This window comes from Agrococcus beijingensis, assembly GCF_030758955.1.
Classification (GTDB): Bacteria; Actinomycetota; Actinomycetes; order Actinomycetales; family Microbacteriaceae; genus Agrococcus; species Agrococcus beijingensis.
Window position 1 is genome coordinate 1,944,880 of the sequence record NZ_CP132360.1, and the last position, 109,418, is coordinate 2,054,297.

At 72.7% G+C, this 109,418-nt stretch carries 117 protein-coding genes (2 of these 117 only partly in view); 69 read left to right on the forward strand and 48 right to left on the reverse strand.

Annotation, left to right across the window (positions count from 1 at the left end):
* On the reverse strand, positions 1-82 hold the start of the coding sequence (gene treS, locus Q9250_RS09365; protein ID WP_306231605.1) for a maltose alpha-D-glucosyltransferase. 1,649 nt of this gene lie to the left of the window's left edge; only the first 82 of its 1,731 coding nucleotides appear in the window; its start codon is at positions 80-82; its stop codon lies beyond the left edge, outside the window.
* An 85-nt stretch (positions 83-167) separates the two neighbouring features.
* Complete coding sequence (locus tag Q9250_RS09370) at positions 168-1,175, reverse strand: LacI family DNA-binding transcriptional regulator (protein ID WP_306231606.1); 1,008 nt, start codon at positions 1,173-1,175, stop codon at positions 168-170.
* 275 nt (positions 1,176-1,450) lie between these two features.
* Between Q9250_RS09370 and Q9250_RS09375 the strand changes: the two genes are divergently transcribed.
* From Q9250_RS09375 to Q9250_RS09385, 3 genes are all read left to right on the forward strand, one after another.
* Positions 1,451-2,782 carry an ABC transporter substrate-binding protein gene (locus tag Q9250_RS09375; protein ID WP_306233973.1) on the forward strand — a complete coding sequence of 444 codons (1,332 nt, stop codon included), beginning with the start codon at positions 1,451-1,453 and terminating at the stop codon, positions 2,780-2,782.
* A gap of 469 nt (positions 2,783-3,251) precedes the next feature.
* The gene (locus tag Q9250_RS09380) at positions 3,252-4,406 is read left to right on the forward strand and encodes a carbohydrate ABC transporter permease (protein WP_422665105.1); all 1,155 of its coding nucleotides are present in this window, start codon (positions 3,252-3,254) and stop codon (positions 4,404-4,406) included.
* A complete protein-coding gene (locus Q9250_RS09385) occupies positions 4,403-5,380 on the forward strand; it encodes a carbohydrate ABC transporter permease (RefSeq protein WP_306231607.1) in 978 nt (325 codons plus the stop codon). Before Q9250_RS09380 ends, Q9250_RS09385 begins: the two co-directional genes overlap by 4 nt.
* Positions 5,381-5,410: 30 nt before the next feature.
* Here Q9250_RS09385 and Q9250_RS09390 read toward each other — a convergent pair whose 3' ends face one another.
* A complete protein-coding gene (locus Q9250_RS09390) occupies positions 5,411-7,273 on the reverse strand; it encodes an amylo-alpha-1,6-glucosidase (RefSeq protein ID WP_306231608.1) in 1,863 nt (620 codons plus the stop codon).
* Positions 7,274-7,384: 111 nt separating this feature from the next.
* On the opposite strand from Q9250_RS09390, the gene Q9250_RS09395 reads away from it, so the two are divergent.
* From Q9250_RS09395 to Q9250_RS09410, 4 genes are read left to right on the forward strand one after another with little or no spacing between them, the layout of a single operon-like run.
* A complete protein-coding gene (locus tag Q9250_RS09395) occupies positions 7,385-8,404 on the forward strand; it encodes a LacI family DNA-binding transcriptional regulator (RefSeq protein ID WP_306231609.1) in 1,020 nt (339 codons plus the stop codon).
* 11 nt (positions 8,405-8,415) lie between these two features.
* On the forward strand, positions 8,416-9,657 hold the full coding sequence (locus Q9250_RS09400) for an extracellular solute-binding protein (RefSeq protein WP_306231610.1): 1,242 nt from the start codon (positions 8,416-8,418) through the stop codon (positions 9,655-9,657).
* Positions 9,657-10,817 carry a carbohydrate ABC transporter permease gene (locus Q9250_RS09405; protein ID WP_306231611.1) on the forward strand — a complete coding sequence of 387 codons (1,161 nt, stop codon included), beginning with the start codon at positions 9,657-9,659 and terminating at the stop codon, positions 10,815-10,817. The genes Q9250_RS09400 and Q9250_RS09405 overlap by 1 nt, the downstream gene beginning before the upstream one ends.
* Positions 10,814-11,647, forward strand: coding sequence for a carbohydrate ABC transporter permease (locus tag Q9250_RS09410; RefSeq protein ID WP_306231612.1), 834 nt, complete (start codon positions 10,814-10,816; stop codon positions 11,645-11,647). The genes Q9250_RS09405 and Q9250_RS09410 overlap by 4 nt, the downstream gene beginning before the upstream one ends.
* A 6-nt stretch (positions 11,648-11,653) precedes the next feature.
* Here the strand turns inward: Q9250_RS09410 and Q9250_RS09415 are convergent, their stop codons facing one another.
* The 3 genes from Q9250_RS09415 to Q9250_RS09425 all read right to left on the reverse strand — a co-directional run bounded on the left by Q9250_RS09415 (position 11,654) and on the right by Q9250_RS09425 (position 16,660).
* The gene (locus tag Q9250_RS09415) at positions 11,654-13,651 is read right to left on the reverse strand and encodes a glycogen debranching N-terminal domain-containing protein (protein ID WP_306231613.1); all 1,998 of its coding nucleotides are present in this window, start codon (positions 13,649-13,651) and stop codon (positions 11,654-11,656) included.
* 129 nt (positions 13,652-13,780) lie between these two features.
* Positions 13,781-15,190, reverse strand: coding sequence for an MFS transporter (locus Q9250_RS09420; protein WP_306231615.1), 1,410 nt, complete (start codon positions 15,188-15,190; stop codon positions 13,781-13,783).
* Between the two features lie 99 nt (positions 15,191-15,289).
* Positions 15,290-16,660 carry a glutamyl-tRNA reductase gene (locus Q9250_RS09425; RefSeq protein WP_306231616.1) on the reverse strand — a complete coding sequence of 457 codons (1,371 nt, stop codon included), beginning with the start codon at positions 16,658-16,660 and terminating at the stop codon, positions 15,290-15,292.
* 103 nt (positions 16,661-16,763) lie between these two features.
* Between Q9250_RS09425 and hemE the strand changes: the two genes are divergently transcribed.
* The 10 genes from hemE (at position 16,764) to Q9250_RS09475 (ending at position 27,947) form a co-directional block, all read left to right on the forward strand.
* Positions 16,764-17,876 carry a uroporphyrinogen decarboxylase gene (gene hemE, locus Q9250_RS09430; RefSeq protein ID WP_306231617.1) on the forward strand — a complete coding sequence of 371 codons (1,113 nt, stop codon included), beginning with the start codon at positions 16,764-16,766 and terminating at the stop codon, positions 17,874-17,876.
* On the forward strand, positions 17,873-19,543 hold the full coding sequence (hemG, locus tag Q9250_RS09435) for a protoporphyrinogen oxidase (RefSeq protein ID WP_306231618.1): 1,671 nt from the start codon (positions 17,873-17,875) through the stop codon (positions 19,541-19,543). Before hemE ends, hemG begins: the two co-directional genes overlap by 4 nt.
* A complete protein-coding gene (hemQ, locus tag Q9250_RS09440) occupies positions 19,540-20,208 on the forward strand; it encodes a hydrogen peroxide-dependent heme synthase (RefSeq protein WP_306231619.1) in 669 nt (222 codons plus the stop codon). The genes hemG and hemQ overlap by 4 nt, the downstream gene beginning before the upstream one ends.
* Positions 20,205-21,545 carry a ferrochelatase gene (locus Q9250_RS09445; RefSeq protein WP_306231621.1) on the forward strand — a complete coding sequence of 447 codons (1,341 nt, stop codon included), beginning with the start codon at positions 20,205-20,207 and terminating at the stop codon, positions 21,543-21,545. The genes hemQ and Q9250_RS09445 overlap by 4 nt, the downstream gene beginning before the upstream one ends.
* Positions 21,546-21,684: 139 nt before the next feature.
* Complete coding sequence (gene hemC, locus Q9250_RS09450; RefSeq protein WP_306231622.1) at positions 21,685-22,644, forward strand: hydroxymethylbilane synthase; 960 nt, start codon at positions 21,685-21,687, stop codon at positions 22,642-22,644.
* Between the two features lie 39 nt (positions 22,645-22,683).
* Entirely contained in the window at positions 22,684-22,890 is a 207-nt protein-coding gene (locus tag Q9250_RS09455; RefSeq protein ID WP_306231623.1) for a hypothetical protein, read from the forward strand.
* A 74-nt stretch (positions 22,891-22,964) separates the two neighbouring features.
* On the forward strand, positions 22,965-23,777 hold the full coding sequence (locus Q9250_RS09460; RefSeq protein ID WP_306231624.1) for a uroporphyrinogen-III synthase: 813 nt from the start codon (positions 22,965-22,967) through the stop codon (positions 23,775-23,777).
* A 303-nt stretch (positions 23,778-24,080) separates the two neighbouring features.
* Positions 24,081-24,557, forward strand: a complete 477-nt coding sequence (locus Q9250_RS09465; protein ID WP_306231625.1) for an aminoacyl-tRNA deacylase — start codon at positions 24,081-24,083, stop codon at positions 24,555-24,557.
* A 278-nt stretch (positions 24,558-24,835) separates the two neighbouring features.
* Positions 24,836-27,271 (forward strand): serine hydrolase, encoded by a 2,436-nt coding sequence (locus Q9250_RS09470; protein ID WP_306231626.1) that lies wholly within the window; start codon positions 24,836-24,838, stop codon positions 27,269-27,271.
* Positions 27,272-27,383: 112 nt separating this feature from the next.
* Positions 27,384-27,947: a hypothetical protein gene (locus Q9250_RS09475; protein WP_306231627.1), complete on the forward strand. Its 564-nt coding sequence runs from the start codon at positions 27,384-27,386 to the stop codon at positions 27,945-27,947.
* 80 nt (positions 27,948-28,027) lie between these two features.
* On the opposite strand, the gene Q9250_RS09480 is transcribed toward Q9250_RS09475, so the two are convergent.
* A complete protein-coding gene (locus tag Q9250_RS09480; RefSeq protein WP_306231628.1) occupies positions 28,028-29,050 on the reverse strand; it encodes an NAD(P)-dependent alcohol dehydrogenase in 1,023 nt (340 codons plus the stop codon).
* Positions 29,051-29,224: 174 nt separating this feature from the next.
* On the opposite strand from Q9250_RS09480, the gene hemB reads away from it, so the two are divergent.
* The 3 genes from hemB to Q9250_RS09495 all read left to right on the forward strand — a co-directional run bounded on the left by hemB (position 29,225) and on the right by Q9250_RS09495 (position 32,500).
* The gene (hemB, locus tag Q9250_RS09485; RefSeq protein WP_306231630.1) at positions 29,225-30,205 is read left to right on the forward strand and encodes a porphobilinogen synthase; all 981 of its coding nucleotides are present in this window, start codon (positions 29,225-29,227) and stop codon (positions 30,203-30,205) included.
* Positions 30,202-31,512, forward strand: coding sequence for a glutamate-1-semialdehyde 2,1-aminomutase (hemL, locus tag Q9250_RS09490; protein ID WP_306231632.1), 1,311 nt, complete (start codon positions 30,202-30,204; stop codon positions 31,510-31,512). The genes hemB and hemL overlap by 4 nt, the downstream gene beginning before the upstream one ends.
* A gap of 67 nt (positions 31,513-31,579) precedes the next feature.
* Positions 31,580-32,500, forward strand: a complete 921-nt coding sequence (locus Q9250_RS09495; RefSeq protein WP_306231633.1) for a hypothetical protein — start codon at positions 31,580-31,582, stop codon at positions 32,498-32,500.
* A gap of 43 nt (positions 32,501-32,543) precedes the next feature.
* Here the strand turns inward: Q9250_RS09495 and nucS are convergent, their stop codons facing one another.
* Both nucS and Q9250_RS09505 read right to left on the reverse strand, forming a co-directional pair.
* Complete coding sequence (gene nucS, locus Q9250_RS09500; RefSeq protein WP_306231634.1) at positions 32,544-33,239, reverse strand: endonuclease NucS; 696 nt, start codon at positions 33,237-33,239, stop codon at positions 32,544-32,546.
* The gene (locus tag Q9250_RS09505; protein WP_306231635.1) at positions 33,236-34,444 is read right to left on the reverse strand and encodes an MFS transporter; all 1,209 of its coding nucleotides are present in this window, start codon (positions 34,442-34,444) and stop codon (positions 33,236-33,238) included. The genes nucS and Q9250_RS09505 overlap by 4 nt, the downstream gene beginning before the upstream one ends.
* A gap of 57 nt (positions 34,445-34,501) precedes the next feature.
* Here Q9250_RS09505 and Q9250_RS09510 point away from each other — a divergent pair, with 57 nt between their 5' ends.
* Both Q9250_RS09510 and Q9250_RS09515 read left to right on the forward strand, forming a co-directional pair.
* Entirely contained in the window at positions 34,502-35,701 is a 1,200-nt protein-coding gene (locus Q9250_RS09510) for an ABC transporter ATP-binding protein (protein ID WP_306231636.1), read from the forward strand.
* Between the two features lie 7 nt (positions 35,702-35,708).
* Positions 35,709-37,346 (forward strand): ABC transporter permease, encoded by a 1,638-nt coding sequence (locus Q9250_RS09515; RefSeq protein ID WP_306231637.1) that lies wholly within the window; start codon positions 35,709-35,711, stop codon positions 37,344-37,346.
* 28 nt (positions 37,347-37,374) lie between these two features.
* Here Q9250_RS09515 and Q9250_RS09520 read toward each other — a convergent pair whose 3' ends face one another.
* Positions 37,375-38,016 (reverse strand): TetR family transcriptional regulator, encoded by a 642-nt coding sequence (locus tag Q9250_RS09520; RefSeq protein WP_306231638.1) that lies wholly within the window; start codon positions 38,014-38,016, stop codon positions 37,375-37,377.
* A gap of 70 nt (positions 38,017-38,086) precedes the next feature.
* Here Q9250_RS09520 and Q9250_RS09525 point away from each other — a divergent pair, with 70 nt between their 5' ends.
* Positions 38,087-38,527: a nuclear transport factor 2 family protein gene (locus Q9250_RS09525; protein ID WP_306231640.1), complete on the forward strand. Its 441-nt coding sequence runs from the start codon at positions 38,087-38,089 to the stop codon at positions 38,525-38,527.
* Entirely contained in the window at positions 38,524-39,414 is an 891-nt protein-coding gene (locus tag Q9250_RS09530; RefSeq protein ID WP_306231642.1) for an SDR family oxidoreductase, read from the forward strand. Before Q9250_RS09525 ends, Q9250_RS09530 begins: the two co-directional genes overlap by 4 nt.
* Before the next feature lie 115 nt (positions 39,415-39,529).
* Here the strand turns inward: Q9250_RS09530 and Q9250_RS09535 are convergent, their stop codons facing one another.
* Positions 39,530-40,846 carry an MATE family efflux transporter gene (locus Q9250_RS09535; RefSeq protein ID WP_306231644.1) on the reverse strand — a complete coding sequence of 439 codons (1,317 nt, stop codon included), beginning with the start codon at positions 40,844-40,846 and terminating at the stop codon, positions 39,530-39,532.
* 121 nt (positions 40,847-40,967) lie between these two features.
* On the opposite strand from Q9250_RS09535, the gene Q9250_RS09540 reads away from it, so the two are divergent.
* Positions 40,968-42,914, forward strand: a complete 1,947-nt coding sequence (locus Q9250_RS09540; RefSeq protein WP_306231646.1) for a M13 family metallopeptidase — start codon at positions 40,968-40,970, stop codon at positions 42,912-42,914.
* Between the two features lie 9 nt (positions 42,915-42,923).
* On the opposite strand, the gene Q9250_RS09545 is transcribed toward Q9250_RS09540, so the two are convergent.
* Positions 42,924-43,250 carry an ArsR/SmtB family transcription factor gene (locus Q9250_RS09545; RefSeq protein ID WP_306231647.1) on the reverse strand — a complete coding sequence of 109 codons (327 nt, stop codon included), beginning with the start codon at positions 43,248-43,250 and terminating at the stop codon, positions 42,924-42,926.
* Positions 43,251-43,536: 286 nt separating this feature from the next.
* Here Q9250_RS09545 and Q9250_RS09550 point away from each other — a divergent pair, with 286 nt between their 5' ends.
* Genes Q9250_RS09550 through Q9250_RS09565 form a run of 4 tightly spaced genes read left to right on the forward strand, consistent with a single transcriptional unit; the run spans position 43,537 to position 44,895 of the window.
* Positions 43,537-43,827 carry a hypothetical protein gene (locus tag Q9250_RS09550; protein ID WP_306231648.1) on the forward strand — a complete coding sequence of 97 codons (291 nt, stop codon included), beginning with the start codon at positions 43,537-43,539 and terminating at the stop codon, positions 43,825-43,827.
* Positions 43,827-44,270, forward strand: coding sequence for a phage holin family protein (locus tag Q9250_RS09555; protein ID WP_306231649.1), 444 nt, complete (start codon positions 43,827-43,829; stop codon positions 44,268-44,270). Before Q9250_RS09550 ends, Q9250_RS09555 begins: the two co-directional genes overlap by 1 nt.
* Positions 44,267-44,485 (forward strand): DUF3618 domain-containing protein, encoded by a 219-nt coding sequence (locus Q9250_RS09560; protein ID WP_306231651.1) that lies wholly within the window; start codon positions 44,267-44,269, stop codon positions 44,483-44,485. Before Q9250_RS09555 ends, Q9250_RS09560 begins: the two co-directional genes overlap by 4 nt.
* A gap of 23 nt (positions 44,486-44,508) precedes the next feature.
* Entirely contained in the window at positions 44,509-44,895 is a 387-nt protein-coding gene (locus tag Q9250_RS09565; RefSeq protein ID WP_306233975.1) for a PPOX class F420-dependent oxidoreductase, read from the forward strand.
* A gap of 12 nt (positions 44,896-44,907) precedes the next feature.
* Here the strand turns inward: Q9250_RS09565 and Q9250_RS09570 are convergent, their stop codons facing one another.
* Positions 44,908-45,651 carry an aquaporin gene (locus Q9250_RS09570; RefSeq protein WP_306231652.1) on the reverse strand — a complete coding sequence of 248 codons (744 nt, stop codon included), beginning with the start codon at positions 45,649-45,651 and terminating at the stop codon, positions 44,908-44,910.
* Between the two features lie 45 nt (positions 45,652-45,696).
* Between Q9250_RS09570 and Q9250_RS09575 the strand changes: the two genes are divergently transcribed.
* Positions 45,697-46,365: an arsenate reductase/protein-tyrosine-phosphatase family protein gene (locus Q9250_RS09575; RefSeq protein WP_306231653.1), complete on the forward strand. Its 669-nt coding sequence runs from the start codon at positions 45,697-45,699 to the stop codon at positions 46,363-46,365.
* A 28-nt stretch (positions 46,366-46,393) separates the two neighbouring features.
* Here Q9250_RS09575 and Q9250_RS09580 read toward each other — a convergent pair whose 3' ends face one another.
* Positions 46,394-47,539: an N-acetylglucosamine-6-phosphate deacetylase gene (locus tag Q9250_RS09580; protein ID WP_306231654.1), complete on the reverse strand. Its 1,146-nt coding sequence runs from the start codon at positions 47,537-47,539 to the stop codon at positions 46,394-46,396.
* 35 nt (positions 47,540-47,574) lie between these two features.
* The gene (locus Q9250_RS09585) at positions 47,575-48,390 is read right to left on the reverse strand and encodes a class II glutamine amidotransferase (RefSeq protein WP_306231655.1); all 816 of its coding nucleotides are present in this window, start codon (positions 48,388-48,390) and stop codon (positions 47,575-47,577) included.
* A 193-nt stretch (positions 48,391-48,583) separates the two neighbouring features.
* On the opposite strand from Q9250_RS09585, the gene Q9250_RS09590 reads away from it, so the two are divergent.
* From Q9250_RS09590 to Q9250_RS09605, 4 genes are all read left to right on the forward strand, one after another.
* Positions 48,584-49,423 carry an ABC transporter ATP-binding protein gene (locus Q9250_RS09590; RefSeq protein WP_306231657.1) on the forward strand — a complete coding sequence of 280 codons (840 nt, stop codon included), beginning with the start codon at positions 48,584-48,586 and terminating at the stop codon, positions 49,421-49,423.
* The gene (locus Q9250_RS09595; protein ID WP_306231658.1) at positions 49,420-50,454 is read left to right on the forward strand and encodes an aliphatic sulfonate ABC transporter substrate-binding protein; all 1,035 of its coding nucleotides are present in this window, start codon (positions 49,420-49,422) and stop codon (positions 50,452-50,454) included. The genes Q9250_RS09590 and Q9250_RS09595 overlap by 4 nt, the downstream gene beginning before the upstream one ends.
* Positions 50,451-51,251 carry an ABC transporter permease gene (locus tag Q9250_RS09600; RefSeq protein ID WP_422665036.1) on the forward strand — a complete coding sequence of 267 codons (801 nt, stop codon included), beginning with the start codon at positions 50,451-50,453 and terminating at the stop codon, positions 51,249-51,251. Before Q9250_RS09595 ends, Q9250_RS09600 begins: the two co-directional genes overlap by 4 nt.
* A gap of 99 nt (positions 51,252-51,350) precedes the next feature.
* Positions 51,351-52,784, forward strand: coding sequence for an ATP-dependent DNA helicase (locus Q9250_RS09605; RefSeq protein WP_306231659.1), 1,434 nt, complete (start codon positions 51,351-51,353; stop codon positions 52,782-52,784).
* Here the strand turns inward: Q9250_RS09605 and Q9250_RS09610 are convergent.
* Positions 52,781-53,422 carry a MarR family winged helix-turn-helix transcriptional regulator gene (locus tag Q9250_RS09610; protein ID WP_306231660.1) on the reverse strand — a complete coding sequence of 214 codons (642 nt, stop codon included), beginning with the start codon at positions 53,420-53,422 and terminating at the stop codon, positions 52,781-52,783. The genes Q9250_RS09605 and Q9250_RS09610 overlap by 4 nt on opposite strands.
* Before the next feature lie 61 nt (positions 53,423-53,483).
* On the opposite strand from Q9250_RS09610, the gene idi reads away from it, so the two are divergent.
* From idi to Q9250_RS09655, 9 genes are read left to right on the forward strand one after another with little or no spacing between them, the layout of a single operon-like run.
* The gene (gene idi / locus Q9250_RS09615; RefSeq protein ID WP_306231661.1) at positions 53,484-54,032 is read left to right on the forward strand and encodes an isopentenyl-diphosphate Delta-isomerase; all 549 of its coding nucleotides are present in this window, start codon (positions 53,484-53,486) and stop codon (positions 54,030-54,032) included.
* Positions 54,029-55,048, forward strand: coding sequence for a polyprenyl synthetase family protein (locus Q9250_RS09620; protein WP_306231663.1), 1,020 nt, complete (start codon positions 54,029-54,031; stop codon positions 55,046-55,048). Before idi ends, Q9250_RS09620 begins: the two co-directional genes overlap by 4 nt.
* Positions 55,045-55,971 (forward strand): phytoene/squalene synthase family protein, encoded by a 927-nt coding sequence (locus Q9250_RS09625; protein WP_306231664.1) that lies wholly within the window; start codon positions 55,045-55,047, stop codon positions 55,969-55,971. Before Q9250_RS09620 ends, Q9250_RS09625 begins: the two co-directional genes overlap by 4 nt.
* Positions 55,968-57,539, forward strand: a complete 1,572-nt coding sequence (gene crtI / locus Q9250_RS09630; RefSeq protein WP_306231665.1) for a phytoene desaturase family protein — start codon at positions 55,968-55,970, stop codon at positions 57,537-57,539. Before Q9250_RS09625 ends, crtI begins: the two co-directional genes overlap by 4 nt.
* Positions 57,536-57,877: a lycopene cyclase domain-containing protein gene (locus Q9250_RS09635; protein WP_306231667.1), complete on the forward strand. Its 342-nt coding sequence runs from the start codon at positions 57,536-57,538 to the stop codon at positions 57,875-57,877. Before crtI ends, Q9250_RS09635 begins: the two co-directional genes overlap by 4 nt.
* Positions 57,874-58,212, forward strand: coding sequence for a lycopene cyclase domain-containing protein (locus tag Q9250_RS09640; protein ID WP_306231668.1), 339 nt, complete (start codon positions 57,874-57,876; stop codon positions 58,210-58,212). The genes Q9250_RS09635 and Q9250_RS09640 overlap by 4 nt, the downstream gene beginning before the upstream one ends.
* Positions 58,205-59,092 carry a prenyltransferase gene (locus tag Q9250_RS09645; protein ID WP_306231669.1) on the forward strand — a complete coding sequence of 296 codons (888 nt, stop codon included), beginning with the start codon at positions 58,205-58,207 and terminating at the stop codon, positions 59,090-59,092. Before Q9250_RS09640 ends, Q9250_RS09645 begins: the two co-directional genes overlap by 8 nt.
* The gene (locus Q9250_RS09650; RefSeq protein ID WP_306231670.1) at positions 59,089-60,645 is read left to right on the forward strand and encodes an SDR family oxidoreductase; all 1,557 of its coding nucleotides are present in this window, start codon (positions 59,089-59,091) and stop codon (positions 60,643-60,645) included. The genes Q9250_RS09645 and Q9250_RS09650 overlap by 4 nt, the downstream gene beginning before the upstream one ends.
* Positions 60,642-61,061 carry a pyrimidine dimer DNA glycosylase/endonuclease V gene (locus Q9250_RS09655; protein WP_306231671.1) on the forward strand — a complete coding sequence of 140 codons (420 nt, stop codon included), beginning with the start codon at positions 60,642-60,644 and terminating at the stop codon, positions 61,059-61,061. The genes Q9250_RS09650 and Q9250_RS09655 overlap by 4 nt, the downstream gene beginning before the upstream one ends.
* A 41-nt stretch (positions 61,062-61,102) precedes the next feature.
* Here Q9250_RS09655 and Q9250_RS09660 read toward each other — a convergent pair whose 3' ends face one another.
* From Q9250_RS09660 to Q9250_RS09670, 3 genes are read right to left on the reverse strand one after another with little or no spacing between them, the layout of a single operon-like run.
* Positions 61,103-61,363 carry an NAD(P)-dependent oxidoreductase gene (locus Q9250_RS09660; protein ID WP_306234010.1) on the reverse strand — a complete coding sequence of 87 codons (261 nt, stop codon included), beginning with the start codon at positions 61,361-61,363 and terminating at the stop codon, positions 61,103-61,105.
* The gene (locus tag Q9250_RS09665; protein WP_306231672.1) at positions 61,293-61,745 is read right to left on the reverse strand and encodes an NAD(P)H-binding protein; all 453 of its coding nucleotides are present in this window, start codon (positions 61,743-61,745) and stop codon (positions 61,293-61,295) included. Before Q9250_RS09665 ends, Q9250_RS09660 begins: the two co-directional genes overlap by 71 nt.
* The gene (locus Q9250_RS09670) at positions 61,742-62,641 is read right to left on the reverse strand and encodes an EamA family transporter (protein WP_306231673.1); all 900 of its coding nucleotides are present in this window, start codon (positions 62,639-62,641) and stop codon (positions 61,742-61,744) included. The genes Q9250_RS09665 and Q9250_RS09670 overlap by 4 nt, the downstream gene beginning before the upstream one ends.
* Before the next feature lie 116 nt (positions 62,642-62,757).
* Between Q9250_RS09670 and Q9250_RS09675 the strand changes: the two genes are divergently transcribed.
* Entirely contained in the window at positions 62,758-63,624 is an 867-nt protein-coding gene (locus Q9250_RS09675; protein ID WP_306231674.1) for a LysR family transcriptional regulator, read from the forward strand.
* Between the two features lie 73 nt (positions 63,625-63,697).
* On the opposite strand, the gene Q9250_RS09680 is transcribed toward Q9250_RS09675, so the two are convergent.
* Entirely contained in the window at positions 63,698-64,342 is a 645-nt protein-coding gene (locus Q9250_RS09680; RefSeq protein WP_306231675.1) for an NUDIX hydrolase, read from the reverse strand.
* 4 nt (positions 64,343-64,346) lie between these two features.
* Entirely contained in the window at positions 64,347-65,825 is a 1,479-nt protein-coding gene (locus Q9250_RS09685; RefSeq protein ID WP_306231676.1) for a DNA recombination protein RmuC, read from the reverse strand.
* Positions 65,826-65,925: 100 nt separating this feature from the next.
* Here Q9250_RS09685 and Q9250_RS09690 point away from each other — a divergent pair, with 100 nt between their 5' ends.
* Positions 65,926-66,672, forward strand: a complete 747-nt coding sequence (locus tag Q9250_RS09690; RefSeq protein WP_306231677.1) for an MBL fold metallo-hydrolase — start codon at positions 65,926-65,928, stop codon at positions 66,670-66,672.
* A 216-nt stretch (positions 66,673-66,888) separates the two neighbouring features.
* Here Q9250_RS09690 and Q9250_RS09695 read toward each other — a convergent pair whose 3' ends face one another.
* From Q9250_RS09695 to Q9250_RS09705, 3 genes are read right to left on the reverse strand one after another with little or no spacing between them, the layout of a single operon-like run.
* Positions 66,889-67,104 carry a DUF5302 domain-containing protein gene (locus Q9250_RS09695; RefSeq protein ID WP_306231678.1) on the reverse strand — a complete coding sequence of 72 codons (216 nt, stop codon included), beginning with the start codon at positions 67,102-67,104 and terminating at the stop codon, positions 66,889-66,891.
* Positions 67,101-68,228 (reverse strand): DUF998 domain-containing protein, encoded by a 1,128-nt coding sequence (locus Q9250_RS09700; RefSeq protein WP_306231679.1) that lies wholly within the window; start codon positions 68,226-68,228, stop codon positions 67,101-67,103. The genes Q9250_RS09695 and Q9250_RS09700 overlap by 4 nt, the downstream gene beginning before the upstream one ends.
* Positions 68,225-69,301, reverse strand: a complete 1,077-nt coding sequence (locus Q9250_RS09705; RefSeq protein ID WP_306231680.1) for a DUF998 domain-containing protein — start codon at positions 69,299-69,301, stop codon at positions 68,225-68,227. Before Q9250_RS09705 ends, Q9250_RS09700 begins: the two co-directional genes overlap by 4 nt.
* 160 nt (positions 69,302-69,461) lie before the next feature.
* Here Q9250_RS09705 and Q9250_RS09710 point away from each other — a divergent pair, with 160 nt between their 5' ends.
* The 5 genes from Q9250_RS09710 to glsA all read left to right on the forward strand — a co-directional run bounded on the left by Q9250_RS09710 (position 69,462) and on the right by glsA (position 71,991).
* Positions 69,462-69,659 (forward strand): hypothetical protein, encoded by a 198-nt coding sequence (locus Q9250_RS09710; protein ID WP_306231681.1) that lies wholly within the window; start codon positions 69,462-69,464, stop codon positions 69,657-69,659.
* A gap of 62 nt (positions 69,660-69,721) precedes the next feature.
* Positions 69,722-70,201 (forward strand): DUF2975 domain-containing protein, encoded by a 480-nt coding sequence (locus tag Q9250_RS09715; protein ID WP_306231682.1) that lies wholly within the window; start codon positions 69,722-69,724, stop codon positions 70,199-70,201.
* The gene (locus tag Q9250_RS09720) at positions 70,201-70,428 is read left to right on the forward strand and encodes a helix-turn-helix domain-containing protein (RefSeq protein ID WP_306231683.1); all 228 of its coding nucleotides are present in this window, start codon (positions 70,201-70,203) and stop codon (positions 70,426-70,428) included. The genes Q9250_RS09715 and Q9250_RS09720 overlap by 1 nt, the downstream gene beginning before the upstream one ends.
* An 84-nt stretch (positions 70,429-70,512) precedes the next feature.
* A complete protein-coding gene (locus tag Q9250_RS09725; RefSeq protein WP_306231684.1) occupies positions 70,513-70,770 on the forward strand; it encodes a hypothetical protein in 258 nt (85 codons plus the stop codon).
* A gap of 9 nt (positions 70,771-70,779) precedes the next feature.
* Positions 70,780-71,991 (forward strand): glutaminase A, encoded by a 1,212-nt coding sequence (gene glsA / locus Q9250_RS09730; protein WP_306231685.1) that lies wholly within the window; start codon positions 70,780-70,782, stop codon positions 71,989-71,991.
* Positions 71,992-72,127: 136 nt separating this feature from the next.
* Here glsA and Q9250_RS09735 read toward each other — a convergent pair whose 3' ends face one another.
* The 7 genes from Q9250_RS09735 to nrdH form a co-directional block, all read right to left on the reverse strand.
* Positions 72,128-73,741: an HNH endonuclease signature motif containing protein gene (locus Q9250_RS09735; protein WP_306231686.1), complete on the reverse strand. Its 1,614-nt coding sequence runs from the start codon at positions 73,739-73,741 to the stop codon at positions 72,128-72,130.
* A gap of 155 nt (positions 73,742-73,896) precedes the next feature.
* On the reverse strand, positions 73,897-76,611 hold the full coding sequence (locus Q9250_RS09740) for a DNA methyltransferase (protein ID WP_306231687.1): 2,715 nt from the start codon (positions 76,609-76,611) through the stop codon (positions 73,897-73,899).
* Positions 76,611-76,880 carry a hypothetical protein gene (locus tag Q9250_RS09745; protein ID WP_306231688.1) on the reverse strand — a complete coding sequence of 90 codons (270 nt, stop codon included), beginning with the start codon at positions 76,878-76,880 and terminating at the stop codon, positions 76,611-76,613. The genes Q9250_RS09740 and Q9250_RS09745 overlap by 1 nt, the downstream gene beginning before the upstream one ends.
* Positions 76,881-76,984: 104 nt before the next feature.
* Positions 76,985-78,103, reverse strand: coding sequence for a class 1b ribonucleoside-diphosphate reductase subunit beta (gene nrdF, locus Q9250_RS09750; protein WP_306231689.1), 1,119 nt, complete (start codon positions 78,101-78,103; stop codon positions 76,985-76,987).
* Positions 78,104-78,134: 31 nt separating this feature from the next.
* The gene (nrdE, locus tag Q9250_RS09755; RefSeq protein ID WP_306231690.1) at positions 78,135-80,285 is read right to left on the reverse strand and encodes a class 1b ribonucleoside-diphosphate reductase subunit alpha; all 2,151 of its coding nucleotides are present in this window, start codon (positions 80,283-80,285) and stop codon (positions 78,135-78,137) included.
* On the reverse strand, positions 80,273-80,695 hold the full coding sequence (nrdI, locus tag Q9250_RS09760; protein WP_306231691.1) for a class Ib ribonucleoside-diphosphate reductase assembly flavoprotein NrdI: 423 nt from the start codon (positions 80,693-80,695) through the stop codon (positions 80,273-80,275). The genes nrdE and nrdI overlap by 13 nt, the downstream gene beginning before the upstream one ends.
* 4 nt (positions 80,696-80,699) lie before the next feature.
* A complete protein-coding gene (gene nrdH, locus Q9250_RS09765) occupies positions 80,700-80,927 on the reverse strand; it encodes a glutaredoxin-like protein NrdH (protein ID WP_306231692.1) in 228 nt (75 codons plus the stop codon).
* A 375-nt stretch (positions 80,928-81,302) separates the two neighbouring features.
* On the opposite strand from nrdH, the gene Q9250_RS09770 reads away from it, so the two are divergent.
* Positions 81,303-82,082, forward strand: coding sequence for an SbcC/MukB-like Walker B domain-containing protein (locus tag Q9250_RS09770; protein ID WP_306231693.1), 780 nt, complete (start codon positions 81,303-81,305; stop codon positions 82,080-82,082).
* Between the two features lie 10 nt (positions 82,083-82,092).
* Positions 82,093-83,253, forward strand: coding sequence for an LOG family protein (locus tag Q9250_RS09775; protein WP_306231694.1), 1,161 nt, complete (start codon positions 82,093-82,095; stop codon positions 83,251-83,253).
* 63 nt (positions 83,254-83,316) lie between these two features.
* On the opposite strand, the gene Q9250_RS09780 is transcribed toward Q9250_RS09775, so the two are convergent.
* Positions 83,317-84,027, reverse strand: coding sequence for a hypothetical protein (locus tag Q9250_RS09780; RefSeq protein ID WP_306231695.1), 711 nt, complete (start codon positions 84,025-84,027; stop codon positions 83,317-83,319).
* 80 nt (positions 84,028-84,107) lie between these two features.
* Here Q9250_RS09780 and Q9250_RS09785 point away from each other — a divergent pair, with 80 nt between their 5' ends.
* Positions 84,108-84,590, forward strand: coding sequence for a YflT domain-containing protein (locus Q9250_RS09785; RefSeq protein WP_306231696.1), 483 nt, complete (start codon positions 84,108-84,110; stop codon positions 84,588-84,590).
* Here Q9250_RS09785 and Q9250_RS09790 read toward each other — a convergent pair.
* On the reverse strand, positions 84,565-86,124 hold the full coding sequence (locus tag Q9250_RS09790) for an MDR family MFS transporter (protein ID WP_306231697.1): 1,560 nt from the start codon (positions 86,122-86,124) through the stop codon (positions 84,565-84,567). The two genes, Q9250_RS09785 and Q9250_RS09790, sit on opposite strands and share 26 nt — an antisense overlap.
* A gap of 94 nt (positions 86,125-86,218) precedes the next feature.
* Positions 86,219-86,626, reverse strand: a complete 408-nt coding sequence (locus Q9250_RS09795; protein ID WP_306231699.1) for a VOC family protein — start codon at positions 86,624-86,626, stop codon at positions 86,219-86,221.
* 81 nt (positions 86,627-86,707) lie between these two features.
* On the opposite strand from Q9250_RS09795, the gene Q9250_RS09800 reads away from it, so the two are divergent.
* From Q9250_RS09800 to Q9250_RS09820, 5 genes are all read left to right on the forward strand, one after another.
* The gene (locus Q9250_RS09800) at positions 86,708-87,364 is read left to right on the forward strand and encodes a TetR/AcrR family transcriptional regulator (protein ID WP_306231701.1); all 657 of its coding nucleotides are present in this window, start codon (positions 86,708-86,710) and stop codon (positions 87,362-87,364) included.
* A complete protein-coding gene (locus Q9250_RS09805) occupies positions 87,361-88,401 on the forward strand; it encodes an FUSC family protein (RefSeq protein ID WP_306231702.1) in 1,041 nt (346 codons plus the stop codon). Before Q9250_RS09800 ends, Q9250_RS09805 begins: the two co-directional genes overlap by 4 nt.
* A 41-nt stretch (positions 88,402-88,442) precedes the next feature.
* Positions 88,443-89,063, forward strand: a complete 621-nt coding sequence (locus Q9250_RS09810; RefSeq protein WP_306231703.1) for a CDP-alcohol phosphatidyltransferase family protein — start codon at positions 88,443-88,445, stop codon at positions 89,061-89,063.
* The gene (locus Q9250_RS09815) at positions 89,060-89,515 is read left to right on the forward strand and encodes a hypothetical protein (RefSeq protein WP_306231705.1); all 456 of its coding nucleotides are present in this window, start codon (positions 89,060-89,062) and stop codon (positions 89,513-89,515) included. Before Q9250_RS09810 ends, Q9250_RS09815 begins: the two co-directional genes overlap by 4 nt.
* 65 nt (positions 89,516-89,580) lie before the next feature.
* Complete coding sequence (locus Q9250_RS09820; protein WP_422665037.1) at positions 89,581-90,240, forward strand: DsbA family oxidoreductase; 660 nt, start codon at positions 89,581-89,583, stop codon at positions 90,238-90,240.
* Between the two features lie 22 nt (positions 90,241-90,262).
* Here Q9250_RS09820 and Q9250_RS09825 read toward each other — a convergent pair whose 3' ends face one another.
* The 3 genes from Q9250_RS09825 to Q9250_RS09835 form a co-directional block, all read right to left on the reverse strand.
* Positions 90,263-91,009: a class I SAM-dependent methyltransferase gene (locus Q9250_RS09825; RefSeq protein ID WP_306231709.1), complete on the reverse strand. Its 747-nt coding sequence runs from the start codon at positions 91,007-91,009 to the stop codon at positions 90,263-90,265.
* A 25-nt stretch (positions 91,010-91,034) separates the two neighbouring features.
* Positions 91,035-93,194 carry a DEAD/DEAH box helicase gene (locus tag Q9250_RS09830; protein ID WP_306231710.1) on the reverse strand — a complete coding sequence of 720 codons (2,160 nt, stop codon included), beginning with the start codon at positions 93,192-93,194 and terminating at the stop codon, positions 91,035-91,037.
* A 212-nt stretch (positions 93,195-93,406) separates the two neighbouring features.
* On the reverse strand, positions 93,407-93,856 hold the full coding sequence (locus tag Q9250_RS09835) for an SRPBCC family protein (protein WP_306231711.1): 450 nt from the start codon (positions 93,854-93,856) through the stop codon (positions 93,407-93,409).
* A gap of 144 nt (positions 93,857-94,000) precedes the next feature.
* On the opposite strand from Q9250_RS09835, the gene Q9250_RS09840 reads away from it, so the two are divergent.
* Complete coding sequence (locus Q9250_RS09840) at positions 94,001-94,423, forward strand: Hsp20/alpha crystallin family protein (RefSeq protein ID WP_306231712.1); 423 nt, start codon at positions 94,001-94,003, stop codon at positions 94,421-94,423.
* Positions 94,424-94,432: 9 nt separating this feature from the next.
* Positions 94,433-94,810: a biopolymer transporter Tol gene (locus Q9250_RS09845; RefSeq protein ID WP_306231713.1), complete on the forward strand. Its 378-nt coding sequence runs from the start codon at positions 94,433-94,435 to the stop codon at positions 94,808-94,810.
* A gap of 185 nt (positions 94,811-94,995) precedes the next feature.
* Here the strand turns inward: Q9250_RS09845 and Q9250_RS09850 are convergent, their stop codons facing one another.
* A complete protein-coding gene (locus tag Q9250_RS09850; RefSeq protein WP_306231714.1) occupies positions 94,996-95,451 on the reverse strand; it encodes a YdeI/OmpD-associated family protein in 456 nt (151 codons plus the stop codon).
* A 61-nt stretch (positions 95,452-95,512) separates the two neighbouring features.
* Here Q9250_RS09850 and thpR point away from each other — a divergent pair, with 61 nt between their 5' ends.
* From thpR to Q9250_RS09865, 3 genes are all read left to right on the forward strand, one after another.
* Positions 95,513-96,064: an RNA 2',3'-cyclic phosphodiesterase gene (thpR, locus tag Q9250_RS09855; RefSeq protein WP_306231716.1), complete on the forward strand. Its 552-nt coding sequence runs from the start codon at positions 95,513-95,515 to the stop codon at positions 96,062-96,064.
* Between the two features lie 65 nt (positions 96,065-96,129).
* Complete coding sequence (locus Q9250_RS09860; RefSeq protein ID WP_306231717.1) at positions 96,130-96,933, forward strand: YwaF family protein; 804 nt, start codon at positions 96,130-96,132, stop codon at positions 96,931-96,933.
* Positions 96,934-96,997: 64 nt separating this feature from the next.
* Positions 96,998-97,357, forward strand: coding sequence for a nuclear transport factor 2 family protein (locus tag Q9250_RS09865; protein ID WP_306231719.1), 360 nt, complete (start codon positions 96,998-97,000; stop codon positions 97,355-97,357).
* A 22-nt stretch (positions 97,358-97,379) separates the two neighbouring features.
* Here Q9250_RS09865 and Q9250_RS09870 read toward each other — a convergent pair whose 3' ends face one another.
* Together Q9250_RS09870 and Q9250_RS09875 are read right to left on the reverse strand one after the other, a co-directional pair.
* Positions 97,380-97,763 (reverse strand): VOC family protein, encoded by a 384-nt coding sequence (locus tag Q9250_RS09870; protein ID WP_306231720.1) that lies wholly within the window; start codon positions 97,761-97,763, stop codon positions 97,380-97,382.
* Positions 97,764-97,835: 72 nt separating this feature from the next.
* Positions 97,836-99,074 (reverse strand): saccharopine dehydrogenase family protein, encoded by a 1,239-nt coding sequence (locus Q9250_RS09875; protein WP_306231721.1) that lies wholly within the window; start codon positions 99,072-99,074, stop codon positions 97,836-97,838.
* Positions 99,075-99,268: 194 nt separating this feature from the next.
* Here Q9250_RS09875 and Q9250_RS09880 point away from each other — a divergent pair, with 194 nt between their 5' ends.
* The 4 genes from Q9250_RS09880 to Q9250_RS09895 all read left to right on the forward strand — a co-directional run bounded on the left by Q9250_RS09880 (position 99,269) and on the right by Q9250_RS09895 (position 103,112).
* Positions 99,269-100,795: an APC family permease gene (locus tag Q9250_RS09880; protein WP_306231722.1), complete on the forward strand. Its 1,527-nt coding sequence runs from the start codon at positions 99,269-99,271 to the stop codon at positions 100,793-100,795.
* A complete protein-coding gene (locus tag Q9250_RS09885; RefSeq protein ID WP_306231724.1) occupies positions 100,792-101,208 on the forward strand; it encodes a universal stress protein in 417 nt (138 codons plus the stop codon). The genes Q9250_RS09880 and Q9250_RS09885 overlap by 4 nt, the downstream gene beginning before the upstream one ends.
* Before the next feature lie 120 nt (positions 101,209-101,328).
* On the forward strand, positions 101,329-102,669 hold the full coding sequence (locus Q9250_RS09890) for an aspartate aminotransferase family protein (protein ID WP_306231726.1): 1,341 nt from the start codon (positions 101,329-101,331) through the stop codon (positions 102,667-102,669).
* A complete protein-coding gene (locus Q9250_RS09895; RefSeq protein ID WP_306231728.1) occupies positions 102,666-103,112 on the forward strand; it encodes an Lrp/AsnC family transcriptional regulator in 447 nt (148 codons plus the stop codon). The genes Q9250_RS09890 and Q9250_RS09895 overlap by 4 nt, the downstream gene beginning before the upstream one ends.
* A 22-nt stretch (positions 103,113-103,134) precedes the next feature.
* Here the strand turns inward: Q9250_RS09895 and Q9250_RS09900 are convergent, their stop codons facing one another.
* The 8 genes from Q9250_RS09900 to Q9250_RS09935 form a co-directional block, all read right to left on the reverse strand.
* Complete coding sequence (locus Q9250_RS09900; RefSeq protein WP_306231730.1) at positions 103,135-103,833, reverse strand: Type 1 glutamine amidotransferase-like domain-containing protein; 699 nt, start codon at positions 103,831-103,833, stop codon at positions 103,135-103,137.
* Between the two features lie 168 nt (positions 103,834-104,001).
* Positions 104,002-104,949, reverse strand: coding sequence for a zinc-binding dehydrogenase (locus tag Q9250_RS09905; RefSeq protein WP_306231731.1), 948 nt, complete (start codon positions 104,947-104,949; stop codon positions 104,002-104,004).
* A gap of 85 nt (positions 104,950-105,034) precedes the next feature.
* Positions 105,035-106,696: a ribosomal protection-like ABC-F family protein gene (gene abc-f, locus Q9250_RS09910; protein WP_306231732.1), complete on the reverse strand. Its 1,662-nt coding sequence runs from the start codon at positions 106,694-106,696 to the stop codon at positions 105,035-105,037.
* Between the two features lie 29 nt (positions 106,697-106,725).
* A complete protein-coding gene (locus Q9250_RS09915; RefSeq protein ID WP_306231733.1) occupies positions 106,726-107,073 on the reverse strand; it encodes a type II toxin-antitoxin system PemK/MazF family toxin in 348 nt (115 codons plus the stop codon).
* Positions 107,066-107,296, reverse strand: coding sequence for a hypothetical protein (locus Q9250_RS09920; RefSeq protein ID WP_306231734.1), 231 nt, complete (start codon positions 107,294-107,296; stop codon positions 107,066-107,068). Before Q9250_RS09920 ends, Q9250_RS09915 begins: the two co-directional genes overlap by 8 nt.
* A gap of 34 nt (positions 107,297-107,330) precedes the next feature.
* Positions 107,331-107,852 (reverse strand): DUF1877 family protein, encoded by a 522-nt coding sequence (locus tag Q9250_RS09925; protein WP_306231736.1) that lies wholly within the window; start codon positions 107,850-107,852, stop codon positions 107,331-107,333.
* A gap of 92 nt (positions 107,853-107,944) precedes the next feature.
* Positions 107,945-108,262 (reverse strand): 4a-hydroxytetrahydrobiopterin dehydratase, encoded by a 318-nt coding sequence (locus Q9250_RS09930; protein WP_306231737.1) that lies wholly within the window; start codon positions 108,260-108,262, stop codon positions 107,945-107,947.
* A gap of 65 nt (positions 108,263-108,327) precedes the next feature.
* Positions 108,328-108,777, reverse strand: a complete 450-nt coding sequence (locus Q9250_RS09935) for a GNAT family N-acetyltransferase (protein ID WP_306231739.1) — start codon at positions 108,775-108,777, stop codon at positions 108,328-108,330.
* A 59-nt stretch (positions 108,778-108,836) separates the two neighbouring features.
* On the opposite strand from Q9250_RS09935, the gene Q9250_RS09940 reads away from it, so the two are divergent.
* Entirely contained in the window at positions 108,837-109,175 is a 339-nt protein-coding gene (locus tag Q9250_RS09940; RefSeq protein ID WP_306231740.1) for a TraR/DksA family transcriptional regulator, read from the forward strand.
* A gap of 59 nt (positions 109,176-109,234) precedes the next feature.
* A protein-coding gene (gene arfB, locus Q9250_RS09945; RefSeq protein ID WP_306231742.1) for an alternative ribosome rescue aminoacyl-tRNA hydrolase ArfB crosses the window boundary here: on the forward strand, positions 109,235-109,418 show its 5' end (the start). The gene runs 257 nt beyond the window's last position; only the first 184 of its 441 coding nucleotides appear in the window; its start codon is at positions 109,235-109,237; its stop codon lies off the right edge, out of view.

Consider the following 109,418-nt stretch of genomic DNA (forward strand, 5'->3'; position numbering starts at 1 on the left):
GCCAGTCGCGATCGAGCGCGAGACCCGGCACGTGCGAGGCCTGGATCGGGATGGGCGAGGTGAAGCTGTTCGTGTAGCTCAACGCGTGCTCCTTCACGGGGGCGGATGCGGTGGGTCGTCAGGGCAGATCGGTGACCACGCTATCCGGCGCGCCCGACCGGCGTCGCTCAGCCTGGCGGAGCGGTGGAGGCGCGCACGATCAGCTCGGGCGGGTAGTCGGTGTGCTGGCGGTCGGGCTCGGGCCGCGGCTCCTGCAGCTGCGCCATGATCCAGGCGACGACGTCCTCGCCGTGCTTCGCCGGATCCTGCTTGATGGTGGTGAGGCCGAAGGCGGCAGCGGAGGGCACGTCATCGACGCCGATGACCGAGAGCTGCTCCGGCACGCGGATGCCCAGCTGGTGCGCGGCCAGCATCACGCCCAGCGCGACCTCGTCGGTGCCGGCGACGATGCCGGTGGGGCGGTCGGCGCCGGCGAGCAGCTCGAGCGCGGCGCGGTGCGAGCCCTCGAGCGTCGTCGGCAGGGTGACGACGTCGCGCATCCGCAGCCCGTGCTCGGCCGAGACCCGCTGGAAGGCCCGCAGCCTCCGGTCGGAGGAGGAGGCGTCGAGCGGCTGCACCTCGGTCTCGCTCGCGAGGTGGAGCAGGTCGGTGTGCCCGAGCTGCACGAGGTGCTCGGTGGCGACGCGTCCGGCGGCGTCGTCGTCGAGCGCGAAGGAGCGCGAGTGCGGCGTCGGCTCGCCGACGGTCGCGACCGGGATGCCGAGCTCGGCGAGGCGACCGAGGTCGCCGCCGACGAGGCTCCAGGTGATGGTCACGAGGCCGTCGACCTCGCCGCGCAGCATGAAGCGCTCGAACTTCTCGTGGCCGCCCTTGCCGAAGGCGCCCAGGTCGTAGAGCAGCACGTCGTGGTCGTGCTGGTCGGCGGCGTGCGCGATCCCGTGCAGCACGCTGCCGAAGTACCAGCGGTTGACGGATGGGGTGAGCACGCCGATCGTGCGGGTCACCCCGGTCGCGAGACGGCGGGCGGCGTTCGAAGCGCGGAAGCCCAGATCGGCGGCGGTGCGCTCGACGCGCTCGCGGGTGGCGGGCGAGACGCCGCTGGCGCCGGAGAGCGCGCGGGACGCGGTGGCCTTCGAGACGCCGGCCGCGCGGGCGACGTCGTCGAGCTTGGGCATGGCCGCCTCCTCGCGCTCCGTGCTTGCTTCCACCGGGCTGAGGCCGGAACCGGTTCCGAGCGTAGCCCCGCGCCGACGTTCCGCCAACCGGGTGCCTGAGCGATCGTTGCGCAATCGCAACCTGGAATCCGGTGGCGACCGGAGCGCGCGTGCGCTAGCGTCACAGCCAGTGGAACCGGTTCCGGTTTCGGCACATCGCCGTGCACTCCGTTCGCGGCGAAGTCCCTTGCCACATCAGCGAAGGAGTTCACGTGAAGCACGCACGCAGGATCGCGATGCCGCTCGGCATCGCGGGCGTCGCCGCACTCGCCCTCACGGGCTGCGTCGGCGACGCCGCCCCCAGCGCCTCAGAGGAGCCAGGCGCCACCGGAGCCGCCGCCGGCTGCGAGGCCTACGCCGACTACGGCACGTTCGACGGCGCCGAGGTCAGTGTCTACGGCACGATCCTCGACGAGGAGGCCAACCGCCTCAACGAGTCGTGGGCGGAGTTCGAGGAGTGCACCGGCATCGAGGTCGCCTACGAGGGCTCGGCCGAGTTCGAGGCGCAGATCAACGTGCGCATCCAGGGCGGCAACCCGCCCGACCTCGCCATCTTCCCGCAGCCCGGCCTGCTCTCCACGGTCGCCGCCACCGGTTCGGTGCTGCCCGCTCCCGAGGGCGTGGTCGCCAACGCGCAGGAGTTCTGGACCGAGGACTGGCAGAACTACGGCACCGTCGACGGCACCTTCTACGCTGCGCCGCTGATGGCGAGCGTCAAGGGCTTCGTCTGGTACTCGCCCAGCGTCTGGGAGGAGAACGGCTGGGAGGTCCCGACCACCCTCGACGAGCTCGACGAGCTCACCGCCACGATCGCCGAGTCCGAGGTGACGCCCTGGTGCGTCGGCTTCGGCTCCGGTGAGGCCACCGGCTGGCCGGGCACCGACTGGATCGAGGACTACGTGCTCCGCACGGCGGGTCCGGATGTCTACGACCAGTGGATCACGAACGAGATCCCGTTCGACGACCCGCAGATCGCTGAGGCCGTCGACCGCGTCGGCGACCTGATCAAGAACCCCGAGTACGTCAACGGCGGCATCGGCGACGTGACGACCATCGCCACGACCGACTTCGGCGAGGCCGGCCTGCCGGTGCTCGACGGCGAGTGCGCGATGCACCACCAGGCCTCGTTCTACGAGGGCTTCTGGAGCGACGACAACTCCGTGACGGTCGCTGAGGACGGCGACGTCTGGGCGTTCATCCTGCCCGGCACCGAGGCCGACTCGGCCGCGGTCACCGGCGGTGGCGAGTTCGTGGGCGCGTTCAGCGACGCCGAGGAGGTCGTGGCGGTGCAGACGTTCCTGTCGAGCGACACGTGGGCCAACAGCCGCGTCTCGCTGGGCGGCGTCATCTCCGCCAACTCGGGCCTCGACCCGGCCAACGCGGGCAGCGCGCTGCTCTCGTCGGCGGTCGAGACGCTGCAGGACCCGAACACCACGTTCCGCTTCGACGGCTCCGACCTGATGCCCGGTGGCGTCGGCTCGGGCACGTTCTGGACGGGCATGGTCGACTGGGTCTCCGGTAAGGACACGGCGACGATGCTCGCCGAGGTCGAAGCCAGCTGGCCCTGATCGAGGATCCACCCTGTGTGGGGGCCGCGAGCGCGCGGCCCCCACACAGGCATACAGGAGGTGATGCATGACTTCGATGGACCTCGTCGGCAAGGTGCTCCAGGCGGTCGTCGGCCTCGCGGCCTTCGGTGTGGTGATGGCGCTGCTGCTGGCCTTCCTCGATCGACCTGAGGACAAGCCGCGCCCTGCGAGCTGGGGCGCCGCGATCAAGCAGGGCCTGCGCCCGCGCGTGATCATCATCGCCGCGTTCGCGCTCATCGCGATCCTGGGCCGCGTGCTCTACGGTGCCGTGCCCTGGATGACGCAGGGGCTCGCCAACGCCGCGATCCTGATCGGCATCGCGGGCGTCGTCGGCGTCGTGCTGCAGTGGCTGCTCGACCGACTGCTGCAGCCTGCGCGGCCGGCCGTGCGCAGCGCCGTGATGCGCGGCCTCGGCGCCGTGCTCGTGATCGCGCTGGTGCTGGTCACCATGGCCTCGCCGGGCATCCCGGCCCTCGGCTGGGTGACGCCCGCGCTGCTCCTGGCCGCCGGCATCGTCGGCTGGCCGCTCGCCGGGGTGCTCATCGCGACCGCCGCGATCGCCTTCTTGCCCGACCGCATCCGCCGCAGCGCCCGGCTCGTCGCCTGGCTGCTCGGCGCCGTCGCCGTCGTCGTCTCGTCCGTCGTCGTCGAGGCCGGCCAGGAGCAGCCCGTCGGCGTCTGGCCGTGGGCGGCCGCCGCAGGGCTCAGCGTCGTGGGCGTGCTCGGCTACTTCGCCGACCACGACGACGACTCCAAGCCGATGCTCGTCTTCCTGATGCCGGCCGCGCTGCTGCTCACCGTCGGCCTCGTCTACCCGGCGCTGCGCACGGCGATGCTCGCCTTCACCGACCGCACCGGCGCGTTCAACGGCGTCGACAACTTCGTCTGGATGTTCACGCAACCCGAAGCGCTCATCACGCTCGGCAACACGGTCGTCTGGGTGGTGCTGGTGCCGCTGCTGTCGACCGTGATCGGCCTCGCCTACGCGGTCTTCATCGACAAGACCCGCGGTGAGCGCATCTACAAGATGCTCGTCTTCATGCCGATGGCGATCTCGTTCGTCGGCGCCGGCATCATCTGGAAGTTCATGTACGCCTACCGCGGCGCTGAGCAGGACCAGATCGGCCTCGTCAACCAGATCCTCGTCTGGTTCGGCCAGCAGCCGCAGCAGATCCTGCAGAACAGCCCGTGGAACACGCTCGCGCTGATCATCGTGATGGTCTGGATCCAGACCGGCTTCGCGATGGTGGTGCTCTCCGCCTCGATCAAGGGCGTGCCGCTCGAGCAGCTCGAGGCGGCAGAGATCGACGGCGCCAACCCGTGGCAGCGCTTCGCGAACGTGACGCTGCCCGGCATCCGCACGTCGCTCGTCGTGGTGGTCACGACCATCTCGATCGCGACGCTCAAGGTGTTCGACATCGTGCGCACCATGACCGCCGGCAACTTCAACACATCCGTCATCGCGAACGAGATGTACACCCAGGCGTTCCGCTCGGGCGAGCCGGGCAGGGGTGCGGCGCTCGCGCTGATCCTGTTCATCATGGTGCTGCCGATCGTCGTCTACAACATCCGCGTGCTGAACCAGCAGAAGGCGATCCGATGACCACCGTCGCAGTCACCCCTGATCCTGAGATCACACCCAAGTCGGCGGATGCGGCACTGGGCACCACGAGGTCGGATCGCGTCAAGCGGCGGCTCACCAGCCGCTGGGCGACGCTCGCGGCGATCATCATCGCGACGGTGTGGACGGTGCCGACCTTCGGCCTGCTGCTGTCGTCGTTCCGCCCGGCCGACCAGATCTCCACCTCCGGCTGGTGGACCTTCTTCAGCGACCCGCAGCTGACGCTCGACAACTACTCCGAGGTGCTCTTCTCGAGCTCGGCGTCATCGCCGCAGCTGGGCGAGTACTTCGTGAACTCGCTGGCCATCGCGATCCCGGGCACGCTGATCCCGCTCGTGCTGGCGTCGCTCGCGGCCTACGCCTTCGCGTGGGTGAAGTTCAAGGGCTCGTCGACGCTGTTCGTGATCGTCTTCGCGCTGCAGATCGTGCCGCTGCAGATGGCGCTCATCCCGCTGCTGCAGCTGTTCGTGACGTTCCTGCAGCCCTTCCAGACGGCGCTGAGCGAGGCGGTGCCGTTCATCAGCGAACGGCAGTTCCTGCCGGTGTGGATCGCGCACGCGGTCTTCGGCCTGCCGCTGGCGATCTTCCTGCTGCACAACTTCATCTCGGAGATCCCCTCCGAGGTGATCGAGGCGGCGCGCGTCGACGGCGCGGGCCACGGGCAGATCTTCTTCCGCATCATCCTGCCGCTGGCGATGCCGGCGATCGCGTCCTTCGCGATCTTCCAGTTCCTGTGGGTGTGGAACGACCTGCTCGTCGCGCTCGTGTTCTCGTCGGGCACACCAGATACCGCGCCGCTCACGCAGCGGCTGGCAGAACTGGCGGGCTCCCGCGGCGAGAACTGGGAGCGCCTGACGGCCGGAGCGTTCGTCTCGCTGGTGGTGCCGCTGCTCGTGTTCTTCGGGCTGCAGCGCTACTTCGTGCGAGGGCTGCTGGCGGGCTCGGCGAAGGGCTGACGTCGCCGCCGGAGGGCTCAGCGGCGCCCGTCAGCGCAGCGCGGCGTGCACCGGCACGACGGCCGCGGCGCTCCACGCCTGCGGCCGGCACGACGCCGGGTAGGCCACCGGCGACGACGCCTCGGCGGCGCTGAACCCGGCGAACAGCTCGGGCAGCCGGCCGTCGAACGCGTCGGCGGTGCGCACGAGCTGCCGCGCGAGCACGCGAGCCTCCTCTGCCAGGCCGGCCCGCAGCATCCCCTCGATCACGACACCCGTGTCGTGCGGCCACACCGAGCCGCAGTGGTACGACAGCGGCCAGTAGCCGCCCTGGTCGGCCGCCATCGTGCGCAGCCCCCAGCCAGAGGCGAACGTCTCGTCGACGAGCAGCTGGGCGACCTCAGCCTCCTCGTCGGCGGTGAGCAGGCCGGTGCCGAGCAGCTGGCCCATGTTCGAGGCCTTCGCGTCGACCGGCTCGCCGGCGCCGTCGAGCGCGATGGCGGGGTAGCGCTCGCCGCCGCGCTCCACCCAGAACGCGCCGCGGAACCGCTCGCGCATCGCCTCGGCCCACGCCCACCACTCGTCGCCGTCGGCGCCCAGCGCCTCGAGCAGCGCCGCGCCGCCCTCGGCCGCCTGGCACGCCTGCGCCTGCACCTCGCAGAGCGCGATGGGGCCCTCGGCGATGCGGCCGTCGCGGAACCGGATGGAGTCGCCGGAGTCCTTCCAGCCCTGGTTCGCCAGGCCCGTGCCGGTCTCGTCGATGTACTTCAGGAAGCCGGAGTCGTCGGGGCTGCCGTGGTCGCGCATCCACCCCAGCGCCGCCTCGAGCGCCGGCCGCAGCTCGCGCACCGTCTCGATCGGCAGCCCCGCCTGCCAGGCCTCGTGCAGCAGCACGATCCACAGCGGCGTCGCGTCGATCGTGCCGTAGTAGACCGGCGGCAGCACGATGCCCTCGCCCGGCATCGTGAACGTCGACTGCCGGATCTCGTGCAGGATCTTGCCCGGCTGCTCGGCGGTCGCCGCGTCGACCCGCGTGCCCTGGCGGGCGGCGAGCGTGCGCAGCGTGCCCTCGGCGACCTCGAGCGAGAGCGGCAGCAGCAGGCGCGCGGTGATGAGCGTGTCGCGGCCGAAGAGGGTCATGAACCAGGGGGCACCGGCGGCGGCGAACGGGCCCTGCCCGGCGTCGAGCAGCAGCGCCCGCAGGTCCTCGACGGCCCGCGCCGCCCAGCGGTCGAGCGCGGCGTCGCCGGTCGGCGGCAGCGGCGCGATCGGGCGGGCGGATGCGGGGCCGACGACCGTCGTCGGGTCGCTCAGGTGCAGCTCGACCGCCGCCTCTGCGGTGGCGCCGGGCCCGATCGGCAGCCTCCAGCGCAGCGTCAGCCGGTCGGCGTCGCGCTCGACCTCGGCGCCCTCGGCGGCGACGGCCAGCGCGCGGGTGCCGTCGCTCGCCTCGAGCCCTCGCCAGGTCAGCGGCTGGGGCTGGGACAGGCCGGCCTTCACCGACGAGAGCTCGGCGAACGATACGTCGACGACCAGCTCGACCTCGGCCTCGACGGCCGCCGTGAGTCCGTTGCGCACCTGCACGCGCTCGACCAGCCGGCCGGCGACGACCTCGCGGGTGCGCTCCACGAGCACCCGCGGGTCGGGCGTCTCGTCGTCGATCGCGCGCGCGACGCCGTGGAAGGCGGCGCTGCCGGCCGAGCGCGACGTGCCCGTGCTCTCGACCGCCTCGCCCGCGACCCGCAGGGCGATGCCGCTGACATAGCGCCAATCGCCGTGGAACAGCCCGTGGATGGCGTCTGCGCCCAGGTCTCCTGACGCATCCGACCACACCTGGGTCGGGGCGTCGAGCACCACGAGCGCTCGGTTGAGGAGGGGCTGCCTGCCGTGCTGATCGGGTGCGTCGCTGCTCATGATTGGCCTCCTCGACCGGGGTTCCCATCGCCCGATCGATACGCTACCGTCCATATTGGAACGATCCAAGGACGGATTCGGCCTTGGCCGCCATTGCACGAAGGAGTGGAGATGGGCTCGACGCTCGCGGATGTCGCGGCGCACGCCGGTGTCTCCGTGCAGACGGTCTCGAACGCGCTCAACAACCCGGCGCTGCTGAAGCAGACGACGCTCGAGCGCGTGCTCGCGTCGGTCGCGGCGCTCGGCTACTCGCCCAACCTGCAGGCCAAGCGCCTGCGCCACGGCACCGTCTCGACCATCGGCGTGCGCATCGAGCCCGCGACCGACAACATCGCGTCGTCGCTGCTCGACCGCTTCCTGCACGAGCTGACCGGGCGGGCGGATGCGCGCGGCCAGCACGTCGTCGTCTTCACGGCGGAGTCGGACGACGACGAGGTGCGCCGCGTGCGCTCGCTCGCCAGCCAGCGCGTCGCCGACCGATTCCTGCTCACCTCGACGCACGCCGACGACACCCGGGCGCCGGCGCTGCTCGACGCAGGGCTGCCGTTCGTCGCGTTCGGGCGCCCGTGGGGCCCGGCGCCCGCCCACTCCTGGGTCGACGTCGACGGTGCGGCCGGCACGCGCGAGGCCACCGAGGCGCTGCTCGACGCGGGGCACCGTCGCGTCGGCTTCGTCGGCTGGCCGATCGGCAGCGGCTCCGGCGACGACCGCCGCCGCGGCTGGGCGAGCGCCATGCAGGAGCGCACCGGGCTCGGCGATGACGACCTCGAGGCCATCACCGTGCGCTGCACCGATCTGCTGAGCGACGCGGTCGACGCCACCGCGCCGCTCATCGCCGGCGACGTCGACGCCCTCGTCTGCGCCTCCGACGCGCTCGCGGCCGGCGCGATCGGCGCGGCGATGGAGGCCGGCCGCTCGCTGCCGGTGATCGGCTTCGACAACACCGCGCTCGCCCTCGGCATCGGCTTCTCGAGCGTCGACCAGAGCGTCGGCCAGGTCGCCGACGCCGTGCTCGACGCGCTCGACGGTGAGCCGGGAGCCGTCACCATGCTCGTCACGCCGCAGCTCGTGCGGCGTCAGCACGTCCGATGGGGGATCGCCCCCAACGACCGGGGACCCTCCCCCTCCTGAAAGGAACAACCATGCGACACAGCAAGCTGGGCAATGTCGCCCTCGCCGGCGCGCTCGCCCTCGCCCTGGCCTCCTGCGCCGGGGGCGGCAGCACCACAGGATCGACCGACGCGCCCGCCGACGGCGCCGAGAGCCTCACGCTGCTGTTCGGCTCCTCGGGCGACGCCGAGACGGCGGCGCTCGAGGCGGCCACTGAGGCGTGGACCGCCGAGTCGGGCGTCCCGGTCGAGGTGATCGCCGCATCCGACCTCAACCAGGAGCTCGCGCAGGGCTTCGCGGGCGACTCCGCGCCCGACCTGTTCTACATGGGCTGGGACCAGTTCCAGACCTATGCGAGCGACGGCTTCCTCGAGCCCTACGCGATGGACCTCGAGAACGCGGGCGAGTTCTACCCGGCGCTCGTCGACGCCTTCTCCTACGAGGACGAGTTCGTCTGCGCGCCGAAGGACTTCTCGACGCTCGGTCTCGTGATCAACACGCAGATGTGGACGGAGGCGGGCCTCACCGACGCCGACATCCCGACCGACTGGGCGTCGCTGCAGGCCGCCGCCCAGACGCTGACCACGGGCGACACGGTCGGCCTCTCGATGGGCGCGGAGTACGCGCGACTGGGCGTCTTCATGGAGCAGGCCGGCGGAGGGCTCATGGACGGCGACACCGTCACCGCCGACTCGCCCGAGAACGTCGAGGCGCTGGAGTACGTGCAGGGCCTGCTCGACGCGGGCGTGCTCAAGTGGCCGGCCGACCTCAGCGCAGGCTGGGGCGGTGAGGCCTTCGGCATCGGTGCTGCGGCGATGGTGATCGAGGGCCCGTGGATCCGCGGCGCGCTCGAGAACGACTACCCCGACGTCGAGTTCCAGGTGGCCGAGCTGCCGGAGGGCCCGGCCGGCCCCGGCACCTTCACCTTCTCGAACTGCTGGGGCATCCCCGAGGGCCAGGACACCGCGGAGACCGCGCAGGAGCTGGTCGCGTTCCTCACGAGCGACGAGCAGCAGCTGCAGTTCTCCGAGGCGTTCGGCGTGATCCCGTCGACCGAGTCGGCCGCGGCGACCTACGCCGAGACCTACCCGGAGAGCGCCGCGTTCGTGGCCGGCGCCGACTATGCGGTCAGCCCGGTCGCCTTCCCGGGGGCGGCGGATGTCGTGGGCGAGTTCAACAACGCCATCACGACGCTGCAGGGTGCTGACGCCCAAGCAGTGCTCGATCAGGTGCAGTCGCAGCTGGATGCTGCATACCAGGACTCGCAGGGCTGATGAGCGCCGTCTCGACCGCCCCCGCGCCGCGCAAGCGGCGCGGGGGCGCGAGAGGCGGTGAGGCTGTCGCCGGCTGGCTCTTCACGCTGCCGGCGATCCTCATCGTCGGCATCTTCCTGGTGGCGCCGATCGTGCTCGCGCTGTGGGTCTCCTTCACCGACTGGAACGGCCGCAACTCGCCGCTCTTCAACGACAACGTCGAGGTCGTGGGCCTCGACAACTACGCGGCGATCACCACCGACGACTCGCTGACCCGAGAGCTGTTCGGCCGCTCGATCCGCAACAACGTCTACTACGTGCTGTTCGTGGTGCCGCTGCAGACTGCGCTCGCCCTCTTCCTGGCGGTGCAGGTGAACCGCCGCATGCTGAAGGCGAAGAGCTTCTTCCGCACCGCGTTCTACTTCCCGTCGGTGACCTCGTCGATCGCCATCACCGGCGTGTTCCTGTTCCTCTTCTCGGCCACCGGCGTCGTCAACCGCATCCTCGGCTGGCTGAGCATCGAGGGCCCGAACTGGTTCGCCGACCCGCGCGGGGTCTTCCACATCCTGATGGGCGGCGGTCAGCCTCCGCCCGGCTGGGATCAGCCGGGCTTCCTGGGCGTGACGCCATGGGACTGGGTCGCCGGCCCCTCCGTCGCGCAGGTCGTGCTGATCACGATGGCGGTCTTCACGACCTCAGGCACTTTCATGCTGCTGTTCCTCGCGGGCCTGCAGAACATCGGCGCCGAGGTCGGCGAGGCCGCGGTGATGGACGGCGCCGGGCCGGTGCGCACGTTCTTCTCGGTCACGCTGCCGATGCTCAAGCCGACGCTCTTCACGGTGCTGACGCTCGGCCTCATCGGCACCTGGCAGGTCTTCGATCAGGTCTACCTGACGCGCGGCACCCCGGCGGCGCCCACCCTGACGAGCCCCGCCTTCCTCGCCTTCACGCAGGCGTTCGACAACAACGAGCCCGGCATCGCCGCGGCGATCGCGTTCGTGCTGTTCCTCATCATCATCGCGATGACGCTGATCCAGCGCTGGGCGCTCGCCGACCGCGACGCCAGCGGCATGGGCAGGAAGCGCCGCCGCGGCAAGGGCGGCGACCCCGAGCTGGGCAGGGTCGCCGATGCGACCGCGCACGTGCAGGCCGGGTCGACCGGGACAGGAGGTGGGGTATGAAGGAGCGGGTCACCGGCGGGCTGATCGCCGGCTATGTCGTGCTCGTCGTGCTCGCGACGGTCTACATCTACCCCTTCGTGATCGCGATCATCGACTCGTTCAAGACGGATGCCGAGGCCACGGCGGATCCCATGGGCCTGCTGCCGCAGACCTTCACGTTCGAGGCCTACGAGCGCCTCTTCTTCGGCACCGACCTGCCGATCTGGGCGGCCAACTCGGTCTTCATCACGGTGGTCGTCACCGTCTTCCGGGTGTTCTTCGACTCGCTGGCCGGCTACGCGCTGTCGCGGCTGCGGTTCCGTGGGCGCAACACGATCTTCGCGCTGTTCATCGCGGTGCTGGCCGTGCCCTCGGTGGTGCTGCTGATCCCCCGCTTCCTCGTCATCAAGGAGCTCGGGCTCTACGACAGCTACGGCGGCATGATCCTGCCGCTGCTGGCCGACGCGGCGGGCATCTTCATCATGAAGCAGTTCTTCGACTCGATCCCCGCGTCGATCGAGGAGGCCGCGCGCATCGACGGGGCGGGGGTGTTCCGCACGTTCTGGTCGGTGACGCTGCCGATGGCGACGCCTGCCCTCATCACGCTGACGATCCTGTCGTTCCAGGGCTCCTGGAACGAGTTCGCGCACTTCATCATCTCCCGCCAGAGCCCAGAGCTCCACACGCTCACCACCGGCGTCGGCACGCTCATCTCGGGCGCACTGGGCTCGGGCAACCAGTTCCCGCTGAAGCTGGCCGCGGCCGTGCTGATGACGATCCCTGTCGCGATCGTCTTCTTCATCTTCCAGCGGCGCATCATGTCGACCACCGAGGGGGCGGAGAAGGGGTAGCGCTGGTCAGCGCTGGTCGCCGGAGGGCTCGACCAGCCGCAGGTGGCCGCGGCGCGTGCGCGCACCGCCCCGGGCGATGATCGACGGGGGCTCCGCCGAGGGCGTGGGCGAGGGCTGCGGATGCGCGGGCACAGGCTCGATCGGCGACTCGGCCGGGTGCTCGGCGGCCGGGTGCTCGGCTGCCGGGTGCTCGGCTGCCGGGTGTTCGGCTGCCAGCGCGCGGCGCACCGGCACGACCGCCGCGGCGCTGCCGGCGTGCGGGGAGCAGGTGCCGGGCAGCGCGATCGGCATGGCGGTCTCCGCGGGGCCGTGCCCGCTGTAGATCTCCGGCAGGCGGCCGTGGAACGCATCCGCCGCCCGTTCCAGCTGCTCGGCGAGCGCCTGCGCCTCGGCGCGCAGGCCGATGCGCAGCAGCCCCTCGACGGCGACCGCCGTGTCGACCGGCCGCACCGCGCCGGCGTGCTCGGCCAGCGGCCGGTAGCCGCGAGCGTCGGCGGCGAGCGTGCGCAGCCCGAAGCCCGAGCTCAGCCGCTCGTCGAGCAGCAGGCGCGCGACGATGCGCTCCTCGTCGCGGTCGAGCAGCGTCGATCCGAGCAGCTGGCCGAGTGCCGCGCCGAGCGTGGCGACCGGGGCCCCCGCGTCGTCGAGCGACGCCGCCGGGAAGCGCGCGCCGTCGCGCGTCACCCAGAACGCGGCGCGGAAGCGGCGCCGCAGGGCCTCGGCCCACGCCCGCCAGGGGTCGCCGTCGTCGCCGAGCGCGTCGAGCAGCGCCGCAGCGCCGACGGCCGCCCTGCAGGCCAGCGCCTGCACCGCCGCGTCGACGGGACCGGGCGAGCCCGTGGCCGCGTCGCGATCGGTCTGCGGCGACTGGAGGAAGCCGGTGCCGGAGTGCGCCCGCAGCCACCACAGCGCCGCGTGCAGCCCCAGCCGCAGCTCGCGCACCGTCTCGAGCGGCAGGCCGGCGCGCCAGGCGTCGTGCAGCAGCACGATCCACAGCGGCGTCTCGTCGAGCTCGCGCGTGAAGCTGGCCAGCCGCTCGGCGGGCCGCTGCGCCTCGAGCCGGTGCTGGCGCAGCTCGTGCAGGATCCGGCCAGGCTCCTCGCCGGTCGCGGGGTCGTGGCGCACGCCCTGTCGGGCCGTCAGCGTGCGCAGGGTGCCCTTGGCGATGCGGGTGCCGAGCGGCAGCAGCAGCCGCGCCGCGGTCAGCGCCTCCCGTGCCGACAGGGTCAGGTGCCAGGGCGCCCCTGCCGCGAGGAATGCGCCGTGGCCGGCGTCGAGCAGGAGGCTCTCGAGGTCGGCCACGGCTCGTCGACTCCACCGGTCGGTGCTGGCGCGGCCCGTGGGCTCGACCGCGGTACATGGCGCCCCCACCAGCACGCCCCGCACCGCGAGCGTGAGGTCCTCGAGCTCGAGCTCGAGCTCGAGCGTGCACCAGTCGGCCGGGCGCAGGATGCGATCGGCCGAGAGCACCACGCGATCGTCGACGACGGCGAGCTCGCCGCCGCGGCCGCGCACGCGCAGCGAACGGGTGCCGTCGGTGATGGTCACCACCCCGCGCTCGAGCTGCACGTCGACGCCCGCGACGGTCGCGCGACCCGAGCGCACGTCGGCGATGCGCGCGAACGCGATCTCGAAGGCGAGCTCGATCGACGCCGCGATCGGCTGGTCGCCGTCGTTGGCGACCGTCGCGCGCTCGACGACGCCGCCGGGGGTGACCTCGCGGGTGCGCTCGACGCGGGGCCGGGTGAGGTCGCGGACCGGCTCCGAGCCCCGGAACGAGGCACCACCGGGCTCGAGGGTGGCGGCGAGCCGCTCGACCCGCTCGCGGTCGACCAGCAGCTCGAGCGCCCGCAGGTAGCGCCACTCGCCGTGGAAGGCGCCGTGCACCGGGCTCGAGCCCATCGAGCCGTCGTGGTGCGACCACACCTGGGTCGGCGCTGCCAGCACGACGAGCGGCTCGGGCAGCGGCGGGGGGCTGGCCCCGAGCTCGTGCTGACCCATCATGCCTCTCCCGTCGAGCGGTTGGGCGCCACGGTAGCCGCGCGGGCGACGGGTGGCGCCCAAGGCAGCGTCAGGCTTCTCCGACGGAAGCCTCAGCGCCGGCGCGCGGCACGGGCGGCGCCGCAGCCGCGGCTACAGCGAAGGGTTGCGCGCGTCGTAGGCGAGGAACGAGCGCTGCGTGCGCGTGACGACCGCGATGAGCGCGACGATCAGGATGCCGCCGAACAGCGGCGGCGCCCAGAGCGCGAGCATCGTGGCGACCGCGCCGACGTAGAGGTCGCCCAGTCGCGGCCCGCCCGCCACCACCACCGTGAACAGGCCCTGGGTGCGGCCGCGCATCTCGTCGGGGGTGGCCGCCAGCAGCATCGTCGAGCGGAAGATCGCGCTGATCTCGTCGCTCGCGCCCATGCCGGCCATCGCCAGCGCGGCGGCGACGAGGGCCGGCCGCGCGACCTGCGACCACTCCGCGCTCACGGCGGCACCCCATCCGATCGTCTGCACGACCAGCACGAGCCCGAACAGCAGCACGAAGCCGCCGTAGACGGTGATCGCGCGCGCGATCGCGACGCCGTGCCGGTGCACGTGCGCGACCGGGCCGGAGAAGAGGCTGGCGAGCAGCGTGCCCACGGCGCCGGCCGCCGTCAGCACGCCCACCGTGATCGGGCCGCCGCCGACGACGAGCGCGCCGACCGCCGGCAGCAGCGCGTAGGGGCGGCCGAACGTCATCGCGATGATGTCGACGACGAACGACATGCGGATGTTCGGGGCGGTGCGCAGGAACCGGTAGCCGTCGCGCAGCGACTCCAGTCCCGGCCTGGCGACCGCGCCGAGCGGCGGCAGCTTGGGCAGGCCGACGATGCCGATGAAGCCGGCGGTGAACAGCGCGGCGTCGATCGCGAAGGTCAGCGGCAGCCCGACCAGCGCGACGAGCACGCCGGCGGCGGCCGGGCCGATCGTGAGCATGATGCCGATCGCGATGCCGTTGAGCGCCGCGGCCCGCGAGATGAGGTGGGTCGGCAGCAGTCGCGGCGTCACCGCCGAGCGGGTGGCGCCCGAGACGGTGGCCGCGATCGTGTTGATCGTCGCGAGCACGTAGAGCGGCCAGATCGGCGCCCGCTCGCCGCCGTCGACGAGCGCGGCGTCCCACGCCGACAGCCCGACCAGTCCCAGCACCGCGGCCCAGCCGGTCAGGCTCGAGACCAGCAGCACCGCGCGGCGGTCGAAGGCGTCGGCCAGCATGCCGCCCCAGAGGCCGGCGACGACCATCGGCAGCAGCGCGACACCGGCGACGAGCGCGACCATCAGCGTGCTGCCGGTCATGTCGAACACCTGCAGGCCCACCGCGACCACCGTCATCTGCGCGCCGATGCCGCTGATGGTGTTGCCGATCCAGAGGCGCGCGAACGCGGGGGAGGCCCGCAGCGGCGCCAGGTCGACCATGCGGCGGCGGCGCACCGGCTCGGCAGAGCCGCTCTCGCGCGGATCGAGCTCGAGCGCCGCGGGCGGCAGGATGGCGTGGTCGCCGGTGGCGGGATCGCTCACGCGGCGCGGAGGCCGAGGCCGAGGCCGCGGCCGCGGTCGTGGCGGGCGCCGACTCGACCGCCGAGGCCCGAAGGGGCGGCTCGCAGCTCCACCTGGCGCCTACGCGACGTCGTTGATGCCGTAGAGCGTGTCGATCGCCGAGAGGAAGTCGTCGTGGCGACCCTCGGCGGCCAGCTGGCGTGCGCGGACCGTCGGCTTGTGCAGCACGACGCCGGCGAAGTGCCGCAGCGCCTGCTCGGCGAGCCTGCGCTCCTCCTCGGTGCCGCGCTTGCCGATGCGCTGGAGCTCGGCGTGCATGGCCTCCTGCACGTGCTCGCGCAGGGCGGCGATGGCGGGCCCGAGCCGCTGCTCGGCGGTGCCGCGCTCGAAGCGCTGCGCGGCCTTGCGCACGAGGTCGCGGGCGTCCTCTGTGGCGGTGAGGTGCTCGAGCGGCGCGTGCAGGCGGATCGTCTCGAGGTCGAGCAGCTGCACGCCGCGCACGGTGGCGACGTCGGGGTCGACGTTGCGCGGCATGCCCATGTCGACGACGAGCTGCGCCGTCCGCCCGTGCTCGACGGGGCACGAGGCGTCGCCGTGCAGGCCGTCGGGGTGCACCGGGCAGGTGCCGGCGTCGCCGAGGGCGACCGGGCAGGCGGATGCGTCGTGGTCGTCGACCTCGTCGCCCGGGAAGGCGTGGGTGGCCGAGAGCTGCGCCCGGCCGGCGCGCAGCAGGGCGGCGTCGACCACGTACTCCTCGGCGCTCGTGCAGGTGACGATGACGTCGGCGCTCGCGGCGGCGAGAGCGGCGTCGGGGGGGTCGACGTAGCCGATCGCGTGGCTGCGGGCGAAGCCCTCGCCGCGGTTCGACGGGCTCCACACCTCGATGTGCGAGGCGCCGCGGCGGCGCAGCTCGGCGAGCGAGACGCCCGCGAAGCGGCCGGTGCCGACGAGCAGCACGCGGGCGCCGGCGAGGTCGACGCTGCTGCTGGCCAGGTCGAGCGCGAGGCGCACGATCGAGCGGCCCGCCTCGCCGAGCCCGGTGCGGTTCTTGATGCCACGCTGCGTCTCCGAGGCACGCTGGAAGAGGCGCTCGAGGTCGGGCGAGGTGGTGCCGGCGTCGCGCGCGGAGGCGAGCGCTCGGCGCACCTGCCCGGCGATCTCGCCCTCGCCGATGACGACCGACTCGAGGCCCGAGGCGACGGCGAAGAGGTGCTCGGCGGCGCGCACGTCGGCGAGCGGCTCGAGCGACTCCGGGTGGTGGAACCCCAGCGCATCCGCCGCCGCGGTCTGGGCGATGCCGGCCGCATCGTCGGCCTCGGCGTCGACGTCGAGGTAGACCTCGAAGCGGTTGCAGGTCGAGACGACCACGGCCCCGTCGATCGAGGGGTGCGCGGCGAAGGAGGTGGGCAGCTGCGCGGCGTCGGCGGACGACAGCGCCTCGAGGGCGGTGAAGTCGGCGTTCCTATGGCTCGCCGTCAGGCAGATGAGCACCGACCCATCCTACCGGCTCGGGCGCGTGCTCGGGCGCCCGAGCACATAGCGGAATGCTAGGCAGCGGGCGGCGCGACGCGCCCGGAGGTGGGAGACTGGGGCAATGCCTGCGCTGCGCGACGATCACCCCCTCCACAGCCGCACGAACGCCTCCGGGCTGGTGCGGGCGTACCGCGGCGACCGCCCCGAGATCACGCCGGTCTGGTTCATGCGGCAGGCAGGGCGCTCGCTGCCCGAGTACCGCGAGCTGCGCCAGCGCACCGACCGCCCGGGCCGCAACATGCTCGACACCTGCCTCGACCCGGCGCTCGCGAGCGAGATCACGCTGCAGCCCGTGCGCCGCCACGGCGTCGACGCGGCCATCTTCTTCAGCGACATCATGGTGCCGCTGCGCCTGGTCGGCGTCGACGTGACGATCGAGCCGGGCGTCGGCCCGGTGATGGGCAGCGCGATCCGCACCCCCGAGGACGTCGACCGGCTCGTCGCCCTCGACCCCGCGGTGCTCGACGAGGCGCTCGAGCCCGTGCGCGAGGGCGTGCGCCAGACCGTCGCGGGCCTCGCCGAGATCGGCGACGGCTCGACGCCGCTGATCGGCTTCGCCGGCGCCCCCTTCACGCTCGCCGCCTACCTGATCGCCGGCCGCCCCTCGAAGGACCACCTCGAGGCGCGCACGCTCATGCGCTCGCACCCCGATGCCTGGGATCGCCTGAGCCGCTGGGCGGGCGACGTCACCGGCCGGTTCCTGCGCGCGCAGGTCGAGGAGGGCGCCTCGGCCGCTCAGCTGTTCGACTCGTGGGCGGGCTCGCTGCCGCTCGAGCAGTACCGCGAGCACGTCGCCCCCGCCTCGCGCCTGGCGCTCGACGCGGTGCGCGACCTCACCGACGCCGCGGGCCGCCGCGTGCCGCTCGTGCACTTCGGCGTCGGCGCCGGCGAGCTCTACAGCGCGATGGACCTCGACGTCGACGCGGTCGGCGTCGACTGGCGGGTACCGCTCGACGTGGCGCTCGAGCGCATCGACGCCGACGTGACGGTGCAGGGCAACCTCGACCCGGCCGTGCTCGGCGCGCCCTGGGAGATCGTCGAGGCGGCCATCGACCACGTCATGATGGCCGGCTCCGTCGCCCGTGCGCACGTGTTCAACCTCGGCCACGGCGTGCCCCCGACCACCGACCCGGCGGTGCTGACGCGCATCGTGCAGGCGGTGCACGCGCGGTGACCGAGGTGCACCCCGAGGCCGTGCACGGGCCTGCGGATGCGTCCGCTCCCGAGGGCGCGCCGCGGTACGACACGATCGTGGCCGGCGCGGGCGTCGCGGGGCTGACCGTCGCGCACGAGCTGGCCGGCCGCGGCTACCGGGTGCTGGTGCTCGAGGCGTCGGCGCGCCTCGGCGGCGTCGCGAGCCCGCTCGAGCTCGACGGCCTGGTGCTCGACGCGGGCGCGGAGTCGTTCGCGACCCGCGGCGGCGCGGTGGCCGAGCTCGCGACCGAGCTGGGCCTGGGCGACGAGATCGTCTCGCCCAACCCCGCGGGCGCCTGGCTGCAGCTGCCCGGCCGGGCTGCACCGCTGCCGAGGGCGACGCTGCTGGGCATCCCGTCGGTGCCGCTCGCGAAGGACGTCATCGCGGTGCTCGGCTGGGGCGGCGCGCTGCGCGCCTACGCCGATCGGCTGATGCCGGTGCTGCGCATCGGCTCGTTCGACGCGCTCGGCCCGCTCGTGCGGCGCCGCATGGGGCAGAAGGTGCTCGACCGGCTGGTCGCGCCGCTCGCCGGCGGCGTCTACTCCGCCGACACCGACCTGCTCGACATCGCGACGGTCGCGCCGGGGCTCAACAACGCCCTGACGCAGGCCGGCTCGCTGTCGGGCGCGGTCGCGGTGGTGCTCGAGGAGCGCGCCGCGGGCGCCGCGACCGGCAGGGCCGGCTCTGCCGTGCAGGGCATCCGCGGCGGCATCCATCGGCTCACCGCCGCGCTCGCGGCCCGCGCCGCCCTGCACCGCGCCGAGCTGCGCACGGGTGTGCGCGTCGAATCGGCCGCGAAGACCGACACCGGCTGGCTCGTGACGACGGATGCGGGCAGCGTCGCCGCGTCGTCGCTGGTCGTCGCGCTCCCCGAGCGCGAGGCGCGCCGGGTGCTCGCCGACGTCGACGGCTTCGCGCCGCCGCCCTTCGCGCACAGCCGCGACGCGCAGCCGCTGCGCGACCCGGAGGGCGAGGCCGGTGTCACCGTCGAGCTCGTCACCCTGGTCTTCCCGCCCGGAGCGATCGAGGGCGACCCGCGCGGCACCGGCGTGCTCGTCGCCGCCGACGCGACCGGCGTGCAGGCGAAGGCGATGACCCACTCGACGGCCAAGTGGCCGTGGCTGCGCGAGGCGGCCGCCGGCCGCGAGGTCGTGCGGCTCTCCTACGGCTCCGGCATCGCCGCGCCCGCCACCGAGGGCCTCGACGACGCCGCTGCCGCCGAGCTCGCGCTCGCCGATGCGCGCGCGATCCTGGGGCTCGACCTGCCGCAGCCCGTCGCCAGCGCGCGCGTGCGCTGGGAGCAGGGCCAGCCCTCGAGCATCGTCGGCGCCCGCGCCCGCCAGCAGGCGCTGCGCGACGCCGCCGCCCCGCACGACACCCTGCTGATCGTCGGCGCTGCCGTCGCGGGCACCGGCCTCGCGCAGGTCGTGCCCGACGCCCGCAGGGCCTCGCTCGAGATCCGCCGGGAGCGCTTCGCCGTGCCCGGCACCCCCTGGACGACCGACCTCGACGCCGAGACGAGCGCGCACGACGCGCTGGAGGCATCCGCCGAGCCGCACGCATCCCCTGCGCCCGGCGCAGCCGACCCCGACCACGACCGCACCGCAGGCGCCTCGAGCGCCGAAGAACCCCGAGGAGACGCATGAGCGAGCAGACGCAGCCGCAGCCGGGCGACGGCTTCACCATCTGGAGCGTGCACAAGCGCGGCACCGCGGGCACCACGGGCGCATCGCTCGCCGACGAGCTCGCAGCGCTGGCCGCCGAGGGCGTCACCGCGCGCGGCATCTACGACGTCTCGGCGATGCGCGCCGACGCCGACATCATGGTCTGGCTGCACGGCGGGTCGCCCGAGCAGCTGCAGGCCGCCGTGCGCCGCGTGCGCCGCTCGCGCGAGCTCGCCGGCACCGAGCAGGTGTGGGGCGCGATGGGCGTCCACCGCGACGCCGAGTTCAACAAGAGCCACGTGCCCGGGTTCCTGCGCGGCATCGAGCCGAAGCGGTGGGTGACCGTCTACCCCTTCAACCGCTCCTTCGACTGGTACCTGCTGCCCGCAGAGGAGCGCAGCCGCATGCTCGCCGAGCACGGCCGCGCCGGCGCCGCCTACCGCGGCGTCATCGCCAACACCGTCGCCGCGTTCGCGCTGGGCGACTACGAGTGGATCCTGCCGCTGGAGAGCGACGAGCTGACCGAGCTGGTCGACATGATGCGCGAGCTGCGTGCGGTCGACGCGCGCCTCCACGTGCGCGACGAGATCCCGTTCTTCACCGGTCGCCGCATCGCGGTCGACGAGATCGAGGAGGTGCTCGCATGAGCGAGTCGATGGACACCGAGCTGATGAGCGCCGCACCGGCCGGCGGCTGCTGCGGCGGAGGCTGCTGCGGCGGCGCCAGCGCCATGGCCGGCGCCGTGCAGTCGCAGCCCGAACTGCAGCAGGCGGCCCAGCAGGAGGCCCGCCGCGAGACGAAGCCCCCGGCCGCTACCGGCGTGCGCCTCGAGCCCGGTGCAGCGGTGCCGAGCGCGACGCCCGCCGCGCAGGCCGGCCCCGAGCACGTCGAGGAGCCCGTCGCCTACGACGGCATCCTGCTGTCGGGCTTCGGCGGGCCCGAGGGCCAGGACGACGTGATCCCGTTCCTGCGCAACGTCACGCGCGGCCGCGGCATCCCCGACGAGCGGCTCGAAGAGGTCTCGACCCACTACCGCCACTTCGGCGGCGTGAGCCCCATCAACCAGCAGAACCGCGAGCTGAAGGCGGCGCTCGAGGCGGCGCTCGCCGAGGCCGGCGTCGACCTGCCCGTCTACTGGGGCAACCGCAACTGGGCGCCCTACCTCGACGAGGCGCTGCAGCAGGCCGCGGCGGCCGGGGCGACGGCGCTGCTCGCGATCCCCACCTCTGCCTACTCCTCGTACTCGTCGTGCCGTCAGTACCGCGAGGACTGGGCCGACGCGCTCGAGGCGACCGGCCTGCAGGAGTCGCTGTCGATCGACAAGGTGCGCCAGTTCTTCAACCACCCCGGCTTCCTGGCCCCGTTCGTCGACGGCGTGCGCGGCACGGTCGCCGAGGCGCGCGCCGCGGGCTTCGCGGATGCCGACATCGAGGTGCTCTTCGCGACCCACAGCATCCCCACCGCCGACGCCGAGCGCTCCGGCGCGCCCGACCTGCACCAGTGGGGCCCGGGCGGCGGCTACGAGGGCCAGCACCTCGCCGCGGCCGAGTGGGTCATGGGCGAGGCAGCGCCCGACGTCGCCTGGCAGCTCGTCTACCAGTCGCGCTCGGGGCCGGCGTCGCAGCCGTGGCTCGAGCCCGACGTCAATGACGCGATCGAGGCGCTCGAGAACCGCAAGGCCGTGGTTATCGTGCCGCTCGGCTTCGTCAGCGACCACATGGAGGTCATGTGGGACCTCGACGAGGAGGCGCTGGAGACCGCCGAGGAGCACGGACTCTGGGCGCGCCGCGCGCCGACGCCGGGCGTCGACCCGCAGTACGTTGGCGCGCTCGTCGACCTCGTGCAGGAGCGGCTCGAGGGCCGGCCGACCGCCGAGCGCAAGGCGGTCACCTCGATCCCCGCCTGGTACGACGTCTGCCGCCCCGGCTGCTGCGAGAACCCGCGCCTCGGCTTCCGGCCCGCGATCGCCGGGCTGCAGCCGTGAGCGCGGTGCGCGTCTGCACCCCCGGCCGCCCGGTGCACAACGCAAGCTCCAGCGCGGCGAACCGCGGCGCATGGGCCCGTGCTGCCGCGACCGCCGCGGATCCCGCTGGCCGGGCTTGCGTTGTGCACGGGGGTGCGCGATGAGCGTCGTGCGGGTCGGCACCCGCGGCTCGGCGCTCGCGATGGCGCAGACGAAGGCGCTCGCCGCGCGCTTCGCGGGCGAGGTCGAGATCGTCGAGATCACCACGAAGGGCGACGTGGACCGCTCGTCGCTGCAGCAGCTCGGCGGCACCGGGGTCTTCGTCTCGGCGCTGCGCGACGCGCTGCTCGACGGCACCGTCGATGTGGCCGTGCACTCGATGAAGGATCTGCCGACCGCGCCGGCCGCCGGCATCGAGCTGGCCGCCGTCACCAAGCGCGAGGACGCCCGCGACGCGCTCTGCGCCCGCGACGGCCTGACGCTCGCCGAGCTGCCCGAGGGCGCGAAGGTGGGCACCGGCTCGCCGCGCCGCATGGCGCAGCTGCGGCTGGCCCGCCCCGACCTCGAGATCGTCGACATCCGCGGCAACGTGCCCACGCGCCTCGCCCGCGCGCAGGGCGACCCCGAGACGGGCGAGGGCGCCGACCTCGACGCGGTCGTGCTCGCGCTCGCGGGGCTGCGCCGGCTCGGGCTCGACGGCCACGCGACCGAGATCCTCGACCTCATCGACTTCCCGACCGCGCCCGCCCAGGGCGCGCTCGCGGTCGAGATCCGCGAGGGCGACGCGGTCGCGCGCGCGGCGGTGACGAAGACCGACCACGCGTCGACGCGGGCCGCCGCCGACGCCGAGCGCCGCGTGCTCGCGGGGCTCGAGGCCGGCTGCGCCGCGCCGCTCGCCGCCAGCGCCGAGGTCGTCGACGGGATGCTCTTCCTCACCGCGATCGCGTACGCGACCGACGGGTCGAGGCGACTGAGCGCATCCCACGCCTACACGCTCGACTCGACGAAGCCGGCCGAGCTGGCCGAGGCCGCCCGCGACGTCGCCGAGCGCGCCGTCACCGAGCTGCTCGACGGCGGCGCGGCGGCGCTGGTGCACGAGGCCCGCGAGCCTCGCGGCTGAAGCAGCGGGATCGCGGCCGGCGTCCCGTAGTTTTGGCGCATGCGCACCATCGCCACCGTCCTCGCCGGCGTCAGCCTCATCTGCGTCGGGCTCGTGCTGTTCGGGGCGGCAGGCGTCGAGCGGTCGATCGTCGCCGCGATCACCTGCGCGATCCTGGCGGTGGCGTTCGCGGTGCTCTCCCTGCGCAGCCCGGCGGCCGAGGCGGACCCCGTGCGGGCGCCCGTCGAGGGCGAGCGAACTGCCTGACTCGCCCCGCCCGTGACGAGCGCGGCCGCACCGGCCTGGTTGAATGCCAGGACGCATCCGACCCGGGAGGAACCATGCGAGTCCTGATCCCCCGTGGCGGCAGCTGGGGCGACGACGTCGCCCGGCTCGTCACCGACGCCGGCTTCGAGCCGCTCATCCTGCCGCTCGTCACCATCGAGCCCGCAGACGACCAGGAGCACCTGCAACGGGTGCTCGGCCAGCTGTCGGAGGGCCGCTTCGACTGGCTCGTCGTCACCAGCCAGTCGACCGTGCGCGTGCTGCCGCGTGTGCCCGCATCGGTGCACGTCGCCGCCGTGGGCGCCGTCACCGCGGCCTCGCTGCGCGAGCGCGGGGTGCCGGTGGGCTTCATCCCGACGAAGCAGTCGGCGGCGGGGCTGGTCGACGAGTGGCCGATCCGCGAGGGCCGCGTGCTCTGGCCGCACGCGCTCGACGCGCGCCCCACGATCGCCGACGGGCTGCGCCAGCACGGCATGCAGGTGACCGAGGTGGTCGCCTATCAGACGGTGCCCGTCTACGAGTCGGGGCGCGAGCTCGTCGAGGCGATCACCGGCAGCATGCCCATCATCGATGCGGATGCGCTGCGGCAGCAGGAGGAGCTCCAGGCGGCCGGGGAGGACGGTGCGGATGCGGTGCTCACCGCCGTCGAGCCGGCCGAGACGCCGATCGACGCGGTGCTCGTGACCTCGGGATCGGTCGCGAAGCAGGTGGCGCGGCTGGGGCTCGCCACCGACACGCGGATCATCGCGATCGGCGAGCAGACCGCCGAGGACTGCCGCAAGTACGGCCTGCGGGTCGCGGCAGTGGCGAAGCAGCCGAACCCGACGGCGCTGGTGGCGGCGCTGGCGACGACGGCGCCGCGGCCCTGAGCCCCGGAGGCCGCAGCTGCCGCGGCGGCGCCGCGATGCGTCGCGATCTGCCGCGCTGCTCAGCGATGTGTGTCCATTCTGGCGCTCATTCGCGTCGGATGGCAGCCATTTCGGACACAGCTGCGGGAATGGGCCGGCGGCGGCCGCGTCGTTGAGCGGATGTGTGACACACCTGTGGGAGTCGGCCGGCGGCGCCCGCGTCGTTGAGCGGATGGGTGTCCGTTCTGGCGCTCATCGGCGGTCGCCGACCGCCATTTCGTGCACACCTCCTTCGCCGTCCTCTCGCAGGCGTAGCGTTGCGGCATGGCCGACACGAACCCCGCGCTCGAGGCGCTCGCCGCATCCGGACTCGACCACGAGGTCACGCGCCACGGCCGGGTGGGCTCGCTGGCCGAGGCCGCGGCGGCTCGCGGCGTGACGCCTGCCGACATCATCAAGACGATGGTCGTGCGGCGCGGCGAGGGCGACCACGTGCTCGTGCTGGTGCCCGGCGACCGCACCATCGCCTGGCCCAAGCTGCGCGAGCTGCTGGGCGTGAACCGGCTGTCGATGCCCGACGCCGACGCCGCCTTCGCGGTCACCGGCTTCACGCGCGGCACCATCACGCCGTTCGGCACCACGACGCCCCTGCCCGTCATCGCCGACGATCGCGTGCGCGGCCGTCGCGTCTCGATCGGCGCCGGCGACCACGGCGTCGCGGCGACCGTCGACGGCGATGCCCTCATCGCGCACCTGGGCGCCCAAGTCGCCGACGTGACCGATCCCGAGCCGCCGCGCTGACGCATCCGCCCGCCCTGCGGCACCCGCCTGCCGCACCCGCGCTGCCGCACCCGCCCTGCCGCTTCGCGGCGAGGGGTAGCCCGGCCCCCGCGGTAGCGCCGAGCCGCCCGAGCGCGTAGCATCGCCCGAGCAATCGTCGGCGGTGTCAGCGCCGGCGCCCCACGCAGGAGAAGAGCCGAGATGACCGAGATCCGCGGAGCCGCGACCGCGCGCTGACCCGACTGCCACGCACAGTCGACGCACCCGTCAGCGCACCAGCTGCGTTCTCGGAGGATCTCTTGGCAGCTCCTGCCATCGCGCTCTCGCGCGTCTCGTTCACCTGGCCCGACGGCACCGCTGCGCTCGGCAGCGCCGCGCCGGACCCAGCCGCCGGCGAGCAGCCCGGCGGCATCACCGGTGCGCTCGGCCACGGCCGCACTGGCCTCGTCGGCCGCAACGGCTCTGGCAAGTCGACCCTGCTGCGCCTCATCGCCGGCGAGCTCACCCCCACCGGCGGCACGGTCGCCGTGCAGGGCACCGCCGCGACGCTGCCGCAGCAGCTCGCGCTCGGCCCCGGCACGGTGGCGGATGCGCTGGGCATCGCAGGCGTGCTCGGCGCGATCGCGGCGATCGAGTCGGGCGACGTCGCGCCCGAACGGTTCGACCAGGTCGGCGACCGATGGGGCATCGAGGCGGAGGCGCTCGGCGAGCTCGCCGGCCTCGGCCTCGCGGGCGATGCCGACCTGCTGCGCCGAGCCGTCGCGTCGCTCTCGGGCGGCGAGGCGGTGCTCGTCGGGCTCGCGGCGATCCGGCTGCAGCGCGCCGACATCGCGCTGCTCGACGAGCCGACCAACAACCTCGACGCCGGCGCCCGCGCGCGCCTGCACGAGGCGGTCAGCGGCTGGCGCGGCACGCTGGTCGTCGTCAGCCACGATGTCGAGCTGCTCGAGCGGGTCGACCGCATCGCAGAGCTGCACGGGCCGAGCGCCGAGCGGGGCCGCGCCACCGGCCGCGGCGCCGGGCTGCGCGTGTTCGACGGGCCGTACTCGGTCTACCGCGACGCGATCGCGGCCGAGCAGGCGGCGGCGGAGCGCGACGTGCGCGACGCCCAGCAGCAGCTGCGGCGCGAGCGGCGCGACCGCGTCGAGGCCGCCGATCGGCGGTCGCGCTCGGAGGCCGCGGGCCGCCAGGCGTTCCTCGCCGGCGGCATGCCGAAGATCGTCGCCGGCGGGCTGCAGCGCCGGGCGGAGCGCACGACCGCGCGCTCGAAGGCGCTCCACGAGTCGCGCGAGGCGAGCGCCACGGCGGCGCTCGAGGCCGCCGAGGAGCAGCTGCGCGACGACCGCGCGATCCGCATCGACCTGCCCGACACCGCCGTGCCCGCCCGCCGCGACGTGCTCGAGCTGCGGCTGCCCGACGGCGCGCCGCTCGTCGTGCGCGGCGCGGAGCGCATCGCGCTGACGGGCGCGAACGGCGCCGGCAAGACGACGCTGCTCGACGCGATCGCGGCCTTCCGGGCGGATGCGTCGGGTGCCGCCGCCGACGCCGGCGCGGTTCCGCGCGGGGCCCGCGCGGCGGCCCGCGACCGGGGTCGGCGCACGCGCGGCTGCTGTCGCACGAGTGCGCGGTGGCCCCCGACCGGCCGTCGACCCGCACGCGCGCGGCGCCCGCGCCCGGCGTACGATCCGCAGTGGACGAGCCCCGAGGAGGCGGCCATGCACGTTGACCAGCAGCAGCTCGACGAGGCGGTCGCGAAGGAGGCCTTCACCGGCGTCGCGACGATCGACGTCGGCGACGAGCGGGTGCTCGAACGGGTCGAGGGCTTCGCCAGCCGCGCCCTCGGGGTGCCGATGACGGCAGGCACCCGCATCGCGATCGCGAGCGGCAGCAAGGCCTTCACCGCGGTCGCGATCCTGCGGCTGGTCGAGCAGGGCGCGCTGCGCCTCGACCAGCGGGTGCGCGAGCTGCTCGGCGACGACCTGCCGCTCATCGACGACGCGGTGACGATCGAGCAGCTGCTCGACCACACCTCGGGCATCGGCGACTACCTCGACGAGGAGGCCGACTGGGAGCCCGATCAGTTCGTGCTGCCGCTGCCGGTGCACACGCTGACGACCGCCGAGGCGTTCGTGCCGATGCTCGACGGATTCCCGCAGGCGTTCGAGCCGGGCACCTCGTTCGCCTACAACAACGGCGCCTACATCGTGCTGGCCGTGGTGCTCGAGCGCACCACGGGCGAGACCTACCACCAGGCGGTGCAGCGCCTGATGCTCGAGCCGGCCGGGCTCGCGCAGACCGGCTTCCTGCCGCTCAACGCCCTGCCGGCAGGCACGGCGCTCGGCTACCTGCACGACGACGGCGACCTCGTGAACACGCTGCACCTGCCGGTGCTCGGCAACGGCGACGGCGGCGCGTTCACGACCGCCGACGACCTGCACCGCTTCTGGCGGGCGCTGCTCGACGGCCGCATCGTCTCGCGCGAGACCGTCGACGCGATGTCGACGCCGCGGCACGACGTGCCGGGCGAGCAGATGCGCTGCGGCATGGGCCTGTTCCTGCACCAGACGCTGCCGGTGCTGATGCTCGAGGGCTACGACGCGGGCGCCTCGTTCTGCACCTGGCACATCCCCGCGTCGCAGACGACCGTGAGCGTGCTCGGCAACAGCTCCGAGGGCGGCTGGCCGGTCATGGGCGTGCTGCGGGCCGCGATCGGCGCGCACCTGGAGCACCGCTGATCGTCGGGCCGGCGAACCCGCCGCGAGCGGCGACCCCTTCCACCGATTCCGACCCGGTGCACCGGCTCCGATCTGGTGAACGGGGTCGCCGAACCGCTGGCACACTGGCGCCATGAGCGAGCCGCGCATGCCGCACGAGCGCATGCCACACGAGCGCATCCCACATGAGCGCATCCTCGACGAGCGCATCCCCGAAGAGTGCATCCCCGACCCGCGCATCCTCGGTCCGGGCCTCGCGCCGACCCCGTTCACCGCCGACGAGATCCGCGCGGGCTGCCCCGACGGCCACTGGGCGCTCGTGCGCACCGAGCGGGGCGGCGAGACGACCTTCCACCGCTCGGGCTTCGAGGCGGGCGACGCCGAGGGCGTCACCTGCACCACGACACCGACGGATGCCTCCGGTCACCCCACCGGGCCCGTCACGAGCCGCCGCGCGACCTGGGCCGAGCTGCAGGCGCATGCGGCGTTCCAGGCCTCGTCCACGACCGTCGCGAGCGAACGCATCCGCCTGGCCTTCGGCGAGCGCGACTGCCTGCGCTACGACGTCGCCGGAGACGACGGCAGCGACGACGGCAGCGGCCCGGCCACCTTCTGGTTCGCGCTCGAGCACCCCGGCATGCCCGTGCGCTACGTCTCGCCCGGCTTCGCCGCCGAGACGATCGCCGTCGCCGGCTGAGGCCGCGCGCCGAGCCGTGACGCAGCCGACGGCGCGACCCGCAGAGGATCGCGCCGTCGGCCGGCGTCAGCGAGGTCCGATCAGGGCACCACGACCGCCCGGCCGCGCACCTTGCCGTCGTGCAGGTCGGCATAGGCCTGCAGGGCGTCCTCGATCGGGTACTCCTTCGTCTCGATCTTGATCTGGCCGCGCTTGGCCATCTCGACCAGCTCGAGCAGCGACGAGCGCGTGCCCCAGAGCGAGGTGCGCACCTCGACGTCGTACGGCGCGGTCATCAGCCCGACCTTCGCGCCGCCGCCGCCCGCGCCGACCTCGACGACCGCGCCGGCGACGCGCACCGCGGCCAGCGCCGTGGCGCCGGTCGGGTCGATGCCGACGAAGTCGAACACCACGTCGGCGCCCACGCCGTCCGTCAGCTCCTTGATCTTCGCGGCGGCCTCGCCGTTCGATTCGAAGGCCTCGTGCGCGCCCATCTCCTTGGCGAAGGCGAGCTTCTCGTCGCCCACGTCGAGCGCGACGATGCGCGCGGCGGTGAGCTCGCGCAGCAGCTGGATGGCGACATGGCCGAGGCCGCCGGCGCCGATCACGACGGCGGTCGAGCCGCCGGTGAGGTGGTGCTGCACCTTCTTGATCGCCTCGTAGGGCGTCAGCGCCGCGTCGGTCAGCGAGGCCGCGCGCACGTGGTCGAGGTCGCCGATCGGCACCAGGTGGCGAGCGGTGTCGACGATCATGTACTCGGCCATCGCGCCGTCGCGACCGAGGCCGGGGGAGACCATGCCGTTCAGGCACAGCTGCTCTCGGCCCGACGCGCACATGGTGCAGACGCCGCAGCCCCAGCAGCCGTAGACGATCACGCTGTCGCCGACCGAGACGCCGGTCGCGCCCTCGCCGAGCTGCTCGACGACGCCGGCCGGCTCGTGGCCGAGGGTCATCGGCATCGGGTAGGGGTAGCCCTCCTCCGGGAACGACATCACGACCTCGTCAGAGTGGCACAGGCCCGAGGCGGTGATGCGCAGCAGCACCTCGCCCGGTCCGGGGGTGGGCTTCTCGATCTCGACCAGCTCGGGGCTCTGCCCGAACGTCGTGTACTGGACCGCCTTCATGGGAGTCCCTCCTTCATGTCTGGCGGGGCTGCCGCGGCCTGGATGCACGCGGCTCCTCTGCCGCTTCAGGCTACTCTCGGCCGACGGGTCGGTAACGGCCAAAGCGGGCCATGGCGATGACGACCGCGGTCAGCGGATGGGTGCGGCGGACGGGTGCGGAGTATCCTGGAGGGGATGTCCCCCACCCTCCGCCCCCGCCGGCTGCGGCAGAGCGCCCCCATGCGCCGCCTGGTCGCCGAGACCCGCATCCACCCCGCGCAGCTCGTGCTGCCGATGTTCGTCGCGGAGGGCCTCGACGAGCCCCGCCCGATCACGAGCATGCCCGGCCAGCTGCAGCACACGCTCGACTCGGCAGCCCGCGAGGTCGAGCGCGGCATCGCCGCCGGCATCGGCGGCATCATGCTCTTCGGGGTGCCGACCGAGAAGGATGCGGTGGGTTCCGGCGCGACGGACCCTGACGGCATCCTCAACACCGCCACGCGGTTCCTCGCGGAGCGCTTCGGCGACGCGACGGTCGTGCAGACCGACCTCTGCCTCGACGAGTTCACCGACCACGGCCACTGCGGCGTGCTGGCCGCCGACGGCAGCGTCGACAACGACGCGACGCTCGTGCGCTACGCCGACATGGCGCTCGCGCAGGCCGAGGCGGGCAGCCGCATCCTCGGGCTCAGCGGCATGATGGACGGCCAGGTCGAGCACGTGCGCGCCGCCCTCGACGCCGCCGGCCACCAGCAGACGGCCATCCTCGGCTACTCGGCGAAGTACGCCTCGGCGCTCTACGGCCCGTTCCGCGAGGCCGTCGACTCGAGCCTGCAGGGTGACCGGAAGACCTACCAGCAGGATCCGGCCAACCGCCGCGAGGGCCTGCGCGAGGCCCTCCTCGACATCGCCGAGGGCGCCGACATCGTGATGGTGAAGCCGGCCAGCCTCTATCTCGACGTGCTCGCCGACGTCGCCGACGCATCCGATGTGCCCGTCTGGGCCTACCAGGTGTCGGGCGAGTACGCGATGGTCGAGGCGGCGGCCGCCAACGGCTGGATCGACCGCGACCGGCTGATCGCCGAGAGCCTGACCAGCATCGTGCGGGCGGGCGCCGACGTGGTGCTCACCTACTGGGCGATCGAGCAGGCCGAGCTGCTGGGAGCGCTGCGATGAGCACCAACGCCGAGCTCTTCGAGCGCGCGAAGCTGGCGATCCCCGGCGGCGTGAACAGCCCCGTGCGGGCGTTCGGGTCGGTCGGCGGCACGCCGCCGTTCCTCGTGGCCGCGAAGGGCGCGCACGTCACCGACGCCGAGGGGCGCGAGCTCGTCGACCTGGTGGCGAGCTGGGGCCCGGCGATCCTGGGGCACGCGCACCCCGAGGTGATCGAGGCGGTGCAGGACGCCGCAGCCCATGGCCTCTCGTTCGGCGCGTCGACGCCCGCCGAGGCGCTGCTGGCCGAGGAGGTCGAGCGTCGCGTCGGCCCCGTCGAGCGGCTGCGGCTCGTGTCGACCGGCACCGAGGCGACCATGACGGCGATCCGGCTGGCCCGCGGCGCCACCGGCCGCGACCTGCTGGTGAAGTTCGACGGCCACTACCACGGCCACTCCGACGGCCTGCTGGTCGCCGCGGGCTCCGGGCTCGCCACGCTCGCGATGCCCGGCTCGGCCGGCATCCCGGCATCGGTCGCCGCCACCACCGTGGTCGTGCCCTACAACGACCGCGACGCGATCGAGGCGGTGTTCGCCGAGCGCGGCGACCAGATCGCCGCCGTCATCGTCGAGGCCGCCGCCGCCAACATGGGCGTCGTCGAGCCCGACGGCGACTTCAACGGCTTCCTCGCCCGCACCGCGCACGCGCACGGCGCGCTGCTCATCAGCGACGAGGTGCTCACCGGCTTCCGCGTGCACCGCTCGGGCATGTGGGGCATCGAGCAGTGGGTCGGCGACGAGGCGCCCGACCTCCTCACCTTCGGCAAGGTGATCGGCGGCGGCATGCCGCTCGCCGCCCTCGGCGGCCGGCGCGACCTCATGGAGCTGCTCGCCCCGCTCGGCCCCGTCTACCAGGCGGGCACGCTCTCGGGCAATCCCGTCGCGGTCGCGGCGGGCCTCACGACGCTGCGGCTCGCCACCGACGAGGTCTACCGGCGGCTGGATGCCGCTGCCGACACCATCACCGGCGCCCTCACGGATGCGCTCAGGGCCGAGGGCGTGGCGCACGCGATCTCGCGCGTCGGCAGCCTCTTCTCGGTCGCCTTCGCCCCCGAGGCGCCGCGCGACTTCGACCAGGTGCGCGCGCAGGAGGCGTTCCGCTACCCGCCGTTCTTCCACGCGATGCTCGACGCGGGCGTCAGCCTGCCGCCGAGCGTGTTCGAGGCGTGGTTCGTGACGGCGGCGCACGGCGACGAGGCGCTCGGGCGCATCGTCGACGCGCTGCCGGCCGCGGCGCGCGCCGCTGCGGCCGCGAAGCCCACGGCGGCGTAGCCCCGCGCACCGAGACCACCCCCGGAAGGGGTAGTCCCGGGACCCTCTTGCGGGCTACCGTGGCCGCATGGCGACGACGCTGGCGTGCCCCAACTGCGGCACCCCCATGCGCGAGATCGTCTGGGGCTTCGGCACCCTCGCCGACATGGAGGAGCAGGGCGACGTCGTGGTGGGCGGATGCGTCGTCGACGTCGACGAGGCCGGTCGCGTGGCCGTCGTGCAGTGCCCGCTCTGCGGCACGCGTGCCGACAGAGCAGGCGTCGCGCTCGAGCGCTCCGAGCCCCCTGCCGCCGGCGAGCACCCCTTCGCCGTGAGCTTCAGCAGCCCGCCGAGCACGAAATGGGAGGTCAGCATGAGCGATACGCAGCAGCCGCAGCAGCCGAGCGAGCCGGGCGGCGGTGCCTTCGCCGCCGACGACTTCGGGGCGGCCCGATCGGCGCCCGACACGTGGCGCGACGAGGTCGACCCGTACTCGTCGCACGACGACGAGCTGCCGCAGGCGTCGGCACCGGCGCCCGACCACGTGGAGCCCTACGCCTCGCGCGGGGATGCCCTGCCTGAGAGCGGCGGCGCGATGCCCGAGCGGGTGGAGCCCTACTCGTCGCACGAGCACGACGTGCCTGGCGCATCCGCCCCGAGCCCCGAGCGCGTCGCGCCGTACTCGTCGCACGACGATGCGGTGCCCGACCGCGGTGGCCAGTGGCAGGAGCGGGTGGAGCCGTTCGCGGCCGGCGGCGAGGCGGGCGGCGAGGCGGGCGGCGCCGCCGGCGGCGACGCCAGTGCCCCTGCGGCGGCCGAGGAGCCGGTGCCGGGCGAGGCGGTGTCGGCAGAGGCGCAGCCCGAGGAGCCGGTCCCGGGCGAGCACGTCGACGGGCATGCGCGCCACACCTCTCGATACACCGACGCCGAGGAGGAGGGGTGGCCGCCGCCGCGCGACGATGGCGACGACGCCGACGACGAGGGCAGCCCGTACCCGATGGTCCGCTGAGGCCGCCGCACCCGCTCACGCCTCGGCCGGGCAGCCCGGGCCCCTAGAACAGCCGAGCGTGCCCCGAGTCGATGCCGCGCATGTCGTCGTAGTCGAGCACCACGCAGCGGATCCCGCGGTCCTCGGCGAGCGTGCGCGCCTGAGGCTTGATCTCCTGCGCCGCGAACACGCCCGACACCGGCGCGATGCGCGGGTCGCGGTTCAGCAGCTCGAGGTAGCGGGTGAGCTGCTCGACCCCGTCGATCTCGCCGCGGCGCTTGATCTCGACCGCCACGGTCGCCCCCGCGGCATCCTTCGCCAGGATGTCGACCGGCCCGATGGGCGTCATGTACTCGCGCCGCCACAGCTCGTAGCCGTCGCCGAGCCGCTCGATCTGCTCGGCCAGCAGCACCTGCAGGTGCGCCTCCACGCCGTCCTTCACGAGCCCCGGGTCGACGCCCAGCTCGTGGCTCGAGTCGGCGAGCACCTCGTGCACCTTGACGATCAGCGAGTCGCCGGTCTTCTTGTGCGTGACCGTCCAGATCTCGGTGATGCCCGCATCCGCCTGGGTCTCATCGGGGGCGGATGCGGTGAAGGAGGCAGGCGGGCTCATCCAGTTGAGCGGCTTGTACGAGCCGCCGTCGCTGTGCACGAGGATCGACCCGTCGGCCTTCAGCATCAGCACGCGGGGCGCGAGCGGCAGGTGCGCCGAGAGGCGCCCCGCGTAGTCGACCGAGCAGTGGGCGACGACGAGCCTCATGGGGTGTCCTCCTGGCGGGCGGCGGAGCCGGTGGTGCCGGCGGCAGCGGGGGTGCGCTCGCGCGCGACGTGGCTGGTGAGCAGCGAGAGCAGCACGAACACGAGCACGGCGAGCAGCGCCAGGCGCAGCCCGACGAGGTCGCCGAGCAGGCCGAGCAGCGGCGGGCCGGCGAGGAAGGCGATGTAGCCGATCGCCGAGACGGTGCCGACGCGCGCGGCGGCGAGCCGCGGCTCGTCGGAGGCGGCGCTCATGCCGACGGGGAAGCCGAGGCACGCGCCGAGCCCCCACAGCACCACACCGACGATCACGACGACCGGCTGGTCGACGAAGATCACGATCAGCAGCCCGACGGCGGCCAGGGCGGCCGACACCCGCAGCATCGGCACGCGTCCGAAGCGCTCGAGCAGCCCCACGCCCACGAGCCGGCCCACGGTCATCGCGGTCAGGAACAGCGCGAGCGTGAACGCGGCGCCCTCGTTCGAGAAGCCGTGGCCGTCGACCATCACGAGCGTGAGCCAGTCGTTCGCGCTGCCCTCGGTGAGCGCCATGCCGAGCACGAGCAGGCCCAGCAGCAGCGTGCGCGGGTCCTTCCACACCGAGAGCCGCTCGCCGAGCGTGACGGGCGTCTCGTGCTCGTCGACCTCGTCCTCCGGCAGGAAGCGGTAGACCACGAGGCCGAGCGCGACCGTCGCGACCGCGACGCCGGTCGACTGCCACCCGAGCGGCACCCCGAGCAGCTCGCACAGGCCGCCGAGGCCGGCGCCGGCGACGGTGCCGAGCGAGAAGAACGCGTGGAACACGGGCATGATCGGCTTGCCCAGCGCGCGCTCGTTGGCGGCGCCCGAGATGTTCATGGCCACGTCGGTGATGCCCGTGAGGCTGCCGCCCACGATGAAGCCGACCACCACGAGCCAGGGCAGCGATGCCTCGGCGGCCCAGCCGGCGATCGCGAGCCCGCCCGAGACGGCGATCATGCCGAACGAGGCGACGATGCGCGAGCCGACGGCGTGGATCACGTGGCTCGCCACCAGCAGGCCCGCGATCGAGCCGACCGAGATCCCCAGCAGCAGCAGGCCCATCTCGCCCGTGGAGGCCTCGAGCGTGTCGCGCACGTGCGGCACGCGCGAGAGCCAGCTCGAGAAGCCGAACCCCATGGTGAAGAAGGTCGCGAAGACAGCGTTTCGCCAGGCGGTCACGGGGGTCACGATCCCATTCTGCCGTGCGCGCGCCGCGCTGCCGAGCAGGGGAGTAGCGTCAGCGCCATGGGGCAGACGGGCACCGAGACCCCCGTGATCCAGACGACGGGTCTCGCCAAGCGGTTCGGGCGGGTGCAGGCGCTCGACGGGCTCGACCTCAGCGTCGAGCAGGGCGACGTGCACGGCTTCCTCGGGCCGAACGGCGCGGGCAAGTCGACCACCATCCGGGTGCTACTGGGCATGCTGCGCGCCTCCGGCGGCACGGCGAGCGTGCTGGGCATGGATCCGTGGCGCGACGCGGTCGCCATCCACCGCCGCACGGCGTACGTGCCCGGCGACGTCACCCTCTGGCCCGGGCTCACCGGCGGCGAGGCCATCGACACGATCACCCGCCTGCGCGGTCACCGTGCCCCCGCATCCGACCGACGGCGACTCATCGATGCGTTCGACTTCGACCCGCGCCGCAAGGCGAAGACCTACTCGAAGGGCAACCGGCAGAAGGTCGCCCTGATCGCCGCGTTCGCGAGCGAGGCCGACCTCTACATCCTCGACGAGCCGACCAGCGGGCTCGACCCGCTGATGGAGAGCGTCTTCCAGGCCGAGATCCGCCGCATCGCCGACCGCGGCGCGACCGTGCTGCTCTCGAGCCACATCCTCAGCGAGGTCGAGCGGCTGTGCTCGCGGGTGTCGATCATCCGCGACGGGCGCATCGTCGAGTCGGGCTCGCTCGAGCAGTTGCGCCACCTGCACCACACGGTGGTCGGCTACCGAGGGCCGGTGCCCGACGGGCTGCCGCTCAGCGACGTCGTGGTCGAGGGCGAGCACGTGCGCGCGTCGATCGCGCCCGACGACGTGCCGGCGGTGCTGCGGTGGCTGGGCGAGCACGGCGCGCAGGCGGTGACCCTCACGCCGCCGAGCCTCGAGGAGCTGTTCCTGCGCCACTACGGCGACGAGGGCCGCGTCGACGTCGCGCGCGCCGAGCGGGCGAAGGGCGAGCAGCACGCCGAGGCGGTGGTGGCGGATGCGTCCCTCCCGTCGGGTGCGCAGGCGGGCGCGGGTGCGCGGGCGGGTGCGACGGCGGGCGCGGGCGCGCGGGCGGGCGCGCAGGCGGCCGCGGAGCCGGAGCCGGAGCCGGAGCCGGAGCCGGAGGAGCTGACCGGCCCGATCGGCTCCGACGGGCTGCTGGCGCCGGGGGCGGGCGACGTGCCTGCGCCGGACGTGCCTGCGCCGGACGTGCCTGGCGCCCACGGCCGCCACGCCGGGTGAGTGCACCGTGACCGGCACCTGGCTGCTGCTCCGGGCGGCGCTGCGGCGCGACCGGCTGGTCGTGCTGCTGTGGGTGCTGGCCGTCGCCGGCATGTGGGCGGCGGTGCTCGGCGGCCTCGGCGCCGCGTTCGACGAGCAGGCGCGGCGGGGCCTGGTCGCGCTGCTGTCGGCCCAGCCGGCGCTGCTGCTGCTGCGCGGCGCGCCCGCCGGCATCAGCCTGGGCGCGGTGATGTTCGTCTCGACCTACGCCTACCTCGCCGTGATGGTGGCGTTCATGATGACCTTCTTCGCGGTGCGCCACTCGCGCGGCGACGAGGACGCGGGCCGCGCCGAGCTGGTGCGCGGCACCGCCGTCGGCCGCTGGGCGCCGCTGGTGTCGACGCTGATCGCGGGCGTCGTCGAGCTCGCGATCGTCTGCGGCGCGGTGCTGGCGGTGTCGGTCGCGCTCGGCCTGCCCGCGTTCGGCTCGTTGCTGCTGGCGACCGCGCTCGCCGGTGTCGGCGCCGTCGGCATGCTCGTCGGGCTGCTCGCCGGGCAGGTCTTCCCGACCTCGCGGGCCGCCAACGGGGCCGCATCGATCGTCGTGGGCGTATGGTTCTTCGTGCGCGGCATCGGGGATGCCCTGGGCGATCCGAGCGCGGATCTCACGCGGGTCGAGGCGGCCTGGCCCGTCTGGCTGAGCCCGATCGGGTGGGGCGCCCAGACGCATCCGTACGCCGATGCGCCGTGGGAGCCCGACGGCACGCCGCTGCTGCTGTTCGTCGCGGCCGTGCTCGTGCTCGGGGCGCTGGTCGCGGCGCTCGAGTCGCGCCGCGAGCTCGGCCGCTCGCTGCTGCCGGAGCGCGTGGGCCGGCCGACCGGCTCGGCGCGGCTGGGCCTCAGCCCCGGCGGCGCGCCCGTGGGGCTGACGGCCCGGCTGCTGCGCGGCGGCCTGCTGGCGTGGCTGGTCGTGGGGGCGGTGCTCGGCACGGTCGCGGGCCGGCTGGCGCCGGTGCTGGCGGGCGCGCTCGACGACAACCCGGCGCTGGGGGGCATCGTCGCGACCCTCGGCGAGGAGAGCGGCGGCGACACCGAGGGCATGTTCATCACCGCGATCGCCGGCATCATCGGCGTGATCGCCTGCGCGGGGGCCATGCAGGCGGTGATCCGGCTGCGGCACGAGGAGCAGGCGCACGGCGAGCTGGTGCTCGCGACGACCGTGCGCCGCATCGGCTGGCTGGCCAGCCACCTGCTGCTCGGCGTCGTCACCGCGCTCGCGACGCTGGCGGCGTTCACCCTGGTGACGGGCGCCTCGCTGGCCGCCGCCGGCGACGACCGCTGGGGGCAGCTCGCGAGCGTCGCCGTCACGCATCTGCCGCTCGTCGCCGTCTACCTGGCCCTCGCGGCGGCGCTCGTGGCGTTCCTGCCGTCGACGGTCGCGTGGCTCGGCTGGGTGCTGCTCATCGGGCTGCTGCTCGTGGGCGACTTCGCGCCCCTGCTGGGCGACGCGTGGGCGTGGCTCGAGAACATCAGCCCCTTCCACTGGGTCGCGAACCCGCTCGCCGCAGAGCCGGACTGGACGGGCTCCTGGTGGCTGCTCGCGGTCGCCGCGGTGCTGCTGGCGGCGGCCACCGCCCGCTTCCGCACCCGCGACGCGATCGTCTGAGCCGAGGCTCCGGCGCGAGCGGCGGCCGTCACGGCTGCCGGAGGAGCGCGGCCGCCATCATGCGCGTCATCGTGGCGACGTAGTCCTCCGCATCCCAACCGGCGCGCAGCACCAGCCGCTCGTAGAGGTCGCCGGAGAAGGCCAGCAGGAGGTCGCGCGCGGCCTCGAGGCTGAGGTCGGGGCGCAGGTGGCCGCCGTCGGCCAGCGCTCGTGCGTTGTGCAGCATCCGCTCGGCGCGGCCGCCCTCGATCTCCTCCAGCAGCCCCCGCGCCTCCGGGTCGACCTCGGCCGCGGAGCGGATGAGCGCGAGCACGGGGGTCGCCCGCGGCGCGACCTCGAGCGCCAGGCGCAGCCAGCCCTCGACGATCTCCGCGCCGGTCCCGGCCGACGCCGCTACGGCATCCGCCCGCCGCTCCGCGTGCTCGGGGCCGACGCCGGCCAGGGCGCTCTGCCAGATGGCGCGGACCAGGCCGGCCTTGCCCCCGAACGACTTGTAGATCGTCTCGGGGGAGACGCCGGCCTCCGCCGCCACGGCAGCGACGGTGGTGAGGGCGAAGCCCTGTGCCGTGAAGCGCTGCCGCGCCGCCTCTACGATCCGCCGCCGCCGCTCGGCAGCGCCCTCTCGACGGCGCGCCGCGTCATAGCGCCTCTTGACAGGCTGCTCAGCCACGAGGATCCTCCCCATTAGATACAGATCACTGTATCGAAACTTCGCAGCTCGCACGATGAGGAGTGGGACGATGAACCAGGAGGAGCCGGGCCGCAAGCGCTCGGCGACAGACGTCGTGCGGAGCCTGTACGGCTCCGTGAGGGCGCACGATCTGCAGGGGATCGTCGCGCACTTCGCGCCGGGCTATGCGCTCGAGAACCCGGCGCGACCCGATCGGAGCTTCCACGGCGCAGATCAGGTGCGGCGCAACTGGTCGACGCTGCTCGGCTCGATGGCGGATCTCGCGCTGGAGGAGCGGCGGCTGGTGGCCGACGGCTCGACCGTGTGGAGCGAGATCGCCATCCGCGGACACCTCGCCGACGGCCGAGAGCAGGCGCTGTGCGGCGTCATGATCTACCGCGTCGACGCGGGGCTCATCTCGGAGGGCACCTTCTACCTCGAGCCGGTCGTGCGCGACGGGCTCGACGCGGATGCGGCAGTGCGTGCGCTCGCCGCGGAGACGGGACGATGATCCTGGTGGTGGGCGGCTCCGGTCGCCTCGGCCGGCTCGTCGTCGAAGCGCTCAGCGCCCAGCACGAGGTGCGGGTGCTCGCCCGGCACGCGACGACCGCGGCGCCGCCGCTGCCCGGTCGGGTGCAGCTGGTCGACGGCGACGTCAGGGATGCTGCGGCGATGACCGCCGCGGCCGAGGGCGCCTCGTGCATCGTGGTCGCCTCGCACGGCGTGGAGAGCAGGGAGCGCGACGGGCTCGAGTCGGTCGACGTGCTGGGCGCCCGGGCGGTCGCCGCCGCCGCGACGAGGAACGGGTGCGGCATCGTGCTCGTCTCGGCGGTCGGCGCCGCGCCTGATGCCGCGCAGCCGCTGGCGCGCACGAAGTGGGCCGCCGAGCAGATCGTCAGGGAGTGCGGAGCCCCGTGGACGATCGTGCGCGCGGCCGCGTTCGCGCAGACCTGGGCCATGATCCTGACGCTCTCCGCGGGGCGATCGGGCCGTCCGAGCCTGATCGGCCCGGGGGCGGCACTGCATCGGTTCGTCGACGTGCGCGACGTCGCCGCTGTGGTGGCGCGCGCGGCGACCGACGACGCGCTCCGAGGGCGCATCCTCGAGGTGTGCGGACCGGATCCGCTCACGCCCTCGCAGCTCGCCGCCATGGTGCAGGAGGCCAACTCGTGGCACGGGGCGCCTCGGCACCTGCCCCTGGCGCTCGCCCGCGTCATCGGGTCGGGCCTGTCGCTCTTCCGCCCGGATCTCGGGCGACGGCTCACGCTCGGCATCGCCATGAACGAGTCGCAGCCGCCCGACAGCACTGAGGGCGAGCTGCCGACCTGGCTGGCGATGCGCCCGATCACCCCGGAGACGATGCGCTGGCCGCCGGCGTCGACCAGCGTCGACGCGTGACGCACAACGCAAGCCCGACTCGGCATCGGCGCGGCAGATCGACTCGTGCTCGGGCGAGCGCCGCGGAAAGGCCTCAACGGGCTTGCGTTGTGCATCGGGAGGCGAGGCGGATGCGTCACGTGCGCCCGACCCGCATCCACGCGTCCGAGCGGGCACGCAGGCCCAGCGTCACGGCCCGCGCCCCGAGGTAGCCGAACGAGAACGCCGCCCAGATCGTCGCCAGCGCATCCACGCCCGGCACGAGCGCCAGCAGCAGCAGCGGCAGGTAGACGGCCAGGTTGAGCAGGCCCGTCCACGCCAGGTAGCGCACGTCGCCCGCGCCGATCAGCACGCCGTCGAGCACGAAGACGAAGCCGGCGATCGGCTGCGCCAGCGCCAGCAGCACGAGCGCGACCGGCAGCGCCTCGAGCACGGCCGCGTCGCTCGTGAAGACGCCCCCGAGCACCCACGCGACCGAGAGCAGCAGGGCCCCGACGACGCATCCGAACCCCACGCCCCATGCCTGCAGCCGTCGCGTCACGGCGCGCGCCTCGGCCACGTCGCCCGCCCCGAGCGACCTGCCCAGCATCGCCTGGCCGGCGATGGCGAGCGCGTCGAGCGCGAAGGCGAGCGTCGAGAAGAGGGTGAACGCGATCTGGGTGGCGGCGAGCGTCGCCGTGCCCGCCTGCGCCGCGATGGCGGTCGTCGCGAGCAGCGCCACCCGCAGCGACAGCGTGCGCATGAACAGCCAGCCGCCGGTCGACGCGGTGCGGCCGAGGTCGCCCCAGTGGATGCCGAGCGGCACACCGGCCCGCCGCGCCTCGCGCACCGCGAACCACAGGAAGAACGCGGCCATGCCCCACTGCGCGATGACCGTGCCGAGCGCGCTGCCCGCGACGCCGAGCCCGCCGCCGTAGATCAGCAGCACGTTGAGCGCGGCGTTCGCGGCGAAGCCGATGGTGGCGACGACCAGCGGCGTGCGGGTGTCCTGCAGGCCGCGCATGAGGCCGGTCGCGGCCAGCACGATGAGCATGGCGGGCAGCCCGAGGATCGAGATGCCGAGATAGACGGCCGCGTGCGCGGTGACGGCGGATGCGGCACCGAAGAGGGCGACGACGGGTCCGGCGAGCGGGGTGGCCAGCACGAGCACCGCACCGGCGACGATCGCCAGCCAGATGCCGTCGATGCCCGCCCGGATCGCAGCCGGACGATCGCCGGCACCCAGCAGCCGCGCGACGGCCGGCGTGGTGCCGTAGGCGAGGAAGATCAGCAGCCCGACGGCGGTCGAGAGCGCCGCGACGCCGATGCCGACGCCCGCGAGCTGCTCGGCGCCGAGGTGCCCGACGAGGGCCGTGTCGACGAGCAGGAACGCCGGCTCGGCGATGAGCGCGCCGAGCGCGGGCACGGCCAGCCGCAGGATCTCGCGATCGCGGGCGTCGGGTCGCAGGCGCACCCGGCAACGCTACCGGCGCGGCGCACGCCGCTGGCGGCCGGTCGGGCGCCCGGTCGCGACGGCGGCAGCGGCGCCCGGCTCCGACGCCGGATCCCGCACCGCGCGCCATATGCTGACCCCCATGACGACTCTGCCCTCCGGCCTGCCCGTCGACGACTTCAGCGCCGAGATCCGCCCCCAGGACGACCTCTTCCTCCACGTGCACGCCAAGTGGCTCGAGCGCACCGAGATCCCGAACGACAAGGCTCGCTGGGGCGCCTTCGCGGTGCTGGCCGAGCAGGCCGAGGAGGCCGTGCGCGAGATCGTCATCGAGATGCAGCAGGCCGAGCCGGGCACCGACGCGCGCAAGGTCGGCGACCTCTACGCATCCTTCCTCGACGAGGCGGCGGCCGACGCCAAGGGCATCGACCCGATCCGTCCGCTGCTCGAGCGCGTCGACGCGGTCGACAGCGTCGACGGGCTGCTCGAGCTGATGGGCGACCTCGAGGCGATCGGCGGCCCGGGCCTGGTGGGCGTGTGGGTCGACACCGACCCGGGCGATCCGGGCCGCTACCTCGTGCACCTCAACCAGGGCGGGCTGGGGCTGCCCGACGAGTCGTACTACCGCGAGGATGCGTTCGCCGAGGTGCGCACGGCCTACCTCGAGCACCTGCAGACGATGTTCGGCCACCTCGGCGACGCCGAGGAGCGCGCCCACGCCGAGGCGACGCTCGTCTTCGCGCTCGAGACCGAGATCGCCACCCACCACTGGGATCGCGTGACCTCGCGCGATGACGAGAAGACCTACAACCTGCAGCGCCCCGCCGAGCGCTACCCTCGCCTGCACACCTGGCTGCGCGCCGTGCACGCGCCCGAGGGCACGTTCGACGAGGCGGTCGTGCGCCAGCCGAGCTACTTCGACGGCGTGTCGGCGATGCTCGTCGACGAGCGCCTCGACGAGTGGAAGGCGTGGCTGCGCCTGGGCGTGCTGCGCTCGTTCGCCAGCTACCTGACCACCGGCATCTCGAAGGATCAGTTCGACTTCTACGGCACGGTGCTCACCGGCGCCCCCGAGCAGCGCGAGCGCTGGAAGCGCGGCGTCTCGCTCGTCGAGGGCATGCTCGGCGACGCGATCGGCCGCATCTACGTCGACCGGCACTTCCCGCCGGAGGCGAAGGCCGCGATGGACGAGCTGATCGCGCACCTGGTCGACGCCTACCGCGCGTCGATCGCCCAGCTCGAGTGGATGGGCGAGGAGACCCGCGGGCGCGCGCTCGAGAAGCTCGAGAAGTTCACGCCCAAGATCGGCTACCCCGTGCGGTGGCGCGACTACGGCTCGCTCGAGATCGGCGCCGACCTGGTCGCCAACGTGCAGGCCGCGACCCGCTTCGAGCACGACCGCGAGCTGGCGAAGATCGGCAAGCCGATCGACCGCGACGAGTGGTTCATGAACCCGCAGACGGTCAACGCCTACTACAACCCCGGCTTCAACGAGATCGTCTTCCCGGCCGCGATCCTGCAGCCCCCGTTCTTCGACGTGACGAGGGATGCGGCTGCGAACTTCGGCGCCATCGGTGCCGTCATCGGGCACGAGATCGGGCACGGCTTCGACGACCAGGGCTCGAAGTTCGACGGCGACGGACGCCTCCACGACTGGTGGACCGACGAGGACCGCACGGCGTTCGACGCGCGCACGAGCGCGCTGATCGCGCAGTACGACGCGCTCGAGCCGGTCGCGGCCCCCGGGCACAAGGTGAACGGCGCGCTCACGATCGGCGAGAACATCGGCGACCTGGGCGGGCTCGGGATCGCCTGGAAGGCCTATGTCGCGTCCCTCGGCGGGGCGGAGCCGCCGGAGCTCGACGGGTACACGGGCGCGCAGCGGTTCTTCCTGTCGTGGTCGTACGCCTGGCAGCTGAAGATCCGTCAGGAGGAGGCCGTGCGGCTCGTCTCGATGGACCCGCACTCGCCGAACGAGCACCGCACGAACCAGGTGGTCAAGAACCTCGACGCGTTCGTCGAGGCGTTCGGCGTGCGGCCCGGCGATGCGCTCTGGCTCGACCCGGAGGCGCGCGTCACGATCTGGTGACGCCGCGCGTCAGGCGCGGCCGGGCGAGCGCAGCAGCGCCCCGAGCTCGTCGAGCGCGCCGTCGACCACCCGGTAGTGCGCCCACTTGCCCCGCTGCTCGCGCTCGATGAGCCCGGCGGCGACGAGCACCTTGGCGTGATGGGATGCGGTGGGCTGGCTCACGTCGATGGCGTCGGCCAGGTCGCACACGCAGATCTCGCCGTCGGTGGCGGCGAGCATCGAGAGCATCCGCAGGCGCGAAGGCTCGGCGACGGCCTTCAGGCGGGCCGCGATCGCCTCGGCCTCCGCGCGCTCGAGCGCGGGCTCTCCGGGCGTGCACCAGACGGTCTCTCGCATGTCACGCATCCTCTCGCATCGACCTCCGTCGATATGATACACATTGACACACATCGATACGAGAGGAGGTGCGCGATGGACGAGCAGGTTCTGGAAGAGGCCCGCAAGGAGTGCTGCGGCGACGGCTGCTGCTAAACGATCGCTCGGGCGGAGGCCCTTGCGGGCCTCCGCTGCCCAGCCGCCGTCGATGTCCAGCAACCTGGGAGCGCACGCGGGTCGCGGCTCGGTATCGTGGGGCGCGGAACCAGGCCAGCTCCGCTGGCACATCCCAACGGCAGGAGCGAACATGCGCGGCAGGATCCTTCTCGTGATCGGCTTCGGCGCCGGCTATGTGCTCGGTGCGAAGGCAGGTCGCCTGCGCTACGAGCAGATCGCGGGCGCGGCCGACAAGGTGTGGAACTCGCCTTCGGTCGCGAAGCAGCGGCACGAGGTGCAGCATTTCGTCGAGACGAAGGCCCCCAAGCTCGTCGAGTCGGCGAAGGACGCCGCCGGCGACGCGATCAGCAAGGTCAGCCGGCGCAGCGCGCGCCACGGTGGCGAGGGCTCGAGCACCGGCACGGGCACCGGAGAGTTCTGATGGTGGAGCGCAAGTCGCTCGGCGATCTGCTGGCGGAGACGCCGCAGCTGATCGTCGGCCTGATCAAGGCCGAGATCCAGCATCTGAAGGACGAGCTCTCGACGAAGGCGGCCGGCCTCGGCGCCGGCGCGGGCGTGCTCGCGGGGGCAGGGTTCTTCGCGGTCTTCCTCTTCGGCTGGCTGCTCGTCGCGGCGTTCGAGGGCCTCAATGTGGTCTTCCCGCCGTGGCTCTCGGCGCTGCTGGTGTCGGCGTTCCTGCTGCTGGTCGCCGGCATCCTGGTGCTCGTCGGCCTCGGGCTGCTGAAGAAGAACAAGGACTTCTCGAACCTCGAGGCGGTCGACAGCATCAAGGACGACGTCAACATGGTGCGCGGCGTGGGCTACGCCGCCGAGGGCCGCAGCCCGCTCGACGACCTGCCCACCACGAACGGAGCCCCGCGATGACCGAGCAGCGCGACATCGACCGCCAGCGCGAGGAGCTGCGCCAGCACCTCAACGAGATCGAGGACCGCGTCAACCCGAAGAAGGTCGCGAACCGCTTCGTGGGCAAGGCGCAGGACTCCTACAACGAGGATCCGACGCCCTGGATCGCCGCCGCGGCGGGCGCCGCCGTGCTGGTGCTGGGCGGCATCGCCCTGGCGATCTTCGGCCGCCGCTGAGCGCTGCGCCGCGACGTCCCGCGCTGACGGATGCGGGGCGCGCGTTCGCCGTCGAGCGTCACCTGGCGACCCTCAGCACGCTGCGGCGCGACGGCTCGCTGCACGTGGTCGCGGTCGGCTGCACCGTGGAGGAGACGGCGACCGGCCTCCTCGTGCGGGTGATCACCGACGGCGCTTCGCAGAAGGTGGCGAACCTGCGTCGCGACCCGCGCGCGAGCATCGCCCAGCTGGATGGCGCGCGCTGGTGCTCCTTCTCGGGCACCGCCACGATCGCGGACGACCCGCGGCGCGTCGCCGATGCGGTCGAGCGCTACGCGCGCCGCTATCGACAGCCTCGCGTGAATCCGAACCGCGTGGTCATCGAGCTCGAGGTCGAGCGCGCGATGGGCTCGCGGGGACTCATCGCCTGAGGTCGGGCGCGGTCACGCCGAGACGGCGGATGCGGTGGGTCGCGGCGCGTCGACGACGGTCGTGGCGCGCGGGTGGAGCAGCACGGCGATCGCGGCCCCGGCGGCGCCTCCGACGAGCTGCGCCGCGATGAACGGGAGCACGCTTGCCGGTGCGATGCCCGCGAACGTGTCCGAGAGCATCCGCCCGATCGTCACCGCCGGGTTGGCGAACGAGGTCGAGCTGGTGAACCAGTAGGCGGCACCGATGTAGGCGCCGACCGCGGGCGCGATCGCGGCCGACCTGCCGCTGCGGGAGAGCGCCACGATCACGAGCACCAGGCCAGCGGTCGCGACGACCTCGGCCAGCAGGCGGCCGGCGTCGACGCGCTCGGTGGTCGCGATCGCCGTCGGCACCTGGAACATCAGGTTCGCCAGCACGGCACCGGCGACGGCGCCGATCACCTGAGCGCCGATGTAGCCGCCGAGCTCGGTGGCGGAGAGGCCGCTGCGGTCGCTGCGCCCGAGCACGGCGTCGACGATCGAGACCACAGGGTTGAAGTGCGCTCCGGAGGTCGGCCCGAGCACCACGATGAGCACGGCGAGCCCGAACGCGGTCGCGGTCGAGTTCTGCAGCAGCTGCAGGCCCGTGTCGTCTGGCGAGAGCCGCGCGGCCATGATGCCCGAGCCGACCACCACCGCCACCAGCAGACCGGTGCCGAGCAGCTCGGCGAGCAGGCGCCGAGAGAGCGGCAGGTGGGAGGCGGTGGACGAGGTCACCCGACGATCTTGACGACGATCGGTCACTCAGTCAACATTGAGTCAATGAACACCGAGCAAACAGGCCTCGGGGCGCGCGCCGCGAAGCACGCCGCGCTCGCCGATCGGGCCCGGCTGCGCCTGGTCGACCTGCTGACGCTCGGCGATCTCGCACCGAGCGAGATCGCCGACTCGCTGGGCATGCCGTCGAACCTCGTCGCGCACCACCTCTCGGTGCTCGAGCGCGCCGGTCTCGTCACGCGCACGAGGAGCGAGGCCGATCGGCGACGCTCCTACGTGCGCCTCGCCCCTGCCGGGCTCGCGGGGCTCGCACCGTCGCCCACCGCCGCAGCCCGTCGCGTCGTCTTCGTCTGCACCGCCAACTCCGCGCGCTCGCAGCTCGCGGTCGAGCTCTGGGCACGACGCAGCGACATCCCAGCGACCTCCGCCGGCACCCGCCCCGCCGCGGAGGTCGCTCCGGGTGCGGTCGCCGTGGCGGCGCGGCGCGGGCTCGACCTGCAGGGCGCGGTGCCGCGCGGGCTCGACGGTGTCGTCGAGCCCACCGACCTCGTCATCACCGTCTGCGACGCCGCCCACGAGTCGTTCGAGGGCGCGGCGCTCCACTGGTCGGTGCCCGACCCGGTGCGCGTCGGCACCGACGCAGCCTTCGACGCTGCGTTCGACGACCTCGAGCGTCGCATCGACGAGCTCGCGACGCGCCTGAGGGCCGCGTAGCGAGCGACAGGCGCCCGCGGCCTCGAGCTCAGCGGGCGACGCCGTCGCGCCAGACGCCCGCCACCTCGAGGCGCCCGTCGAGCGCGACGAGGTCGGCGCGGGCGCCCACGACGAGACGTCCGAGATCGGGGCGACCGACAGCATCCGCCGGTGCCCTGGTGGCCGCGTCGAGCGCAGCGTCGATCGGCACGCCGGCGCTCAGCAGCACCCGCACCGCCCGGTCGAGCGTGAGCGTCGAGCCGGCGATCGCGCCGCCGTCGGCCAGCCGCGGCAGGCCCTGGCGCACGCGCACCGCCAGCGCACCGATGCGGTAGTCGCCGTCGGCCATGCCGGCCGCCGCCATGGCGTCGCTGACGAGCGCCACGCGGCCGGGCGCCGACCGCACGAGCAGCGCGAGCACCTCGGGCGCCACATGCTCGCCGTCGGCGATCGCCTCGAGGGTGACGCGCTCGTCGAGCAGCGACGGCGGCAGCGGCCCGGGGGAGCGGTGGTGCATCGGCGGCATCGCGTTGCAGGCGTGCGTGAGCAGCGTCGCGCCCGCGTCGAAGGCGGCGCGCGTCGCGTCGGCGTCGGCGCCCGTGTGGCCGACGGCGACCCGCACGCCCGCCGCCACGAAGCGCTCGATCGCGGCGAGCGCGCCCGGCAGCTCGGGCGCGACGGTGATCTGCAGCAGCCGGCCCTCGCCCGCGGCGAGCAGGCGGTCGACGGCCTCGGGGGTCGGCTCCTGCAGCGCCGAGGCCTGGTGCGCGCCGCGATGGCTGTCGGCCAGGAACGGCCCCTCGAGGTGGATGCCGAGCACCGAGGCGTCGACCGCGGCCCGCGCGGCCGCCGCGCGCACGCGCCGCTCGAGCAGCTCGAGCGGAGCGGTGACGAGCGAGATCGCCTGCCGGGTCGTGCCGTGCGCCGCGTGGAAGCCCAGGATGGCGTCGAAGTCGGGCTCGTCGTCGTCGAAGGCACCGCCGACCGCGCCGTGGCAGTGCAGGTCGACGAAGCCGGGAGCCAGCGTGACCGCGCCGAGCGCGCGGTCGCCGATCGACGCGTCGAGGGCGCGCGGCGGCGCTCCCTGGCCGATCGCGGTGATGGCGCCGCCCGCGGACTCGAGCCACGCATCCGGCACCAGCATGCCCTCGACGAGCGCGCGGTCAGCGGTCAGCAGCACACGCGAGTCGGTCACCCGCCCAGCCTATTCAGCGGCGACTGCCGAGCCGTCTATGCGGCGGCGGTGACGACGGCGGCCGCGGCGAGCTCGCGACGCGACACCTCGAGGGTGTCGAGGTCGATGCGCACGGCGGTCTCGGGCGCCATGCGCTGCCAGCCGTCGCCGGTCAGGCCGCTCGACGTGACGGCGACCGCGCCGTCCTCAGAGCGGCGCCACGACAGCTGGTAGTAGTGGTCGACGTGGCCGATCGGCAGGTCGTCGCCCAGCCCCGACTCCTCGAACAGCTCGAGCGGGATCGGCGCGCCCTCGTTGGCGTGCACCGCGATGAGCTCGCGGTTCGAGAGCACCAGCAGGTTGAGGGCGCTGCTCGGGAACTCCCGCCGCAGCTCGGCGACCACCGCGGTGACCGCGTCGAACAGCGGCTCGCCGGCGTCGTAGCGGCGCAGGATCAGCGCGAACACCGCCGCCGTGTCGGTCTCGCCGCCGACGCGGGCGAGCTCGGCGTCGGTGACCTTCGCGCGCAGCCGGGCGAAGGGCGTCACCGACCCGTTGTGGGCGAGCACGACGTCGTCGACGCGGAACGGGTGCGTGTTCTGCACGCGCGTGGCGAAGCCCTCGGTGGCGAGCCGCAGGTGCGTCAGCCGGGCGCGCGACGGGGTGTCGCCGAGCGCGTCGGTGAGGTCGGGGTTGTCGAGGCCGCGGGCGGCGTCGCGGTAGCGGCGCACCTCGTCGCCGTCGAGCCAGGCCGTGCCCCAGCCGTCGGTGTGCAGGCGGCCGAGCCGCTGCCACTCGCGCGTGCTGGCGTCGCCGAGCACCTCGCGCGTCGTGGCAGGCGAAGGGGAGACGTGAGCGAGCAGTCTGCACATCGTGGGTTCCCCTTCCGTTCCGACCATTCTCGCGCATCCGGGCACGAACGGGCGGATGCGTCGTCACACTCGGTAACGCGCGTCGCCACGGGCGTGTTCCGGGTGTGCTCCGGGCGTCGTCCCCGGCCCGCTTTGCTACGCCCCGTGACGCCGGGGTGGTGCGCTCGGCGGCCGCGGTTCGTAGCGTCGCCCCATGACCACCAGTGCACTCACCGTCGAGCTCGACGACGTCACCCGCACCTTCGCGCAGCGCGATGCGGACCGCGTCGTGCTCTCCGACGTCGACCTGCGGGTCGGCGCGGCGGAGATCGTCGCGATCCTCGGCCCATCCGGCTGCGGCAAGTCGACGCTGCTGCGGCTGATCGCCGGCCTCGACAGCGCCGACGGCGGCTCGGTGCGCATCGCCGGCGAGGCCGTGCGCGCGGCCGATCAGCGCGTGGCCGTCGCCTTCCAGGAGCCGCGGCTGCTGCCGTGGCGCACCATCACCCGCAACGTCGCGCTCGGCCTGCCCGACCACGGCCGCTCGGCCGCCGGGCTCGCCAGGGTCGCCGAGCTGCTCGACCTCGTCGGGCTCCGCGACGCGGCCGAGCTGCGGCCGAGGCAGGTCTCCGGCGGCATGGCGCAGCGCGCCTCGCTGGCCCGCGCGCTGGCCCGCGAGCCGGGTGTGCTTGTGCTCGACGAGCCCTTCGGCGCGCTCGACGCCCTGACGCGGCTGTCGATGCAGGAGCTGCTGCTCGACGTGCACCGCGCCGAGCCGCGCACGATCGTGCTCGTCACCCACGACGTCGACGAGGCCCTGCACCTGGCCGACCGCGTCGTGCTGCTCGGTCCCGGCGTCACCGCCGAGGGCTCGACCGTCGTCTCGCTCGTCACCGTGCCCGGCGAGCGGCCCCGCGACCGCGGCGCCGCCGACCTCGCGGAGCTGCGGGCCGAGCTGCTCGAGGGCCTCGGGGTCCCGCGCAGGCACACCGACGCATCCGCCCCCCTTCCTTCCCACGCACTGCACACCGTCGACCAGGAGGTCCTCGCATGAACCGCACCCGCACCGCAGCCATCGGCGCCAGCCTCATCGCCGCGTCGATGCTCGTCGGCTGCGCCGGCGAGGGCTCGACCGTCGCCCCGCAGGCGAACGCCGCGACCGACGCCGGCTGGAGCGCCGATACGCTCGACGTCGACTTCGCCACCTACAACCCGCTCAGCCTGATCATCAAGGACCAGGGCTGGCTCGAGGCGGCCACCGAGGGCGAGGTCACGGTCAGCTGGGTGCAGTCGACCGGCTCGAACAAGGCCAACGAGCTGCTGCGCGCCGGTGCCGTCGACGTCGGGTCGACGGCCGGCTCGGCCGCGCTGCTCGCCCGCGCGAACGGCTCGCCGATCCGCACGATCGACGTCTACTCGCAGCCCAACTGGTCGGCGATCCTGGTGCCGGCAGCCTCGGAGGTGACCGAGGTCTCGCAGTTGGAGGGCGCGTCGATAGCGGCCACGAAGGGCACCGACCCCTACTTCTTCCTGCTCCAGTCGCTCGCCGAGGGCGGCCTGTCGGCCGACCAGGTCAGCGTGCAGAACCTGCAGCACGCCGACGGCCTCGCGGCCCTGCAGTCGGGCGCGGTCGAGGCGTGGTCGGGGCTCGACCCGATGCTCTCGACCGCGGTCGCCGACGGCAGCGCCCGCATCATCTACGACAACATCGACTTCAACTCCTACGGGTTCCTGAACGCCACCGAGGAGTTCCTGGAGGCGTCGCCGGATCTCGCGCAGCTGATCGTCGACGCCTACGAGCGAGCGCGCGAGTTCGCGATCTCCGAGCCCGAGGAGACCGCCCGCATCCTGTCGGAGGTCGCGGGCATCGACCCGGTCGTCGCGACCGCCGTCATCCACGACCGCACCAACTTCGAGGTCGACGCCGCCCCGGGCGACGCACAGCGCGAGGTGCTCGAGTTCATCGGGCCGATCTTCGTGGAGGCCGGCGACGTCACGAGCCAGGCGGCTGTCGACGAGGCGCTCGACACGCTCTTCGACACGCAGTTCGCCGACGCGGCCGACCCGAGCTCGGTCGGCTCATGACGCTGACGCTCGCAGGCCCCGCCCCGGCCCGCGCGGGCAGCGGCCGCCTCGCCGCCCCGGTGGTGCTGAGCGGGCTGATCGTGCCGCTCGCGCTCTTGGCGCTCTGGTGGGCGGTGACGGCGCTCGGCATCGTGCCGCCGCACCGGCTGCCGCCGCCTGCCGCAGTGCTCGAGGCGGGGCTGCAGCTGGCGGCCGACGGCACGCTGTGGCGGCACGTCGGCATCTCGGCGCAGCGCGTCGTGCTCGGCTTCGCGATCGGTGCCGCCGCGGGCCTCGCGCTCGGCGCGCTCGTCGGGCTGTCCCGGCGCGCGAACCGACTGCTCGGCCCGACGGTCGGGGCCTTCCGCGCGGTGCCGTCGCTCGCCTGGGTGCCGCTGCTGGTGCTGTCGCTCGGCATCAACGAGGACTCCAAGGTCGCGCTCATCGCCATCGGTTCGCTCTTCCCGGTGTTCACGACGGTCGCCGGCGCCCTGCGGCACGTCGACCCGCAGCTGGTCGAGGCCGGTCGGGCGTTCGGGCTCTCCGGCATCCGTCTCCTCGCCGCCGTGCAGCTGCCCGCCGTCGTGCCGTCGGTCGTCTCGGGCCTCCGGCTCGCGCTCGCGCAGGCCTGGCTGTTCCTGGTGGCGGCAGAGCTCATCGCGTCGTCGATGGGGCTCGGGTTCCTGCTGATCGACTCCCAGAACAACGGTCGGGTCGACCGCATCCTGCTGGCGATCGTGCTGCTCGCCGTGCTCGGCAAGGCGAGCGATGCGCTGATCGGCGTCGCCGAGCGGCGGCTGCTGCGCCGCTGGCTGTGAGGCGCCGCCGATCCGCGCGCCGATCCACAGGCCCCGCCACGGCCGCAACCCGCCCGGCGCCTGCCCGCTAGCCTCCGCCTGGTGCGTGAGAATGGTGGGATGACCGTCGAGCTGACCCCGGAGCAGCTGGCGATCTATGACGCCATCGAGCAGGGCGACGGGCACCTGTTCATCACCGGCCGCGCCGGCACCGGCAAGTCGACGCTGCTGCGGCACCTGACCGAGCACTCGAAGAAGTCGATCATCGTCTGTGCCCCGACCGGCGTCGCGGCCCTCAACGTCGGCGGCCAGACCATCCACTCGCTGCTGAAGCTGCCGCTGGGCGTGATCGCCGAGGCGCCGCTGCGCCAGCGCACCGAGCTGAAGCAGATGCTCGGCAAGCTCGACCTGCTGGTGATCGACGAGATCTCGATGGTGAACGCCGACCTGATGGACGCGATCGACCGCTCGCTGCGGCAGGCCCGCGGCGTGCGATCGGTGCCGTTCGGCGGCGTGCAGGTGGTGATGTTCGGCGACCCGTACCAGCTCGCGCCGGTGCCGGGCGACGCCGAGGAGCGCGCCTACTTCGCCGACCACTACGAGTCGATGTGGTTCTTCGACGCCCGCGTCTGGCGCGAGGAGGCCGAGCTGCGGGTTGTCGAGCTCGTGCACATCCATCGGCAGTCCGACCTCGAGTTCAAGCAGGCGCTGAACGCCGTGCGCCACGGCACCGTCACCGCCGAGATCGCCCAGCTGCTGAACGACGCGGGCGCGCGCACGCCCCCTCGCGAGGTGCTGACGCTCGCCACCCGCAACGACACCGTGACGCGCATCAACGCGCGCGAGCTCGCGCAGCTCGCCGGGCGGCCGAAGACCGCGGCGGCGGAGATCTCCGGCGACTTCGGCGGCCGCCAGTACCCGGCCGACGCCGAGCTGCAGCTGAAGCTCGGCGCGCAGGTGATGTTCCTGCGCAACGACTCCGAGGGCCGCTGGGTCAACGGCTCGCTCGGCAAGGTCGTCGACATCGGCGGCACCGTGTGGGTCGAGGTCGACGGCGAGCAGCACGAGGTGGAGCCGGCCGTGTGGGAGCAGTACCGCTACTCGTACTCGCCGGTGACGAAGGAGATCAAGCGGGATGTGGTGGCCGAGTTCACGCAGTTCCCGCTGCGGCTCGCGTGGGCGGTCACGATCCACAAGTCGCAGGGCAAGACCTTCGACCAGGCGGTCGTCGACCTCGGCACGCGGGCGTTCGCGCCCGGGCAGACCTATGTCGCGCTGTCGCGGCTGACCTCGCTCGAGGGGCTCTACCTGACGCGCCCCCTCAAGCCCGGCGACATCATCGTCGACCAGCGGGTGCGCCGCTTCATCCACGAGGTCCGTGAGCGCGATGCGGCCAGGGCGGCCAGGGCCGATCTCAAGGACGCCCCGCCCGCTGCCGCGCAGGCGGCGCAGGCCGCGCCGCCCGACGCGCCCCCGGCCGAGACAGCCGCCGAGGAGGATCGTCGCGATCGCGTCGAGGCGCTCTTCGCGCCCGACGCGCCGACGCCCTTCTAACGGGGCTGGGCCCGCTCGCCCTGCTGCGCTGACGCATCCGCCTCGTCTGCGTCCTCGGCGCCATCGTGCTCGGCGGCATCGTGCTCGGCTGCTCCGTGCTCGACGACGGGCAGGTCGGCGAGCGCGCGCAGGAACCGGGTGGCTGCCTGGCGCTCCTCGCTCGACATCGAGGCGGCGACCGCGAAGCGGCGGGTGTGGTCGCGGCCCACCGAGGCGGTGGCTGCGGTGCGGGTCTCGTCGGTGACGACCACCGAGAGCGCGCGGCGATCGGTCGGGTGCGCCTCGCGGCGGATGTGGCCGCCGCGCTCGAGCCGGTCGAGCAGCTTCGTCACCGAGGGCCCGGTGATGCCGAGGTGCTCGCCGAGCAGCGTCGAGGTGACGATGCGGCCCTCGCGCGCGGCCGACATGGTGAAGCGGATCGCCCGCATGTCGTTCTCGCCCAGCTTCATGAAGCGCCGGCCGGCCTCGCTGTGCGCCTCCGAGGTGCGATGCCAGGTGCGGAGCGCCTGGAAGAGGTCGACGATCTCCTCGACCGTCTCGTCGGTCAGGCCCATCGTGCGCACCAGCTCGGAGGACGCCCCCAGGCGCCTGGGGTCGAGCATGGCGCGCTCGTCCGCAGCGTGGGTCGCATCAGTCACGGGGAAACCCTAGTGCAAAGGCTCATAGTTGCGTGGGCTAATTATTTGCTACGCTCACCGCATGTCGATCCAAGCCCAGCTCGAGCAGGAGCTCGTCGTGCTGCTCGATGACGAGGGCAACGCCGTCGGCACCGCGCCCAAGGCCACCGTGCACCATGCAGACACCCCGCTGCACCTGGCGTTCTCGCTGCACCTGCTCGACGACGACGGGCGGATGCTCGTCACGCGTCGTGCGCTCAGCAAGATCGCGTGGCCCGGCGTCTGGACGAACGCCTGCTGCGGCCACCCCGCGCCGGGCGAGACGCTCGACGGCGCCGTGCGCCGCCGCCTCTGGCAGGAGCTCGGCACCGAGGCCGACGCGCTCGAGCTCGCCCTGCCCGACTTCGCCTACCGCGCGGTCGACGCGAGCGGGATCGTCGAGCACGAGCGCTGCCCGGTCTTCATCGCCCGGCTGAGCGCGCCGCTGCATCCGGATCCGGCCGAGGTCGCCGAGGTGCAGTGGGTCGAGCCCGAGCGGCTGCTGGCCGGCATCCGCGCGACGCCGTGGGCGTTCAGCCCCTGGCTGGTGCTGCAGGCCGAGCAGCTGCCGCTGCTGGCGGGTGCCGCATGACCACCGTCGACGCCCCGACGCTGCTGGCCGAGGTCGAGCAGCGCATCGCGCAGCTCGCCGCGCCCACCGGTCCGCATCCGGTGCAGGCGGCCGCCGCTCGCGCGGCGATCGGCGGCAAGCTGCTGCGGCCGCGCCTGGTGATCGCCGCGGCGGGCCCGGGCGCTCCGCGCGACGCGATCGTGGCGACGGCCGCAGCGATCGAGCTGCTGCACGCGGCGCTGCTCGTGCACGACGACGTGATCGACGCCGACGACGAGCGTCGGGGCGAGCCATCCGTCGCCCGAGCCGCAGCCCAGACCGGCGCCTCCGCGGGGCTCTCGGCCACGGCGGCCGCACGGCTGGGCCTCACCACCGCGATCGTCGCCGGCGACGCCCTGCTCGTGCGCGCGCTCGCCGCCATCGCGCGGCTCGACCTGCCCACGCGCGACCGCACCCGCCTCGTCGACATCGTCGAGCGCGCCATGGTGCGCGCGGCCGAGGGCGAGCACGACGACGTGCTGCTCGCCGGGGCGGTGCCCGACGAGAGCGCGATCCAGCGGATCCTCGAGGGCAAGACCGCCGACTACTCCTTCCGCGCGCCGCTCGAGCTGGGCGCCGTGCTCGGCGGTCGCGACGAGGGCGCGGTCGCGGCGCTCGGCGCCATCGGCCTGCGCATCGGCGTGATCTACCAGCTGCGCGACGACGTGCTGGGCGTCTTCGGCGACGAGGCGACCACCGGCAAGAGCGCGCTGAGCGACATCCGCGCCGGAGCGCCCACGCTGCTGTCGGCGCTCGCGAGCCGCCACCCGATCTGGGCGACCGCCACGCGCGACTACGGCGACCCGCGCGCCGACGCCGGCGGGGCCGCCCGCGTGCGCGCCGCGATGCGCGCGAGCGGTGCGCTCGACGCGGTCGAGCAGCGCATCGCCGCCGAGGCCGCCGAGGCACGCGCGATGATCGCCGAGGCGCCCGTCGAGGAGCGCCTGCGCACCGAGCTGCTGGCGATGCTCGAGCGCTGCGCGGAGCGCAGCCGATGACCGGCCTCGACCTCTACACGGCGACCGCCCGACGGGCGAGCGCGACCGTGATCGAGGCCTACTCCAGCTCGTTCGGGCTCGCGAGCAGGCTGCTGCCGCCCGGCATGCGCGGCGACATCCAGACCGTCTACGCGCTGGTGCGCGTGGCCGACGAGATCGTCGACGGCTGCGGTGCCGAGTCGGGCCTCGACCAGGCCGCCTGCCGCGAGGTGCTCGACGCCCTCGAGCGCGAGGTCGAGCGGGCGCTCACGACCGGCTTCAGCGCCGACCTCGTCGTGCACGCCTTCGCCGAGACCGCCCGCCGCGTCGGCATCGACACCGGCCAGACGGCACCCTTCTTCGCCGCGATGCGGCGCGACCTCGACCCGGTCGCCTTCGTCGACGAGCGCGAGCTGCGCAGCTACATCTACGGCTCCGCCGAGGTCATCGGCATCATGTGCGTGCGCTGCTTCCTGGGCGGCGAGCAGCTGCCCGACGCGCAGGCGCGCACCGTGGCGCGCGGTGCCCGAGCGCTCGGCCGCGCCTTCCAGGTGGTCAACTTCCTGCGCGACATCGGCGCCGACGCCGACGTGCTCGGCCGCGCCTACCTGCCCGGCCTCGACCCGGCGCACCCGACCGAGGAGGCCGTCTGCCGCGTGCTCGACCGGCTCGAGGGCGAGCTGCGCATCGCGCGCGGCACGATCGGCCTGCTGCCGCGCAGCGCCCGCCCGGCCGTCAGCGCCGCGCACGACATCTTCGCGGCCCTCGCCCGACGCATCCGCGCCACCCCGGCAGAGGAGCTGCCGCTGCGCCGCATCAGCGTGCCGCGGCTCGAGAAGGCCGCGATCGTCGCCAGAGCCGCGGTCGGCGCGAGCATCGCCCGCACGAGCGCGCCGCGCATGGTGCGCGCCGAGCGCGCCGAGCGGGCCGAGGTCGCCCGATGAGCCGCATCGTGGTCATCGGCGGCGGCATCGCCGGCATCGCCTCGGCCGGCCTGCTCGCGCGCGACGGCCACGAGGTGACGCTGCTCGAGCGGGGCTCCGCCCTCGGCGGCCGCGCGGGCACCTGGCGCTCGCAGGGCTTCACGTTCGACACCGGGCCCTCCTGGATGCTCATGCGCGAGCCCTACGAGCACGCGTTCCGCCTGCTCGGCTCGAGCCTCGAGGCAGAGGTCGACGTGGTGCGCCTCGACCCCGCCTACCGGGTGCTCTTCGAGGGGCACGACGAGCCGTTCGAGGTCTCGGGCGACGTCGAGGTGACGCTGTCGCGCTTCGAGGCGATCGAGCCCGGTGCGGGCGAGCGGCTGCGGGCCCACCTCGCGTCGGCGACCGAGACGGCCGAGCTCGCCACCGGCGGGCTGCTGTCGAACCGCTTCGACTCGCTCGGCGCGTTCACCGGCCTCGGCCTCGGCGGCCGCGTCGGCACGCTGCTGCGCCTGCTGGCCGAGACGCTCGAGTCTCGGGTCGCCGGGGTCGTGCGCGACCCGCGGCTGCGGCAGGTGCTCGGCTACCCGGCCGTCTTCCTCGGCACCGAGCCGAAGTCGGCGCCCTCGATGTACCACCTGATGAGCCACTTCGACCTGGTCGAGGGCGTCTGGTACCCGCAGGGCGGCTTCGGGGTGATCGTGGATGCGCTGGCCCGCCTGGCCACGGAGGCCGGCGCCGCGCTCCGCACCGGCGCCGACGTGCGCAGCATCGTCGTCGAGCAGGGCGAGGCCCGCGGCGTGGTGCTCGCCGACGGCAGCCGCATCGACGCCGACATCGTCGTCTCCGCCGTCGACGGCCACGCGACCGACACCAAGCTGCTCGCGCAGGAGCCCGGCGTCGCCGAGCGCGGCCGGCGCCGCTGGGCGAAGCGCGTCGCGGGGCCGTCGGCGGTGCTCGTGATGCTCGGCGTCGAGGGCGAGCTGCCGCAGCTCGCGCATCACTCGCTGCTGTTCGCCCGCGACTGGGAGCAGGGCTTCGACCGCATCTTCGGCGCGCCTGCGGTGCGGGCGATCGACGGCGTCACCGATCCCGCCTCGCTCTACGTGAGCAGGACATCCGCCACCGACCCCTCGGTCGCGCCCGCCGGCCACGAGGCGCTCTTCGTGCTGGTGCCGGTGCCCGCCGACACGCGGCTCGGGCATGGCGGCATCGACGGCGCGGGCGACGCCGACGTCGAGCTGATCGCCGATCGCGCGATCGCGCAGATCGCCGACTGGGCCGGCATCGACGATCTCGCAGGGCGGGTGGTCACGCGCCGCACGATCGGGCCGGCCGACTTCGCCGCCGACCACGACTCCTGGCGCGGCACCGCCCTCGGGCCCGCGCACACCCTGCGGCAGAGCGCGATGCTGCGCGGCTCGACGAAGCACGGCTCGGTGCGCGGCCTGCTGCTCGCCGGCGCCACGACCGTGCCGGGCATCGGCGTGCCCATGTGCCTGATCTCTGCCGAGCTGGTCGTCAAGCACGTGCGCGGCGAGCGGTCGACAGGTCCGCTGCAGCCGCTCGAGCGAGAGGCGGCGCGATGACGCTCGTCTACCTCGGCGTGCTGCTGCTCTCGGCGATCGGCACGGGCCTGCTCGACCTGCGCTGGCGGCTCGCGCTGTTCCGCGACGCCCCGCGCACCGCCATCGCCGTGCTGGGCACCGCCGCGGTGCTGCTGCTCATCGACCTCGCCGGCATCGCGACCGGCAACTTCAAGCTCGGCGCATCGCCGTGGATGACCGGCTTCGAGCTGCTGCCGCACCTGCCGATCGAGGAGCTCGTCTTCATCACCTTCCTCGCCTACGTGTCGCTGGTCGCCTACGCCGGCGCCGAGCGGCTGCTCGCGTGGCGGCGAGCGCGCACGGCGGAGCGCAGCGCATGAGCTACGCGCTGGTGCTCCTGCCCGTGCTGCTGGCGGCGGTCGTCACGGCGGGGGTCGCCTTCCGCAGCGACCGTCGCGGCTGGGCGGCGCTCGGGCTCGCCTCGCTTCTGGTGCTCGTGCTCACCGTGGTCTTCGACTCGATCATGATCGCGGTCGACCTGTTCCGCTACGACGAGTCGCTGCTGCTGGGGCTGCGGGTCGGCGTCGCTCCCGTCGAGGACCTCGGGTACGCGCTGGTCGCGCCGCTGCTGGTGGCGAGCCTGTGGCGGCTGCTCGGCCCCTGGCGCTCGTCCGGCACCGCCGACGAGCCTCGCCGGGAGCGTGCCGATGCCTGAGGTCGCCGCCGACACCGGCCTCGCCCGCCGGCTGCTGCTGGCGTCGCGCCCCGTGAGCTGGATCAACACCGCGTTCCCCTTCGCGGCCGCCATGCTGCTGACGACCGGCCAGGTCGACGCGCGGCTCATCATCGGCACGCTGTTCTTCCTCGTGCCGTACAACCTCGCGATGTACGGCATCAACGACGTCTTCGACTACGCATCCGACGCGCAGAATCCCCGCAAGGGCGGCATGGAGGGCGCGCTGCTGCCGCCCTCCAGCCACCGCGCGACGCTCGCCTGGTCGATCGGCCTCGCCGTGCCGTTCGTCGTGGCCCTGGTGCTCATCGGCGGGCCGGCGTCGTGGATCGTGCTCGGCGTGAGCCTGTTCGCGGTCGCCGCCTACTCGGTGGCGGGGCTGCGCTTCAAGGAGGTGCCGGTGCTCGACTCGATCACCTCGAGCACCCACTTCGTGAGCCCCGCGGTCTACGGCCTCGTGCTGGCCGGCGCCGACTGGAGCCCGCAGCTCGTCGCGCTCCTCGTCGCGTTCTTCTGCTGGGGCATGGCGAGCCATGCGTTCGGCGCGGTGCAGGATGTCATCCCCGACCGTCAGGGCGGCATCCACTCGATCGCGACCGTGCTGGGTGCTCGCGCGACGGTGCGCCTGTCGATCGCGCTGTGGGCGGCGGCCGGCCTGCTCATGCTGCTGACGCCCTGGCCCGCGTGGCTCGGCGCGGTCGTGGCGGTGCCCTACATCGTGCTGGCCGCCCCGTTCTGGAGCATCGACGACGTGGGCAGCGCCGAGGCGAACCGCGGCTGGCGGCGGTTCCTGTGGGTGAACTACGCCTGCGGCTTCGTGGTGACGATGCTCTGCATCGCGTGGGCGATGGGGGTGCGGTGAGCGGCAGGCGCGTGCTGGTGACGGGTGCGACGGGCTACATCGGCGGGCGCCTCGCACCGCGGCTGGTCGAGGCCGGGCACGAGGTGCGGGCGCTCGCGCGCGATCCCGGGCGGCTGCGCGATGCGTCATGGGCGGATGCGGTCGAGGTCGTCGCGGGGGATCTCGAGGTGGCCGCCGACGTGCGTCGCGCGGTAGAGGGCATCGACGTCGTCTTCCACCTGGTGCACGCGATGGCGGCCGGCGGCGACTTCGCGAAGGCGGAGCTCGCGCAGGCGCGGAACGTCGCGGCGGCCGCGAAGCAGGCCGGGGTGCGCCGCATCGTCTACCTGTCGGGTCTGCATCCGGAGGGGGAGCACCTCTCGAAGCACCTCGCCTCGCGGGTCGCGGTGGGCGAGGCGCTGCTGGCGTCGGGCGTGCCGACGATCGTGCTGGAGGCGGGCATCGTGATCGGCTCGGGCTCGGCGTCGTTCGAGATGATCCGGCACCTGACCGAGGTGCTGCCCTACATGCCGGCGCCCCGGTGGGTGCGCAACTTCGTGCAGCCGATCGCCGTGCGCGACGTGCTGCACTACCTGGTCGAGGCGGCCAGCCTGCCCGACGACGTGCACGGCGCCTTCGACGTCGGCGGCCCCGACGTGCTGCGCTACGGTCAGACGATGAACGGGTACGCGGTCGAAGCGGGCCTGCCGCAGCGTCCGATCGCACCGCTGCCGGTGCTGACGCCCTGGCTCGCCTCGCAGTGGGTCAACCTCGTGACGCCCGTGCCTCGCGCGATCGCGATCCCGCTGATCGGCTCGCTGCTGCACGACTGCGTGGTCGAGGAGCGTCGCATCGACGCCGTGATCCCGCCGCCCGAGGGCGGCCTGACCGGCTACCGCGACGCCGTGCGGCTCGCGCTGGTGCGCGAGCGGGCCGGCGACATCGAGTCGAGCTGGCGCTCTGCGTCGGCGGCCGGCGCCCCCGCCGACCCGCTGCCCAGCGACCCGGACTGGTCGGGCTCGACGGTGTTCGAGGATGCGAGGGAGCGCACCACCACCGCCTCGACCGACGCGGTCTGGCGGGTGATCGAGGCGATCGGCGGCGAGCGCGGCTGGTACTCGGTGCCGCTGCTGTGGAGCATCCGAGGCCTCGCCGACCGGCTGGTGGGCGGGGTCGGGCTGCGTCGCGGCCGCCGCGACCCGGTCTCGCTGCGCGAGGGCGACACCGTCGACTGGTGGCGGGTCGAGCGCATCGATCGGGGGCGGATGCTGCGCCTGCGTGCCGAGATGAAGGTGCCGGGCCGTGCGTGGATCGAGTTCTCGGTCGAGCCGGTCGCAGGCGTCGCCGCCGCGGACGGCACCGCCGGCTCTGGCGCCGCCCGCTCGCACTACCGGCAGCGCGCGGTGTTCCTGCCCAGCGGCCTCGCGGGCCGGCTCTACTGGTGGTCGCTGGTGCCCGCGCACCATGTGATCTTCGAGCTGATGGCGGGGCGCATCGTCGCGGCGGCCGAGGCCGAGGGCGCCCAGGACGAGGGCCCCGAGGTCGAGGGCCCCGACGTCGAGGGCCCGCGGTGAGGCTCTGGTCGCTGCATCCTGGCCTGCTCGACCGGCAGGGCTTGACGGCGTGCTGGCGCGAGGCGCTGCTGGCGCAGGCGGTGATCGCCGGTCGCACGCGCGGCTACACGCGCCACCCGCAGCTCGAGCGCTTCCTCGCGCAGCCCGACCCGCTCGCGAGCGTCGGCGCCTACCTGTCGGCGGTCGCCGATGCGGCCGAGGCGCGCGGCTACAGGTTCGACCGGTCCCGCATCGATCGGCCGGGCCCGGCGCCGGTCATCATCGTCTCCGACGGGCAGCTGCAGCACGAGTGGCGGCATCTGCGCGCGAAGCTGGCGCAGCGCAGCCCCGAGCGGCTCGGCCTGGCGCGCCGGCCCGTGCCGCACCCGCTGTTCTTGGTCGAACCGGGGCCGGTCGCGCCGTGGGAGCGCCCCTAGCTGCACCCGGTCATGACCTTGGTGGCAGCCGAGTGGTGCCGTCAGCAGCCGACGGTGAGGTGGCGATCTGACGAACGCAGCTCGAGCTCGTCGATGACGGCGACCGCGAGATCCTCGGTGGTGATCCGCGATCGGCCGTCCGCGCCGATCAGCGCCGTGTCCGTGCCCCGGCGGTAGCTGCCCGTGCGAGCGCCGGGCTCGAGGATCGCCGACGGGCTGAGGTAGACCCAGTCAGCCGAGCCGTGCTGCCGGCATACGCGCAGCTGCTCGCTGCTGGCGAGCGCGAGGGCTCGCCAGGCCACGGGCACCCACGGGCACGAAGTCGGGGTTGTCGACCAGCCGCACGTGCGGCGCGCCGGGGGTGCGCAACGGGCCGGCGCCGCCCACGATGAGCAGGCGTGTGCCGGTGGCCGCTGCTGCGTCGAGGAGGGTCGCGGTCGCCTCGGCCACCGAGGAGTCCTCGCCCGGTCTGGCGCGGATCGCGACGACGGCCGCATCCGCGTCCGCCAGCAGCGGGCGCATCGCGGCGTCGTCGGCGGCGACCGAGTGCGCCGTTACGCCCGGCCGCGCGGGGTGCGCCGGCGGCTGCCGCGCGACGGCGGTCACGCTGTGGCCGCGCCGCAGCGCCTCGTCGGGAGCGGCTGAGCCGACCATGCCGCTCGCGCCGATGACGGTGATCCTCACGTGGTCTCCTTGCGTGGTGGGCTGAGCTGCCCGGCGAGCAGCGCGGTGAGCGCCAGCCCGAATCCGGTGAGCTGCAGCGCGTTCAGGTTCTCGCCCAGCACGACCGCGCCGAGCGCCGCCGCGACGAGCGGCGACAGCAGTCCGAGCAGAGCGGTCGCGGTCACGGGCAGACGGCCGATGCCGCGGAACCACAGCGTGTAGCCGAGCAGGCCACCGACGAGCCCGAGCCAGCCGTAGCCGAGAGCAGCCGCCGGGTTGACGCTCGGCATGTCCTCGAGCAGCACGGTCAGTGGCAGCAGGAAGAGGCCGCCGGCGGTGAGCTGCCAGCCGGCGAAGGCGAGCGGCCCGGTGCCGGCCGGTCGCCCCCAGCGCTTCGTCAGGGTGACGCCGAGGGCCATCGCCGTAGCACCCGCCAGGCCGGCGACGATGCCGAGCGGGTCGAGCACGGCTCCCGGGCCGAGCACGACCAGCCCGACGCCGACCAGGCCGACGATGCCCCAGCCCAGGCGCCACGTCGACAGCGACTCGCCCAGCACCACGACGGCGAGCAGGGCGACGATCAGCGGCTGCCCGGCCCCGAGCGTCGCGGCGACGCCACCCGGCAGTCGCTCTGCAGCGACGAACAGCAGCGGGAAGAAGACGCCGATGTTCAGGATGCCCAGCACTGCCGACTTCCACCACCAGCTGCCGCTCGGCATGGTCCGACTGATCGCGAGAGCGAGCAGACCGGCCGGGAGCGCCCTGACGAGCGCGGCGAAGAGCGGATGCCCCGCGGGCAGCAGCTCGGTCGTCACGAGGTAGGTGGTGCCCCAGACCGCGGGCGCCAAGGCCGTCGCCGCGATCAGGCCGGCTCTGTTGGTCGTCGGCGCGCTCAGCGGGGCCACGGTGGTGCTCATCGCCGCCGCCGGGGGTGCGCTTGCGCTGATGTCGTCATGGCTTCAGTGTCGGCCCCCGCCAGCGATGAGTCCAACACATGGTTGTCATCCCATCAATCGTGATGGATCATGAATTCATGGAGCTCCAGCAGATGCGCTACGTCGTCGCCGTGGCCGAGACGCGCAGCTTCACGCGCGCGGCAGAGCGATGCCTCGTCGTCCAGTCAGCGCTCAGCCATCAGATCGCCAAGCTCGAGCGCGAGCTCGGCGTGCAGCTCTTCGCGCGATCCAGCCGCCGTGTCGAGGTCACGCAGGCGGGCGAGGCGTTTGTGGCGGCCGCCAGGCAGAGCCTCGATGCGGCGGAGCGCGCCGTCGCGGGTGCGGCAGCCGCGATGGGCGAAGTGCGGGGCCGGCTGGCCGTCGGGGTGATCCCGACCGTCGCGGCGGTCGACGTGCCGGAGCTCCTGCAGCGATTCCGCGCTCGGCACCCGAAGGTGCGCATCTCGCTCGAGGTGGCAGCGAGCGACGAGCTGGCTGCGCGGGTCATGCGCGGTGCACTGGATGCCGCCTTCGTGGGGCTCGAGCAATCGGTGCCGCCACCGGCCCGCGTGGCGGCGCGGGAGCTGGCCCGTGACCGGCTGCGCGCGGTGCTGCCGGTCGAGCACCCGCTCGCAAGCCGCAAGCGGGTGCGGCTCGCCGATCTCGCGGACGAGACCTTCGTCGACTTCGCGGCCGGCACACCGGGTCGTGCGCAGTCCGATCGCGCGTTCGCAGCAGCCGGTGTGGTGCGCTCGGTCGACTTCGAGGTCTCCGCTGCCGATCTGATGGAGCAGATGGTCCGACGCGGGCTGGGCATCGCGCTGTTGCCGTCGACCTACGAGCTGCGCCTGCCGGAACTGGTGTCCGTCGCGGTGACCGACGGGCCGCACCGGGTGGAGCACCTGCTCTGGAGTGGCTTCCACCCGTCGCCCGCAGCACAGGCGTTCATCGACCTGGTGGGCTGAACGCACCGGCCGACGCATCGCCGCCGGTGCTGGTCGCGATCATGCCGGCCGAGCGAGACCGGCGGGACTGGCCTCAGCGGTGCTCGAACCGCCAGGGCAGCGAGCCGACGTGCAGGCGGTGCCGCGGCCCCTCGTCGGTGTCGGCGGCGCCGTCGTAGGCCTCGTCGCCCGCCCACAGCGCCAGGCCGCGCTCAGGGTCCTGCTTCGTCGCGTAGTCGGCGGGCCCGCGTGCGGCGATCGCTCGCCGCGCCGCCTCGACGGTCGGGAAAGCGAGCAGCGTGTCGAGGGTCACCCACGTGGGCGGGAACAGCCGCAGCCTGCCTGCCCCATGCCGCTTCAGCGCATCCGCCGGTCGGATCCACTCGTGCGCGATCGCCTCGGCCGCCTGCAGCACGATCTCGCCCTCGGGTGCCTCGGCGAGGAAGAACCAGGTGTTGAAGCGCGCGGCGAGGTTGGCGGGCGGCGACCAGTGCGACAGCGGCAGCAGGTCGTCGGGGGCGACGATCAGCCCGCATTCCTCGGCCGTCTCGCGCACGCCGGCGTTGCGCGCGGTGGCGAGCTCGTCGTGCGCCTCGTCGAGCGGCTCGACCTTGCCGCCCGGGAAGACCCAGCCGCCGGCGAACGTGCCGCGGTCGGGGCGCTGCAGCAGCAGCACCTCGATGGCGCCCTTGCCGTCGCGCACCAGCACGACCGTCGCTGCGGTGGGGGTGTCGCTCACGCCTTCACGCTACCGCTGAGGTGGCCTCATCTGCCGCTGATCCGCGCGCCAGGCTGGCGATCTCATGGTCGGCGTCGGACGGCTGGGGATCGGCCGCGTGGATGTCGGCCTTCTGCGCCGGCACGGCGAGCACCTCAAGCGGCGGCGTGCGCTCGAGCGCCGGCTCGAGCCCCTGCAGGCTCGAGAAGCGGCGGGCCTGCGTGACGACGTTGCGGTCGAGCGATGCGTTGAACTGGTTGTAGGCCTCGACCGTCTTGTTGAGACGGCTGCCGAGGGTCGTCAGGTGCCCGCCCATGGTGCCGAGCCGCTTGTGCAGCTCGCGGCCCACCTCGAGCACCTGCTGCGCCTCGCCGGCGAGCTGCTCCTGCCGCCAGGTGTAGCCCACCGTGCGCAGCAGCGCGACGAGCGTGGCGGGGGTCGCCAGCACGACGTTCTTGGCGAACGCGCGCTCGAACAGCGTCGGGTCGCGCTCGAGCGCGGCGTTCAGGAAGGGCTCGGCGGGGATGAACATGACGACGAACTCGGGGGAGCCGGGCACGGCCTCCCAGTAGGCCTTCGAGCTGAGCTGGTCGATGTGGTCGCGCAGGTGTCGCGCGTGGGCGTCGAGCCGCTTGTCGCGGGTCGCGTCGTCGCGGGCCTCCATGGCCTCGAGGTAGCCGTTGAAGGCGACCTTCGAGTCGACGATGACCTGCTTGTCGCCGGGCAGGTGCACGAGCATGTCGGGTCGCAGGGCGCCGTCGTCGGTGACGTGGTGCGCCTGCTCGGTGAAGTCGACGTGCTCGAGCATGCCGGCCGACTCGACCACCCGGCGCAGCTGCAGCTCGCCCCAGCGCCCGCGCACCTGCGGGGCGCGCAGGGCGGTGACGAGCTGCCGGGTCTCGACGGTGAGCTGCTCGGAGCTCGAGCGCATCGCCTGCAGCTGCTCGGCGAGCGCGGCGTTGGCCTCGGCGCGAGCCTTCTCTGCCGCGGTCACCTCCGTGCGCACCGAGTCGAGCGACTTCGCGAGCGGGTCCACGAGCTGCTGCACCGCTGCCTCGCGCTTGGCGAGCTCGGCGGCGCCCTCGGTCTGCGAGCGGCGCAGCCGCTCCTCGGCCTGCGCGAGGAAGAGCGCGGAGTTGCGCTCGAGCGCGGCGCTGGAGAGCTTGGCGAACTCGTCGGCGCGCCGCTCGGTGTCGGCCTGCAGCTCGGTGAGGGCGTCGCGCCCGCGCTGGCGCTCCTCGGCGACCCGGCGCTCGGCCTCCGCCCGCACCTCCTCGAGCTGCGCGGCGTGGCGGCGATCGGCGATGTCGCGCTCGCGCTCGCGCTCGGCCTCGAGCACCTCGAGCCGGCCGCGCGAGCTCTGCAGCTCGCCGGCGGCCGTCGCGCGCCCCGCCGCCTCGCGCGCACGCCCGACGCGCACCCCGAGCAGGGCGCCCAGGGCGCCGGCGAGCAGCGCGGCGACCACGGCGGTGACCAGTGCGGCGATGAGCATGAGCGGATCCATGCCTCCATGGGAGCAGAGGCCGCTGACATCGCGGCGGCGGCGCGCTGGCCGCACCGGTCGTGAGCACCGCGCCCCCAGCCCGGCGGCGTACGGTGTGGGCATGGTGGAGATCGAGCGCATCCTCGCGCCCAACCCCGGACCCATGACCCTCGACGGCACGAACACGTACGTCATCGGCGGCGAGATCGTGGTCGACCCGGGGCCGGCCGATGTCGAGCACGTCGAGCGGCTGGTGGCGCTGCAGCCGCGGCTGATCCTGGTCACGCACAAGCACACCGACCACACCGAGTCGGCGCGCGAGCTGGCCCGCTCGACCGGGGCGGTGCTGCGCGGGCTCGATCCCGACGAGTGCCACGGCGGCGAGCCCCTCGTCGACGGCGAGTGGATCCCGGTCGGCGACGTCGAGCTGCAGATCCTGGCGACGCCGGGCCACACGCACGACTCGATCTCGATCGTCGTGCCGGGCCGGGCGGTGCTCACCGGCGACACGATCCTCGGCCGCGGCACGACGGTGATCATGCACCCCGACGGCGCCATCGCCCCCTACCTCGCCAGCCTGGACCGGCTCGAGGCGCTCGGCGACCTCGAGGTGCTGCCCGGCCACGGCGACCCGCTGCCGTCGGTGGCCGAGGCCGCGCGCAGCTACCGCGCGCACCGCCTCGACCGGCTCGAGCAGGTGCGGGCGGCGCTGACGCAGTTGGGCGTGAGCGCCGCAGACGCCGAGGTCGCCGACGTCGCCGACATCGTCTACGTCGACCTCGACGACCGCGTGCGCACGGCCGCCGAGGCGTCGACGTCGGCGCAGCTCAGCTACCTGGCCACGGCCGACCGCGACGCTCCGGCCTGACCGGCTCGGGTGACCTGACCTGCTCGCGCGGCCTGACCGGCTCGCGGGGCCCGGCCACGCGCCTGCGGGCCGTGCCCGCCCGCGCGGGCCAGTGCATCCGCCCGCCGTGCGCAGCCGCAATGGCAAGAGGTACGCCCCCGCCCGACAGGCGGCGGCGTGCGCGTGCCTGTCGGCCGGAGGCGTACCTCTCGACGGGCTGGGTGGGTGCGGTGCGGCTCAGCCGCTCTTGCGGCGGTGCACGCGCTTCTGCACGGCGGGGCCCGAGTGGGCGCCCTGCACGCCGCTGCTGGCGTTCATGCCCTGGCCGTGGTGGCCGAGCTTCTTCTTGTCGAGCGCCTCGCGGAACTTGCGCCGCTGCGCCTCCTCAGCCGTCTCGGTGCCCTCGGGGGTGTCCTGCGGCGTCTCCGCCTCGGCGGGATCGTGTTCACTCATGTGCCAACCTTGCCGCCTGCGGCCACCGATGTCGAGTCGGCGAGCGGCAGCGGGTGCGCCGCGGCATCCTCGCGGTCTGCGGTGGCCGCGTCGATCGCCCTGATGAACGCGCTCAGCCACACGAAGATCAGGCCGCAGGCGGCGAACTCGAAGCCGGTGAAGTTGTAGTAGCCGACCGGCACCCACAGCGCCAGGGCGGCGACGGTGCCGATGACCATCGCGATCGACACCACGTGGATGGCCTTCGGCAGCCGGGGCGCGAAGCGCGGCAGCCCGACGCACAGCACGCAGAAGAGCACCACCATGCTCGACGCGAAGCCGATGTGCAGCCACTCGGCGATGTCGACGCGCACGAGGCCCGTCAGCACCATGCAGAGCCCGATCGCGGCCAGCAGGCGGCCCACCCAGCGGGCGCTGCGCGCCGCCGAGCCGACGGTCGCGGCCTCGAGGTCGCCGCGCACGTAGGCGCCCATCGTCGACACGAGCAGGCCCGACAGCACCAGCGTGATGTTGAACGCGAAGCCGGAGATGCCGCCGCCCGCGCCCAGCTGCGAGAAGTGCAGCTGCCACCACTGCTCGTCGGAGGCCGTGAGCATCGAGAACACCACCCCGACCACCAGGAACGCGGGCACCAGCGTGCCGAGGGTGCGGGTGCTGATGTCGTGCCCGAGCGGATGCGCGACGTAGGCCGCCGTCGCTCCTGCGAGCGCGCAGGCGAGCGCGCCCGCGAAGGCATCGAGCTCGAGGCCGACGAAGCCGGCCTGCATGATCTCGCCCGCCGACAGCGCAGCCAGGTAGCCGAGGCCGAAGCAGACCAGCGCGATCGCGGCAGCGCCGACGATGCTCACCGTGCGCTCGAGGCGCTCGCCGAGCCTCGACAGCGGCAGGTCGCTGGTCAGGCGGGCGGCGACGAACGAGGCGGCTGCGGCAGCACCGGTCGTGAAGGCGGCGATGCGGGCGACCGAGCCGTCGCCGCCGATGGGGCGCAGGCCGTCGCCCATGAGCGCCAGCCCGAGCACGAAGGCGAGCACGCCGGCGATCGCGGCGGTGACGACCGCCTGCAGCTCCTGCCGCGCGCGGTCGCCCGGGCGGGCGCGGGCGTGCGCCGTCGGCTCGCTGCTCACGCGCCCATGCTCGCACGCGGCCGCAGGCTCGGCAGAGCAGAGGGGCGGGATGCCTCCGGCGCGAAGGCGCTCAGGGTGCGCACGAGCGTGGTCATCCAGACGAACATGATGCCCACCGCGACCGCCTCGAGGCCGGCGGCGCTGTAGACGGCGAACGGCCACCGCAGCAGCACCGCGACCACCAGCGCGACGCCCGCGCCGATGGTGGTGAGCAGCATGGTCATCGGCGGCCCGGGCATGACCACCGTCACCACCACGGCGGTGAGCGCGAAGAGCCCGAGCGTGCCGAACGCCGCGATGTTGTGCAACACGGGTGTGAGCTGCAGCGGGAAGAGGCCGACGCCGGCGAGCGCCCCGCCGGTGAGCGCGAAGAGCAGCACGACAGCGCCGATGCGGGGGAGCGCGGCGTCGCCGAGCCACCGGTGCAGGTCGCGGCCGACGTAGGCGCCCACCACCGCCACCAGCAGTCCCGCGACCACCACGGTGCCGTTGAACGCCCATGCGCCGTCGCCGCTGCCGAGATCCGAGAAGTGGCGCTGCCACCAGGTGGGGTCGGCCGCGGTGATCATCGCGAAGACGGTGCCGATCGTCAGGTAGGCGAACAGCAGGTTGGCGAGGTCACGGGTGGTCAGGTCGACGCCGGCGCGGAACGCCAGCCAGCCGCCCGTCGCGCTCGCGACGCCGGTCAGCAGCGCGCCGCCGATCGCCGGAGCCTCGAGCCCCTGCAGGCCGATCGCCAGGATCTCGCCGCCGGTGAGCACCCCGACATACGCGACCGCGCCGAACGCGAGCGTGATCGCCGCGGTGGCAGCGTGCTCGACGGCCGTCTGCCACGGCGGCATCGGCGCGGTGTCGGCGCGCCGATGCAGCAGCGTGCTCAGCACGAAGGCCGCCGCGGTGATGATCGCCGCGATGCCGGCGGCCGGCGGGGCGACGCCGTCGTCTCCGGCGATGGGTCGCGGCTGGCCCGCGAGCGCGATCAGGCCGAAGGCGAGCCCCGCTCCGAAGGAGGCCCACGCGGCGGCGATCGCACGCGACTCCCGACGTGCCTCGGTCTGCGCGGATGCCTTCACGCATCCGATGCAACCATGCCGCGCTGACCGGTTCGCGCTGACCGGTTCACGCGGGATCGCCGAGCCGCTCGCCGGTGCCCTGCTCAGCAGCCGCTCAGCACTTGCTTCAGTGCGGCCGGTCGAGGCGTCGTGCGAGAAATCAGACAGGTAGTTTCGGCCGGTGACGAACGCAGACATCGCCGAGCTGGGCGAGCAGGATCGAGTCGTGCGGCTGCGCGCACTGCTCGCCGAGCTCGAGAACGCCTCCCCATTGCCGCGCACGGATCCTCGCTCGGTGCAGCAGCTGGCGCTGTGCGCCGAGGTCGAGGCGATCCTGCAGCTGCGGGCGAGGGAGCGCGCGACGCAACGCTTCTCCTGACGTCACGCCGCCGCGCAGGCGCACCGATTGACAATCGATAGATTTTGAGCGAGGATCGATGCATGCTTCGTTCTCGTTGGATCGTCCTCCTGCTTCGCGCCATGCTCGTCATCGCCGCCCTCTGGCTCCTCGTCATCATGGGGCTGTCGCTGCCGGGTGAGCTCGCCGACGAGGCGGTGCCGTTCCGCATCGCCGCGCAGGCCGTGCTGACGGTGGTGCTGCTCAGCGTGCTGGCGGTGGTGGCCTGCATCTGGCGGCTGCTGACGCTCATCCATCGCGACCGCTTCTTCGGCGACGCATCGCGCCGCTGGGTCGACGGCATCGTGTGGGCGCTCGCGATCGGCTGGAGCGTCTTCGCCGCGGGCGCGCTGGTGCTCGTGACGGTCATCTTCTTCACGCCCGAGATGCGCGACCCGGGCATCCCGATGCTGCTGTTCGGCGTCGTCGTGCTGTCGTCGCTGCCGCTGCTGCTGATGGTCGTGATGCGCGGCCTGCTCCGGCAGGCGACCGCCTTCCGCGCTGAGCTCGACGAGGTCATCTGATGGCCATCGTGGTGCGGATCGACGTCGAGCTGGCGAAGCGCAAGCTGAGCGTGGGGGAGTTCGCCGAGCGCGTCGGCCTCACGCCCGCCAACGTCGCGGTGCTGAAGAACGGCCGCGCGAAGGCCGTGCGCTTCTCGACCCTCGACGCCATGTGCCGCGTGCTCGAGTGTCAGCCGGGCGACCTGCTCGAGTGGGTCGACGACGATGAGGCGGATGCGTCGGCCTGAGTCCTGCTCGCGCGAGGTTACGCTCGCGTGAACAATGGCCACCGCGCCTTGTGCGATCGGGTCGCGCCACCGCATCCTGGCGGCATGACCATGATGCGGCGTCGCGCGGCCGGGATCGCCGGCCGAGCGACGTCGTCGCTGCACGCGTCGCAGGACGAGGCGACCGATCGTCTCTATTGGCTGCTCATGACGCTCGACCCAGACCACACGGTGCCCTGGGGCGAGGTCGAGCGCCGCGCCATCGCGGGCTCCGTCGACGGCACGTCGTGGCGGCTGCTCGAGGCGCGTGCGCTCGCGAGCATCGTCTCCGACCTCCGAGGACGTCGGATCTCGCACCGCTAGCCTCGGCGCATGCGCAACCCCGTGCCCGACCTGCTCGACGAGGTGCGGCGCGCGAGTGCCGAAGGCGACGAGGGCGAGGTGCTCGACACCGTCCCTGAGCTCGCCGATGCCGATCCTGATCGGTTCGGCATCGCGCTGTGCACGATCGACGGCACCGTCTACGGCAGCGGCGACGATGCGCACCGCTTCACCATCCAGTCGATCTCGAAGCCGTTCGCGTATGCGCTGGCGCTCGCCGACCGCGGCCGCAACACCGTGCTCGAGCATGTCGGCGTCGAGCCCTCGGGCGATGCGTTCAACGAGATCTCGCTCGAGCAGAACGGGCGGCCCCGCAACCCGATGATCAACATCGGCGCGATCACCACGCACGCGCTGGTCGGCGAGGCCGGTATGAGTCGCAGGCGGCGAGACGCGCGACTGCGGCAGGGGCTGTCTGCCTTCGCCGGTCGCGACCTCGAGGTCGACGAGGCCGTGTACGAGTCGGAGCGCACGGTGGCGAGCCGCAACCTCGCACTCGCCTACCTCGTGCACGCGCAGGGGAAGCTCGACGGCGAGCCGCACGACGCGGTCGACGGCTACATCCGCCAGTGCGCGCTGCTGGTCGACGTGCGCGACCTCGCGGTGATGGCGATGACGCTCGCCGCGGGCGGCCGCAACCCGGTGACGGGCGAGCGTGTCGTGCCTCCCTGGGTGTGCACGCAGGTGCTGAGCGTGATGGCGACCTGCGGCATGTACGACGCGGCCGGCGACTGGATGAGCACCGTCGGCATACCGGCGAAGAGCGGGGTGTCGGGCGGCGTGCTGGGCTCGTTGCCGGGCCAGGTCGGCATCGGCGCCTTCTCGCCTCGGCTCGACGAGATCGGCAACAGCGTGCGGGGAGTGCGCGCCTTCGAGCGGCTGTCGGCCGAGCTCGGGCTGCACCTCATGCACGCGCCCGAGGTGGCCTCGCACGTGCTGTACGGCGTGGTCGAGCCCGACGACGACGGCGACGGGATGCGCGAGGTGCAGCTGCAGGGCACCATGCACTTCGCAGCGGCGGAGGTCGCGGTGCGCGAGCTTGCCGAACTGCCCGACGACGGGGCACCGATCGTGCTCGACCTCTCGCGCGCCGCCTCCGCGACCGACGTCGGGCGGCGTCTGCTGCTCGAGGCGGTCGAGCGGATGCGCGCCGAGGGTCGAGAGGTCGAGGTCGCCGACCCCGACGGCGTCCTTCAGCCTTGACTCGCGAGCATCGACCAGGCATCCACCCGCCTCGCCTTCAACGGCGAAGAGCCCCTCTCACGTCCCTTCCCCGTCGCCGAAGGCGTTCCGGGCCCATCGCCGCCATGTCGGAGGTTCGCGATCCGGCCCGGGTGTCTCAGAACGGCGTCGGCGGTTCGTCGCTCGCGGGCTCGCGCTCGCTCCACAAGGAGCCGGGCGGCGGAGGCGGCAATTCCACGCCCGCCAAGCGGTCGGCTTCGAACTGTGCGATGGCTTCCCGCTGGTCTCGGCGTCGCTCGGCTGCGCTCCGCTTGGGCGGCTTCGGTCTGCTGCGGGGCATGTCGGTGAAGCGTGGCCCGACCGGTGGCGGTTCATCGATGCTCACCTGGCCGATCTGGGAGGTCCAGCGCAGCACCCCGCCGGGCAGCTGCTCCACGCCCCAGCGGGTCTCGTGCTTGAGCCCGTGGTCGCTGCGACACAGATGCTCGAGATTGCTGAGGGTGGTCAGGCCGCCGCCGGCGAAGTCCTTCGTGTGGTCGACGTCGGCGCGCAGCACCGACCGGTCGCAGCCCGGTCCCCGGCAGCGGCCGTCGCGGCCCTGCAGCCACCGCCGCTGCGCCGCCGACGCCCGGTGCGTGTCGACGGTCACCGCGACGCCGGTGACGGGGTGGGTGAACAGCCGCTCCCAGGTGGCCGTGTCGCCCGCGATCCGGCGGGCGGTGTCGCGGTCGACGAGCACCTTCCCGTCCAGCGCGGCCGGGAACCGCAGCTCCAGCAGCTCCGGGTCCTGCTCGTCCGGGTCGTGCAGCAGCTCGGTCGCGGGGATCGTGATCGCCACGTGCGCCTTGATCGGCGAGACGCCGTGCAGGTCCTCCGGCACGACACCGGCGAGCATCAGCTCCAGCAGCGCGTCGGTGCGGAACTGGTCGAAGGTGCGCGGATCGTCCTTCGGCTTCCGCCGTGCGGCCTGCGTGAGCCGGTCCATGCAGGCGGTGAGCTCCAGGATCGGGCCGTGCACCACCAGATCGCCCATGCCGTCGCCGCCGGGGAACAGCGACACCTGCCGCCGCGCCCGCGCGGCATCGTGGCGGACCTGCAGCGGCACGGTGAGCACCTCGTTGACGATCCGCTTCGCCCGCGACCGCAGCCGGCTGGTGCTCGTGGCTTCCGCGACCGCCACCAACTCATCGACGACGCGCGCCCGCTCGGCGGGCGCGACCTCGGTGTCGAGCCGCAGCGGCCGGGTCTCGGCCTCGATGATCCGCAGATGCGACGTCGTGATGCGACCCTGCGTGGCGGCGTCGTGGGCGGCGGGCAGCTCGGTGACGATCGTCCACGCCTCCGTCATCCGCTGCACCATCCCGGCACCGGTGAGGCCCAGCTCGACCGCGGCCATCATGGCCAGCTCCTTCACCTTCGGGCCGGCATCGCCGGCCATGTCGATGACGCGCTGCATGTGGGCGGCCAGCAGCGCCCGGCGTTCGCCCTCCATCCGCGCCGACTGCGTCTCGATCGCCCGCAACCGCGCCACGAACTCGGTGTCCTGCCGCAGTCGCTCCTGCGGCGGCGACTCCGGTTCCCGCGGCAGCGGCGGCAGCTGCGCGCCGGCGGCGACCTCCTCGTCGGTCATCGCCAGGATCCGACGGTTCAGCTCCAGATCGAAGTCGTCCAGCGACGCCTGCAGCTCGTCGGCGGTCTGCCCGAACGGGTCGACCGCGCCAGCACGGATCGCGGCGATGTACTCCTCGCCATCAAGCCCGTTCGTGTCCATGCAGGCATTGCATCACGGGCCACTGACATGCACGGTCCTGCGGATCTCCCCGGCGCGAACTCCCGTCAGTGNAAGCCCGTTCGTGTCCATGCAGGCATTGCATCACGGGCCACTGACATGCACGGTCCTGCGGATCTCCCCGGCGCGAACTCCCGTCAGTGCTCTCGGAACGGAGCGTACGGGCGCTCGCCCTCGGCGATCTCACGGTTGCGCTCGGTGAGGCGGGCGACGAGGGCGTCGGCGTCCTGCGCGATCGACTTCGGCCAACCGTAGGCGGTGACCACGGCCTCGTCGAGGCGCTTGTGCAGCGCGGCGAGATCCTGGAACGCCCCGTCGTCCATCAGGTTGTAGAGCTTCGTGAGCCCCATGTCGTGCTCGATGCAGAGCTCGCTGCGTCGCGCGTACAGGGCGCGTGACGCTTCCCCGATCGCGTGACGTTGTGCTTGGGTGGACTCCGGCCATGGGAGAGTCTCGAACACCGCAGCGTTTGTGTAACGGAGATCTCCCTTCAGAGTTGACGACTGCGCCCAGGCCCAGGCCTCGTGAGCGGCTGAGGCGAGAACGCCGAAGGAATAGTCATCGTCAAAGCCGAAGACGATTGTTGCGTTGTTCGGGCAGGTGGCGGCATCGACCCAGGCAAGCTCGAGGCGCTTACTTGTGGCGGCGGCGGCAGCAAATCTGGAGAGACCGGCGACGACGCTTCGCATCCCTTCCACTCGGCGGCCGAAGAGCCACCACCGCGGCTCTACTGCACGGTTCGACGACGACTCGCGTTCGATCTTGGTGGTGTCGCGAAGGTGCGCGATCGCGCGCGGGTAACGCATTGCTTCTTCGAGGGACAGCGAAGCGAAGTCGATGATCCAGCGCGATGCGTCGTGGCGAGGTCGCTGCACGAGGTCCTGACCGGTGAGGAAGGGCTTCACGACATCCCGATAGTGGGCTTGGGGGTCCTCCAGCAGGCTCTGCGCCGTGACTTCGTCGATCACGAAGCCTCTACCTTGCGGCACGACGCCTGCGAAGCACCGTTGAAGATTCTGCACGAGCTTCGCGGGTCTGTAGGAAGAGGAAGCTGACGCAGCAACGAGGGACGCGGAGATACCCACGACCTCGCGCCCGTCGAGCTCGAACAGATCTCGCTCCCGCGGGCCGCGGCGCCAGTTCACGATGCTGACGTGGACTTTCGCATCACCGGGCCACTTCTGACTTGAGACTGCGGAAGTGATCACTCCGTCAGTGCTCAGGATGAAGTCCAGTGAAGCCTGCCGTGCCGCCGTCTGTGAAATGGAGTTCGTCGCGACGAGTCCAGCTCGTTGCCCTGACTGGAGGTGCTCGTGTGCCTTGCGGAACCAATAGACGCAGAGGTCCTTCACACCGACGCCGAACCGTGAGATCAACCAATCCGCGTAGCCGTCACCAAGACTCGGCCGAATCAGCTTGGCGCCGAGGAACGGCGGATTGCCGATGATCGCGTCCGTCTCCGGCCACTCGGTGCGGAGTGCGTCGGCGGCGCGGATCGCCGAGAGGTCCTGAAGGGGAAGCACCGGCTCTGCCTCGCCGTAGCGGTCGACCATCTGCCGGTGGCCCATCCACAGCACGACGCGGGCGATCTGCACGGCGACCTGCTCAATGTCGATGCCCTGCACGTTCGCGAGCGGGTAGAACGGCAGATCCTTGGGCTTGGGAAGTCCGTCCCGCGCCGCCAGATCAGCGACGCGTGCCTTCAGCTCCGCCTCGAGGCCACGCAGCTCGCGGTAGGCGACGTAGAGGAAGTTGCCGCAGCCGCACGCCGGGTCGAGCACGCGGAAGCCGCAGAGCTCGTCGAGCAGCTCGCGCGCCTCGGTGCTGGTCGAGGTCGCCTCGATGCGCTCGCGCCACGGCCGCACGATCGTGGGCGTGACGATCTTCATGATGTCGGCCTCGTGCGTGTAGTGCGCGCCGAGGCTGGCCCGCTGCTCGTCGCCGAGCACGCCCTCGAGCAGCGAACCGAAGATCGTCGGATTCACCTGGCGCCAGTCGAACTCCGATGCGCGCTTGAGGTGCACGAGCTCATCGCGCGTCAGGTAGACCGCATCCGACTTCGCGAACAGCTCACCGTTGACATAGCGCGTGCCGGCGTAGACGCCGCGGCGGTTCTGGTCGCCCTTCTGGTTCAGCAGCTTGAAGAGGTGGCCGAGGTCGCGTGACGAATCGGGCTCCTCCTCGCGGAGCAACCGCTCGACCGTCTGCTGCAGCGGGTAGCCGTCGAGCATGCCCAGGTCTTCGGCGAACAGCGTCCACACCAGCTGCATGGTGAATCGCTGGATCTCGTCCAGCGGCGCCGCGCCACGGTCGGCCATCGAGCGATAGAGGTCGGCGATGTGTCGAGCCGCGTCGGTGGTGAGCTCACGGCGATGCTCGGAGAAGACCGGCTCGATCGACTCGGACTGCAGGAACAGCAGTGCGTCGTAGTGATCGGGCAGCTCTTCAAGCGTGAAGCGCGCTCGCGGATTGTTCGGAAACCGGCCGGGTTCCCAGATCTCGAACTCGTGGAAGTTGCTGGCGATCACCCAGCGAGCGGCGGGGGTGTCGCTGTCGTGATCGCTCGACTCCTGCCAGTAGCGGCGACGCTGCTCGGCGGCCTCCTCGAGCGAGCGGCCCGGCTTCTTCATCTCGACGATCAGCACGCCAGGCTGGTGCAGATCCATGAAGCCGGCCGACGTCTTGAAGTCTTCGAACTTCGCACCGGCTTCGGTGCGGTCGGTGCCATAGGCGGCGTAGAGCTCGTTGAGGAAGGTCTGAGCCTCGGCTCGTTCGCTGCCCTGGTACTGCTTCCACTTCGAGACGAACGCCGTCAGGGCATGCTGGATCTCGGCGCCGGAGCGGACCGCCATCAGAACATCTGGAGGGAGTCGACTGCTCCGTAGTAGGTCTGCTGCATCAGGCGCTTGCGCGAGGCGCGCAGCACCTCGATCTCACGAGCGAGCGCGAGCTCGGCGTTCGGGTGCGCGCCCGTCTTCTTGATCGACTTCAGCGCCTTCTCGGCGCGAGAGACCGCATGCTCGAGGTTCAGCAGCACGGCAGAGACCTCGCCCATCGCGGCCTCGCGATCCTTCTCCTCGCGTGTGCGCTGGTCGAGGTTGGCGTGCTGCGCGCTGCTCATCGGCTTCCTCCGGTGCTCTTGCTGGCCAGGCTACCGCCGACCGCCCACGGGACGGTCGGCGGTCACCCGACGGTGTGGACGCATCCGCCCACCACTGCTCTGGACTAGAAGTCCCAGTCCTCGTCGGCCGTGGCCTCGGCCTTGCCGATGACGTAGGAGGAGCCCGACCCCGAGAAGAAGTCGTGGTTCTCGTCGGCGTTCGGCGAGAGGGCCGAGAGGATCGCCGGCGAGACGTCGGCGACCGACGACGGGAACAGCGGCTCGAAGCCGAGGTTCATCAGCGCCTTGTTCGCGTTGTAGTGGAGGAACTTCTTGACGTCCTCCGTGAGGCCGACGCCGTCGTAGAGGTCGGCCGTGTACTTCGACTCGTTCTCGTAGAGCTCGTAGAGCAACGAGTAGGTGTAGTCCTTGATCTCGGCCTGCCTGTCGGCCGACAGCTTCTCGAAGCCCTTCTGGAACTTGTAGCCGATGTAGTAGCCGTGCACTGCCTCGTCGCGGATGATGAGGCGGATGAGGTCGGCGGTGTTCGTGAGCTTGGCGCGGCTCGACCAGTGCATCGGCAGGTAGAAGCCCGAGTAGAACAGGAACGACTCGAGCAGCGTCGAGGCGATCTTGCGCTTCAGCGGGTCGTCGCCCTCGTAGTAGTCGATGATGATCTCGGCCTTGCGCTGCAGGTAGGGGTTCTCCTGCGACCAGCGGAACGCCTCGTCGATCTCCTTCGTCGACGCGAGCGTCGAGAAGATCGAGGAGTACGACTTCGCATGCACCGACTCCATGAACGCGATGTTCGTGTAGACGGCCTCCTCGTGCGGGGTGATCGCGTCGGGGATGAGCGAGACGGCACCCACGGTGCCCTGGATCGTGTCGAGCAGCGTCAGGCCGGTGAAGACGCGCATGGTGAGCAGCTTCTCGGCCTCCGTCAGCGTGCCCCACGACTGCACGTCGTTCGACAGCGGCACCTTCTCGGGCAGCCAGAAGTTGTTCACCAGGCGGTTCCAGACCTCGAGGTCCTTGTCGTCCTCGATGCGGTTCCAGTTGATCGCCTGCACCAGGTGCGCGTGGCGGTGCTGGCGCTGCTGGGCCTCGGTCTGCGGAGCCCCTTCGGTGAAGGCCTCCTCGACCTCGGCGCGATCAGCGTCGATCGTCTCGTGCGCCTGCTCGGTGTCGACCGGGCCGTCGACGAGGTCGTCGAATGCGCTCGCGGCGGTGTCCTGGGTGTCCATGTCCTGTTCCTTCATCGTCTCGTCGCCGGCGTCACAGCATGCAGCTGACGCAGCCATCCACTTCCGTGCCCTCGAGCGCCAGCTGGCGGAGTCGCACGTAGTAGATCGTCTTGATGCCCTTGCGCCAGGCGTCGATCTGCGCCTTGTTGATGTCGCGGGTCGTCGCGGTGTCCTTGAAGAAGAGCGTGAGCGACAGGCCCTGGTCGACGTGCTGCGTGGCCGCGGCGTAGGTGTCGATGATCTTCTCGGGGCCGATCTCGTACGCATCCTGGAAGTACTCCAGGTTGTCGTTCGTCATGAACGGCGCCGGGTAGTAGACGCGGCCGAGCTTGCCTTCCTTGCGGATCTCGATCTTCGCGGCGATCGGGTGGATCGACGACGTCGAGTTGTTGATGTACGAGATCGAGCCGGTCGGCGGCACCGCCTGCAGGTTCTGGTTGTAGATGCCGTGCTCCTGGATGAGCGCCTTCAGGCCTCGCCAGTCGTCCTGCGTCGGGATGCGGATCTCGGAGGTGTCGAACAGCTCCTGCACGCGGGCGGTCGCCGGCTTCCACTCCTGCTCGGTGTACTTGTCGAAGAACTCGCCCGACGCGTACTTGGAGCGCTCGAAGCCGTCGAACGTGCGACCCGTCTCCTGCGCGATGAGGTTCGACGCGCGGAGGGCGTGGAACAGCACCGTGTAGAAGTAGATGTTCGTGAAGTCGAGGCCCTCCTCGGAGCCGTAGAAGATGCGCTCGCGGCCGAGGTAGCCGTGCAGGTTCATCTGGCCGAGGCCGATCGCGTGGCTCATGTCGTTGCCGCGGGCGATCGAGGGCACCGAGCCGATGTTCGACTGGTCGGAGACCGCCGTCAGCGCGCGGATCGCGGTCTCGACGGTCTTGCCGAAGTCGGGCGAGTCCATCGACAGCGCGATGTTCATCGAGCCGAGGTTGCAGCTGATGTCCTTGCCCACCGTCTCGTAGTCGAGGTCGTCGACGTACGTGGAGGGCGTGTTCACCTGCAGGATCTCGCTGCAGAGGTTGGACATGTTGATGCGGCCGTCGATCGGGTTGGCCCGGTTCACGGTGTCCTCGAACATGATGTACGGGTAACCCGACTCGAACTGGATCTCGGCGAGCGTCTGGAAGAACTCGCGCGCGTTGATCTTCGTCTTCGTGATGCGGGCGTCGTCGACCATCTCGTGGTACTTCTCGGTCACCGAGATGTCGCTGAACGGCTTGCCGTAGACGCGCTCGACGTCGTAGGGCGAGAAGAGGTACATGTCCTCGCCCTTCTTCGCCAGCTCGAACGTGATGTCGGGCACGACCACGCCCAGCGAGAGGGTCTTGATGCGGATCTTCTCGTCGGCGTTCTCACGCTTCGTGTCGAGGAACCGCATGATGTCGGGGTGGTGCGCCTGCAGGTACACCGCGCCCGCGCCCTGACGGGCACCCAGCTGGTTGGCGTAGGAGAAGCTGTCTTCGAACAGCTTCATCACGGGGATGACTCCGGACGACTGGTTCTGGATCTGCTTGATCGGAGCGCCGTACTCGCGGATGTTCGTGAGGTTGAACGCCACGCCGCCGCCGCGCTTCGAGAGCTGCAGCGCGGAGTTGATCGAGCGGCCGATCGACTCCATGTTGTCCTCGATGCGGAGGAGGAAGCACGAGACGAGCTCGCCGCGCTGCTTCTTGCCCGCGTTGAGGAAGGTCGGGGTGGCCGGCTGGAAGCGACCGTTCACGACCTCGTCGACGATGTGCTCGGCGAGCGTCTCGTTGCCCGCGGCGAGCGCCAGGGCGACGTTGACCACGCGGTCCTCGTAGCGCTCGAGGTAGCGCTTGCCGTCGAACGTCTTCAGCGTGTACGAGGTGTAGTACTTGAACGCGCCGAGGAACGTCGGGAAGCGGAACTTGTGGCCGTAGGCGCGCTTCATCAGCGACTTGATGAACTCGAAGGAGTACTGGTCGAGCACCTCCTGCTCGTAGTACTCGTTCTCGACCAGGTAGTCGAGCTTCTCCTTCAGCGAGTGGAAGAAGACGGTGTTCTGGTTGACGTGCTGCAGGAAGTACTGGTTCGCAGCCTCGCGGTCCTTCTCGAACTGGATCTTGCCGTCCGGTCCGTAGAGGTTGAGCATCGCGTTCAGCGAGTGGAAGTCCATCGCCGACGTCTTGCCGGTCGTCATCTCGGGCGTCACTGTCGCCATAGCTGATCCAATCCGTCGTTGACGACGCGCACGTCGTCGGGTGTTCCGAAGAGTTCGAAGCGGTAGAGGTGGGGCACGTCGCACTTGCGGGCGATGATGTCGCCCGCGAGCCCGTAGCCCGCACCGAAGTTGGTGTTGCCGGCGCTGATCACGCCGCGCAGGTGCTTGCGGTTCTCCTCGTCGTTGAGGAACCGGATCACCTGCTTCGGCACTGCGCCCTTGCCGTCGCCGCCGCCGTAGGTCGGCACGATGAGCACGTACGGCTCGCGCTGCTCGAGCGGCGGCTCTGAGGCGTAGAGGGGGATGCGCGCGGCGGGCCGGCCGAGCTTCTCGACGAATCGGGCGGTGTTGCCCGAGACGCTCGAGAAGTAGACGACGTCGCTCACGGCTGCCTCCACCACGGCCGGCATGGGATCAGGCCGCGAGGATCGCCTTGATCCGGTCGGGCTGGAAGCCCGACCAGTGCTCCTCGTCGGCGATGACGACGGGGGCCTGCATGTAGCCGAGCTCCTTGACGGTCTGCAGCGCCTTGTCATCGGCGGTGACGTCGAAGATCTCGTACTCGATGCCCTGCGCGTCGAGCGCGCGGGTGGTCATCGTGCACTGCACGCAAGCGGGCTTGGAGTAGACGGTGACGGTCATGGTCCCTCTCCTCTTCCTGGGTCTGAGCTTGTGGGTCCGAACTGGGATGCCTTGGTCGGCTGGGCCGGGCTCCCACTATATGTGGGGTCTCGGCCCGATCAACGGCACAACATGGTGTGGTTCTCCACACCAGTTTCAACAAGAACTCCACAGCTGTGATTCCCGCCGCGGAACGACGCGGAAAAGCCTGTGCAGAGCCGGCTCCGCGGCCTGTGCAGAACCGGGAAACGGACTTCGGCGACACGCCGAGCGCGAGTTACAGCTGTGTGGTTCGTGCCGCGCATCGGTGCCTCCTGGACGCCTCCGACGCTACGCCCGACCACCCACGTTGATACTGGTAACGCTCGTCGGCCGTGTGGCGCCAGCGCGCGCGGCGTGCTGGCGCAGCCCGAGCTGGCCGACCTCGGCGACCCGCCCGACCTCGAGCCGCTCGAAGCGGCGCTGCGCGCAGCGAGCGCGGCCTCCGAGCGGGCGGCACATGCCGCGGCGGCGGGCGAGACGACCCGCGACCTGGCCGCCGGCGACCTCGGGGCCGCGAGGGAGGCCATCCGCTCGCTCGCGGAGGGCGCCGAGCACGCCGACACCGTGCGGGCGCTCTCGCGGGCGCTGCACGGCGACAACGAGCGGCGCCAGGACATCGAGACCTACGTGCTCGCCACCCGCCTCGCGACCATCATCGACGCGGCCAACCTGCGCCTGTCGGCCATGACCGAAGGCCGGTTCACGCTCGTGCACGACGACGAGCGGGCCGCCCACAACCGCCGCAGCGGGCTGGGCATCGCGGTGCTCGACGCGCACACCGGCGTCGCCCGCACCACCAGGTCGCTGTCGGGCGGCGAGACGTTCCTCGCCTCGCTGTCGCTCGCGCTCGGGCTCGCCGACGTGGTGCAGGCCGAGGCCGGCGGCGTCTCGCTCGAGACCCTCTTCGTCGACGAGGGCTTCGGCTCGCTCGACCAGGACACGCTCGAGGCGGCGATGTCGACGCTCGACGAGCTGCGGGCCGGCGGCCGCAGCGTCGGCGTCATCAGCCACGTGCAGCAGATGCAGGAGCGCATCCCCTCGCGCATCCGCGTCGAGCCGGTGCCGGGCGGCGGCAGCCGCATCGTCGTCACGCCGACCGCTGCGCTCCAGGGGGCGACGGCGCTGGCTCGGTAGGCTCCGGCGCATGCAGGACTTCGACCAGCGGCCGCAGCACGGGCGGCGCATCGACATCAGCACCCTCGCGGCGTTCGACCGCTTCGCCCGGGGAGCCTCGAGCATGGACGGCTGGCGCGTGCAGGACGTCGACCTGCGCGGGCGGGCGGCCGAGCTCGACCGGCTCGACGGCGCCGGCGCGCTGCTGCTCGGCGCCGACCTGCCCGACGGCGCGAAGGAGCGGCTGGTCGCGCAGGGCGCGCTCGTCTTCGACGACGTGCCCGACACGCCCTTCAACGCCTACCGCTCCACGCTCTACACGCCCGACGACCTCGTCGAGGGCCTCGAGCAGGGCTACCGGCACAGCTTCGACGCGCGCGTCTACGCCTGGTCGCGCACCCGCCACCACGACACCGCCGACACGCTCGCCGCCGCGCTCCACGACCACTCGATCGACGAGGCGCTCGCCGAGTGGGTGCAGGGCCGCGCGATCGTCGGCATCATGGGCGGGCACGCGCTCACTCGCGACTCGGCGGCCTACCGGCAGACCGCGCACCTCGCGCACGGGCTCGCGCGGGCGGGCCGCACGGTCGCCACCGGCGGCGGCCCCGGCGCGATGGAGGCAGCGAACCTCGGCGCGCGAGCGGTCGCGCTCCCGCCCGCCGAGCTCGACGCGGCGATCGACGAGCTCGTGGCCGTGCCGTCGTTCCAAGGCGCCATCCCCGAATGGATCGCCTCGGCGCGGCGGGTGGCGGCGAAGGTCGGCGACGGCGTCTCGCTCGGCATCCCCACCTGGCACTACGGGCACGAGCCGCCCAACTCGTTCGCGACCGACATCGCCAAGTACTTCCAGAACTCCGTGCGCGAGGACATCCTGCTGCGCGTGGCCAACGCGGGCCTGGTCGTGACGCCCGGGGGCGGCGGCACCGTGCAGGAGGTGTTCCAGGACGCCTGCGAGAACTCCTACGCCGCGGAGGGCGCGTGGGCGCCGCTGGTGCTGCTGGGCGAGCGCTTCTGGACCGTCGACATGCCGGCGTGGCCGCTGCTGCAGTCGGTCATGCGCGGCAGGCCGGGCGAGCGCGGCATCGCGCTCGTCGACACGGTGGCGGATGCGGTGGCCGCGATCGCGGCGTTCGATCCGGTCGTCGGCGGCGCGGCACTGCGGGCGCCCGCGCCGGAGGATCGGCGGTAGCGGGCTCGCCCAGGGGCGCTCGCGCGCGCTCATGGCGCGCTCGGCAGCGGGATGGAGGCGCCGCTACGCCTCGAGCTCGCCCGCGATCCGGCGCTCCAGGTCGTGCGTCGTCGCCTCGGGCAGCGCGATCAGCCCGTCGAGCTCGCGCCTGGCCTGCTTGTAGGCGCTCTGGCGCTCCGCGGGGGTCGACGCCTCGTTCTCGGCCAGCGCCATGAGGCGCTGCGCCGACTGCAGCCGGTTGCGCTCGGCATCGGTGAAGCCGGTCTGCGCGCGACGCTTCGCCTCGCGCACGGCAGCCTCGAAGGCGACCTCGTAGTCGCGCACCGCCTCGCGGTAGCGCTCGAGCGCGCCGACCGGCCGCAGCTCGGCCGGCTCGTCCGGCCGCAGCCCGTCGGCGACGCGCTTGGCGCGGTGGAAGGTCTGGGTGAGGGGCTCGCGCATGTCGCTGATGAGCGGGTAGTCGATGAGCTTCGCGACGTCGAGCTCGAACTCGAGCCAACGACGGTCGGTCTCGGCGTGGTCGGCGATGATGCGCTGGATCTGACGATCACGGTCGGCGGCCGTCTCCTGTGCGGCCGCCGCAGCGGCCGCGGCCGCCGTCGGCGCAGGCTCGATGCGCTGCACGGGGGCACGGCGGATGCGCTCCAGCTCGATCCGGTCGCGGCGCCGTCGCTCGTTGTACTTGGCGACGCCGCCGATCCAGCCGCCCACGATGGGGCCGACGATGAACACGAGCCACCAGTAGCTGCCGGCGAAGCTCAGGATGTCGTCCACCAGGCCAACCTACCCACGCGGCACCCAGCAACCTGGGCGAAGATGGAGGGTCAGCCCGCAACGCTCGAGGAGGCACCATCATGACCGACGCGCAGAACCCGCTCCAGACCCGCACGCAGCCCACGCCGCCGTCGACGACGATCGCGGAGTTCGACACCTACGAGGAGGCCCAGGCCCTCGTCGACCGGCTGAGCGACGCGAAGTTCGCCGTCCAGCACGTGCGCATCATCGGCACGGGCCTGACCACGGTCGAGCAGGTGGTGGGCCGCATGACCTACGGCAGGGCGGCGCTCTCCGGCGCGCTCGGCGGCGCTTGGTTCGGCCTGTTCATCGGGCTGCTGTTCGGCCTGATCCTGGCCGACAGCTGGTCGTGGGTGCTGTGGGCCGTGCTGATGGGCGCCGCGTTCGGCATCGTCGCGGGCGTCGTGCAGCACGCCTTCACCGGCGGCAAGCGCGACTTCGCGAGCGTCAAGGGCCTGCAGGCGGCCCGCTACGGCGTGCAGGTCACGAACGAGCACGCCGCAGAGGCCGTGCGCCTCATGGGGCAGGCGCCGCGGGCGTAGCCGCCTCGAGCGGCTCGTCGGCGACCGCCGGAGCGGCGGCGCGGTCGCCCTGCTCGACGTGATGGTGCTCCGGCTCGTCGGGCACGTCGTCGGCGGGCTTCCGCAGCCACAGCGTGGCGATCACGCCGAGCACCCAGAGCGCGGCGGCGCCCATGAACGCGAGCCGTGCGCCCTCGAGCAGCGCGTCGCCGCGCGCCATCCCCTCGGCGACGAGCTGGGCCTGCCGGGTCGCCATGATCGTCACGAACGCCGCGGTGCCGGCGGCGCCGCCGACCTGCTGCACCGTGCTCAGGATCGCCGAGCCGTGCCCGTAGAGGTGCTTCGGCAGCGCGCCGAGCGAGACGGTGAACAGCGGCGGGAACGTGAAGGCGAAGCCGAGGCTCAGCACCATCTGCATGATGAGCACCATCCACCACGGGGTGGTCGGGCTGAGCTGGGTGTAGAGCACGAGGGCGCCGAGCACCACGAGCCCGCCGGGGATGACGAGCGGCCGCGGCCCGAAGCGGTCGTAGAGGTTGCCGACGACCGGGCCGAGCAGGCCCGTCAGCATCGCACCGGGCAGGGTGATGAGCCCCACCTGCAGCGGCTCCAGCCCCATCGAGTCCTGCAGGATCAGCGGCAGCATGATCAGCGTGCCGAACATCGCGGCCATCGCGATCGTCATGACCACGATCGCGTTCGTGAACAGCGGGTGCCGGAACGTGCGCAGGTCGAGCAGCGCGTCGTCGCTGCGCTGCAGCCGGATCTGGCGCAGCACGAACAGCACGAGCGAGACGACGCCCACGCCGAGCGCGGTGGGCAGCTGCCATGCTGGCACGCCCTGGGCGCCGAGGAGCGACAGGCCGTAGACGAGCCCGCCGAAGCCGAGCGCCGCGAGCGGGATCGACAGGATGTCGAGGCGGGGCGTCTCGCGGGTGTCGGTGCTGCGCAGCGTGCGCCAGCCGATGATCAGCATCGTGAGCGCCAGCGGCGCGACGCCGAGGAAGATCCAGCGCCAGGAGGCGACCTGCAGGATCGCGCCCGACACGGTCGGGCCGAGCGCGGGCGCGACGGACATGACGAGCGAGATGGTGCCCATGAAGGCGCCGCGTCGCGCCGGTGGCACGAGCTGCATGACGGTCGTCATGAGCAGCGGGAAGACGACGGCGGTGCCGCTGGCCTGCACGATGCGGCCGAGCAGCAGCAGCGGGAACGACGGCGCGATGCCGGCGATGAGCGTGCCGACGACGAACGCGGCCATCGCCGCGACGTAGAGGCGTCGGGTGCTGAAGCGCGCCATCAGCCAGCCGGTGGTGGGGATGACGACGGCCATCGTGAGCATGAAGGCGGTGGTGAGCCACTGCGCCGAGCGCTCGTCGATGCCGAGCTGGGGGTCCTCCACGAGGGTCGAGATGGCGACGTTCATGGCCGTCTCGTTGAGGATCACGACGAACGCCGACACCAGCAGGGTGGCGATGATGATCGCGCCGCCGGCGGGCAGGCGATCGGATGCGGTGCGCCCGTTCGGGCGGGCGGTCTGGGTGTGAGGCGGCATGGCTTCCGTAGCGTCGGTGTGCGTCAACGCAACGCGAACCCAGCGGGGGTATTCCCCGCCGGGCTCGCGGCGCTGCGTGTCGTGAGGCGGCAGGTCAGCCCTGCGGGGCCTCCATGAAGAAGAAGTCGAGGATGTGGCCGTCGGGATCGGTGAGCTGGCCGCCGTACATGCCGAACTCGTTCGCCTCGACGGGCTTGGAGATCGTACCGCCCGCGGCGGCCCCGGCCGCGCCGAAGGCGTCGACCTCGTCGCGGCTGCCGAGCAGCACGGGCAGCAGGCTCTCGAGCGCGCCCCGCTCGGCGCGCGACTGGCCCTCGACCAGGAACTCGTCGAAGCGGTCGTGCTCGAGCAGCATGATCGCCGCCTGGTCGCTGACGACCACGCAGCTGGTGGTCTCGTCGCTGAACATGGGGTTCTTGGTGAAGCCGAGGGCCTCGTAGTAGGCGGTCGCGACCTTGATGTCGGCGACGGCGTAGTTGGGGAAGACCATCTGCACTGCCATGGCGGCTCCTCGCGCGGTGGGACGGACAGCGGGTGTGAACGGCGTTCACATTAGTGCCGCCTCCCGGTAGCGTCAAGGGCGATGGCACGACCCGGGTACTTCCACGGCGACCTGCGGCGAGCGCTGCTCGACGCGGGTCTCACCGCCGCGCGCGCGGGCGGCCCCGAGGCGGTGAGCCTGCGCGAGCTCGCGCGCGAGATCGGGGTGGCGCCCTCGGCGGTCTACCGCCACTTCGACAGCCTCGACCGGCTGCTCTCGGCGCTCTCGCTGCGCGCGCTGTCGATGGTGGCGGATGCGATGGAGGACGAGATCGCGCGGGTGCCGGCGGACGACGCCTCGCCCGCCGGCACCGTCGCGTGGGCGGAGGGCGCGATCGGCGCGGTGGGCCTCGGCTACGTGCGCTGGGCCTGGGCGGAGCCGGGCCTCTTCCGGCTCGCGTTCCGGGTGCACCGCGACCTCGACGCGGCGCACCACGAGGACGCCCGCGGCGCGTGCGGCCGCACGCCCTACGAGCAGCTCGAGCGGGCGCTCGACGCGCTCGAGCGGGTGGGCGAGCTCTCGCCCGCCGGCCGGCCGGGTGCCGAGGCGCTCGCCTGGTCGGCGGTGCACGGCTTCGCGAGCCTCACGGTCGACGGGCCCCTGCGCTCGCTCGATGGGGCCACGCGCGAGCGACTAGCCTGGAGGATCGTGGAGATGGTGCGACTGGGGCTGGCAGCGGCTGCACCAGACCGCCCGTGAGCGGCCAGCCGTTCCGCGAGGCGCTGCTGGCCTTCGGGCCGCACAACGGCGCCCACCGCGTGGCCGTCCGCGCCACCGTCAGCACCGTGGCGCCGCTGCTGGTGCTCCTCGCGATCGGCCACAGCGAGCTGTCGGCGTTCGCCGCCTTCGGCGCGTTCACGTCGCTCTACGGGCGCAACCGGGTGCACCTGCCGCGGCTGGTCATGCAGCTCACCGCCGCCGGCGTGCTCGTCGCCGGCGTCGGCCTCGGCTCGCTCATCGCGACCCTGCCGGAGCCGACCTGGCCCATGATCCTCGGCGGCGCCGCCTTCGTCTGCCTCGTGTCGATCGTCTCCGACGCCGAGGACTGGCACCCGCCGGGCGTGCTCTTCGCCCTCTTCGCCTTCAGCGGCTCGGCGTCGATCCCCGACACGACGCTGGTCGACGCCGGCGTCGCGACGCTGGTCGCAGGCTGCGCCGCGACCTTCTCGGTGCTCGTGGGCGCGACCGGCACCGCGCTCCGGGCGGCCCGCCGCCTGCCTCCGCTGGAGTCGCTGCCCGTGGCGCGCGATTACCGCCTGCGGCCCGGGCGGCGGGTGCAGCTGCGGCGCGTCGCGCGCTACGCGATCAGCGTGCTCCTCGCCGGCGCCCTCGCCACGGCGCTCGACATCGGGCACCCCTACTGGGCGATGGTGTCGGCGGTCGTGCCGCACGCCTCCGGATCCTTCCCCGCCGGGCTCGCCCGAGGCATCCACCGCATCATCGGCACCACGCTCGGCGTGCTGCTCGCGGCAGGCGTGCTGCTGCTGCGCCCGAACGACCTGGTGCTCGTGCTGCTCATCGCGGCCGCGGCGTTCGGCACCGAGCTGCTGGTCGGCCGCAACTACGGCATCGCGATGATCTTCGTCACGCCGCTCGCGCTGCTGGCGGTGCACCTCGCGACGCCGACGCCCGTCGAGGTGCTGCTCGTCGACCGGCTGGTCGAGTCGATCATCGGCACGCTGGTCGGCATCGCCGTCGGCCTGGCGACCGCCCGCTGGTGGCATCGAGTGACCTGAGCGTCCGCCGCCGCGTCGCGCCCCTGTGCTATCAAGAGGACATGCCCCTCATCTCGGCTCGCGACCGCGATCCGGACGACCCGTTCTTCACCCGCGTCGTCACCGTGCCGAACGCGATCACGCTGGCGCGGCTGCTGCTGCTCGTGCCGGTGTGCTGGCTCATCATCGTCGGCGCCGAGGGCTCCTGGTGGCCGGTGATCCTGCTGGCGCTGTGGGCGTCGACCGACTGGATCGACGGGGTGCTCGCGCGGGCGCTCGACCAGACCTCGCGCGTCGGCGAGGTGATGGACCCGATCGCCGACCGAGTCGGCATCATCGGCGTGACGCTGGCGCTGGCGATCGGCGGGGCGCTCGACTGGTGGATCCTGGCGGTGATCCTCGCCGTCGACATCATCTCGGTGGTCTTCGCCGGCAGCGCCGCGCACAGCGGCAGCATCCACGTCTCGTGGCTCGGCAAGTGGCGCACCGCGGTGCTGCTCACGGCGATCGTGGTCGTGCTGCTGGGGCACACCGTGCTGCCGTGGGCGACACCGGTCGGCATCGTGCTGATGCTCATCGGGCTCTGTCTGCACGTCATCGCCGGGGTCGACTATCTGCTGCAGGCGCGTCGCCTGCGAGGGGTGCAGACTGGTGGCCACCACAAGCCTGAGGAGGCGCGATGACGGATTGGCTCGAGGACCGCGAGCGGCTCGCGGCGCACGTCGAGGATCTGCTGGCCGGCTGGCACGAGTCGGTCGAGCGCGTGGCCGGCGAGGGCGACGAGCCCGACACGATCGTCGCGCGTGACGGCGACAAGGTGGCGGCGATCCTGCCCCTCGACGAGGAGAGCGTCGAGGCGATGGTCGACGCCGAGGCCGAGGGCGAGCTGGCGCAGTGGCTGCGCGACGAGCTCGCCGAGGACGCCGACCGCGATGACGACGACCTCGACGATGCCCCGGACGACGACCTCGAGGCGGCGGCGGATGCGTGGCTCGGCTCCGGTCCGGACGACGACGACGACGACGAGGAGGGCACCGTCACCACCACCACCGTCGTCGTCGACGACGACGATGACGACGACCTCGACTGGGACGACCCGGAGGCCGACGCGCTGATCGACGAGCTGCCCGCCTGAACCCGCGCTGATCGAAGATTCCGCCGTTCGGGAATCTGATAGCGGTGGGCCGCGTTGCCCCCAGCATGCAGATCGACATCTGGTCAGACGTGGCTTGCCCGTGGTGCTTCATCGGCAAGCGCCGATTCGAGAAGGCGCTCGCCGCCTGGGAGCACAGGGACGAGGTCGAGGTGACCTATCACTCGTTCCAGCTCGACCCGACGCTGCCCGCGCAGTACGAGGGGACCGAGCACGAGTACCTCTCCCGCAACAAGGGCTTGCCCATGGAGCAGGTGCAGCAGATGCTGCAGCACGTCACCCAGCAGGCCGCCGGCGAGGGCCTCGCCTACGACTTCGACAGCCTCAAGATCGCCAACAGCCTGCCCGCCCACCAGCTGCTCCACCTGGCGAAGGCGCACGGCGTCGCCGCGGCGGTGAAGGAGGGCCTGCTCTCGGCCCACTTCGAGCAGGGCATCAGCATCGGCGAGACCGAGGCGCTCGTCGCGATCGGCGTCGCCGCCGGGCTCGACGAGCAGGAGACCCGCGACGCGCTGGCCGACGAGCGCTACCTGCCCGCCGTGCACGCCGACATCGCGCAGGCGCGCGAGCTGGGCGTGAGCGGCGTGCCCTTCTACGTCTTCGACATGCGGCTCGGCCTCTCCGGGGCGCAGCCCGCCGAGGTCTTCGCGCAGGCGCTCGAGCAGGCGCGCTCGATGGCCCTCGAGGACGCCACGGCCGAGCACTGACGCCTGCTTCGCGGCGCCCCGCTCAGGCGGGGCGCCGCGCCAGGTAGACCCACTCGCGGCCCGGGCGGTCGGGGGCGTCGCGCACATCGACCAGCCGCAGCCCCGCGCGGGCGATCGACGACTCGACCGCCTCGCGCGACCGGAACCGCAGCGTCGACGTCGAATCGATGCGCGTGCCGTCGCGGTGGAAGACCGTCGGCGACTCGAAGGTCACCAGCTCGCCGTCGACCGCGGTGACCTCGAGCCACTCCTCGACCGCCCCCTCGTGCGGCACGTCGACGACGTGGCGAGTCGCCTCCGGCGTCCATTCGAGCCAGGCTCGCCGCTCGGGCCGGCGCGACTCGAACACCAGCGTCCCGCCCGGCCGCAGCGCCTGCCGCGCGGCGACCAGCGTCGCGTGCCAGCCGAGGTCGTCGATGAAGACCTGGGCCACGTTGGCGGTCATGGTGACCACGTCGACGCCGGCGGCGGCGCGCTCCGGCCGGGCCGACGCATCCGCCACCCCCACCACCCAGCGCACGGCCTCGGCGCCCGGCTTCGCCCGCGCGACCGCGACCGATGCCGCGGCAGGGTCGACCGCGGTGACGTCGAGCCCGCGGGCCGCGAGCATCAGCGCGAAGGTGCCGGTGCCGCACCCGATGTCGAGCACCGAGCGGGCGCCGAGCTCGTCGACGACGATCTGCTCGTAGACCGCGAGGTCGCTGCGATCGGGGTCGAGCCAGTCGTAGACGCCCGCGAGGCGCGGGTCGCCGAAGATCGCGTCGACCACGACCGCGGCAGCCTCGCCCGACCCGTCAGCGCCGCGCGATGCGCGCCGCCACCGCGTCGCGGAGCATGCCCTCGACCGCGGCCTGCCGCAGGTCGCTGGTGGTCGGCTCGTCGCCGACCGCGCCATCGATCGCGCGACCGACCATGCCGGCCTTCGAGTCGAGCAGCTCGGCGATGCGCGTGTCGATCGTCTGCGCGGCGAGGATGCGCCACACGGTGACCGGCATCGACTGGCCGATGCGGTGGATGCGGTCGATCGCCTGCGTCTGCTCGGCGTCGGTCCAGGAGAGCTCGGCGAGCACCATGTCGGCGGCGCGCTGCAGGTTGACGCCGACGCCCGCGGCAAGCAGCGAGCAGACGATCACCTGCACCGAGTCGTCGTTCGTGAACGCGTCGATCGCCGCCTGGCGCTGCGTGGGCGTCTGGTCGCCGCGGATCGACACGTTCTTGACGCCGGCCCTGGTGAGCGTCTGCTCGGCCGCGTCGAGCACGTCGATGTGCTTCGCGAAGAAGACCACCTTGCCCACCGAGTGCGCGAGCTGGCCCGCGTAGTCGGCCGCCAGCTCGGCCTTGGCGCGACCGATGCGGCGGGCGAGCGCGAAGACGTTCTCGCCCGTGCTGCCCTCGGTGGCCTCGGTCTCGCTGCGCGCGATGCGGTGCACGAGATCCTCGTCGACGCGGGACTCGACGCGCGCGTCCGCCGAGCGCTGGGCCATCGCGGCGTCGTAGCGGCGCAGCATGCGCTCGACGAGCTCGTGCTCGGCGGCGCGGATCGAGCGCACGGATGCCTCGTCGAGCTCGACGGGGATGTCGGCGATGCGGCGGGCCGGGATGTCGCTGGCCACGTCGATCTTCCGGCGGCGCACGATGCCCATGTCGATGACGGCCCGGCGGGCGGCCGGGTAGAAGCCGCGATCCATCGGCGTGAGGCCGATCTGCTCGAGGCCGTCGGTGAGCTCGGCGTTCGGCTCCTTCTGGTCGATCCAGCCGAGGAACCGCCAGATCGCCCCGAAGTCCTCGATGTCGTTGATCAGCGGCGTGCCGGTCAGCGCCATCAGCAGCGGGTTGCCGACGCGCTCGCGCATCGCTGCCGAGATCTGCAGCACGTGCTTCGAGCGCTTCGAGCGGGTGTTCTTGATGAAGTGGGCCTCGTCGACGACCATGCCGCGGAAGCCGAACCTCTCGAGCCAGCCGATGTGCCGGTCGAGCACCTCGTAGTTGACGATCACGACGTCGGCGAAGGCGTCGAGGTTCTTGCCGTCGCCCTGCAGCACCGCGGCGCGGCGGCCCGGGATCCAGCGCTCGGTCTCGCGCGCCCAGTTGATCTTCACGACGCTGGGGGCGACGACCAGCAGCGGGAACGCATCCGCCGCCTGGGCCGCCAGCAGCGCCTGCGCGGTCTTGCCCAGCCCCGGCTCGTCGGCGAGCAGGAAGCTGCGGTGGCCGTCGCGGGCCGACTGCACGAGCTGCGCCTGGTGGTGCATCAGCTCCTTGCCGCCGGGCGCGATGCGCTGCTTGGGCTCGGGCATCGGCATGCAGGCGGGCTTGCCGTCGGCGGCCACCTCGAACGAGAGGTAGAGCGGCGAGAGCAGGTCGAAGCCGGCCAGGCGGTCACGCTCGGGCTTGCGCCGCACGTGCGTCAGGTCGGGCTCGAGGAAGGGGTTGGCGAGCGAGACGCGGCGCACCGACGGCGGCACGACCTGGGGCGTCTGGGGCTCGCTCGACTCGGGCTCGGGGGCCGACGGCACCTCGGGCTCGGGCTCGATGCCGGCGGCCAGCAGCAGCTCGCGCTTGCGCTCGCGCACGCCGTCGGTGACGGGGGCGCCCTCGCCCAGCAGCGGCAGCAGCGTGGGCTCGCGGCTGGCGGCCTTGGCCAGGATCACGGCGACGCCGTCGAGGCGCTTCAGCTGCTCGGCGCGGTCGGCGTCGCCGAGCGTCTTGTCGGCACGCACGCGGGCGCGCTCCTCGCGGGCGAGCTGCGCGACGACCTGCAGCTTCTCGCGGGTGGAGCGCGAGGCGGCGCCGCGCTTGACGCCCGCCTCGACCTGCCGCACGGCGCGGGCGAGCTGCGGGATCAGGCCGTCGCGGTCGCGCGACGGCGTCTGGGGGGTGCTGGCCGGCTCCTCGTGCTCGGCTGCAGCGGATGCGTCGGTGTCGGTCGCATCGATGGTTGCGGCGTCTGCCACATGTCCTCCGTTCGAGGCGGGCCCGCTGGGCGGGGCCCGTGGATCATGCTCCGACGAGCACCGCGATGCGGTGAGCGACTCGTCGTGCCGATGGCGGCGGCTGCGGCACGGGCGGAGTCGCTATGCGGCTCCGGCGGTGACCGGGGTGCTGTCGCCGACTCCATGCTACCGGTCGAACGGCAGGAACCGCTGTGCGAGGGCGAACGGCCCGCTCAGCCCTCCAGCAGCGCCGCCAGCCGGTCGATCGACGCCATCAGGTTGACGGCCTGCGTGCTCCGTGCGCGCTCGAGCCGCGTCTCGTCGTGCAGCTGCGTCCAGTCATAGGTGTGCGTCACGCGGGTGCCCGAGCCCTCGGGCTCCAGCTCCCACCGCCACAGCTGCCCGATCGGCGGCTTGCCCTGCTCTGCGGGCTTCCAGGCGATGCGGCGGCCCTCCTCGAACTCCACCACGTGGTTCTCGCGCACCGCGCCCTTCGTCAGCGTCATCGCGAACACCTCGCCCTCGCCGCGCACGCGCTGGCCCTCGGGCGCCGTGCCGAGGTTGTCGTTGCCGTCCCACGCGGGCTGCTTCGCCGGGTCTGCGATGTGCTCGAAGATGACGTCGGCGGGCGCGTCGATGACGCGGCTCGCGCTCACGATGCGGGGGATCTCGGTGTCGCTCATGCCCTGATCGAACCACGCGGCCGACGTGCGCCGCCACCGATGCCGCGCACCGCATCCGCCCGCCTGCCCCTGCATGCCATTGAGTCGCCGCCCGAAGCGGAGTAGACCGGAGGTCAGCACCGACGCCGACGGAGGGAGCCGGCCATGACCGACACCACGCGCAAGCACCCGATCTTCCCGCCGTTCACGGACTGGGTGGATGCCTTCGCCCTGCTGGGCGGGTGGGACGGCAAGGGGCCGCTGCCCGGCATCCGCGTCGAGGAGCTCGTCGAGGGCGACGCGTTCGTCGTGCACGCCGAGCTGCCCGGCCTCGACCCGGCGCGCGACATCGACGTGACCGTCCACGACGGCGTGCTGCGGATCCACGCCGAGCGGCACCCCGACAAGCGCGAGAAGCAGCGCTCGGAGTTCCGCTACGGGGCGCTCGCCCGCGAGATCCGGCTGCCGCAGGGCGCCGACGACGACGAGATCGCCGCCGAGTACGAGAACGGCGTGCTCACCGTGCGGGTCGGCATCGCGCGCGTCCCGACGAAGCCGCGCCACATCCCCATCACGCGGATCGGCTGAGCGCACCACGTGACGACCGGGTCGCCCGAGCGCACCGCCGACGGCCGCTGGATCGTCGTCGGCGGGCGGCGCTGGCGGGCGGAGGATCCGTCGCTCGACCCGACGGTCACCGGCCGGCTGCGCTCCCACCTGGGTCGAGCGCGGTCTGCGGTGCGCCTCGCCGCCGCACCGCGCGACCGCGACGCCGCCCGCGATCGCGTGCAGCTGGCCAAGGAGGGCCTCGGCGAGCGCGGCGACGCCTGGTGGGATCTCTCGCCCGCCGAGCGCGCCGCGCGCGCCGCCGACCGGCTCGACCGGCTCGACCGGCTCGACCGGCTCGACCGGCTCGACCGGCTCGACCGGCTCGACCGGCTCGACCGGCTCGACGCGCTGGCGCCGCCCGACTGAGGCCATGGCCGCGATCCGCGGCCGTCCGGCGACGCCGGCAGCTCAGCCGGCGGTGATCCCGCGCAGCTCGTCGAGCGCTCGGGCGAGGCGTCGCTGCCGGGTCTCCGGCGCCTTCGCGTCGNGCGCTGGCGCCGCCCGACTGAGGCCATGGCCGCGATCCGCGGCCGTCCGGCGACGCCGGCAGCTCAGCCGGCGGTGATCCCGCGCAGCTCGTCGAGCGCTCGGGCGAGGCGTCGCTGCCGGGTCTCCGGCGCCTTCGCGTCGGCGATCGACCTGGCCAGCTCCTTGCGCCGCGACGGCGACAGCTCCTCGAACGCGGCCTTCGCGGTGGGATCCTCGGCGAGCGCCGCCGCGAGTTCCGGCGGCAGCTCGACGCTGCGCTCGGCCGTGTCGAGCGCGATCACCGCGTCGACCTGATCGCCGGCGTCGACGCCGAGCGCCTGCCGACGCTCCTTGGACAGCCCCAGCAGGTTCTCGCCGCCCATCTGGCCGATGCGCGTGCGCACGGTGGCACCGGCGATCGTCAGCGTCACCGGCGCGTTGCGCGCGCCGCCGAGCGCGGCCACCTGCTCGTCGGTCAGGACGATCGCCGCGGCCGGGCCGCGCGACTCGACGGTGGCGCGGATGCGGAGCTCGCTCATGCGGGCGAGCCTACGGCCGCCGCCCACCGGATGCACGGCCTCGGCGCGTAGCGTGACCGGCATGGGCCGGCGGATGTTCGTGGCGGTCGTGCCGCCGGAGGATGTGCGGGAGGAGCTCGCGGCGTTCCTCGAGGTGCGGGAGGGCCTGCGCTGGACGCGCTCCGATCGGCTGCACCTGACGCTCGCCTTCCTGCCGTCGGTGCCGGAGCGGGTGCTGGAGACCCTGGAGGAGCGGCTGCGGGAGGCCGTCGGCGATCTGCCGCCCTTCGCGTGTCGGCTGGCGGGCGCGGGTGCGTTCCCGCATCCCGATCGACCGGCGGTGCTGTGGCTCGGCGTCGATCGCGGCCACGCCGAGCTCGAGCGGCTCTCGCGCCGCGTCCGCAGCGCTGCGAACGACGTCGGCGCCGTGCCGGACGGCCAGCGCTTCGTGCCGCACGTGACGCTCGCCCGGCCGCCGCGCGGCCGCAGCGCGCTCCGCTGGCTGCAGGTGCTCGACACCCATCGCTCGCGCGAGTGGACGGTCGACGAGGTCGTGCTCATCGACTCGGAGCTGCAGGGCGCGGGCCATCGTCCACGGCATCGCGCAGTGGCGACCCTGGAGCTGCGCGGCTGATCGCCGCTTCACATCGTTGCCGAACGGTTACCTTGCGCATCTCGCAACCTGCTTAGACTGCAAGAATGCTCTCGGTCGTCCCTCCGATTGCCCGCATGCAGCCCTACGGCATCGACCACTTCATCGTGCTCGGCATCACCGTGGCGCTCATCGTCGTGGTGCCCCTGGCCGTCCGTCGCGCCCGCGACACCCGGCGCACGGAGCGCCTCATCACGCTCGCAGGCTGGGCTCTGCTCGTCATCACGCTGCTGTGGCTGGGGTGGGGCATGCTGCCCGCGCACTGGAACATCGGGGAGTCGCTGCCCTTCCACTTCTCCGATGCGCTGCGCATCGCCACCGCGATCGCGCTCATCACCCGCTCGGGCTGGGCCGTCGGCGTCTCCTTCTTCTGGGGCCTCACGCTCAACCTGCAGACGCTCATCACACCCAACCTCAACTACTACGACGCGCCGGTGCTCGAGTTCGCCATGTACTGGCTCCTGCACATCGCCGCGCTGCTCGCGCCGATCGTGCTGGTCTGGGGACTCGGCTACCGCCCCACCTGGAGCGGCTACGGCGCGACGATCGCGCTCACCATCTCGTGGGCGGCCCTCGCGCTGGCGGCGAACGCGGTGACGGGCGCGAACTACGGCTATCTCAGCCGGGCACCCGAGGGGCCGTCGATCCTCGACGTGCTCGGGCCGTGGCCGGTGTACATCCTGTGGGAGGCGGCGCTCGTCGCGGTCGTGTGGGCCTGCATGACCCTGCCGTGGACCACCCGCGCGGCCCGGGCATCCGCCCCCGTGGTCGACCGACTGGGGCTGATCCGGCGCAAGCGGCAGTGCGAGCCGACCCCGCTGCCGACCGTGGGTGAGCGCGTGGCCCGCTGAGCCACGCCCGAGCAGGGGTCGACGGCCCCTGGCGGGCCACCTCGCGCTGCGATAGACACGCTCCATGACACCTGCTGAGCGATGGCTCGACGGCTACCTCCGCGCCTGGGCGTCGAAGGACGCAGCCGACGTGCGGGCCATCTTCACCGACGACGCCGAGTACTGGTTCCGCCCCGACGACCCCGAGCCTGTCCGCGGCATCGACGCGATCGTGGCGATGTGGGGCGACGACGAGCCCGCCGACCCGCAGCCCGACCTGCGCGTGCTCATCGAGGACGAGCGACTCGGCATCATCACCGGCACCGTCGTGTACCCGGGCCACGAGTCCTACAGCAACCTGTGGGAGGTGCACTTCGCCGCCGACGGCCGGGCGCAGCGGTTCGTCGAGTGGTTCATGACGCCGCGGAAGCCCGCGAGCGACTGACTCCGCGGGGCAGCGCTGCGGCTCAGTCGCGCTCGAGCTGCATCACCGCGATGATGTTGCCCGCCGGATCGCTCGTCCAGGCGATGTCGGGCCCCATCTCGTTGCCGGCGGCGATGCCGCGCTCGTCCTGCTCGAAGCCCTCGTAGCGCAGCCAGGTCGCGCCCCTGCCGCTCAGCTCGTCGACGGCAGCCGGCAGATCGGCCACGCCGAGGTTGAGGATCGTGAAGACCGCCGGCGCATGGTCGTCCTTGGGATAGACCATCACGCGAGCGCCGTCCGGCAGCGTCACCTCGAGCATGCCGTGCTCCTCCCCCACCTCCAGCCCGAGCACGTCGCCGTAGAACGCCTTCGCCGCCGCGATGTCGGGCACCGCGAAGCCGCTGAACCCCTGCGTGTAGTCGACCATCGGTCCACCTCCGGGGGCAGTATCCGCCGCTGCCGGCCTGCGCACAAGGAGCGCGAACGGTCGGCGCCGCGCTCACGAGGCCGGCGCGACCTCCATCTGCGCCCACGGGCTGCCGTACTCCCCCAGCTTGTCGAGGAACGGCTTCGGCGGCATCGCCTCCGGGCCGAGCACGCCGCTGCCCGACCACGCGCCGGTCGCGAGCAGCTCGAGCGCGATCACCGGATTGATCGCGGTCTGCCACACCACGCACTGGTGCCCGTACTCCGCCATCGACCAGGCGTTGTCGACCACGTGGTAGAGGTAGGTCGACCGCGGCCGGCCGTCCTTGCCCGTGCCGCGCACCCACACGCCGGCGCAGGTCTTGCCGGTCATCACGGGGCCGATGGATGCGGGATCCGGCAGGCAGGCGGCCACGACATCGCGCGGGGAGACCTCGACGCCGCCCACCCGCACCTTCTCGGTGCGATCGAGCCCGAGGGTGTGCAGCGTCTGCAGCACGCCGATGAACTCGGCCCCGAGCCCGTACTTGAAGGTGACGCGCTCGCAGTCGATCCAGCGGGGCATGAGGAGCACCTCCTCATGCTCGACGTTCACGCACTCGACCGGGCCGATGCCCTCGGGGAAGTCGAAGACCTCGGGCTCGCTGAAGGGCTCGGTCGTGTACCAGCCGCCGTCGGTCGCCGCGCGCGAGCGCTCCCAGATCACCGGCGGGTTGAGGCACTCCTCGATGGTCGTCCAGATCGAGAACGACGGGGCGAAGATCTCGTTGCCGTCGTCGTCGTGCACCGCCAGGTTCGCCCCGTCGCGCGTGCCGAGCTCGGTGATGCTGTCGAACAGCTCGTCGGCGGCGTAGCGCGCCAGCACGTCCGACAGCCCGGGCTCGACGCCGATGCCGACCAGCGCCAGCTGCCCGGCCGCCTCCCACTGCCGCGCCTTCGCGAACTGGTCGTCGCCGAGCTTCAGCCCGACCTTGGCGTAGGGCTCCTGCGCATGCCGCTGCGAGAGGCTCATCGCCATGTCGAGGTAGCCGGCACCGGCCGCGAGCGCGCCGTCGAAGATCGGCATCACGAAGCGGGGGTCGACGGCGTTCATGACGTGCGTGATGCGATGCTCCCGGCACAGCGCCGTCACCGAATCAGGGTCGGATGCGTCGACCCGGGCCGCCGAGAAGCGCGCGTCGACCGCTGCCGCCCGTCGCGCGCGCTCCTCGTCGTAGTCGGCGATGACGATCGCCTCGTAGAAGTCGCGCCGTGCGGCGATGGCCGCGAACGCCCCGCCGACACCTCCGGCGCCCACCAGCAGGATCCGCATCGACGTCGCTCCTCTCGCAGCGGCTCGCCCGCGCCGGAGCGCGGCTCCCGAGACCGAATGAGCGCGACTCTAGTGCAACGACGACGGAATCAGTAGTGTCTGCGCTCAAGGAGGACGGATGCGGCACCAAGAACGCGAGTGCGGCACGGGTTCCGCCGAACCGCGTATGCCGAACCCCATCTGAGGGAGCAGTCGTGACCGACCACCGCACCACTCCGGCCCCCACCGATCGCCCGGGCCTCAAGCCGAACGCCATCGGCTTCCTCGACGCCATGGTGATCGGCCTGGCGTCGACCTCGCCGGCCTACACGATCGCCGCCATCATCGGCGGGCTCGTGCTCTACACCGGCGTGCACGCCCCGGGCATCATGCTCGCGAGCTTCATCCCGATGCTGCTCATCGCCTCGGCCTTCTACTACCTCAACACCGTCGACCAGGACTGCGGCACCACCTTCTCCTGGGTGACGCGCGCCATGGGGCCGTGGTTCGGCTGGATCGGCGGCTGGGCGATCGCGATGACCGGCGTGCTCATCGTCGGCTCCCTCGCCGAGGTCGGGGTGCGCTACTCGCTCCTCACCTTCGGCCTCGAGGATCTCGCCTTCGACCCGGTGGTCGTGCGCATCCTCACCGTGGTCCTCATCCTCGTGATGACCGCCATCTGCGTCTGGGGCACCGAGATCTCGGCCCGCCTGCAGAACGTGCTCATCATCTTCCAGGTGCTGTCGCTGCTCGCCTTCGCGATCGTGGCGCTCGTGCAGGTGTTCTCGAACACCTCGTCGTTCGACTCCATCACCCCGTCGTGGGAGTGGCTCAACCCCTTCGGCGGCGGCTGGGACGGCGTGACCGCCGGTCTGCTGCTAGGCGTCTTCGCCTACTGGGGCTGGGAATCGGCGGTCAACCTCACCGAGGAGACCACGAACTCGTCGCAGTCGCCCGGCAAGGCCGCCATCTGGTCGACCATCGTGCTGCTCGTCACCTACCTTTCGGTGACGATCGCGGTGGTCGCGCTGGCCGGCGACTCGTTCCTGGCCGAGAACGCCGACGAGGAGGACGCCATCTTCCAGGTGCTCGCGAGCGAGACGATGGGCCCTTGGGGCTGGGTCGTCATGCTCTCGGTCGCCACCTCGGCGATCGCGTCGACGCAGACGACGATCATCCCCGCCTCGCGCACCGGCCTCAGCATGGCCCGCCGCGGCGCGTTCCCGAAGCGATTCGGCCACATCCACCCGCGATTCCGCACGCCCGACGTGTCGACCTGGTGGGTCGCCGGCATCGCGATCGCGTACTACCTGGTCGTCGGGCTCCTCAGCGAGACGGCGCTGTGGGACACGCTGACGGCTCTCGGCCTGCTGATCGCCTTCTACTACGCGCTCACGGGCATCGCCTGCGCCGTCTACTTCCGCAAGCGCCTGACGAAGAGCGTGAAGAGCTTCCTGCTGATCGGCGTCGGCCCGGTGCTCGGCTCGCTGATGCTCATCTGGCTGCTGATCTCGGCGATCATCGACTACGGCAACCCCGAGAATGCCTACACCGAGACGCCCTGGTTCGGTGTCGGGCCGCCGCTGGTGATCGGCGTCGGCATCTTCATGACCGGCGTCGTGCTGATGCTCATCCGCTACTTCGGCGACCGGCGATTCTGGAACGAGCGGCCGAGCACCGCCGAGCAGCCCATCGTGCGGATCGACGTGACCACCGGCAGCAGCGAGGAGCCCCGACCGTGAGCATCGTGCTGGGCTACGACGAGTCCCCCGGCGCCAAGGCCGCGCTGGCGACCGCGATCGACATCGCCGGCCGCTTCGGCGAGCGGCTGGTCGTCGTCTTCGCCACCGAGCCGCCGGGCAGGCTCGGCGAGGAGCGCCGCAGCCACGAGGCGGCGCTCGAGCAGCTCGGGCACGATGCCGTGCGCCACGCGCTCGACGCCGCCGCCGCGGCCGGCGTCGACGCGGTCGCCACGCTCGCGCCGCAGCGGCCGGTGGATGCGCTGCTCGACCAGGCGGAGGAGCACGACGCGCGCGTCATCGTCGTCGGCACCTGGGGCGAGAGCCCCATCCGCGGCGCCATCCTCGGCTCGACCCCGCACAAGCTGCTGCACCTGAGCCGCCGGCCCGTGCTGTGCGTGCCCGTGCGCGCCTGACGACCTGCGCGCTCTCGCACCCGAGCGCATCCGCGCCCCGAACGCATCCACGCACCGAACGCATCCGCGCCCGAACGCATCCGCGCACCGACGCATCCGACCCCGACGAGCAGGAGACCCATGCCCTCCCCCGCCGACCACCTGTGGCTGCACTTCACCCGCATGGCGAGCGCCGACCGCGCGCCCGTCATCGTGCGGGGTGAGGGCGCCTACATCTGGGACGACCGCGGGAAGCGCTACCTTGACGGGCTCGCCGGGCTGTTCGTCAACCAGCTCGGCCACGGTCGCACCGACCTGGCCGCCGTCGCGGCCGAGCAGGCGTCGACGCTCGCGTTCTTCCCGCTCTGGTCGTACGCGCATCCCAGCGCGATCGAGCTCGCCGACCGCCTCGCGTCCCTCGCGCCCGGCGACCTCGACCGGGTCTTCTTCACCAGCGGCGGCAGCGAGGCGGTCGAGAGCGCCTGGAAGCTCGCCAAGAACTTCTTCAAGCTGACCGGCAAGCCGATGAAGCACAAGGTCATCAGCCGCGCCATCGCCTATCACGGCACGACCCACGGCGCGCTATCGATCACCGGGCTGCCGCCACTCAAGGAGCAGTTCGAGCCGCTCGTGCCGTCGACCTTCCGGGCGCCGAACACCAACATCTACCGGGCGCCGCTGCACGGCGACGACCCCGAGGCCTTCGGTCGCTGGGCTGCCGACCAGATCGGCGTCGCGATCGAGCAGGAGGGGCCCGACAGCGTCGCGGCGGTGTTCCTCGAGCCGGTGCAGAACGCCGGCGGCTGCTTCCCGCCGCCGCCGGGCTACTTCGCCCGCGTGCGCGAGATCTGCGACGAGCACGACGTGCTGCTCGTCTCCGACGAGGTGATCTGCGCCTTCGGACGGCTGGGCACGATGTTCGGCGCCGAGCGCTACGGCTACCAGCCCGACATCATCACCTGCGCGAAGGGCCTCACCTCGGGCTACGCGCCGCTCGGGGCGATGATCGCGAGCGCCCGCCTGTTCGAGCCGTTCGCGCAGCCGGGCGCCTCGTTCGCGCACGGCTACACCTTCGGCGGTCACCCGGTGTCGACCGCGGTGGGCCTGCGCAACCTGCAGATCTTCGACGAGGAGGGGGTGCTCGAGCACGTGCGCGCCAATGAGGGCGCCTTCCGCGCGACGCTCGAGCGGCTCAGCGACCTGCCGATCGTCGGCGACGTGCGCGGCGACGGCTACTTCTACGGGCTCGAGCTGGTGAAGGACAAGGCGACGAAGGCGACGTTCGACGACGCCGAGAGCGAGCGGCTGCTGCGCGGCTTCCTCTCGCGCGCGCTGTTCGACGCGGGCCTCTACTGCCGCGCCGACGACCGCGGCGACCCGGTGATCCAGCTCTCGCCGCCGCTCATCTGCGATCAGTCGCACTTCGACGAGATCGAGCAGATCCTGCGGGGCGTGCTCACCGAGGCGTGGGCGCGGCTGTGACGCTCGACGAGCAGGACAAGGCGATCATCGCCGAGCTGCAGCGCGACGGCCGAACGCCCTACGCGGCCATCGCCGAGGCCGTCGGGCTCAGCGAGACCGCCGTGCGCAAGCGCGTGATGCGCCTCACCGACTCCGGCGTGATGCAGATCGTCGCCGTCACCGACCCCACCCAGCTGGGCTTCGCCCGCCAGGCGATGATCGGCATCCGCGTCTCCGGGCCGCTGGAGCCCGTCGCCCAGGCGCTCGCGGCGCTGCCCGAGGTCGACTACGTCGTCATCACCGCCGGCAGCTTCGACGTGCTCGCCGAGGTGGTGTGCGAGAGCGACGCGCACCTGCTCGCCCTGGTCTCCGACCGCATCCGCGGCATCTCGGGCGTGCGCGAGACCGACACCCTGATGTACCTCAAGCTGCAGCAGCAGACCTACGCGTGGGGCGTGCGCTGAGGCCCGACGCCCGCCGTGCGGATCAGCCCTCGCTCGCCGGGTCGAAGCGCTCCCAGCGGCCCTCGGACACCACGTCGACAGCTCCGTCGACCACACGGATGGCCGTGGCGTCGTCGATCGCGTAGGTGGGCACGGGGATGCCCGCCGCCCACGCGGCGATGCTGTCGCGCGCGGTGTCGGCCATGTCGGGGTCGTCGAGGTGCGGGTACAGCGTGAAGTCGACGAGACCCAACGCCCGCTCGGCGTCGACCCCCATGTCGCTGCCGTCGGGCACGAGCTGCCGGTCGAACGCCGCGTCGCAGTTGTAGGGCGTGACCGCGATGCTGCCCGCGCTGACGCCGACGTAGACCGTCTGCTCCAAGGTCGGCAGGAGGTCGGCCAGCCCGGATTCCCGCATCCAGTGGCAGAGGTAGAGCACATCGCCGCCCCAGACGAGCAGGGCGTCGGCCTCCTGCAGCATCGGCACCCAGCTCTCGCGGCGGATCGTCGGCAGCGCGGTCAGCTCGAGCACGCCGAGCGACTTCCAGCCGAGGCCGGCCAGCGGACCCGAGGCCGTGCCCGAGATCGCCTCCCACGCCATGCCCGCGCCGCCCGGGAACGGATGGATCGCGGTGGGGATGATGAGCGCGGTCGACTCGGCGATCGGCTTGCCGAGCAGCTCGACGAGCGCCGCGGCAATGCTCGGATTGCTGACGCCGCCGGAGGTGAGGAGGAGCTTCATCGGGGCCTTTCCGCTGCACGGGTCACGACGGCCGCACCGCGCTGCTCGGGTCGTGTGCTCGCAGGCTAGACCGCGTGGCCCGGCTGAGCCACCGCTGCGCGACCCGGCTGTCCCCGACGACGGCGAAGAGGCCCGCGCCGTCGAGCGCGGGCCTCTCGTCAGATCAGGTCAGTCGGCGACCTTCGCCACCAGGCGGCCGACGGCCGTGCCGTCGATGAGCTGCTGGATGCCGGCCGGGATCTCCTCGAAGTCGATCTCGGTGATGGCGGGCTTGAGGTCGCCCGAGGCCATGTGGCGCATGGTCTCGACGATGTCGTCCTTGCTGCCGCCCATCGAGCCGTGCAGCTGCTTGCGGCCGAGGATGAGCGAGTAGGTGTCGATGGTCGACTCGAGCTTGCCCATGCCGACCTGCACGACGCGGCCGCCACCCGACGACTTCACCGTCTGCAGCGCATCCGCCGTCGTCACGCCGAAGCCGGCGTAGTCGATGATCACGTCGAGCTCGACATCGGCGAACTCGGTGATCGACTTGGCGACGCGCGTGGCGCCGGCCTCGCGCACGCGCTCCCAGATCGACTCGTTGACCTCGGCGACGTAGACGTCGGCGCCACGCAGCTTGGCGACTCGAGCGCCGATCTGACCGAGGCCGCCGAAGCCGATCACGCCGACCTTCATGCCCGCCTCGACGCCAGCGGTCGAGAGCGCGCCGACCGAGGTCATGCCGGCGTCGGTCGCCGCTGCGGCTGCCGAGAAGCCGACCTCGTCGGGGATCGCGATGAGCGCCTCGGTCGAGACCTCGGCGCGGTCCTCCCAGGCGCCGTTGACCATGTAGCCCATGAGCTCGGCGAGCGGCCAGACGGCCACGCGATCGCCGACCTTCCAGTCGGTGACGCCCTCGCCGACCTCGCTGATGACGCCCGCGGTCTCGTGACCGGGGACGACGGGCAGCTCCTTCATCGTCTGCAGCCACTTCTCGTCCTCGAGGATGCCGACGTCGGAGTGGCACAGGCCCGCGGCCTTGACGTCGATGACGACCTTGCCGGGCCCCGCCTTGGGCTCCTCGATGTCCACTCGCTCGAACGCCTTGTGGGTGCCGACGAACTGCCATGCGCGCATGGGAATCTCCTTAAAATCTGAACGAACCTGTGCTGCCGACGTTACTCCCGAGCGCACCCCGTGGCCAGCACATTCCGCTCACGGCTCAACGCTCCGAGACGATGCCGGACTGCACGATCCACTGCCGATCCGTCTGGACCGTCTCCAGCATCCGCCGGTCGTGCGTCACCAGCAAGAGGGTGCCCTCGTAGCTCTCGAGCGCCTGCTCGAGCTGCTCGATCGCGGGCAGGTCGAGGTGGTTGGTCGGCTCGTCGAGCACGAGCAGGTTGACCCCGCGCGCCTGCAGCAGCGCGAGCCCCGCCCTGGTGCGCTCGCCGGGCGAGAGCTCGTCGACCGGGCGCCCCACGTGGTCGGCCCGCAGGCCGAACTTCGCCAGCAGGGTGCGCACCTCGCCAGAGGCCATCTCGGGCACCAGCAGCTCGAAGGCGGTCGCGAGCGGCCGGTCGCCCACCAGCAGCGAGCGGGCCTGGTCGATCTCGCCCACCTGCACGCTCGCACCGAGGTTGGCGGATCCCTCGTCGGGCGCCTGCCGCCCCAGCAGGGCGCGCAGCAGCGTCGACTTGCCGGCGCCGTTCGGCCCGGTGATGCCGATGCGCTCCCCCGCGCTCACCTGCAGCGAGACGGGGCCGAGCGTGAAGTCGCCCTGCCGCAGCACCGCGCCGCTGAGGGTCGAGACGACCGTGCTCGAGCGGGGCGCCGAGCCGATGGTGAACTCGAGCTGCCACTCCTTGCGCGGCTCCTCGACCTCGTCGAGCCGGGCGATGCGGCTCTCCATCTGGCGCACCTTCTGCGCCTGCTTCTCGCTCGACTCCGTCATCGCGCGGCGGCGGTTCTTGTCGTTGTCGGGCGCCTTCTTCATGGCGTTGCGCACGCCCTGGCTCGACCACTCGCGCTGCGTGCGGGCGCGCGCGACGAGGTCGGCCTTCTTGTCGGCGAACTCGTCGTAGGCCTCGCGCGCATGCCGGCGCAGGGTCGCGCGCTCCTCGAGGTAGGCGTCGTAGCCGCCGCCGTAGATGCGGTTCGACGACTGCGCGAGGTCGAGCTCGAGCACGCGCGTGACGCAGCGGGCGAGGAACTCGCGGTCGTGGCTGACGAGCACCACGCCTCCCCGCAGCCCCTGCACGAACGCCTCGAGCCGCTCGAGCCCGTCGAGGTCGAGGTCGTTCGTGGGCTCGTCGAGCAGCACGATGTCGAAGCGGCTGAGCAGCAGCGCGGCGAGGCCTACCCGGGCGGCCTGGCCGCCGGAGAGCGAGGTCATCAGCGCCTGCTGCGGGTCGCCGTCGAGCTCGAGGCCCAGCTCGGCGAGCGCGATCGGGATCCGCTCGTCGAGGTCGGCCGCGCCACTGGCGAGCCACCGCTCGAGGGCGACCGAATAGGCGTCGGATGGGTCGACACCGTCGGGCGCGAGGCTCGGGTCGCCGAGGGCCTCGGCCGCCGCATCCATGTCGGCGGTTGCCTTGGCGCAGCCGGTGCGACGCCCGATGTAGGCGACGACCGTCTCCCCCTCGACGCGCTCGTGCTCCTGCGGCAGCCAGCCGACGAAGGCGTCGGCTGGGGCCAGTTGCACGGTGCCGGCCTGCGGCTCGATCTCGCCGCCGAGGATGCGCAGCAGCGTCGACTTGCCCGCCCCGTTCGCGCCGACGACGCCGACGACGTCGCCGGGTGCCACAGTGAGGTCGAGGGAGTCGAAGAGCGTGCGGTGGCCGTAGCCGCCGGCGAGCCCCTGGGCGACGAGGGTTGCGGTCATCCGTCGATTCTCTCAGGCATCGCGGCGAGTCATGGGAGGCCGAGGAAGTCGCGCAGCCAACGATCGACATCACGCATGGTGGGCTGGTCGGCCACGCCGACCACGACGCCGAGACGGTCCCGGGTCACGGTGCGAGGCTGCTCGGTCATCGCGAAGCTCGTCCGCGGCAGTTCGAGAGCCGCGCCTCGGAGCCGCACGTGATTCGGCCAGCCCCTTGCCGTCGTCGTCACCGGCACGACGATCGCGAGCGTGTCCGCCTGCTCGAGGTACAGGTCGCTCGACACGACCAGAACCGGTCGCCGCCCGGCTTGCTCGCGGCCACGCGCTGGATCCAATTGGGCCCAGACGACCGCGCCACGCCTCAGCTGCTCAGCCATTGCCCGCTTCGCTGGCGAGCTCGACGTCCCAGTCGTTGAACTCGTCCCAGTACCCGGCGTCCGCTGCGCGCAGCGCACGACCGAAGGCCTCCATCCTCTGACGCCGCTCGTAGCCGTCGAGCAGACGCTCGATGAGCCCTGCAGCCGTGGTGCCGCGCTCGCGTGCGTCGTGGTTGATGCGGTCGCGGAGCTCGGTCGACACCTTGATCGTCGTCATCGCCATGGTGCCAGTCTACTGCTTGGTATACCGGTGTCGCTCAGCCGATCAGGTAGGCCATGCCCCGCCCGTCGGCGACCAACCCTGCGACGAACTCGCGGGCTCGCTGGAGGTGACTCAGCGCGTAGTCGGCCTCGTGCCCTGGCTCGGCTTCGTAGCGCGCTCTCCCGCTGAGACGTGCTCGAACGGCATCGTCGTCGAGCTCGTCGAGATCGACGACGATCTCGCGGACGTCCTGCGGCGTCAACGCGCGCACCCACGCTTCCCAGCCCTCGTACGTCTGCCGGACCCGACCCTCAAACATCCGGAAGGCCGGACGCGCGGGCGATCCGTCCTCGCCGGGGCCAGTGGCGGTCTGCAGGTCAGACCACGCCTTGTCGAGGTAGAGCATGTCGGCCTCCGGCACGGACTGGCGGAAGTCGGTCGTCGTGCCGACCCGCCAGCCGTGCGGGAGGCCCCAAGCGTCGGCGAGCGGATCGGAAGAGATGATGCTGCGCGGGTCGGCGAGCGCTTGCTCGGTGCGCTCGGGCTCGAAGGCGTATGCGTAGTAGCGGATTCCCATGCGGCGAGTGTCGCTCAGCAACCAGCGACCCGAAGCAGCCGCGGGGCGTGGCTGTGGAGGACGCGACGTGGCGCTCCGTGTCGCTGGTGGCGTCAGCGGTGCTCGGCCGTCTCGATGCCCATCGCCGTCGCATGCTCGCTGACCTCGCGCGCGAGGCGCAGGTCGCGGCCGGTGACACCACCCGCGTCGTGACTGGTCAGCGTGACCTCCACGGCCCCGTAGGTCAGCTGCACGTCGGGGTGGTGGTTCGCCGCCTCGGCCGACGCGCCGACGCGGTTCACCAGCTCCAGCCCCGTGGCGAAGCTGCCGGTGCGGAATCGCGCCGTCAAAGTGTCGTCGACGTGTCGCCAACCGGTCAGCCCGGCGTCGGCGATCTCGGATGCGGTGAGCTGCTGCTTCGGATCCTGCATGCGTCCATCGTGGATGCTCCAGCCCGCCCGCGCCATGCTCGACCTGCGGCAGTCACCAGGCGCGCTCACGCCTGCTCGGCCGCAAGCACCATCACCTGCTCGGGGTTCGGATGCAGCACGAAGCCGGCCTGCAGGTAGATCTCGTGCGCGTCGGCGGTCGCGAGCATCAGCCGCTTCAGCTGCAGCGGGCGCACGGCATCGACGATCGCCCTCGCGAGCGCGGAGCCGAGCCCGAGCCCGCGGGCGGAGCGGTCGATGTAGACGTCGCACAGCCAGCCGAAGGTGGCGCCGTCGGTGACGAGCCGGGCATAGCCCACCTGGGCGCCGTCGGCCGCGTAGACGCCGAAGCTCACCGATCCCGCGATCGCGCGGCGCACGACGTCCACGTGCCTGCCCAACGCCCAATACGCATCCGTCGACAGCCACGTGTGGATGCGCTCGACGTCGAGCCGTGCGGGGTCCGTGTCGACGACGTAGCCGTCGAGCAGCGCGCGCTGCAGGTGCGGGGCGTTCATGCCAACATCCTGCCGCTGGTGCGGCCGAGCCGTGGCCGCGCACGACCTATGGTGGAGCGATGTCGGATCCCCGCGCAGCCAGCATCGCCGAGCGGCGCCGCGCCGTGCTCGCGCAGCTCGCCGACGTCGAGCAGCAGCTGACCGAGCTGCGTCGCATGCGCGAGCGCGAGCACGACGACGACGAGCACGACCCGGATGGCGTGTCGCTGTCATCGGAGTGGTCGCGGCTCGAGGGCCTCCGGCAGACACAGATGGATGCGTTGGCGTCCGTCGACGAGGCGGCCGCGCGTCTCGCGCGCGGCCAGGGCGCGACCTGCAGCGTCTGCGGCGGGCCGATCGCGCCCGAGCGGCTCGAGGCGCGGCCCGACGCGACCACCTGCATCGGCTGCGCGCGCTGAGCGATGCGCTCGCGCATCCGCTGGCTCGCCGGGGCACGCCGCTCGGGCACACTCGTCTCGTGGACGATCTGCACGTGCCCCCAGGCCCCGGCGCACCGCGCGGCCTGCGCGTGCCCGCGGTCGAGCTGGTAGAGCAGTTCTCCCGGTCGTCGGGCCCTGGCGGGCAGGGCGTCAACACCACCGACTCGCGCGTGCAGCTGAGCCTCGACCTCGCGACCACCAGCGCGCTCAGCGAGCCGCAGC

Bases quoted from the DNA above. Each gene is read 5' to 3' on its own strand.
- Q9250_RS09370 (WP_306231606.1), bottom strand. From the start codon at position 1,175: ATGCCCAAGCTCGACGACGTCGCCCGCGCGGCCGGCGTCTCGAAGGCC.
- Q9250_RS09375 (WP_306233973.1), top strand. From the start codon at position 1,451: ATGCCGCTCGGCATCGCGGGCGTCGCCGCACTCGCCCTCACGGGCTGC.
- Q9250_RS09380 (WP_422665105.1), top strand. From the start codon at position 3,252: ATGGCCTCGCCGGGCATCCCGGCCCTCGGCTGGGTGACGCCCGCGCTG.
- Q9250_RS09385 (WP_306231607.1), top strand. From the start codon at position 4,403: ATGACCACCGTCGCAGTCACCCCTGATCCTGAGATCACACCCAAGTCG.
- Q9250_RS09390 (WP_306231608.1), bottom strand. From the start codon at position 7,273: ATGAGCAGCGACGCACCCGATCAGCACGGCAGGCAGCCCCTCCTCAAC.
- Q9250_RS09395 (WP_306231609.1), top strand. From the start codon at position 7,385: ATGGGCTCGACGCTCGCGGATGTCGCGGCGCACGCCGGTGTCTCCGTG.
- Q9250_RS09400 (WP_306231610.1), top strand. From the start codon at position 8,416: ATGCGACACAGCAAGCTGGGCAATGTCGCCCTCGCCGGCGCGCTCGCC.
- Q9250_RS09405 (WP_306231611.1), top strand. From the start codon at position 9,657: ATGAGCGCCGTCTCGACCGCCCCCGCGCCGCGCAAGCGGCGCGGGGGC.
- Q9250_RS09410 (WP_306231612.1), top strand. From the start codon at position 10,814: ATGAAGGAGCGGGTCACCGGCGGGCTGATCGCCGGCTATGTCGTGCTC.
- Q9250_RS09415 (WP_306231613.1), bottom strand. From the start codon at position 13,651: ATGATGGGTCAGCACGAGCTCGGGGCCAGCCCCCCGCCGCTGCCCGAG.
- hemE (WP_306231617.1), top strand. From the start codon at position 16,764: ATGCCTGCGCTGCGCGACGATCACCCCCTCCACAGCCGCACGAACGCC.
- hemQ (WP_306231619.1), top strand. From the start codon at position 19,540: ATGAGCGAGCAGACGCAGCCGCAGCCGGGCGACGGCTTCACCATCTGG.
- Q9250_RS09445 (WP_306231621.1), top strand. From the start codon at position 20,205: ATGAGCGAGTCGATGGACACCGAGCTGATGAGCGCCGCACCGGCCGGC.
- hemC (WP_306231622.1), top strand. From the start codon at position 21,685: ATGAGCGTCGTGCGGGTCGGCACCCGCGGCTCGGCGCTCGCGATGGCG.
- Q9250_RS09455 (WP_306231623.1), top strand. From the start codon at position 22,684: ATGCGCACCATCGCCACCGTCCTCGCCGGCGTCAGCCTCATCTGCGTC.
- Q9250_RS09460 (WP_306231624.1), top strand. From the start codon at position 22,965: ATGCGAGTCCTGATCCCCCGTGGCGGCAGCTGGGGCGACGACGTCGCC.
- Q9250_RS09465 (WP_306231625.1), top strand. From the start codon at position 24,081: ATGGCCGACACGAACCCCGCGCTCGAGGCGCTCGCCGCATCCGGACTC.
- Q9250_RS09475 (WP_306231627.1), top strand. From the start codon at position 27,384: ATGAGCGAGCCGCGCATGCCGCACGAGCGCATGCCACACGAGCGCATC.
- Q9250_RS09480 (WP_306231628.1), bottom strand. From the start codon at position 29,050: ATGAAGGCGGTCCAGTACACGACGTTCGGGCAGAGCCCCGAGCTGGTC.
- hemB (WP_306231630.1), top strand. From the start codon at position 29,225: ATGTCCCCCACCCTCCGCCCCCGCCGGCTGCGGCAGAGCGCCCCCATG.
- hemL (WP_306231632.1), top strand. From the start codon at position 30,202: ATGAGCACCAACGCCGAGCTCTTCGAGCGCGCGAAGCTGGCGATCCCC.
- Q9250_RS09495 (WP_306231633.1), top strand. From the start codon at position 31,580: ATGGCGACGACGCTGGCGTGCCCCAACTGCGGCACCCCCATGCGCGAG.
- nucS (WP_306231634.1), bottom strand. From the start codon at position 33,239: ATGAGGCTCGTCGTCGCCCACTGCTCGGTCGACTACGCGGGGCGCCTC.
- Q9250_RS09510 (WP_306231636.1), top strand. From the start codon at position 34,502: ATGGGGCAGACGGGCACCGAGACCCCCGTGATCCAGACGACGGGTCTC.
- Q9250_RS09525 (WP_306231640.1), top strand. From the start codon at position 38,087: ATGAACCAGGAGGAGCCGGGCCGCAAGCGCTCGGCGACAGACGTCGTG.
- Q9250_RS09530 (WP_306231642.1), top strand. From the start codon at position 38,524: ATGATCCTGGTGGTGGGCGGCTCCGGTCGCCTCGGCCGGCTCGTCGTC.
- Q9250_RS09540 (WP_306231646.1), top strand. From the start codon at position 40,968: ATGACGACTCTGCCCTCCGGCCTGCCCGTCGACGACTTCAGCGCCGAG.
- Q9250_RS09545 (WP_306231647.1), bottom strand. From the start codon at position 43,250: ATGCGAGAGACCGTCTGGTGCACGCCCGGAGAGCCCGCGCTCGAGCGC.
- Q9250_RS09550 (WP_306231648.1), top strand. From the start codon at position 43,537: ATGCGCGGCAGGATCCTTCTCGTGATCGGCTTCGGCGCCGGCTATGTG.
- Q9250_RS09555 (WP_306231649.1), top strand. From the start codon at position 43,827: ATGGTGGAGCGCAAGTCGCTCGGCGATCTGCTGGCGGAGACGCCGCAG.
- Q9250_RS09560 (WP_306231651.1), top strand. From the start codon at position 44,267: ATGACCGAGCAGCGCGACATCGACCGCCAGCGCGAGGAGCTGCGCCAG.
- Q9250_RS09575 (WP_306231653.1), top strand. From the start codon at position 45,697: ATGAACACCGAGCAAACAGGCCTCGGGGCGCGCGCCGCGAAGCACGCC.
- Q9250_RS09585 (WP_306231655.1), bottom strand. From the start codon at position 48,390: ATGTGCAGACTGCTCGCTCACGTCTCCCCTTCGCCTGCCACGACGCGC.
- Q9250_RS09590 (WP_306231657.1), top strand. From the start codon at position 48,584: ATGACCACCAGTGCACTCACCGTCGAGCTCGACGACGTCACCCGCACC.
- Q9250_RS09595 (WP_306231658.1), top strand. From the start codon at position 49,420: ATGAACCGCACCCGCACCGCAGCCATCGGCGCCAGCCTCATCGCCGCG.
- Q9250_RS09600 (WP_422665036.1), top strand. From the start codon at position 50,451: ATGACGCTGACGCTCGCAGGCCCCGCCCCGGCCCGCGCGGGCAGCGGC.
- Q9250_RS09605 (WP_306231659.1), top strand. From the start codon at position 51,351: ATGACCGTCGAGCTGACCCCGGAGCAGCTGGCGATCTATGACGCCATC.
- idi (WP_306231661.1), top strand. From the start codon at position 53,484: ATGTCGATCCAAGCCCAGCTCGAGCAGGAGCTCGTCGTGCTGCTCGAT.
- Q9250_RS09620 (WP_306231663.1), top strand. From the start codon at position 54,029: ATGACCACCGTCGACGCCCCGACGCTGCTGGCCGAGGTCGAGCAGCGC.
- Q9250_RS09625 (WP_306231664.1), top strand. From the start codon at position 55,045: ATGACCGGCCTCGACCTCTACACGGCGACCGCCCGACGGGCGAGCGCG.
- crtI (WP_306231665.1), top strand. From the start codon at position 55,968: ATGAGCCGCATCGTGGTCATCGGCGGCGGCATCGCCGGCATCGCCTCG.
- Q9250_RS09635 (WP_306231667.1), top strand. From the start codon at position 57,536: ATGACGCTCGTCTACCTCGGCGTGCTGCTGCTCTCGGCGATCGGCACG.
- Q9250_RS09640 (WP_306231668.1), top strand. From the start codon at position 57,874: ATGAGCTACGCGCTGGTGCTCCTGCCCGTGCTGCTGGCGGCGGTCGTC.
- Q9250_RS09645 (WP_306231669.1), top strand. From the start codon at position 58,205: ATGCCTGAGGTCGCCGCCGACACCGGCCTCGCCCGCCGGCTGCTGCTG.
- Q9250_RS09670 (WP_306231673.1), bottom strand. From the start codon at position 62,641: ATGAGCACCACCGTGGCCCCGCTGAGCGCGCCGACGACCAACAGAGCC.
- Q9250_RS09675 (WP_306231674.1), top strand. From the start codon at position 62,758: ATGGAGCTCCAGCAGATGCGCTACGTCGTCGCCGTGGCCGAGACGCGC.
- Q9250_RS09685 (WP_306231676.1), bottom strand. From the start codon at position 65,825: ATGGATCCGCTCATGCTCATCGCCGCACTGGTCACCGCCGTGGTCGCC.
- Q9250_RS09690 (WP_306231677.1), top strand. From the start codon at position 65,926: ATGGTGGAGATCGAGCGCATCCTCGCGCCCAACCCCGGACCCATGACC.
- Q9250_RS09695 (WP_306231678.1), bottom strand. From the start codon at position 67,104: ATGAGTGAACACGATCCCGCCGAGGCGGAGACGCCGCAGGACACCCCC.
- Q9250_RS09715 (WP_306231682.1), top strand. From the start codon at position 69,722: ATGCTTCGTTCTCGTTGGATCGTCCTCCTGCTTCGCGCCATGCTCGTC.
- Q9250_RS09720 (WP_306231683.1), top strand. From the start codon at position 70,201: ATGGCCATCGTGGTGCGGATCGACGTCGAGCTGGCGAAGCGCAAGCTG.
- Q9250_RS09725 (WP_306231684.1), top strand. From the start codon at position 70,513: ATGACCATGATGCGGCGTCGCGCGGCCGGGATCGCCGGCCGAGCGACG.
- glsA (WP_306231685.1), top strand. From the start codon at position 70,780: ATGCGCAACCCCGTGCCCGACCTGCTCGACGAGGTGCGGCGCGCGAGT.
- Q9250_RS09735 (WP_306231686.1), bottom strand. From the start codon at position 73,741: ATGGACACGAACGGGCTTGATGGCGAGGAGTACATCGCCGCGATCCGT.
- Q9250_RS09740 (WP_306231687.1), bottom strand. From the start codon at position 76,611: ATGGCGGTCCGCTCCGGCGCCGAGATCCAGCATGCCCTGACGGCGTTC.
- Q9250_RS09745 (WP_306231688.1), bottom strand. From the start codon at position 76,880: ATGAGCAGCGCGCAGCACGCCAACCTCGACCAGCGCACACGCGAGGAG.
- nrdF (WP_306231689.1), bottom strand. From the start codon at position 78,103: ATGGACACCCAGGACACCGCCGCGAGCGCATTCGACGACCTCGTCGAC.
- nrdE (WP_306231690.1), bottom strand. From the start codon at position 80,285: ATGGCGACAGTGACGCCCGAGATGACGACCGGCAAGACGTCGGCGATG.
- nrdI (WP_306231691.1), bottom strand. From the start codon at position 80,695: ATGCCGGCCGTGGTGGAGGCAGCCGTGAGCGACGTCGTCTACTTCTCG.
- nrdH (WP_306231692.1), bottom strand. From the start codon at position 80,927: ATGACCGTCACCGTCTACTCCAAGCCCGCTTGCGTGCAGTGCACGATG.
- Q9250_RS09775 (WP_306231694.1), top strand. From the start codon at position 82,093: ATGCAGGACTTCGACCAGCGGCCGCAGCACGGGCGGCGCATCGACATC.
- Q9250_RS09785 (WP_306231696.1), top strand. From the start codon at position 84,108: ATGACCGACGCGCAGAACCCGCTCCAGACCCGCACGCAGCCCACGCCG.
- Q9250_RS09790 (WP_306231697.1), bottom strand. From the start codon at position 86,124: ATGCCGCCTCACACCCAGACCGCCCGCCCGAACGGGCGCACCGCATCC.
- Q9250_RS09795 (WP_306231699.1), bottom strand. From the start codon at position 86,626: ATGGCAGTGCAGATGGTCTTCCCCAACTACGCCGTCGCCGACATCAAG.
- Q9250_RS09800 (WP_306231701.1), top strand. From the start codon at position 86,708: ATGGCACGACCCGGGTACTTCCACGGCGACCTGCGGCGAGCGCTGCTC.
- Q9250_RS09810 (WP_306231703.1), top strand. From the start codon at position 88,443: ATGCCCCTCATCTCGGCTCGCGACCGCGATCCGGACGACCCGTTCTTC.
- Q9250_RS09815 (WP_306231705.1), top strand. From the start codon at position 89,060: ATGACGGATTGGCTCGAGGACCGCGAGCGGCTCGCGGCGCACGTCGAG.
- Q9250_RS09820 (WP_422665037.1), top strand. From the start codon at position 89,581: ATGCAGATCGACATCTGGTCAGACGTGGCTTGCCCGTGGTGCTTCATC.
- Q9250_RS09835 (WP_306231711.1), bottom strand. From the start codon at position 93,856: ATGAGCGACACCGAGATCCCCCGCATCGTGAGCGCGAGCCGCGTCATC.
- Q9250_RS09840 (WP_306231712.1), top strand. From the start codon at position 94,001: ATGACCGACACCACGCGCAAGCACCCGATCTTCCCGCCGTTCACGGAC.
- Q9250_RS09850 (WP_306231714.1), bottom strand. From the start codon at position 95,451: ATGAGCGAGCTCCGCATCCGCGCCACCGTCGAGTCGCGCGGCCCGGCC.
- thpR (WP_306231716.1), top strand. From the start codon at position 95,513: ATGGGCCGGCGGATGTTCGTGGCGGTCGTGCCGCCGGAGGATGTGCGG.
- Q9250_RS09860 (WP_306231717.1), top strand. From the start codon at position 96,130: ATGCTCTCGGTCGTCCCTCCGATTGCCCGCATGCAGCCCTACGGCATC.
- Q9250_RS09865 (WP_306231719.1), top strand. From the start codon at position 96,998: ATGACACCTGCTGAGCGATGGCTCGACGGCTACCTCCGCGCCTGGGCG.
- Q9250_RS09870 (WP_306231720.1), bottom strand. From the start codon at position 97,763: ATGGTCGACTACACGCAGGGGTTCAGCGGCTTCGCGGTGCCCGACATC.
- Q9250_RS09875 (WP_306231721.1), bottom strand. From the start codon at position 99,074: ATGCGGATCCTGCTGGTGGGCGCCGGAGGTGTCGGCGGGGCGTTCGCG.
- Q9250_RS09890 (WP_306231726.1), top strand. From the start codon at position 101,329: ATGCCCTCCCCCGCCGACCACCTGTGGCTGCACTTCACCCGCATGGCG.
- Q9250_RS09900 (WP_306231730.1), bottom strand. From the start codon at position 103,833: ATGAAGCTCCTCCTCACCTCCGGCGGCGTCAGCAATCCGAGCATTGCC.
- Q9250_RS09905 (WP_306231731.1), bottom strand. From the start codon at position 104,949: ATGCGCGCATGGCAGTTCGTCGGCACCCACAAGGCGTTCGAGCGAGTG.
- abc-f (WP_306231732.1), bottom strand. From the start codon at position 106,696: ATGACCGCAACCCTCGTCGCCCAGGGGCTCGCCGGCGGCTACGGCCAC.
- Q9250_RS09915 (WP_306231733.1), bottom strand. From the start codon at position 107,073: ATGGCTGAGCAGCTGAGGCGTGGCGCGGTCGTCTGGGCCCAATTGGAT.
- Q9250_RS09920 (WP_306231734.1), bottom strand. From the start codon at position 107,296: ATGGCGATGACGACGATCAAGGTGTCGACCGAGCTCCGCGACCGCATC.
- Q9250_RS09925 (WP_306231736.1), bottom strand. From the start codon at position 107,852: ATGGGAATCCGCTACTACGCATACGCCTTCGAGCCCGAGCGCACCGAG.
- Q9250_RS09930 (WP_306231737.1), bottom strand. From the start codon at position 108,262: ATGCAGGATCCGAAGCAGCAGCTCACCGCATCCGAGATCGCCGACGCC.
- Q9250_RS09935 (WP_306231739.1), bottom strand. From the start codon at position 108,777: ATGAACGCCCCGCACCTGCAGCGCGCGCTGCTCGACGGCTACGTCGTC.
- Q9250_RS09940 (WP_306231740.1), top strand. From the start codon at position 108,837: ATGTCGGATCCCCGCGCAGCCAGCATCGCCGAGCGGCGCCGCGCCGTG.